We start from the raw sequence: 115,343 nt of genomic DNA, 5'->3' as shown, positions 1-115,343 counted from the left end.
GGCGGATTTTCCCGCGCTGAATATCGTCACCCACGCCGATAAAAAAACGCTGGCCCAGGCGGTGATCGCCCAGGCCAAAGCGGATCGCCGCACGCGTTTCTTCTTCCACGGCCAGTTTAACCCCAGGCTGTGGCTGGCGTTATTAAGCGGTAAAATCAGGCCGTCGCAGGCGTACTGGCATATCTGGGGGGCTGACCTGTATGAAGAGGCGAGCAGCCTGCGGTATCGTCTGTTTTATCTGCTGCGCCGCGCGGCGCAAAACCGCATCGGACATGTGTTCGCCACGCGCGGCGATCTGGCATATTATCAACAGCGGCATCCCCGGGTGCCGGCGTCGCTGCTTTATTTCCCGACGCGGATGGATCCGGCGCTGACCGCGGTCGAGGCGGAGAAACCGCTGGCGGGGCCGATGACCATTCTGGTGGGCAACTCCGGCGATCGCACCAACCGTCATCAGGAAGCGCTGCGGGCCATCCATCAGCAGTTCGGCGCCGGCGTGCGGGTGATCGTGCCGATGGGCTATCCCGCCGATAACGGACGCTATATCGCGCGGGTAGAGAAGGAAGGGCTGGCGCTGTTCGGCGTCAAAAACTTCCAGTTGCTGAAAGAGCAACTGCGGTTTGAGGATTACCTGAACATGCTGCGCACCTGCGATTTGGGCTACTTTATTTTTGACCGCCAGCAGGGCATCGGCACGCTGTGCTTGTTGATTCAATTCGGCGTACCTTTTGTGATTAGCCGGCAAAATCCTTTCTGGCGGGATTTGACCGAGCAGCATCTGCCGGTGCTGTTTTATGGCGATAGCCTGGATGAAGCGCTGGTGCGCGAGGCGCAGCGTCAACTGGCCTCGGTTGATAAGCGGCGGATCGCTTTCTTTAACCCCAATTATCTGCAAGGCTGGCGGCAGGCGCTGACGGCGGGAGAACCGACATGACGCTGGGAGAGTTTGGTGGCCTGTTCGTGGTTTACCTGATGGCGCTCATTTTTATTCTGACGCTGACCTGGCAGGAGTTCCGGCGCGTCCGTTTTAATTTTAACGTGTTGTTTTCTCTTCTTTATTTACTGACGTTCTATTTCGGTTTTCCGTTTACCTGCCTGCTGGCCTTTCGCTTCGGCGTCGAGGTGGTTCCGGTGGAGTATCTGCTCCAGGCGCTGCTCGCTGCCACGGCGTTTTACGCCATTTATTACGTCAGCTATAAAACCCGCCTGCGCCCGCAAACGCCATCGGCCCGCCCGCCGCTGTTTACCATGAATCGGGTGGAAACCAATCTGACCTGGATCCTGCTGGCGCTGATTGCGGCGGCCACCGTGGGGCTGTTTTTCCTCAACAACGGTTTTTTGCTGTTTAAACTGCGCTCTTACAGCCAGATTTTTTCCAGCGAAGTGTCCGGCGTGGCACTGAAACGCTTCTTCTATTTCTTTATTCCCGCCATGCTGGTGGTCTATTTTCTACGGCAGACGCCGCGCGCCTGGCTGCTGTTTCTTATCGGCACGGTGGCGTTCGGCATGCTGACCTATGTCATCGTCGGCGGCACCCGGGCGAATGTCATCATCGCTTTCGCCCTGTTCCTGTTTATCGGCATCGTACGCGGCTGGATCTCCCTGTGGATGCTGGCCGCCGCCGGCGTGTTCGGCGTGGTGGGCATGTTCTGGCTGGCGCTTAAGCGCTACGGTATGGACGTCCGCGGCGACGAGGCGCTGTACACTTTCCTCTATCTGACCCGCGACACCTTTTCCCCCTGGGAGAACCTGGCGCTGCTATTGCAGAACTACGATAAAATCGAGTTCCAGGGATTAGCGCCGATCGTGCGTGATTTCTACGTGTTTATTCCTTCCTGGCTGTGGCCCGACCGCCCCCATCTGGTGTTGAACAGCGCCAACTATTTCACCTGGGAAGTGCTGAATAACCACTCCGGGCTGGCGATATCCCCCACGTTATTGGGTTCGCTGGTGATTATGGGCGGCGTGCTGTTTATTCCACTGGGCGCCATCGCCGTCGGCTTGATTATCAAATGGTTCGACTGGGTGTATGAGCTGGGGAAAAACGATGCCAACCGCTACAAGGCGGCGATTTTGCAGGCGTTCTGCTTCGGCGCGGTATTCAATATCATTGTGCTGACGCGTGAAGGGGTTGATGCCTTCGTCTCCCGCGTGGTGTTCTTCTGCCTGATCTTCGGCCTGTGCCTGCTGATGGCGAAATTACTCTACTGGCTGCTGGAAAGCGCCGGATTGATCAGACAGCGCTTATTACGCCCCCGGACTGCAGCGGCGCCGTCCGCCCCCGCAGCCCCCACGCACGACGTGCCGTAAAGGATTTAACATGGCAGAACAAGAGACGATCCCCACCTATTCCATTCGCGGCTTATCCATTCACGGATTCCGCCATATGGCGCAGTTTGTCGATTACCTGTTTAGCGGCGAGCGGCTTAAAACGGGAACGCTGGTGGCCGTTAACGCCGAGAAAGTGTTGGCCGCCGAGCAGGATAGCGCCCTGCGGGCGCTGCTGGACCAGGCGGAATACAAATACGCCGACGGCATCAGTATCGTGCGCTCCATCCGCCGCAAATATCCCCACGCCGAGGTGACCCGCATCGCCGGGGCGGATTTATGGGAAGCGCTAATGCAGCGGGCGGGCAAAGAGGGCGCGCCGGTGTTTCTGGTCGGCGGCCGGCCAGAGGTCCTGGCGCAGACGGAAGCCAAACTGCGGGCGCAGTGGCAGGTGAACGTCGTCGGCATTCAGGACGGCTATTTCGCGCCCGACCAGCGTGAGGCGCTGTTTAAGCGTATTCGCGCCAGCGGCGCGCAAATCGTTACCGTGGCGATGGGATCGCCGCGGCAGGAGATGCTGATGCGCGACTGCCGTCAGTATTACCCGGATGCGCTCTATATGGGCGTCGGCGGCACCTATGATGTTTTTACCGGCCATGTGAAACGCGCGCCGCTCGCCTGGCAGAATGTGGGGTTGGAGTGGCTTTACCGCCTGCTGGCGCAGCCAAGCCGCATTACCCGTCAGCTTAAACTGTTGAAATATCTCGCTTATCATTACAGCGGACGTCTGTAGCCGCGCCTGTTGGGCGCGACGGGGTTTCGCTCGCGCCTCATCCTGAGCATAAAAAATATTTTATTATTCCTATTCCGTTTTAATGACCCGTTTGCCAATGGCTGACAAATGCTGAACCATATTCCCCTTCCGCGGATCGGGATGGCACGGTGTTATTCCCGCCCGCATTGTTGTATCTTCACGGCCGCTGATTTACCCAATGGCGCACTGACCGTAGGGTGAATCAGGCGAGCAATAACGATAAGAACCGGTAATCGCCCGGATATAATCAATGTATTAAAGACAGAGGATTTATGGCGGAAGATGTAAAAAAGGATAAGCTCCACAGGGGATTAGAGGCCAGGCATATCGAGCTGATCGCGCTGGGCGGCACCATTGGCGTCGGACTGTTTATGGGGGCCGCCAGCGCGCTGAAGTGGGCCGGCCCGTCGGTGCTGCTGGCCTATATTACCGCCGGGATATTTGTGTTCTTTATTATGCGCTCAATGGGCGAAATGCTGTATCTGGAGCCGGTGGCGGGGTCGTTCGCCGTCTACGCCCATAAATATATGAATCCCTTTTTCGGCTACCTGACCGCCTGGGGCTATTGGTTTATGTGGATGGCGGTGGGGATTTCGGAAATCACCGCCATCGGCGTCTACGTGCAGTACTGGTTCCCCGAGCTGCCGCAGTGGATACCGGCGATAGCCGCGGTGGCGCTGGTGGCGGGGGCCAATCTGGCGGCGGTGCGGCTGTACGGCGAAATCGAATTCTGGTTCGCGATGATTAAAATCACCACCATTATTGTGATGATCGTCGTCGGGCTGGGGGTGATTTTCTTCGGTTTCGGCAACCACGGCCAGGCCACCGGATTTTCCAATCTGACGGCGCACGGCGGATTTCTGGCCGGCGGATGGAAAGGGCTGCTGTTCGCCCTGTGTCTGGTGGTGGCGTCTTATCAGGGCGTCGAGCTGGTGGGGATCACCGCCGGGGAAGCGAAAAACCCGCAGGTAACGCTGAAACGCGCCATTAACAATATCTTGTGGCGCATCCTGATTTTCTACGTCGGGGCGATCTTTGTTATCGTCACCATCTTCCCGTGGAATGAAATCGGCACCGCCGGCAGCCCGTTCGTGCTGACCTTCGCCAAAATCGGCATTACCGCCGCGGCGGGAATCATCAACTTTGTGGTGCTGACGGCGGCGCTGTCCGGCTGCAACAGCGGGATGTACAGCTGCGGACGGATGCTCTATTCCCTGGCCAACAACCGCCAACTGCCCGCATGGCTGGGGAAAGTCACCGCCGGCGGGGTGCCCGCGGCCGGCGTCACCATTTCCATTCTCTGCCTGATTGCGGGGTCGCTGCTTAACTACATCATCCCCAATCCCGAGAAGGTGTTCGTTTATGTCTACAGCGCCAGCGTGCTGCCCGGCATGATCCCGTGGTTCGTGGTGTTGATAAGCCAGCTGCGCTTTCGCGAACAGCACCGCGCGGCGCTGGCGGCGCATCCGTTCAAGTCGGTGCTGTTCCCCTGGGTGAACTACCTGACCATGACGTTTTTATGCTGCGTGCTGGCGGGCATGTATATCAACGTCGATACGCGAATGTCGCTGCTGGTCGGCATGGTGTTTCTGGCCTTTGTCAGCCTCTGCTATTTGGTGCTGGGATTGGGTAAAAAACAGGCGTCGATAGCGGCTAAAATGTAGCGATTAGCGGAGGGGAGAGCGGTTTTGTACGTAATTTAACGCGAAATGAGCAAAGCATAAGCAAACGCATCATTTCGATAAAAAAGCACTAGACAGGCACCGGTTAAATACGTAGTATCCCCTCCCGCAACGGCGCTATGCGCCCGTAGCTCAGCTGGATAGAGCGCTGCCCTCCGGAGGCAGAGGTCTCAGGTTCGAATCCTGTCGGGCGCACCATTAAATTGTGTGCAAGAGCTGCGGTGGTACATTTACCCCGTAAAGGAAGTACCCGTCAAAAAGCAGTAACAGCGTGGTATATGGTGGCTATAGCTCAGTTGGTAGAGCCCTGGATTGTGATTCCAGTTGTCGTGGGTTCGAGTCCCATTAGCCACCCCAGATTTAAACGTTTGTGAGTTATGCGAAGGTGGCGGAATTGGTAGACGCGCTAGCTTCAGGTGTTAGTGTCTTAACGGACGTGAGGGTTCAAGTCCCTCTCTTCGCACCACACAGACGAAAGCATCCGCAATGCTTAAGCAGTATATTCGGCGAGTAGCGCAGCTTGGTAGCGCAACTGGTTTGGGACCAGTGGGTCGGAGGTTCGAATCCTCTCTCGCCGACCAGCTTATTTAAAGGTTTTGTCCATAGCCGTGCGGACAAGGCTGTCAGAACAAATAAAACAGCAAGTTGTCATGACTTGCTGTTTTTTTTGTCTGTCCTGTTCTTCCCTTGATACGGTAACCCCCCCATACACGTCGAAGCACGCTCCCGACTCAGGGCACGAAGGGCTGCAACGCCGTGCTCTAAAAAGTGATATATGCAAGTGAATTCGAGAATAGTCTGAAAAATAGGCAGAGGTTTCCTGACTTGATAAAGGGGTCTTTGAACTCTCCAAATCAAAAGACTATATTCGGATTTTTAAATATAAGGGACTATCAGATGAGCATTACATTTGCTGCGCTCTGGAATGCACATCCAGAAATTAAAGGGGATGAGAATCCCTGTCGGCGTAAGGACGGACATAAGGCGTTTGATGATCAATGCGCTATCAGGATAGGAACGGCATTGGCGCGCTGCGGATACGCGGATACGATGTGACCAGACTCCGCGCGGAATTCTGCTGGCTGCATCCCAAACAGCAAGGGCATATATTGCGCGCGGAAGAACTGGCAAATGCCCTCAAGCGGACTTCCGTTCCTGGCCTATTCCCGGCGATCAAAGTTGATGCCAATAATTTTGAAAAAACACTCAAGAACCAAACAGGTATAATTTTCTTTAAAGACTTTTGGCGACGGGGCAATGAATCATTCGCCAATCGGTCGGGAGATCACATTGACCTATGGAATGGCTCAAGGTTAACCACAAAGTTTAGTTATCTGCGCATACAATGGGGAGTCAGTATAGAAGGGATTGCATCTGACTTCTTTGACTCCAAAGAAATATGGTTTTGGAAAGTGATTTGAAAATGAAGCGATTTATTTCCTGTTTGATACCAGCCCTGATTGCCCCCGGGATTTTAATATTTAGCCTTTCTTTTTCTGCGTCACATTATGGCCCATTTTTTGATAGTAATGACCGAATGGAGTCCAACTTACTAGCTGTCCTTGTGGCTGCGATTGGCCTTTTTATTATTTATGGCGTTATGGGTTATCGTATTGCTTCATCCGTATCTAAAAGCATTCTCTTTTCTAGTATTGGCATGATAATAGCCAGTGCTATTTTTGTATTCCTCGCCGGTTTTGTTTTTAGCGATTTTTTAAAGATCCAGTATGGTTTTGCAATAATTATACTTGATGCCTTGATGATAGGCATTGGTGGGTTATTAGCAATTAAAGTGGCATCTTCCTATTCCACTTCCTGACGCCGGAAACGCTTACAGTGCGATTTAAACGGATTTTAAATGGCACATCCATCCGGGCGCGCCCCATTGGCTTGCCTCACTTTATCGCTGTCACCATCTGTAAAAATTTATCCCGCAGCGCATCCTGTATTTTTGGATTCCATGCAATCCCAATCCGCCATCCGGTGTGCTTCCCTTCAGGCTGCACCAGCGTCACGCCAGTCGGTTGAAAGTGGCTGACGCCTGCGGGCAGCAATGCCACGCCGTTTCCCGCCGCGATCAATGCCAGTAGGGTATGAATATCGTCAGCAGCGGATGCCGGTCTGGCGCTGAGGTTATTCTCTTTAAGAAAACGGCTCGCTTGCTCGGCCAGGCCGCGCCCGCGGTGCGGACTGATTTGCAGTAGCGGATGCGTTTCAAGTACCGGCTGGATATTCGCCGGATCCACTTGAACGCCTGATGGGACGGCCAGGACCAGTTTTTCTTCCATCAGCACCTTGGCCTCCAGCGGCTCAGTCACCGGTAGCCGGATAAATCCGGCCTGAAGTTGCCCTTCCAGCAACATTTGACACTGCACGTTGGAAGGAATGTCGTTCAGGGATACTTCCACATCCGGGAGCCGTTCACGAAAAATATTTACCCATGCAGGGGCAAGCTGAAATGACGATATGCCGAACCCAAGCGCCAGCTTACCCGCATTCCCTTTCTGTACTCTGCGCGCATATTCCAGAAACTCGTCGTAATGTTGCAATAATTCGCTGGACCTGGAATAAAGCAGCTTTCCGGTGACCGTCAGCTTCGCGCCATGACGACCACGATGAAAAAGGCTTACTCCGGTCAGATGCTCCAGCGTCTGGATCTGCTTTGTCAATGCGGGTTGCGTCAGGTACAGGGTTTCCGCAGCGGCATGGTAGCTCCCCTGCTCAGCCAATGTTACAAATGCCCGCAACAGTTTCATATCCATTCCTGCCGGTTATCAAATCCATATAAATCGGAATTATACAGTTTAGCTCTCTGCTGGTGAAATTGTCGTCAGTTTCCGGTGGTTGTCGCCGCAGCCCGTATCGAGCGCGCAGCGCTGTTGTCTGATGGAGAAGAGAGAAATGAGTGAATCCGTAGAGAAGTTAGCAGCGGTCTTGTTCGATATGGACGGTGTTCTGATCGATTCCAGAACCCTTATTGAACAAGCGTGGCGCGAAGCCGCCCAGATGTACGGGCGCCGGATCACCGACGAAGACATTCATAAGCACATTCACGGTCATCCCGGACCGCATACAATCCGTGCTTTGTTCAATGATTTGCCGCCTTCCGCTCAGAAGAAGGTTCAGGCGCACATTATCCATGTCGAAAATACCGCCGACTGTGATCCCATTCCGGGCGTGGCGCAGCTTATCGCTTCCCTGGGTGAGGCCGGGATCTCGGTCGGCATCGTGACCAGCGGCTGGCGCCTGAAGATAGATCGCGTCATAGCATTGCTCCAGGCGCAGCCGTACATCTCGGTGATCGTCGAGCGAGATGATGTGACCCGCGGCAAGCCGTACCCCGACCCCTATCTGCTCGCGGCGGAGCGTCTGGGCATTCCCGCCGGTAAAACCGTCGTTTTCGAAGATGCCAAGAGCGGAGTGACCTCCGCTGTCGCCGCCGGCGCTTATTGCGTCGGCGTCGGCGATGAAGACCTTATGCCTTTGGGCGCAAAACTCATTATCCCTGACTTCCGGGATGTGAAAGTGCTGACCAACGATGCGGACAGCTCAGTCCTCTCTTTCTGCCCGGGGCGCCGGGTGATCGTGGAACGGTTATCGGCGCATCGCGAAAGACAGCCTGCGCGGAAAGGCCATTCCTCATGAAACAGGCGCAAAAGGGGCGATGGGCCGTTGCCGTACTGTTTTTCGTCAACGGCTTTGTGACCGGCGGCTGGGCTGTGCAGATAGCGCAGCTCGTTCCGCGATTCGGGGCAACAGACGGAATGATAGGCCATCTTATCCTGACATTTGGGCTGGGGGCGCTGATCATGATGCCGGTATCGGGCATGTTGATGGTCAAGTTCGGTTCGCAGCGCATTGTGCGGATTTTTGCCATCGCAACGTCAGTGGCGCTACTGCCGTTCGGGCTTGCTTCAAACATTCCGCTATTGGTGGCTGCCCTGTTTGCCCTCGGCGCCACGATCGGTTCGATGAATGTCGCCATGAACGCCAATGCGGTGGCGGTGGAGAAAGCCCTGTCTCGGGCAATACTCTCCTTCTCACACTGTTCCTGGAGCATCGGTCTGTTTGTGGCGGGTTCGATAGGTGGCTATGCCGTCAAGCATTACGGATTTCTCGGGCATATCTTTCTGATAAGCGCGACGGCGGCTGTACTCGTCGCTGTTACCTGTCCTTTCGTTCTCAAAGATGATCCTGCGCCGAAAACGGAACTTAAACAGCCGATGCGCCTGCCTCGTTCACCCAACATTTACCTTATAGGACTCATTGCGCTATTTGGCATGATTCCGGAGTGCGCGGTCGTCGACTGGTCTTCGCGGTATCTTTTGAAAGACATGAACGCCAGCGTTGAGACGGCCAGTCTCGCCTTCGCATTCTTCGCCGGTACAATGTCGGCGCTGCGCTTCTTGGGTGACGCGGCGCGTAACCGCTACGGAGCGGTACGTGTGATACGCCTATCAAGCCTGTTAGCAGCGATCGGTATCTTGAGCGCCGCGCTGGCGACCAGCCCGTGGCAGGCGATTATCGCCTTCGCATTGACAGGGATCGGTATCGCCAATATTGTCCCGATCGCTTTTTCAGCCGCGGGCAATCAGCCGGGCATTGCTGCCAGCACAGGTATGAGTATCGCCACCACCATAGGTTATTTAGGCACATTGATGGCGCCTGCGCCGATTGGATACTTTGCTCAGATCACCGGTTTTTCCAATGTGTACATAGTGATGTCGCTAATGCTGGGCGCGATATTTTTGCTGGCGCCATTGGTACGCGGCGCGGAACTCAAGCCGCGGGAGATAGACCCTCGGCAATCGGGGTCTGTCGCAGTAAAAGATTGAGTGCGATAGAGGCTATTAGATGTTCGGACAGGGGCAGTGAAAAATGGGAAAACGACAAGTTATCATGATCTGTTGTTTTTGCTGCCTATCATGTTTTCCCTTATCTGCTTATGAGTCCCCCAACTGCGGGGATTCCCCCCGTTGGTTATAAGCTATAACCATTCAGTCATTGTCTGGCCGCGTCGCGTTCCCGTAAACATATAACCGAATAGTTTCGCGTAGCGAGGCGATGAGCGCGTTTGCGACGCTATTGGATGAGGGAGAGCGATTCCCCTTGCACCGGCTATTTTCGGAGGACGTATGCATCTGGATCTACGGCAACTGCGTAACTTTCTGGCGCTGGTGGAGCAGAAGAGTTTTGTGCAGGCGGCGGAGTCGGTCTATTTGTCGCAATCGGCTTTTAGCCGCAGTATTCAAGCGCTGGAGCAGGCCGTGGGCTGTCAGTTGATCGAGCGCCAGAGCAAACAGTTTGCGCTGACCTGGCAAGGGGAAAGATTGCTTCCCCTGGCGCGGCGCATGCAGGAATTGTCCGGCGAGCTGCTTAAAGATATGCGTCATATGAGCGACGAACAGGGAGGACAGCTGTTTTTTGGCTGCGGCCCCGCCCCTTCTTCCATGCTGATTCCGCGGGCGCTGGCAAACTTTCACCGCCAGCGCCCCGGCGTGCGGATAGCCTACAGCGTCGATAACTGGCAATCGCTGCACCAGCGGCTGATAGCGGATGAATTTTCCTTTTTCGTCGCCGATATCTGGCAGGCGGAGATCAACCCCGAACTGCGGGTGCAGCCGCTGCGCAGCCAGCGCTGCCTTTTCGTCTGTCACCAAACGCATCCATTGGCCGGGCAGGATAGCGTGACGCCCGCCCAACTGCTGAGCTATCCTTTCGCCGCCCCTTATCTGCCGACAGGCATACGCAAGGTGCTGGCGGCGCTGAGCCAGCAGCCGGATTTCACTCCGCATATTCAGTGCGATTATATTTGCTCGCTGTTCGGCGTACTGCGCCACAGCAACGCCATCAGCTTCGTCAGTGAGGATACTTTCCTGCTGTTACAAAAAAGCCACGGACTGGTGGGCATCAACCTGACGGAAGTCCCGTCGGAATGGGTGAAAATGCGTACCCACTTCGGCATTATTTCTCCGATGAACAAGCCATTGCCGCCGCTGGCGCAATTGATGGTCGACACGATTATCGATACCGACCGCGAAAGAAATATGTTTGAGTTGGATGCCTGTCCCGCTGGCTCCCGGCGCCAAACAAACTTTCCGCTCTAAAATAGATCCCGAAGGTATAAAGCGCCCCCTTGCCATATGTGATAATCGTCGCCATTAAAAAGACGATATAAATCCCGCCTGATAAATCCAAACGAGTAATTTATGGCATCACATCTTATTGATTTTCTTCTTATAGGGAATAACTTTGGCACGCCCGAAATGCGCGGCGTGTGGTCGGAACACAATCGCCTGACCAAACAGGTTGAGGTGGAAGTCGCTCTGGCGCTGGCCGAAGGGGAACTGGGCGTTATTCCGCAGGACGCGGCCCAAACGATAGCCGAAAAAGCGGACGCCGGCGCGCTGAACGTGGAAGATATCGCCCAGGATGCGGCGCGCATGAAGCACTCGCTGATGCCGACCCTCGCCGCGATCCAGAAACAGTGCGGCGCGGCGGGCGAGTTTATCCACTATGGCGTCACCACGCAGGATATTGTCGATACCGCTACCGTATTGCAGCTAAAACAGTCATTCGACATTGTGGTCAGAGACGCCCAACTGCTGGCCCTGGAGCTGAAACGCCTGGCGAAAAAGTATCAATACACGCTGATAACCGGCCGCACCCACGGCATGCAGGCCCTGCCCACCACCTTCGGTTTTAAGCTGGCGGTGTGGCTGGATGAGTTTATCCGCCATCTTGAGCGCCTGAGCGAAATCAAGGCGCGGGTACTGGTGGGCAATATCAACGGCGCTATCGGCACCTATGCCTCCTTTGGCGAGAAAGGCCCGGAAATCGAGCGCCTGACGCTGGATAAGCTGGGCTTGAACACGCCCAACATCAGCTGGCAGTCCGCCCGCGATCGTTTTTCCGAATATGCCTCCGTCGTGGTGCTGATCAGCGGCACGCTGGGCAAGATCGGCAACGAGCTGTATAACCTGATGCGCACGGAAATCAACGAGATCGAAGAGCCTTTCTCGGCAGGCAAGATCGGTTCGACGACCATGCCGCACAAGCGTAATCCGGCGGCGATTGAGGGCCTGGCGAGTCTGACGGCGCCGGTGTTCAAAAGCGCGGCGCTGATCCATGAATCAATGAAAGTGGAACATGAGCGCGATGCGATGAGCTGGCGCGCGGAATGGATCGCCCTGCCGGAAATCAATATCTATCTGTCCGCCCAGTTGCAGAATGCGCTGGGTATCCTGCGCGGCATGTCGGTGAACGAAGAGCGGATGCGGGCCAATCTGGAACAGCAAAACGGTTTGTTGCTGTCTGAAAAGGTGATGTTTGAGATTGGCAAGCGCCTGGGCAAACAGACCGCGCACCAGCTGGTTTACGAGTGTTCCATGCAGGCGTTCGAGCAGAGCCAGTCATTCAAATCCGTATTGCTGGAACACCCGGCGCTGTCCGCGCAGCTGACCGCAGCCGAGCTGGATGAGTGGCTGAACCCGGCCAACTATCTGGGCAGCGCGCCGCAGAAAGTGGATGAGGTTATCCGCTTTGCGGATAATTCGGGCCTGTTGCCGGCGTAATAAGGTGGAATCATGAGTACGGTATTTCGCCAGGCCACGTTGGAGGATGACGCGGCGTTTCTGGCATTGGCGTTGGCGGCTTTTGAGCCGATACGCCGGTTGGGGATCAATTTTTCCGCCGCCCATGCGGATATTGACATGGTGCGCAGGCATATCTCGTCGCACGGCGTGTATGTCATGGAAAGGGATGGCCGTCTGGTATCGTCATTCTCTATCCGTTACCCCTGGGGGCCGGAGCCTGGTCCTTACGGTTTGCCGCATCTGGGCTGGTTCGCCACCCATCCGGACTATAAACAGCAGGGGCTGGGCCGGCAGATGATGGCCTGGCTGGAACGGCATATTCTGATTGACCAGCTCAAGGCGCCGGCGGTGTCGTTGGGCACCGCGCAAAACCACCCGTGGCTGCTTGAAATGTATAAACATTATGGTTTCAAAGAGGTCGGGCAGGCGGATTTAGGCAAAGGCCACCTGACCATTTTTATGGAAAAGATCCTTGATAACCATGCGTATAACCAGTGGAAAGAGAGAAATTCAAAATGATAATGAAAAAATCAACGTTGTCCGTTTTAGCATTGGCCGCGGCCTTTCTGGTGGCGGGCTGTGATTCTCAGGATAAGGCCGCGTCCCAGGGCGAAAAAGTGTTGAGAGCCGGGTCCACCGGCCAGAGTTACCCCAGCGGCTTCAAGCAGGATAACAAGCTGGTCGGTTTCGATATTGAAATCACCGAAACCATCGCCAAGGAGCTGAACTATAAGGTCGAGTGGGTGACAGCCGATTTCAGCGGCCTGATGGGGCAGTTTGAAGCCGGCAAGCTGGATACGGTCGCCAACGTGGTGGCGATTACCCCGGTGCGTAAGGAGAAATATAACTTTGCCCAGCCGTACAGCTACTACGGCAGCCAGATCGTCACCCATAAGGACAACGCCGATATCAACACGCTGGATGACCTGAAAGGAAAAACGGTGGCGGGCGTGCTGGGGTCCAACCATATCAACAATCTGAAAAAGGCGTTTCCGGACGGCAGCGTAACGATCCGTACCTATGAAACCCGCGACGGCGCAATGAACGATGCGCTGTCCAAACGCGTGGAAGGTTATGTGAATTCCCGTCCGATTCTGCTGGCGGAAATCAACAAGCGTAACCTGCCGTTTAAGCTGGTGGGGGATTCGCTGGTGGTGGAAGAGGTCAGTTTCCCGTTCCATAAAACCGAACAGGGCGACGTACTGCGTAAACAGTTTGATGAACAACTGAACAAATTGCGCGACGACGGACGACTGAAGGAACTGTCGATCAAATATTTCGGTGAAGACATTACCACACCGCCGGCCGCGCATTAATCGCGCCGCCTCTCGACAATCTTAACGCCATCGGCGCGGCCTGCGCCGCACGATGGCGGTATCAATGGTATTACTGATGAATATCGATCTTGCCTACCTGCTAAAAGTCTTTCCCCAGGTGCTGCTCTATCTGCCGATGACGCTGTTGCTGGCCGTGGTTTCCATGTTTTTCGCCATGATCATCGGTCTGGTGCTGGCGCTAATCAGGGAAAGCAAGATAACGCCGGTGGTCAAACTGGTTGAGCTGTATATCTCGCTATTCCGCGGCATACCCTCTCTGGTGCAGCTGTTTATTATCTATTTCGGCTTGCCGCAGCTTTTTCCCGCGTTATCCGACCTGAGCGCCATGTCCGCGGCGATTATCGGCTTCAGTCTGAAAACGTCGGCCTATATGGCGGAGATATTCCGCGCCGCGCTGGCCTCGGTGGATTTCGGTCAAACGGAGGCCGGGTTGTCTGTAGGGATGAGCAAGGCGCAGATTTACCGGCGGATTGTGCTGCCTCAGGCCATGCTCAATGCGTTGCCCGCCACCGGAAATACTTTTATTTCGCTGATCAAGGATACCTCGGTCGCGTTCGCGCTCGGCGTTTCCGAACTGTTCGCGGAAGGCAAGATGATTGCCGCGGAGTCGTTACGTTTCTTTGAGACCTTCCTGGTGGTCGGTCTGATTTACTGGCTGGTGATCATAGTTTACGCCTGGCTGCAAAAGCAGCTGGAAAAGAAACTGAATCACTCGCTGCAGCGATAGGGGGCTGAAATGATCAGTGTAAAACATCTGACTAAACGCTTTGGCGATCAGGTGGTATTGGATGATATCAGTCTGAATATCGCCCAGGGCGAAGTGGTGGCCGTTATCGGCCCGTCCGGCTCGGGTAAATCCACCCTGCTGCGCTGCCTGAATCTGTTGGAAAAGCCGCAGGCGGGGACGATAGAGATTGGCGGGCAAGTGCTGGATACGAGCCGCTATTCGGGCAAAGAGGCGTACGCGCTGCGCCGCCAGACCGCCATGGTGTTCCAGAACTACAACCTGTTCAAGAATAAGACGGCGCTGGAAAATATCACCGAAGCGCTGATCGTGGTGAAAAAAATGGCTAAAAAGCAGGCCGACGAGGTAGGCATGGCGCTGCTGGAACAGGTGGGTTTATTACCGCAGGCGGCGCAGTATCCGGTGACGCTGTCCGGCGGGCAGCAGCAGCGCGTCGGCATCGCCCGGGCGCTGGCGGTGGACCCGAAAGCCATCCTGTTTGATGAACCGACTTCCGCGCTGGATCCGGAACGGGTGCACGAAGTGTTGCAGGTGATTAAAAAACTGGCGAAAAACAACACCACCATGGTCATCGTCACCCATGAGATGCAGTTCGCGCAGGAGGTGGCGGACCGGGTTATCTTTATGGCGGACGGTCATATCGTTGAAGAAGGCCCGGCGGAAAAAGTGATCAGCTTTTCCGATAATCCGCAGACGCAGCGTTTCTTACGCCAGTTGACCAATCTTCCCGATCCGGTTGAGTTCGACATTTAACCGAAAAATAAAGCAGTACCTGCACGCCCCTGAGCGGGCGGCTCTGCTAAGCGGAGCAGACAATGTGGAGTAAGCATTAATGAAAACAGCATCTCAGCATCAGCCGTTGGCGCAGTTTATTCAGGCATTTCGCCACGACCTGCATCAACACCCGGAATTATCCAATCAGGAATTTGAGACCACCGCGAAAATCAGAGCCGTACTGGAAAAGGAAGGGATTCGCGTGCTCGAACTGCCGCTGAAGACCGGCCTGGTGGCGGAAGTCGGCGGGCAGCAGGACGGTCCGCTGGTGGTGGTGCGCTCCGATATCGACGCCCTGCCGATTGAAGAGGAGTCCGGCGTTGACTTTACCTCGACCCGTAAAGGGGTAATGCATGCCTGCGGGCACGATTTCCACTCTTCCGCCGCGCTGGGCGCCGCCATTCTGCTGAAAAAAATCGAGCCGGAACTGAAAGGCAGGGTGCGCATTTTGTTTCAGGCCGCCGAGGAAACGGGGCTGGGGGCGCCGGAGGTGATTGCCACCGGCGCGCTGGACGACGCGGCGGCGATCTTCGGCATTCATAACGATCCCACGCTGCCGGTGGGGGTGATCGGCGGAAAAGAGGGCGCGCTGACCGCTGGCGTGGACCGCTTTGAAATCAAAATCGCCGCCAAAGGCTGTCATGCGGCGAAACCCCATGAAGGCAACGATCCCATCGTTATTCTGGGTCAGCTGATTTCCGCGACGCAGACGATTATCAGCCGCAGCGTACCGTCGGACAACAATGCGGTGGTGTCGATAACGCAGGTGCACAGCGGCAGCACCTGGAACGTGATCCCGGATACCGCGTATGTGGAAGGCACGGTAAGAACCTTCAGCCAGGATGTGCGCGAGTTGATTGAACAGCGCTTTCGCCAGATTGCGGCCGGGATTGCCGCTACCTTTGGCGCGGAAATCGAGTTTATCTGGCATGCCGGGCCGCCGTCGGTGGTCAATACGGCGCAGTGGGTAGATTTCGCGCTGAACGTGGCGGACGAAGAAGGGTTCGAAGCGCGGCGCATTGAGGCCAGCCCCATCGGCGAGGATTTCGCCTTCTATCAGCAGAAGCTGCCGGGGACCTTTATGATGGTGGGTTCCGGCGGCCCGTACGCGCTGCATCACCCCAAATTCCGCGTCGACGATCGCGCGCTGTTCCCCACGGCGCACTACCTGTATCAGCTGGCGAAGCAAAGCCTGGAGCAGCTGGCGTCCCGCTGAGTTGATGGCCAATGCCGGTATTTTGCCGGCATTGGTGGCTATCCTGTCGCAAGAAAGAGACAATTAACTTATTGATATACCATAAATTAATCGCTCCATCCTCATTCCGTCTCCGCCAGGCGACAGTCCGCCTCGCCGTTAATGACTGAGTATCTGATCGAGGAACTGCCGGGTGCGCGGGTGTTCGGGCTGGTTGAAGAAGGTTTGCGGCGGCGCGGATTCGATCACGCCGCCGTCGGCCATCAGGATCACCTTATCCGCCACCGTTTTGGCAAAGCCCATTTCATGGGTGACCACGATCATGGTCATACCGCTCTCCGCCAGGTCGAGCATCACGTCCAGCACTTCTTTAATCATTTCCGGATCCAGCGCCGAGGTCGGCTCGTCAAACAGCATGATTTCCGGCTGCATACACAAGGCGCGCGCAATCGCCACGCGCTGCTGCTGCCCGCCCGATAGCTGCAGCGGGAACTTGTGCGCCTGATTGGCGATATGCACCTTTTCCAGATAGTGCATCGCCAGTTCGATGGCCTGCTGTTTTTTCATTTGCCGCACCAGCGTCGGGCCGATGAGCAGGTTGTCCAGCACGCTCAGATGCGGAAACAGATTAAACTGCTGGAACAGCATACCGATGCTTAGCCGGATACGGTTGATATTCTTGATGTTATCGTTCATCTCGATACCATTGACCCGTATCCGCCCCTGATGATGTTCTTCCAGCCGGTTAATGCAGCGGATCAGCGTGGATTTGCCTGAACCGGAGGGACCGCAGATCACCACGCGTTCCCCTTTGGCCACGTTCAGCGAGACGTTGTTCAGCGCCTGAAACCCGCCATACCATTTGCTGACGGATGTGATTTCAATCACCGGCGCGGCGGAAAGCGAACTACTCATGACAAGGCTCCGTGGTTAAGCGTTTCAGGATTACGGCTGGCATCAATGCGTTTTTCCACCCACAGCGCATAGCGGGACAGTAAAAAGCCGAATAACAGATAAATGGCGCAGATAAACAGGTAGGTTTCGATGTAATAACGGCGCCACAGCGGGTCCTGCATCACCGAACTGGTGGCGGTCAGAATATCGAACAGGCCGATAATAATCACGAAAGAGGTGTTTTTCATGGCGGCGATAATGTGGTTGGTCATCGCCGGCAGACAGATGCGCAGCGCCTGCGGCAAAATGATTTTCGTGGTGGTGTGCCAATAGCTCAGGTTGAGCGCCGTGGCGGCTTCGTACTGTCCGCGCGGCACCGACTGCAGGCCGCCGCGAATCACTTCCGCCTGATAGCAGGCGAAAAACAACGCGATGCCGACGACGACGCGCAGCAGCTTGTTGATTTCCATGCCCGGCGGCAGAAACAGCGGAAAGACATTGACCGCCACAAACAGAATGGTAATCAGCGGCACGCCGCGCAGGCTTTCAATAAAAATCACCGACAGGCTGCGCAAGAACGGCAGTGGCGAACGACGGCCGAGCGCCAGCAATACGGAAAAGGGCATGCCGATCACCACCGTTCCGCTAAACAGCAGGATGGTGAGCGGCAGCCCGCCCCATTCTGATGAGGGAACATGGGGCAGCCCCAGGATGCCGCCGCTCATCAGCACGGCCATCACGCTGACGGACAGCAGCCATAGCGGCAGCAGAATGCGTGAATGCCAGAAGCGCGGCATCAGCGACACGCCGAGGGTCAGGAACCAGAGCGCCATGGCGATAAGCGGCCGCCAGTGCTGATCGTAAGGATAGATGCCAAACAGGATCGGCCGGTGTTTCTCGCCGATAACCGCCCAGCAGGCGCCCGCGGCGGCGCGGCATACCTGCGGGTCGGCGGCGCTCCACACCGCGTCGATAATGCCCCAGCGCAGCAGCTTGGCGCCGACTACCAATACTAGCGCGGCCAGCAGCAGGGTCAGGATGGTCTGCGGCAGGCTGCTGAACAGGTTGCGGCGCATCCAGCGCCAGGCGGCGGGCAGGCCGGGGCTTGCCGCGGCGGGTGAAAAAGGGGACGACATGGCGCGCTCCTCAGCGTTCTTTGATGGCGACGACGCGGTTAAAGATATTCATCAGCAGCGAGGTCACGCTGCTGATCGTCAGGTAGACCACCATCATAATGGCGATCACTTCCAGCGCCTGTCCGGTCTGGGTCATCAGCGTATTGCCGATGTTGGCCAGCTCCGGATAGCCCACCACCACGGCGATGGAGCTGTTTTTCGACAGGCTGACGAACTGGCTGGTGAGCGGCGGGACGATCACCCGCATCGCCTGCGGAATAATGATATGGCGCATCATCTGCCAGGGGGAGAGCGACAGGGCGCGGGCGGCTTCCAACTGCCCCCTGGGGATTGACTGGATGCCGGCGCGGACAATTTCGGCGATAAACGCGGAAGAGTAGAGGGCAATGCCCAGCAGCAGCGAGGTAAATTCCGGGCTGATGGTGAACCCGCCGCGGAAGTTGAAGCCGCTCAGTTCCGGCCGGTCAAGCTGGTGGGGGCTGCCGGACAGCCACCATGCCAGCAGCGGCAGGCCGATAATCAGCGCCGGCGCGATGCGCCCGACCGGAAGAACGCGCCCGCTACGTTCGCGCAGGCGGCGTCCGGCCACCTTCAGCACGGCGCTGACCAGCAGCGCCGCCGCCAGGGCGATGGCGCACCATAGCCAGCCGGGATGGGCGGCCGGCAGCGCGAAGGAGAGGCCGCGATTGGTGAGAAATCCCACGTCGCCGAATTCGATGGCGCCGCGCGGGCCGGGCAGGTTACGGATCACCACCGACCAGAAAATCACCTGCAGGATCACCGGGACATTACGCATCAGCTCCACGTAGACCCCGGCGATGCGCGCCAGCAGCCAGTTTTTCGATACCCTGGCGATGCCGATGGAAAACCCCAGCACGGTGGCCAGGATAATGCCCCACAGCGAGACATAGAGCGTATTGAGCAGCCCCACCAGCACGGCGCGGGCGTAGCTGTCGCGCGCGCTGTATTCAATCAGTTTTTCGCCGATTTCAAACTGGGCTTGATGGGGCAGGAAACCAAAACCGGTGGCGATATTCTGCGAGCGCAAATTATCCATCACGTTGCCGTAGAGCCAGTAGCTGAATAAAATAATCAGCGCGCCGAGTAAGAACTGATAAAACCAGGCCCGAAATGATTTATTACCCATGATGGCGAATATATTTTTATACGCAAAAAACTTTTCCGCGGATAAAGGAAAAGTTGCCGGCGTGTTTATCTTTTCTCGACGCTTTGTCATCAGTGTTTCTTTTATTTCAGGTAAAAACCTGTCCTCGTCAGCAGCGATTTTTTATCTGACGGCGTAATACGAGGCGAGGCCTTCGTTTACGCCGTGATAGGCGGAATCAGCGAATAGGCAAACCGTAGATCAGGCCGCCCTTGGTCCACTGGTTGTTCAGATCGCGATCCAGCGGTTCGGCGGTATCGGGGCCGAAGTGGCGGTTATAGATATCGCCGTAGTTGCCCACCTGTTTCACGATGTTGTACACCCATTTGTTGTCCAGCCCCAGCTTCTGGCCGTAGTCGCCGGTGACGCCCAGCAGCGTCTGTACGTCCGGGTCGCCGGATTTCAGTTGTTCATCCACGTTGGCCTGATTGACGTTCATCTCTTCCGCGTTGAAAGTGGCGTAAACCGCCCACTTCACAATGTCGAACCACTGATCGTCGCCCTTGCGCACTGCTATCGCCAGCGGCTCTTTAGAGTAGATGCCCGGCAGGATGTAGTGATCCTCCGGGTTTTCTGCGTCATGGTTTTTCACCCCGGGCAGGGCGATTTTATCGCGGGCGATGACGTCGCAACGGCCTGACAGATAGGCGGACACGTACTCTTTATTGTTTTCAATCACCACTGGGGTGTATTTCATGTTGCGGGAAGCGAAGATCTGCGCGATGGTAAATTCGGCACCGCTGCCCGGCGTGACACAGATGGTGGCGCCATCCATATCCTCGATTTTTTTCACGCCGCTGTTGGTGCGTACCATAAAGCCAACGCCGGTGTAGAAAGTCGGCGGCGCGAAGTTCAACCCCAGCGATACATCGCGGGATAGCTGCGCGGTGGTATTGCGCGACAGCACGTCCACTTCGCCTGACTGAATGGCGGGGAAACGCTGAGCGGAGGAGAGCGGGGTGAAACGCACCTTGCCGGCGTCGCCGAACACCGCCGTCGCCAGCACGCGGCAGAAGTCGACGTCCAGACCGGTCCACTGTCCTTTGCTGTCGATGGAGGAAAAACCGTGACGGGCAGGATGCACGCCGCAGATCAGCTCTCCTCTGGCCTTGATTTTCTTCAGCGTTTCGCCATTGCCGGCGACGGCGGTTTCCGCATGAGCGGGAGACAGGGCGCTACCCAGGGTTAGCAGCATCACTGCCGCCAAAGCGCGGGTTTTATTTAGCATGGATATTCCTTGTAGCGGAGTGATTTAATTTAACATTATGTATTTATTGATATTTTTATTTACGGTGCTCTTTTGTATACCAATGTTCTCAACGCCCTGTCTAAATGGCAAATAGCAAATTTCACTATGCAAAGAGAAATAGTGGATATAGCAAGAAAGGCTTTGGTTGGTATAGGAAAATTGCCGCTATCCGCGAATTACGCCCAGCCCCTGATGCCCTGCCAGAGTAGCTGCGCGCTGAGGATAACCATCGTCAGGCGAAAGGCGGTGCGAAACAGCCTTTCGGGCAGGTTATCCAGCAGCCGGGTGCCGAGCCAGGTGCCCAGCACGCCGCTGGCGATCATGGCGATCAGCATCGGCAGCCAGCTGGCGTAGGCAAAGCCCATCAGGCCGAAGGCGAGGATTTTCAGGCCGTGTTGCAGCACCATACAGGTGGCGTGGGTGGCGATCAGCGGTTGTTTGGTCAGCCCCTGCGAGCCGATCAGCCCGGCGACCAGCGGGCCGGTCGCCCCGACGATCATGGTGCCGATACTGGTCACCGCCCCGCCGAGAATAAAGAACGGACGGTTTATCTTTTTGGGCGGCGCGCGCTTATGAAATACCGACCACAGAATAAACAGCGCCAGCGCGATTTTGGCCACGCTGTCCGGGATCCAGGCCGCGACCGGCGCGCCGAGCGCGATGCCCGCGACGCTGCCGATAAAAAACCACAGCACCAGCGGCCATACCACGTACAGACGTTGCATCAGCGTACGGCTCAGATTCGAACCGAGCTGCACGATGCCGTGTACCGGCAACAGGCTGCTGACCGGCATACCCAATCCCATGATCGCCAGCAGCGTCACGCCGCCGCCCAGCCCCAGCGCGGCGGTCAACGCCGAGGTGAGAAAACTGCAAAATACCAGTATGCCGGCGAACAGCGGTGAGATTTCCGGCGGGATCAGGTTAAGCATCATAAACAGTCTCGTAATAATGCGACGGCCCATGCCGTCGCCTGCCGTCGGGCAGATGGATAAAGTTAGCGAAAATTATCCTGCAACAAACGCTGATACAGCGCCTGCGCCGCTTCAGGCGGCATCGCCTGGCCGGCGCAGTCGAGGAATTTCTGTTCAATCAGACCGTCCGGCAACGGGTTGTCGGCGCTGGAGCCGCGCGCTCCCGCCACGTAATGGCTAAGGCGCCGCCCATCCTCGGTAATCAGCGTAACCTGCGCGCTGTGGGTAATGCTTTCATCGTGACAGCTCAGCTCGACTTTCGCCATCAGAGCGTTGGTGGCGGGATCGTTGAACGCGGCGACGTCGATAAAATCATCCAGCGTCAGCCGGCCGTTGAGCCAGGCGCGGGCGATACAATAATGCAGGCTGAACTTCCCGGCCAGCGGCGTTTCCGGGCGTGGCGTATTGATGTGCGGGAAACGGATCGGGTGGACGGCGACCTGAATACGCGCGATCTGCTCCGCGGGCAGCGCGCTCTGTTCACGCAGCGTCAGCAGGGCGTCCAGCGGCGACAAAATCGCATAGCAGCAGGGGAAATATTTAAAGTTATTGCCTTTGACCCCATCGAGGATATGCGATGGCGCATCCCAGGGTTCGGTGAGCGGGGCGGCGTCATAGTTTTCCGGCCCGCGGTTATAGACATTGAAATAACCGTGGTGATGTTCAAAGGCCGTCAATCCGGCGCTGTACTCCTGGCGGGCCAGCAGCGTCGCCATCAGCGCACTGCGATTGGCGTGTCCCACCGCCAGCGATTTGGTCTGGCTGCCGAAGTTGGACTTGATGCCGGAAGCCAGCGACGCGCTAATCGACAGCGCGGCGGCCGTTTGCTCTTCGCTCAGCTCCAGCAGCACGGCGCAGGCGGCGACGGCGGCGAAGATGCCCACCGAGGTGGTGGGGTGCCAGCCGTGGCGGTATTGAAACGGGCTGACGGTTTTTCCCATCCGCGCCGCGGTTTCGTATCCCGTAAGATAGGCGCGCAGTACCTCCGTACCGCTGGATTGCCGCTCATCCGCCAGCGCCAGCAGCGCCGGCAGCACCGCCACCGAGATATGGCCGTGCAGCCAGGAGTTGGAATCGTCGAAATCCAGCAGGTGCGCGGAGGTGCCGTTCAGCAAGGCGGCATCCAGCGCGTTGAGATGCAGATCGGTGCCGAACACCCGGCTTTTCCCCGCCGCCGCCGTGGGGACGATTACCGCGCGGAGTTTTTGCGCCCCATCCTGAACCCCGCCCGCCAGCGTTACGCCGAGCGTATCGATAATGGCGGTTCTGGCGTGCGTCAAGGCGTCGGCAGGGAAGGGCCGGCGGGAAAACTCCAGCAGGTTACGGGCAAACTGGCGGGCAATGGTCATGGAACGGGTTTCCTGTACAAATCGCGCAATAAAAGCCCGGCCGTCATGTCGGGCCGGGACAAGATGGGTAAGGCTGTCGAGGTTAGACGCGGGCGGCCAGAATCTCGCTGATGACGGACAGCGAGCCGGGCTGCTCAAAGTTAATCGCCGCCTGGTACAGCCTGTCGCTATCGGCGGCGCCTAACAGCGGAACGGTCAGCGTGTCGAACTTGGCGCGCAGCTCCTCGGCGGAGAGCGGGTTTTCCGCATGACCGCGATAGACCCGCGTTTCACCCTGCAACCGTTCGCCGTCCTCCAGCCAGACGTCGATAAAGGCGGAACTGGCCGACTGGCCGTCGACGGCTTCCACCGTCAGCAGCGGCAGCAATTGGCGCGGACGCGGATCGTCGACGGTCTGCTGGGTAAAATCGATATCGGTCAGCTGGTAGCCGCTCAGCGCCAGAGTAATGCAGTGGGGAATGCTGAATTTGCTTTCCAGCGGCGTTTTCGGGTTGGCGATACCGGCGTTGACCATGCCCATCGGATGCACTTTGGCGTGGATGCGTTTGATTTTACGGCCGTTAAGACGCGGATAGAGACCGCGGGCGGTTTCTATCGACGCGTGGGTCCCGCGGCAGCTGGCGTAAAGCTTGTAGCCGTTGGTGAGCAGTTCCCAGCTGTCGCCGAAATCCAGCGCGGGAATTTCCGCGCTGCCGTCCTGAATAAATATTTTCACCCAGCCGTCGGTTTCATAGAAGTGATGCGCGGCGGTAAATCCCTCGGCGGCCAGCTCGGCGGCCATAATGCCGTCCATCGCGGCTTTGCCGGCGTGAAACGGTTTGCCGTGGGTGCCGGAAGATTTCTGCAGCCCGCCCATCATGGTGGCCGCCGCGCCCAGCGCGTTGGCGATTTGCTGCGGATTCAATTGCAGGATCGAGGCGGAGACCGCGGCGGCGCCCGCCCGGCCCACCACCGAGGTGGGGTGGAAACCGCGCCGTTGCAGATTGCGCCCCACGCCGGGCACCCAGCCGCCGCCCAGCTTGGCCATCACTTCAAAGCCGGTAATAAAGGCGATCAGCGTGGCCTGTTCGTCGGCCCGATAGACCTGGGCCATCGCCAGCGCCGCGGACCAGCAGGGACCGCTCGGATGCCCGGCGCCCGCCGGATGGGTATCATCGTAATCGGCGGCATGCGCCATGGTGCCGTTGACCAGCGCGGCCAGCGCCGGCGCGGTTTTATCGCCGAGAAAAATTTGCGCCTCGCCCTGCGAATGCCAGCGCCTGACGGTCTGGCGCACCGCCTGTACGGCGTCGTCATTGACCGCGCCCAGCGCCACGCCCAGATAATCAACCAGCGCGCGCTTGGCTTCGAGCAGCACGGCGTCGGGAATGGGGAGCCGGGGGGCCTGGCTGATAAACCGGCTAAGTTGTTCTCCGCGCGAGCGCGCGGGGGTAGTGGTCATCGCAATGACTCCTTAAGCAAAAATGCTGTGACGCTAACGATGAAAAGGCTGTAATGCCGGAAAAATGAGCATGGCCTTTATTTTTTGCATTCATTTGTATACCGTTATGTCAGGCAGAATAGCAACAGCATCCGCCGCAACAAAGATGCTTTTTAGCTAAGCAAAGAACAAAATAAGCAATGCGAGATATTGCCAACGGCGCGGCGTCGGGCAAACTTGAAACGTTTTCAACTTATTGACGATCGCCGTCCCGGCGAACGTATCAAGCTGGCTTATAATGATGATTTTCGGCCCGCCCGGCGTGTGCTTTCTCATTGTTACCTTACTCATTGACGGATTATGAATCTAAAACTGACTGACCGAGAGGCGGCGTTATCGCCGTTTGATACCCTGATAGCGGCGATTGAAAGAGGCGAACTGCTGCCGGGGGAACGTTTGCAGGAAGCCCGGCTGGCGAAGCAGTTCGGCCTTAGCCGCACGCCGATTCGTGAAGCGTTGCACCGGCTGCAAACCCTGGGGCTGGTGGAGCCCGGCCCGCAGCGCGGCCTGATGATTGCCCAGATCAGCTATGAACGGTTGCGTCAGCTATTTGCCGTGCGCGAGGGACTGGAGCGGCTGGCTATCGAGCTCGCCGTGGCCTCGGCGTCGGAAGAGGAAATCGCTCTGTTGCAGAAAATGGTTAACGCCGAGCGGCAGATCGACGACAGCAAACTGCTGCACGATCATAACCGTTTGTTTCATAGACAGATTTATCGCGCCACCCATAATCCCTATCTGAACGAGATGCTGGATAATTTGCGGATTCACCTGTCGCTGCTGCGCGGGACCACCTACGAGCTGCCTGAACGGGTTGAGGAAGCGAAAAAAGAGCACCAGCTGATTGTCGACGCGCTGGCGCGGCGCGATCGGGAAGCGGCGCAGGAGATCGCCTGCCGGCATATCAGAAACGGCTATCGCGCCCGCCTGGGAATACTGAGCCAGCGGGATTTTTGAAGCATGCCCGCCGGAGGCGCGGCAGGATGGTTGAGCTGTTGGCATTTGGCGACAGACGCGGGGTTGGCTGTCTCAAAATGGAGACATTTAACTTGCTGATAACTATAAATAGTTTGTTTATGGGTTTGAGGTGTCGCTAAATGGCGACGATTAACGCTAACCAGAGCGTATTTTCTCGGTGATCCCCGCGCGGCGCAGGGTGGATCCATAATAAATAATTATATTATTTTCAGCGGCTAATCCGCCGCCCGTTTCTTTTCCCAATATCATTGAATATATGGCATGGAAAGTGCATCATTCTCGGCGTAGATGCTCATTCCACCTTCTATGCTTGCTTCGGCTTCATAATCCTGGGAATGACGCAGAGCCAATTTAAGGTGCCTATGGTCCAATTCCAGATGAAGGTGCGAATCTCCATCGGATTTTTCGGACACAACGTTGAGTGAGGCACCAACCCTTGTCTTAAAGACCTGATTTTTTCAACGCTTACCGTTATCGGTAAGCGTTTTTTTTGCTTTGCAGGCGCCGCTCAGGCGCCCTGTCGCGGCGATTCGGCGGGGGATTGCAGCGTCAGCATCAGGCCTGATTGCCGCATTTGCGCCGCTTCGTCGGGCAGATGCAGGCGATCGAGCGCATCGGCGCGCCAGGCGTAGTCATAGGCGTCCGGGCGCTGCTCCAGCGCGGCGCGGAAAGCGTCGCTGGCCTGCTGCCATTCGCCATGCTTCATCAATAGCTGTCCCAGCGTACTGTTCAGCAGCGGCGTGGCGCCCTGCTGTTTGATCTGCTGGTGCAGCATTTTTTCCAGCTGATCGGGGTTGCCCGCCTTCAGCCGCGGCATCAACAGCACCAGCCGCTCGTCGTACTGCCGCTTGAGCCCGTCGAGAATGATTTTCTGGGCGGTATCGTGGTCGTCGCATTCGATAAGGTGCTCCGCCATCGCCACCTGCAGAGGAACTTCATGGCGCACTTTACGGCTCTGATTATTCCACCACTGCTTCAGCCCTTCGCTGCCGCCGTCGGCCATGGCCTGGTTCATCAGGCCGATATAGGCCTGTTGCTGCAGGCTCCGCAGCTGCTCTTCATCATGCAGGCGCGTTTTGCGCATCGCCGGCAGAATATCCAGCAGCGCGCCGTAGGCGCTGGTGCGCAGAAAAGCCTGCTCGGCCAGACGCAGCACTTCCGGGTGGCGCGGGGCGACTTCCAGCAGGCGGTCGACGCCATGACGGGCCGCGTGATCCTCATGGCGCGCCAGCTGGATGCGCACGCGGGTAATATCCACCGGCAGTTGATCGCTGTCGGCGATTTCCGCGGCGCGCTCCAGATATTGCTTGGTGCGGAAATCATCGCCGCGCTGCTGAGCCGCTTCCGCGGCCAGCAGGTAGTTAACCACCGGCTGCTCGGCGTGGTCGGCATTGCGGGTGAGTAATTTTTCCACCTGGAGATAATCGCCTTCCGCCAGCTTGAGCAGCGCGGCCTTGGTCTGTTTTCTGGCCCGGCTGCGTTTGCGCCCCAGAAACCAGCCGCGGGTGCGGGCGCCGGTATGGAAAATACGGCGGATAATCCATTCGACGGCCAGCAGGGCGAGGAACAGCAACACCAGGACGATCGCCAGACCCGTTACGCTGGTTTCAATATTGTAGTTGTCCGTTTGAATCAGCACGTATCCCTGGTGGCCCGCCACCATCGGCCCGAGCACTACGCCGGCGATCAGGATAAGGAACAACAGCAAGAGCTTCAGCATGTTCAGCCCTCCTGCCGTGTCGCTGGCGCCTGAGCCAGTAAGTTGCGCACCCGCGTCTGCATCAGTTTTTCCAGTAACGGCTGGCTTTGCAGTTCGGTGGGAACATCCATCGACACCGATTGCTGGCTCAGTTCATCGAGCTGATCGAGAAACGCCTGGGTGCTGGGATCGCTGGTATCGAAGTAGGCTCTCACCCAGGTGGAGGCGGTTTCCAGCGATTGTTTATAGGTTTCGTTCTGATGCCGCGGGATCGCCTGGGCGGCGACCAGCAGGCGCGAACGGATATTCTCGCGCAGATAAACGTCCTGGCTCGGCGCCAGCAGCGGTTCGGCGGCGCTGTCGCGGCGGCGAATGGTGATAAACTCCGCCAGGAAGTTATGCCAGCTCTTGCTGAGGTTTTGCCGCCATTCGCTGAGGGAGGCGGAGAGCTCGGTGCTGTTTTCATCCATCGGCGCTTCATCGCTGTTGTTGTCGGCGAGGCGCAGGTTATCCACCTGATCGGTCAGTTGGTTGACCTTGAGGATGATGCCGTCGAAATCTATCTGGCTGACGCCCGCCAGCGCGCTGATATCGCCGGTAAGCGCGCGGCGGATTTCGATCACGCTGGGGTCGTTCATTTCCGCCAGGCTGGCATCCGCGCTTTTCAGCAGCGCGCCGGCGGTGGTGACGTCCTTATCGCTCCACAGCTTGCGGCCCGCCAGTTTCACCAGAAAATCCGCCTGCGCCAGCAGCCAGGCGTTGGTGTCGTGATTGGAGAGGGCCGCCAGTTTTTCGCCCATTTCATCCGTATGCCGGGTCAGGGCGTCAAGACGCTGCTCGGCGGCATCCTGTGCTTTGGTCTGCTGTTGCAGCGCGTCCTGCCACTGCTGCTGTTGCTGTTTGTGCTGCTGTTGCAGCGCGCTCAACTGCGACTCCAGACTCTGGATGGCGGCCGCTTCCTGCCGATCTTGTTGATGAGTGTAGTAATAAAGTCCGCCGCTGAGCGCCAGCGCGATAATGATAGCCAGCGTTCCCAGCACGATTCCGCTTCGTTTGGCCGGCTGCGGCGCGGGTTCCTGCTGATGCGCGGGTTCAACCCGTTCTGCAACCTCTTCAGATGGGGTCGTGGGGGTATTGTGTTCCGTCATAAAAGGTACATCCCATGATCAGGTTTATTGTAGTGCGCGCATAAGCGCATCGTTGTCGGCATTATCGGCTACCCGAATATTACGCCAGCCTAACCGGCGGGCCTGGGCGGCCAGACGTTCGCTAACCACTATCAACTGGCAGCCCAGTAACCAGGAAGCCCGATAGTAATCAGGAACTAAAGTATAGATCCGTTGCAGCATTTCTCCGCTGGTGATCACCAGTTTGTCGATGCCGGCCTGCTGCCAGTGGCGGCTTTGCTCCGCTCCGTCGTAATAAACCGGGCTGCGCTGATAGCATTCGCAGTAGCTGACCTGCGCTCCGCGCTCGGCGAGCGTGCCGCCCAGCAATTCCCTGCCGCCGTTACCCCGTAATAATAGCGCCTGTTTACCATTAACATGCCGCAGTTCGGGTAATTGCAGTAACGTTTCGCTGGTTTCGCTTGGCGACGGGTAGGCGACGGGCCGGGCGGTGACGGTATGCAGCGCCAACGCCGTGGTCCGGCCGATGGCGAAATAGACCGCCGCTTGCGGCCAGCCCGCCCCGCTTCGGGCCAGCAGCGGGTCGGCGTAGTCTATGGCGTGCTGCGACAGCGCAAACAGCAGATCGCCGGGGCGCAGCGCCGCCAGCCGCGCGGGCAGCTGCGCCAGTTCGCGGCCCGGTGAAAATTCGATCAGCGGGCTGTGGTAAGCGCTGTGGCCCAGCTTTCTCAAACGGGTCACCAGTTGCTCGCCGGCCGGTGACGGACGGGTAACCAGAATGGTCATGATGAAGGGGGTTCCTGATAAACCGCCTGCAGGATCTCCCCGGCGCCCTGCGCCAGCAGATCTTCCGCCAGCGCGGTGCCGATCCGCTCCGCGTCGGCGGTTTTGCCTCTACGCTCCCCGCTAATGATTCTGCTGCCGTCCGGTGCGCCGACCAGCGCGCGCAGCCACAGGATATCGCCGTCCAGTTCGGCATAGCTGCCGATGGGAACCTGGCACCCGCCTTCCAGGCGCAGGTTCATCGCCCGCTCGGCCAGCACGCGCGAGGCGGTATCGGCGTGATTCAGCGGGGCCAGCAGCCGGCGGGTGCGTTTATCGTCCAGGCGGCATTCAATGCCGATCGCCCCTTGCCCCACCGCCGGCAACGACGTTTCCGGGCTTAACGGGCAGCGGATGCGCTCTTCCAGCTTCAGGCGTTTTAACCCGGCCACCGCCAGGATAATCGCATCATACTCGCCGGCGTCCAGCCTGGCTAAGCGGGTTCCCACATTCCCCCGCAAATCGTCAATGACCAGGTCGGGGCGCCGCGCCCGCAACTGGCACTGGCGGCGCAGGCTGGACGTGCCCACGCGGCTGCCGGCGGGAAGCTGCTCAAGGCCGGCATAGCGATTGGAGACAAAGGCGTCGCGCGGGTCGTCACGCTCGCAGATGGTCGCCAGGCCAAGGCCTTCAGGGAATTCGGCGGGCACGTCTTTCATGGAGTGAACGGCGATATCGGCGCGGCCCTCAAGCAGCGCCAGTTCCAGTTCTTTAACAAACAATCCCTTGCCGCCGACTTTGGCTAACGGGGTATCCAGGATGACGTCGCCGCGGGTCACCATCGGCACCAATTCGACCTGAAGTCCGGGGTGGGAGACGTTCAGGCGCTGTTGAACATATTGTGCTTGCCACAGCGCAAGCGGGCTCTGGCGAGTGGCAATTCTAATAATATTGTCTAACATGCTTGATACCGTTTTTATCATTTTCCACCATCGTATCACTGATGGTGCGCCAGTGTCAGGTTGCGGACGCCGGCGCGGCGCTTTAAAACGAAAGGGGAAAAACGGTGTCTGAAAAGTATGTGGCGGGTTGGATTGAACGGACGAGAATTAAAATCGTAGTGAAAGCAAGGTAAAGCGCGCCTGCTTTCTTTACTTTCTTTACGCTTAATCCGCAAGGTGTTAAATTGATCACGTTTCCAGCAATATTTTGTCAAACATTCTTCTAATTTTACCCTTGGCAAAGTGGAAATACGGGTTTTTTTCTAGGCACTGGGACAATCAGGCGAAACGTCTTGTACTTTTACATCGAGACTTTGAAGCAAAGACTGGATGCGATCAACCAACTGCGCGTTGACCGTGCTTTGGCCGCAATGAAGCCCGCTTTTCAGCAGGTTTACAGTCTTTTGCCGATTTTACTACATCATCATCACCCATTGATGCCGGGCTACGTCGAGGGCAAGGTTCCTCACGGCGTCTGTTTCTACACGCCTGATGAAAAGCAGCAGCGCTACCTGGATAATATCGAATTAAGGTGGGGCCCCTGCGCGAATTCGCATGAGCAGGGCGAACTGCCGATTACCGGCGTCTATTCCATGGGCAGCACCTCATCCATCGGCCAGAGCTGTAGCTCCGATCTGGATATCTGGGTTTGCCATCAATCCTGGCTGGACAACGAAGAGCGCCAGCGGCTGCAGAAAAAATGCACGCTGCTGGAAGAGTGGGCGGCGGTGCAGGGAGTGGACGTCAGCTTCTTCCTGATGGATGAAAACCGCTTCCGCCACAATGAAAGCGGCAGTCTGGGCGGCGAAGACTGCGGCTCTACCCAGCATATTCTGTTACTCGACGAATTCTACCGCACGGCGGTCCGCATGGCGGGCAAGCGTATTTTGTGGAATATGGTGCCGGTGGAGGAAGAACCCAATTACGATGAGTATGTGCTGTCGCTGTATGCGCAGGGCGTACTGGCGCCGAACGAATGGCTGGACCTGGGCGGGCTGAGTACGCTTTCCGCGGAAGAGTATTTCGGCGCCAGTCTGTGGCAGCTGTATAAAAGTATCGACTCCCCCTACAAGGCCGTGTTGAAAACGCTGCTGCTGGAAGCCTATTCCTGGGAGTATCCCGATACGCATCTGCTGTCCATGGATATCAAAAAACGGCTGCATGACGGCGAGATCGTCTCTTTCGGTCTGGATCCTTACTGCATGATGCTGGAGCGGGTGACGAACTATCTGACGCAGATAAACGATCAAACCCGGCTGGACCTGGTGCGCCGATGTTTCTACTTAAAAGTCTGTGAAAAACTCTCGCGGGAGCGCCCCTGCGTGGGCTGGCGCCGCCAGATTCTGAAGCAGCTGGTGCAGGAGTGGGGCTGGAGCGATGAGCATCTGGCGATGTTGGACAACCGGGCAAACTGGAAAATAGAACGGGTACGGGAAGCGCACAACGAACTGCTGGATGCGATGATGCAAACCTACCGCAACCTGATCCGCTTCGCCCGCCGTAATAATCTGAGCGTCAGCGCCAGCCCGCAGGATATCGGGGTGTTGACCCGTAAGCTGTATGCCGCATTCGAAGCGTTGCCGGGCAAGGTGACGCTGCTCAATCCGCAGATTTCCCCCGATTTGTCCGAGCCGGATCTCACCTTTATCTACGTACCGGCGGGGCGCGCCAACCGTTCCGGCTGGTATCTGTACAATCAGGCGCCCTCGATGGACGCCATCATCAGCCATCAGCCGCTGGAATATAACCGCTACCTGAATAAGCTGGTGGCCTGGGCCTACTTCAACGGTCTGTTGACGCCGAGTACGCGCCTGCATATCAAAGGCAGCGATCTGTGCGATATTACCCGCCTGCAGGCGCTGGTGGCCGACGTCGCGCGGCATTTCCCGCTGCGCCAGCCCGCGCCGACGCCGAAAGCGCTGTACAGCCCGTGTGAAATTCGCCATTTGGCGATCATCGTCAATCTGGAATACGATCCCACCGCGGCCTTCCGCAATCAGGTGGTGCATTTTGATTTCCGCCAGATGGACGTTTTCAGCTTCGGCCAGCAGCAGCAATGCCTGATCGGCAGCATTGATTTGCTGTACCGCAACTCATGGAACGAAGTGCGTACGCTGCATTTCAGCGGCGAGCAGGCGATGCTGGAGGCGCTGAAAACCATTCTGGGCAAGATGCACCAGGATGCCGCGTTGCCGGAGTCGCTGGAGGTGTTCTGCTACAGCCAGCATTTGCGCGGCCTTATCCGCACCCGGGTGCAGCAGCTGGTCTCGGAATGCATCGAGTCGCGCCTGACCAGCACGCGCCAGGAGCCGGGCCGCTTTAAGGCGGTGAAAGTGGCCGGCCAAACCTGGGGACTGTTTTTCGAACGGCTGAGCGTATCGGTGCAGAAGTTGGAAAACGCCGTTGAATTCTATGGCGCGATTTCCAACAACAAGCTGCAGGGCGTACAGGTCGAAACCAACCACATACACCTGCCGCCGGTTATCGACGGCGTCGCCAGCGAAGGCATCATCCAGTTCTTCTTTGAGGACGTGGTCGAGAATCAGGACTTTAATATCTATATTCTCGACGAGTCCAACCGGGTTGAGGTGTATCACCACTGCGAGGGCAGCAAGGAAGAGCTGGTGCGCGACGTCAGCCGTTTCTACTCGTCGTCTCACGACCGCTTTACCTATGGCTCCAGCTTTATCAACTTCAACCTGCCGCAGTTTTATCAGATTGTGCAGCTGGACGGCAGAACCCAGGTGATCCCGTTCCGCAGCAGCGCGCTTTCTCACCTGTGCATTACCCCGGTGGTCAATGATGCCTCCAGAGAGATGCCGCAGCGGCTGCAAATACTTTAATTTTCACCATCCCCGATTTTTTCAGCGCATTCACCAAGGGAATTGCCATGGATAGGTTGCAACGCAGAAACCTGATATTGCTGGCGCTGGGACAGGGGCTGACGGGCAGCATCATTTCGCTGATGACCCTGTCTTCCACCCTGGTCGGTATCCTGATGGCGCCGATCCCGCTGCTGACCACCCTGCCGATTACCGCCACCGTCTGCGGCGCCACGCTGATGATTTACTCGGTTTCTTCGCTGATGGCGAAATACGGCAGAAAAAACGCCTTTATCATCGGCACGGCGCTGGGCGTCGCCGGGTCGCTGCTGGCGGCGCTGGCGATCGTGCTGAAAAACTTTCCCCTGTTTGTGTTGGCGACCTTTGTGCTGGGGATGTCCTGCGCCTTTAATCAATATTACCGTTTTGCCGCCGCCGAGGTGTTCAGCGATAACCACCAGAAAAACGGCGCGATTTCCTGGGTGATCAGCGGCGGCATCCTGGGCGGCTTTCTCGGTCCGGCCGCCGCCAGCCACTCTTCCGATTTCTGGCCGCTGTATCCGTTTCTCGGCAGTTTTCTGGTCGCGGCGCTGATCTGTATCGTGACGGCCCTGCTGCTGCTGGGTCTGAAGCTGCCGCAGGCGGCGGTGGGCGTCACAACCGAAAAAAGCGCAGAGCCGCTCTCTGCGGTTTTGAAAAGCCGGGCGTTTATCCTCGGCACGGCCAGCTGTACCGCCGGTTTTGTGGTGATGACGCTATTGATGAACTCCGCCCCGCTGGCGATGCATCGGCACCATTTTTCCGTCGGCAGCAGCGCCACGGTGCTGCAGTGGCACTTTGTCGCCATGTATGCCCCGGCGCTGGTGCTGGCGCTGCTGGCAAAAAGACTGAGCGCCGGTGCGGTGGTGGCAACGGGGATTATCTGTAACTTAATCGGCATCGCGCTGGCGATGAACGGCCTCACCTTCTGGCACTTCCTCTCCTCGCTGGTCATGTTCGGCGTGGGCTGGGCGTTTATGTTCAACGGCGGCACGTTTATGCTGAATGCGTTTTCCCATTCGGCGCATAAAGCCCGGATTCAGGGCATCAACTCGCTGGTTATCAGCCTGCCCAATGCGCTGGCCTCGCTGTCGGCGGGCAGCATGATGGCGTTCACCAGCGGCTGGCCGCTGGTGAATATCGTGAGCGTGGTCATTCTGCTGGCGACGGTGCTGATGCTGTTCTTGATGCGACGTAAATAGTAGGATCTGGGGGGCTAGCTGAAGCGCACGCTTTCCCCGGCCTGCGTTGAGCAGGCGCGGGACAGCAGCGCCCAGAAATCCTCCCCGCCGCGATCGCACACCCAGCGCCGATCCTGATAATTGAAATGATATCCCCCGGACCTGGCGGCCAGCCAGATCTGGTGCAGCGGCTCCTGCCGGTTAATCACGATTTTGCTGCCGTTTTCAAAGGTTAGCGTCATCACGCCGCCGTTGGTTTCATAATCGATATCGGCATCGCCGGTAAATTGATCCAGCCTTTCTTCCAGTTGAAACAGCAATTCGTCGGCTAATTGGTGGAACTCGCTATCGTTCATTTTCGATTCCTATTGATTTTCATGATCCACCTGCGATTATAGAGAGCATGCATGTATGAATTACAGGTCTTAATGTTATGAAAAAAGTATTTCGCCGGTTTTTTCTGGCGTTATCGTTGCTGAGTCTGTTCGGATGCGGCTTGAAAGGGCCGCTTTATTTTCCGCCGGAGCAACAATCGGCAACGCCGACCGCTCAGCAGCAGGACGCGAATCACGCACAGCAACAGTCGTCCGCGCAGCGGTAGTCGGCGATGGCGCGTCTATGCCCCATCGCTTTCAAGGGGGGATAGACGCCGCTGCAACCGGAAAGGGTGCAGGGTAATCATAATCTTATAACAGGTCACGATAGCGTTTTTACCGCGCCCGGTTAAGCCAGCGGAGTCAGGATAATGCAGTTCGCTAAAATGCACGGATTAGGCAATGATTTCATGGTTGTTGATGCCGTTACGCAAAATGTTTATTTTTCACCCGAACTGATCCGCCGTTTGGCGGATCGGCACTGCGGTATCGGCTTCGATCAACTCCTGGTGGTGGAGCCGCCGTACGATCCTGAGCTGGATTTTCATTACCGTATTTTTAACGCCGACGGCAGCGAGGTGGCGCAGTGCGGCAACGGCGCCCGCTGTTTTGCCCGTTTTGTGCGCCTGAAAGGGCTGACCAGCAAGCGTGATATCGCGGTGAGCACCCAGACGGGGAGAATGGTGCTCAGCGTCACCGACGACGATCTGGTCCGCGTCAATATGGGCGAGCCCAATTTTGATCCGCAGCAGATCCCTTTTCGCGCCATAAAAGCGGAAAAAACCTACATTATGCGCGCCGAAGAGCACACCGTACTCTGTGGCGCGGTATCCATGGGCAACCCGCACTGCGTGATCCAGGTCGAGGATGTGGCGACCGCCAACGTCGAGGCGCTGGGGCCGCTGCTGGAAAATCATGAGCGTTTCCCGGAACGTGCTAATATCGGATTTATGCAGGTTATCGATCGCCATAGCATCCGCCTGCGGGTGTATGAGCGCGGCGCCGGCGAAACCCAGGCCTGCGGCAGCGGCGCCTGCGCCGCCGTGGCGGTAGGCATTCAACAGGATCTGTTGTCCGCGCAGGTCCGGGTGTCGCTGCCGGGCGGCGATTTACAGATCCACTGGGAGGGACCGGGGCATCCGCTATTTATGACCGGTCCTGCAACGCATGTTTACGATGGATTTATTCATTTATGAAGAATGTCGAGGAGCAGGCAGAGCGCCGGGTCGCACTCAGTGACGATATGGTTTTGCAGTTCCTGCAACAGAATCCCGATTTTTTTATCCGTAATGCCCGGCAAATCGAGCAGATGCGCATACCGCACCCCGTCAGGGGAACGGTATCGCTGGTGGAGTGGCAGCTGGCGCGCCAGCGGCACCACATCACCCAGCTTGAGGAGGAAATCACGCTGTTGATGGAGCAGGCCGGGGCGAACGAATTGCTGTTTAACCGCTTACTGAACCTGCAAACGGAGCTGGCCTCCGCGGATAGTCTGCTGGATATGCTCGACCGGCTGCAGCGCTGGGCGCGCAAGCTGGGGCTGGCGGGGGCGTCGGTTCGCCTGTTCAGCGACAAATGGCGGATTGGCGCGCCTTCCGACTTTACCCATTTATCCCTGAATCGCTCCCTGTTCGAACCCCTGCGTATTCAGCGCCTCGGCCAGGCCAGCCACTATCTGGGCAGCCTGAACGGCCCTGAACTGCTGCTGCTGTTGCCGCAGGCGAAGCAGATTGGTTCGGTGGCCCTGTCGATGATGGGTGAAAACCACGATCTGGGGCTGCTTATTTTTTCCAGCCGCGACAGCCATCACTATCAGGATGGTATGGGAACCGTGCTGCTGCAACAGCTGGCGACGACCATGCTGCCGGCCATGCTGGAGCGCTGGGTTGAACGGGTATGAGCCAGCCTGATTCACCGGCCGCTTCATCGCTATCGCCGCTGCAATCGCAGGTCGACGATTTCCTGCGCTATCTGAAGGTCGAGCGCCAGCTGAGCGGGTTGACGCAAATCAGCTATGCGCGCCAGCTGGCGGCGACGATCGCCATCGTCTCCGCGGCCGGCGTCGATGACTGGCGGCGCCTGGATGCGGCCGGCGTGCGCGCGGTCGTCTCCCGCAGTAAACGTGACGGGCTGCACGCCGCCAGTCTGGCGCTGCGCCTGTCCGCCCTGCGCAGCTTTCTCGACTGGATGGTGTCGCGCGGCGTACTGGGCGCGAATCCGGCCAAGGGGGTGTCTACGCCCCGCGCCGGACGTCATCTTCCCAAAAATATGGATGTGGATGAGATGAACCGCCTGCTGGATATCGATCTTGACGATCCGCTGGCGGTGCGCGATCGGGCCATGCTGGAGGTGATGTATGGCGCCGGCCTGCGTCTGGCCGAGCTGGTGGGGATGGATTGCCGGCACGTCGACCTGGATAGCGGCGAAGTTTGGGTAATGGGCAAGGGCAGCAAAGAGCGCAGGCTGCCGATGGGGAAAACGGCGGTCGCCTGGCTGGTGCGCTGGCTGGAGCTGCGGGAACTGTTCGGGCCGCAGGATGAGGCGATCTTTATTTCCAATCAGGGACGGCGCATCTCCATGCGCAATGTGCAAAAGCGCTTTGCCGAGTGGGGGGTAAAACAGGGGGTAAACAGCCATGTTCACCCGCATAAGCTGCGCCACTCTTTCGCCACCCATATGCTGGAGTCCAGCGGCGATTTACGGGCGGTGCAGGAATTGCTCGGCCATGCCAACCTTTCCACCACGCAGATTTATACCCATCTGGACTTTCAGCATTTAGCTTCCGTGTATGATGCCGCGCATCCACGCGCCAAACGGGGAAAAACCTGATGCATTTTTACCGACCGCTGGGTGAAATCCGGGCTATCACCTTCGATCTGGACGACACGCTGTACGATAACCATGACGTGATACGGCGCACCGAGCGGGAGTCGATAGACTTTCTGCAGCGCTACCATCCCGCCCTGCAGGATTTTCAGCTAACGGATTTCCACCGCCGGCGCAACGAACTACGGCAACGGGAGCCGGAAATCTATCACGACGTTACCGAATGGCGGCGACGTACGGTCGAGCGGGTGCTGACGGACATCGGCCTGAGCGCCGACCAGGCGGCGCAGGGGGCGCGGGAGTCGATGGAAAACTTCGCCCTCTGGCGCAGCCGGATCAGCGTGACGCAAGAGACGCACCGCACGCTGGCGGCGCTGGCCGAGCGTCTGCCGCTGGCGGCGATCACCAACGGCAACGCCGAACCCCATCTGTTCGGTCTGGACGGCTACTTCACGTTTATTCTGCGCGCCGGCCCGCACGGCCGCGCCAAGCCGTTCGCCGATATGTATCATCTGGCGGCGGAAAAGTTCGATCTGCCGCCGAGCGGGATTTTGCACGTGGGGGACGATCTCACCACCGACGTCGCCGGCGCGCTGCGCTGCGGGCTACAGGCGTGCTGGATCAACCTGCGGCAAGGCAACCTGATGCGCATTGATGACGCGCGCCTGCTGCCGCATCTTGAAATTTCCCGGTTGGAATCGCTGACGGCGTTGTTATAATCACCGGTATAGACGCTGTATAAATAATCAGTGGGAATCGGTCTCCTCGGCGGCGATCCGGTTTCCCGTCAACGGATAACCGATACCTATGGACGTTTCTGCTCTGCTCGATGGCCTCAACGACAAACAGCGCGACGCGGTAGCCGCGCCGCGCGGCAATTTATTGGTGCTGGCCGGGGCGGGCAGCGGCAAGACGCGGGTGCTGGTGCATCGTATCGCCTGGCTGCTGGCGGTGGAAAACTGTTCGCCGTATTCGATTATGGCGGTGACCTTTACCAACAAGGCGGCGGCGGAAATGCGCCACCGCATCGAACACCTGATCGGCACCAGTCAGGGCGGCATGTGGATCGGCACCTTCCACGGGCTGGCTCACCGCCTGCTGCGCGCCCACCATCTGGACGCCGGTCTGCCGCAGGATTTCCAGATTCTCGACAGCGAAGATCAGCTGCGTTTGCTCAAGCGCCTGATTCGGGCGCTGAATCTGGATGAGAAGCAGTGGCCGCCGCGTCAGGCGATGTGGTACATCAACGGTAAAAAAGACGAAGGTTTGCGTCCCCAACATATTGAAAGCTACGGCAATCCGATAGAGCAGACCTGGCAGCGGGTTTATCAGGCCTATCAGGAAGCCTGCGACCGCGCCGGGCTGGTGGATTTCGCCGAGCTGCTGCTGCGGGCGCACGAGCTGTGGCTGAATAAACCGCATATCCTGAATCATTACCGCGAGCGCTTCAGCAATATTCTGGTGGACGAGTTTCAGGATACCAACCGCATTCAATACGCCTGGATCCGCATGCTGGCGGGCGACAGCGCCCGGGTGATGATTGTGGGCGACGACGACCAGTCGATTTACGGCTGGCGCGGCGCGCAGGTGGAAAATATTCAGCTGTTCTTGCAGGATTTCGCCGGCGCGGAAACCATCCGCCTGGAGCAGAACTACCGTTCCACCAGCAATATCCTCAACGCCGCCAATGCGCTGATCGCCCATAACGGCGGGCGGCTGGGCAAAAATCTGTGGACGGACGGGGCGGACGGCGAGCCGATTTCGCTCTACTGCGCGTTTAACGAACTGGATGAAGCGCGCTTTGTGGTCAACCGGATTAAAGTCTGGCAGGAAAACGGCGGCGCGCTGAACGATAACGCCATTTTATACCGCAGCAACGCCCAGTCGCGCGTGCTGGAAGAAGCGCTGCTGCAGCAGAATATGCCGTACCGCATCTATGGCGGCATGCGCTTCTTCGAACGTCAGGAAATCAAGGACGCCCTGTCGTACCTGCGTCTGATCGCCAACCGCAATGACGACGCCGCGTTTGAACGGGTGGTGAATACGCCGACGCGCGGCATCGGCGACCGCACGCTGGATGTGGTGCGTCACACCGCCCGCGACCGGCAGCTGACCCTATGGCAGGCTACCCGCGCGCTGTTGCAGGAAAAAGTGCTGGCGGGCAGGGCGTCCGCCTCGCTGCAGCGCTTTATCGAACTGATTGACGCGCTGGCCGATGAAACCGCCGAACTGCCGCTGCACGTGCAGACCGACCGGGTGATCAAGGATTCCGGCCTGTGGCATATGTACGAACAGGAAAAAGGCGAAAAAGGGCAGGCGCGGGTGGAAAACCTGGAAGAGCTGGTTACCGCGACGCGGCAGTACAGCTATCAGGATGAAGATCAGGACCTGATGCCGCTGCAGGCGTTTTTGTCCCATGCGGCGCTGGAAGCGGGCGAAGGGCAGGCGGACGCCTATCAGGACGCGGTACAGCTGATGACGCTGCACTCGGCCAAAGGGCTGGAGTTCCCGCAGGTATTTATCGTCGGGATGGAAGAGGGCATGTTCCCCAGCCAGATGTCGCTCGACGAAGGCGGACGGCTGGAGGAGGAGCGGCGTCTGGCCTATGTGGGGGTGACGCGCGCCATGCAGAAGCTGACCCTGACGTATGCGGAAACCCGCCGTCTATACGGCAAAGAGGCCTATCACCGCCCCTCGCGTTTCGTCGGGGAACTGCCGGCGGAGTGCGTCGAGGAGGTCCGGCTGCGCGCCAGCGTGTCGCGCCCGGTGAACCATCAGCGCCTCGGCACGCCGATCGGCGAGAGCGACAGCGGCTACCGGCTGGGCCAGCGGGTGCGGCACGGTAAATTCGGCGACGGCACCATCGTCAATCTGGAAGGCAGCGGCGACCATTGCCGCATTCAGGTGGCCTTTCAGGGGCAGGGCATTAAATGGCTGGTGGCGGCCTATGCCCGGCTGGAAGTGGTGTGAAACGATAAATCGCGCATCGTTGCATTATTCGCCGCTCTTCGAGTTGACAGCCTTTTTCATCTCGGCGTAACATGCGCGCATCATTATTCCCGGAGGACCCACGCCTTGGACGCACCCAGTCGATGCTGGCTCAATAACCTGATCATTAGGTACAACTTCTAAGGCTATCTTCCCGTTGCTGATAGCCTTCGTGGTTGTCGGCGATGTCGTTCATCATGTCGCTACGAGTCAGCTCCGTCGAACGGACTGAAACCTGCCGGTGACGTTTCACCTCTGTTTCTGTGTTTCAAGCGCGCGTTGTCCATCTCTGTTACTGAAAAGGGAGCTATGGCCTATGCTGAGCGCATTTAAACTGGATAACTGTCGTCTATCCCGTCTGGAACTGGATGATGCCGACGATCTGACCTCGTCCGTCTGGGTCGATTTAATCGAGCCGGAAGAGGGCGAGCGCGAAAAAGTACAACAGGAGCTGGGACAGAGTCTGGCGACCCGGCCGGAGCTGGAGGACATCGAGGCGTCCGCGCGTTTCTTCGAGGATGAGGACGGCTTGCATATCCACTCCTTCTTCTTTTTTGAAGACGCCGAAGATCACGCCGGCAACGCCACCGTGGCGTTCACCATCCGCGAGGGGCGGCTGTATACGCTGCGCGAGCGCGAACTGCCGGCGTTTCGCCTGTACCGTATGCGCGCCCGCAGCCAAACGATGGTCGACGGCAACGCCTATGAACTGCTGCTGGATTTGTTTGAAACCAAAATCGAACAGCTGGCCGATGAAATCGAGAACATCTACAGCGATCTGGAATCCCTGAGCCGTATTATCATGGAAGGGCGCCAGGGGGACGAATACGACGATGCGCTGTCCACGCTGGCCGAACTGGAAGACGTGGGCTGGAAGGTGCGCCTGTGTCTGATGGATACCCAGCGCGCGCTGAACTTTCTGGTGCGCAAGGCCCGTTTGCCCTCCGGCCAGCTGGAGCAGGCGCGCGAGATCCTGCGCGATATCGAATCGCTGCTGCCGCACAACGAATCGCTGTTCCAGAAGGTCAACTTCCTGATGCAGGCGGCGATGGGCTTCATCAATATTGAACAGAGCCGCATTATCAAGATCTTCTCGGTGGTTTCCGTGGTGTTCCTGCCGCCGACGCTGGTGGCGTCCAGCTACGGGATGAACTTTGAATTTATGCCGGAGCTGAAGTGGTCGTTCGGCTATCCGGGGGCGATTGTGCTGATGATCCTGGCGGGTCTGGCGCCTTATCTCTATTTCAAACGCAAGAACTGGCTCTGAAGCGCGCGGCGCGCGATAGGGTTCGGCAACTTAATTAATTTTATATTAATTATTCGGCTAATCTGTTTAGAATGACGGCAATGGTTTATTGCGGAAACAGGTTGCGCGCATGAGAAGGGTTTCACCCTTGATGCAATGGGGGATCCTGCTGTCGGTCTCGCTGATACTGGGCTTCGGACTGCAGATCTATCACGTTCCGGCGGCCCTGTTGCTCGGCCCCATGCTGATTGGCGCGGCGATGGGGCTGAACGGCGCCACCATCCGCATTCCCCCCGCCTTCTTTTCCGCCAGTAATGCGGTGCTGGGCTGCCTGGTGGCGCAAAGCCTCTCCCTTTCCATTCTGAGTCCTCTGCTCGACAGCTGGCTGCTGGTGCTGTTTATTTTGCTGGCGACCCTTGTCGGCAGCGGGCTTTCCGGCTGGCTGCTGGTGAAGTTCAGCGAATTGCCCGGCACCACGGGCACCTGGGGCGCTTCGCCCGGCGGCGCCTCGGCCATGGTCGCCATGGCGGGGGAGTTTGGCGCGGATGTGCGGCTGGTCGCCTTTATGCAGTACCTGCGGGTGCTGATGGTGACGGCGGCGGCGGCTTTTGTCGCCCGTATCAGCCTGGGAGAGGACGCGGCGGAGAACAGCGCCATGCTGGTGTGGTTTCCGATGCTGGACTGGCGTTTTCCCGCCACCCTGTGCGTCGCGTTCGGCAGCGCCTGGCTCGGCAAACTTTTGCGTATTCCCTCGGCCGCCCTGCTGGGGCCGATAATCGTCGGCTCGCTGCTGCATTCAAACGGCATACTGGCGTTGCAGACCCCGGAATGGCTGCTGGCCCTGGCCTATGCGTTTATCGGCTGGAGCGTCGGGCTGTGTTTTACCCGGCCGATATTTCTGCTGGCGATACGCACGCTGCCGCAGATGATGGCGTCGATTGTCGGACTGATGCTGCTGTGCGGCGCGTTGGCGCTGATGATTACCCGCTTTCTGCCGGTCGATCTGCTGACGGCCTATCTGGCGACCAGCCCGGGCGGGCTGGATTCCATCGCCATTATCGCCGCCGGCAGCCGGGTCGATATGGCGTTTGTGATTGCCTTGCAGACGCTGCGGCTGTTCTCCACCCTGATTTTCAGCCCGCTGCTGTCGCGTTTTATCTCGCGCCGCGTTGATCCTGCGGCGACCTGATGTCCGTCCGCCGCCGCTTACGCTGCGTATAAAGCGCATCGAGAATAAACAGCGCCAGCGCGCTCCAGATAAAGGCGAAGGTCACCAGTTTGTCGCTGCTGAAGGTTTCGCCATAAAAAACGACCGCCAGTAAAAACATCATCGTCGGCCCGAGATACTGGAAAAACCCCAGCGTGGAGAGGCGCAGATAGGAGGCCGCGGCGGTAAAAAACAGCAGCGGTACGGTGGTGATGATCCCCGCGGAGACGAACAGCGTATTCAGCGTCCAGCTATTGTCCGCCATATGGCTGCTGGGGCTGTCGACAATAAAAAACAGGTAGATGGCGGCCATCGGCAGCAGCCACAGCGTTTCAATCAGCATCCCGGTCTGGCTGTCGACGCCGATTTTTTTACGCAGCAGACCGTAAAAGGCGAAGCTGAACGCCAGCCCCAGGGCAACCAGCGGCAGTGAGCCAAAGGTCCAGAGCTGGACCAGCACGCCGGAAACGGCCAGTAAAACCGCCAGCCATTGCAGACGGCGAAAGCGCTCGCCCAGAAAGATAACCCCCAGCATGACGTTGACCAGCGGGTTGATGAAGTAGCCCAGACTGGCTTCCAGCATATGGTGGTTATTGACCGCCCAGATATACAGCAGCCAGTTGCAGGCGATTAATATGGCGGAGAGCGCCAGTAACAGCAGGTGTTTGACGTTGCGGCAGGCATAACGCACCTGATGCCATTTCCGGCTGATGCTCAACAGGATCAGCATAAAGAAAAACGACCAGATAATCCGGTGTGCCAGTATTTCATTGGCGGGGATATGTTCAAGCAGCTTGAAATAAACCGGGGCGATTCCCCAGATAAAATAAGCGCCGAGAGCGAAAAAGATCCCCTTGCGGGTTTGCTGCGCATCCATTGATGATGACTCGATAAAAACGGCGGGAAAAGAGAAGTTTACCCAAAACGGGGGCGGGTTTCATCCCTGGCGTCAGCCAATGAGGTAGGTCGCGGTGGCGCTGGCGATGTGCGATTGCCGTTCATTGTGCAGGTCGGCCCGCGCCACGGCGACTTTATTGCCGCCGCGCAGCAGCTGGCTGGTGATAGTGAAACGTTCCCCGTGGCCCGGTCGCAGATAGTCCACCCGCATATCAATCGTTCCCATGCGGGCAAGCCGCTGGCGGAATTCGTGCTCGCTGATGGTTTCATGGCGCAGCAGCGTGTTGCCCACGCAGACCAGTCCCGCCGCCACGTCCAGCCCCGCGGCAATCACGCCGCCATGCAGGATTCTCTGCAGGGCGTTGCCGATCAGCTTGTCCTGCCGATCGAAGGTCAGCGTGGCGCAATCGGCGGCGAAATGCCGCAATTCCAGCCCCAATTCGCCGTTGAACGGCATGTTGTAGATAAAGATGTCGGCAACCAGCTGGCGAACCTGCTCCCTGGTTAACAGAACGCCTGGCGTTAATGGTGTGTTGGGCATGAATGTTCTTCCCGTATGCCTGGGTTGCCGCGCGCTTGCTATCGCATCGAAAGGTAAACTAAGCGTTTATTTTATGCGTTAATTTTGTTTCTTTCCAGAAAAGGCCGAGAAATGGCCGAAGGTTGATTCAAATGTCGCCGAACCGTGTAAAATGGCGCGTTTATCAAATTGGATAATTAGCATGATCGCTCAGGAGAGAAAGTGAATGCGTAAAATCGTTGGCATGTTGATTATGCTGCTGGCAACATACGCCCAGGCGCAAGAGGCGAAAATAGAGCAAGTGCATGACAAGCCCGCAGTGCGCGGCAGCATCATCGCCAGCCTGTTACAGCAACACGATAGCCCGTTTATTCTCTATCCGTATGAGAGTAACTATATGCTGTATACCTACACCAGCAATGTCAATAAAACCGCGATACAGAGCTACAACTGGGCGGATGAGGCGCGCAAGGATGAGGTGAATTTCCAGCTTAGCCTGGGTTTCCCGCTCTGGCGCGGTATTCTCGGCGACAATTCCCTGCTGGGCGCGTCCTATACGCAACGTTCCTGGTGGCAGTTATCCAACAGAGGCGAGTCTTCGCCGTTTCGCGAAACCAACTACGAGCCGCAGCTTTTTCTCGGCTGGGCGACGGATTACACCTTTGCCGGCTGGACGCTGCGCGATGTGGAAGTCGGATTCAACCACCAGTCCAACGGGCGTTCCGAACCCACGTCGCGCAGTTGGAATCGCGCCTATGTCCGGCTGATGGCGCAAAACGGCGACTGGCAGGTGGACCTGAAACCCTGGATTCGCTTTTCCGACAGCGAGGACGATAATCCGGATATCGCCAAATATATGGGGTACTACCGTGTGCGCGTCGGCTACGTCTGGGGCGACAGCGTATTCAGCGCGGAAGGGCGCTATAACTGGAACAGCGGCTACGGCGGCGGTGAACTGGGCTGGAGCTATCCGCTGACGGATCATGTGCGCTTTTACACCAAGGTATTCAGCGGCTATGGCGAATCGCTGATTGATTATAATCACCGCCAGACCCGTTTCGGGATTGGGGTAACGCTGAACGATATGTTCTAGCGCTAACCGGCGCCGAATCATGGCGGCGTTGTCAAGGCGCGCTCTGCGACATTGCGTGCGTCAATCAGCATTTAACACATAAGCGGGTAAAACGTTGCAGTTTTACCGCATGACGCCGAAAATGGCGTTTGTTTGATTTCAGCGGATGGGGAAGGCGTGTCTACGGCGGAAGTATTAAATAAAGAAGCGCTGGCCGTTCAGGTTTTGCGGGATACGTTCGGCTACCAGCAATTCCGGCCGGGCCAGCAGGAAATTATCAATGCGACCATCAGCGGGCGGGATTGTCTGGTGATTATGCCCACCGGTGGTGGGAAATCCCTGTGCTATCAAATCCCCGCCCTGGTGATGGACGGCCTGACGCTGGTGGTTTCCCCGCTGATTTCACTGATGAAGGATCAGGTCGATCAGCTCCAGGCCTACGGCGTGTCGGCGGCCTGCCTCAACTCGACGCAAACCCGCGAACAGCAGCACGAGGTGATGGCCGGCTGCCGTTCCGGGCAGATCAAGCTGCTGTATATCGCCCCCGAGCGCCTGACCACCGACAGCTTCCTCGACCATCTTATCCACTGGCGGCCGTCGCTGATTGCGGTGGATGAAGCGCACTGTATTTCCCAATGGGGCCACGACTTCCGCCCCGAATACCGGGCGCTGGGGCAGGTGAAGCAGCATTTCCCCGGCCTGCCGGTGATAGCGCTGACCGCCACCGCCGATGAAACCACGCGGAGCGATATCGTACGCCTGCTCGACCTTCAGTCGCCGCTGGTGCAGATCAGCAGTTTTGACCGGCCGAATATCCGCTATACGCTGGTGGAGAAATTCAAGCCGCTCGATCAGCTGTGGATGTTCGTTCAGGGGCAGCGCGGCAAAAGCGGCATTATCTACTGCAACAGCCGGGCCAAGGTGGAGGATATCAGCGCCCGCCTGCAAAGCCGCGGGCTGAGCGTGGCGGCATACCACGCCGGGCTGGACAACGAGCGCCGGGCGCAGGTGCAGGAAGCCTTCCAGCGCGACGATCTGCAGGTGGTGGTGGCGACAGTGGCCTTCGGCATGGGCATCAACAAGCCCAACGTGCGCTTTGTGGTGCATTTCGATATTCCGCGCAATATTGAATCCTACTATCAGGAAACCGGGCGCGCCGGGCGGGACGGCCTGGCGGCGGAGGCGGCGCTGTTTTACGATCCGGCCGATATGGCATGGCTGCGGCGCTGTCTGGAGGAAAAACCGGCCGGACAGCAGCTGGACATTGAACGCCATAAGCTGAATGCGATGGGCGCCTTTGCCGAGGCGCAAACCTGCCGCCGCCTGGTCTTGCTTAACTATTTCGGCGAAGGCCGTCAGCAGGCGTGCGGCAACTGCGACATCTGCCTCGATCCCCCCAAGCGTTATGACGGACTGGTGGAGGCGCAAAAAGCGCTCTCCTGCGTGTATCGGGTCGGACAGCGCTTTGGGATGGGGTATATCGTCGAAGTGTTGCGCGGGGCGAATAACCAGCGCATCCGCGAATTCGCTCATGACAAGCTGCCGGTGTACGGCATCGGGCGCGATAAATCTCAGGAGCACTGGGTCAGCGTGCTGCGCCAGCTGATTCATCTGGGGCTGCTGCAGCAGAATATCGCCCAGTACTCGGCGTTACAGCTCACCGAGTCGGCCCGTCCGGTGCTGCGCGGCGAAGTGCCGTTGCAGCTGGCGGTGCCGCGGGTGATTAACCTGAAGCCGCGCGCCGCCAGCCAGAAGTCTTACGGCGGAAACTACGATCGTAAGCTGTTCGCCAAACTGCGCAAGCTGCGCAAATCCATTGCCGATGAGGCCAACATTCCGCCTTATGTGGTGTTCAGCGACGCCACCCTGCTGGAGATGGCCGAACTGATGCCGATCACCGCCGCGGAGCTGCTGAATATCAACGGCGTCGGGCACCGCAAGCTGGAGCGTTTCGGCGCGTCCTTTATGTCGATGATCCGCGATCACGTTGATAACGGCGACGACGAGTAGCGTCCGGCCCGCTCAGGCTTTTCTGGCGCTCGCCAGCAGCGTGCCGACCAGGATAAACAGCGAGCCGAAAGTTCGATTCAGTATCCGCATCTGCCGGGCGCCTTTCAGCCAGCCGGCGATACGCTTGGCCAGCGTGGCATAGCCGATCATCACCATAATATCGACGATAATGGTGGTGGCGCCCAAAACCAGATACTGCGCGGCCTGCGGTTGATGCTGGATGATAAACTGCGGAAACAGCGCCGCCAGAAACACGATGCTTTTCGGGTTGGTCAGATTAACCAGCACCGCGCGCTTCAATAGCCTGCGGCGCGGCAGGGTGCTGGCCAGCGCACGCATATCCAGCGAGCCTGCCGCGCGCCACTGCTGGATCCCCAGCCAGATCAGGTACGCCGCCCCCAGCCATTTCAGCAGGTCGAAAATCAGCACGGACTGCGCCAGCAGCGCCCCCAGCCCGACGCCCACCAGCACGATGTGTACCGCCAGACCGATCTGTAAACCGGTTATCGAGGCGATGGTGCCGCGATAACCGTGGCTGATGCCGGTACTCATGGTATTGATGGCGCCCGAACCGGGCGAAAGGCTGAGAATAAGCGTCGTCAGTAAATAGGTTAACCACCAGTCGAAGGTCACTTGCGAATGCTCCCGGAAATTTTTTATGGCGGGCTATCCCTGCCCGCCACCCTACGGGCCGTTGCTACGCAACGTTGAAAATCGCTCCCTGCGATTTTTTATGCCACAATACGCCGATGCATATAGTTGCGCTATAGCTCAAAAGTTCCGATAGCTTTACTGGCCTGCGCCGGAGTGTGTGGATGACTCAGTATCTCAGTAGCCTGTTAACGCGTGAAGCGCAGTTTTCTGCCTTTGCTACCGGGGCGTTGCTGGATTTCTGGCGTCAGCGCGAAGAAGGGGAGTTTATCGGCGTCGATAATGTGCCGATCCGCTTTGTGCGTTTTAGCGCGCCGCAACACGATAAAATCGTCGTGGTGTTCCCCGGACGTATTGAAAGCTATGTAAAATACGGCGAAGTGGCTTACGATCTCTTCCATAACGGCTATGACGTACTGATGATGGATCATCGCGGGCAGGGGCGTTCCGGGCGCCTGCTCGCCGATAGCCACCGCGGGCACGTCGTGCGCTTCAGCGATTATGTGGATGATGTCGAACTGCTGTGGCAACAGCAGATTGCCCCGCAGGCGCATACCCGTCGATTTGCGCTGGCTCATTCGATGGGCGGCGCGATCCTGGCCCGGTTTCTGGCGCGCCAGCCGCAGGCTTTCGATGCCGTGGCGCTCTGCGCGCCGATGTGCGGCATTCATCTGCCGATGCCAAACTGGCTGGCATGGCGCATCGTCGACTGGGCGGAGCGCCGCCCCGCGATACGCGACTATTACGCCATCGGCACCGGGCAATGGCGGCCGCTGCCTTACGTGGTCAATATGCTGACCCACAGCCGCGAGCGCTACCGGCGCAGCGTCAGATTTTATGCGGACGCCCCGGAGCTGCGCGTTGGCGGACCGACCTACCATTGGGTACGCGAAGCGCTGACGGTAGGCCGGGAGTTGCTGGAGCAGGCCGCCGATATCACTACGCCGCTGCTGCTGTTGCAGGCGGAAGAAGATCGGGTGGTGGATAACCGCAGCCAGGATCGGTTTTGTCAGGCTCTGGCGCAGAGCGGTCACCCCTGTGCGGGCGGGGCACCCCGGATTATCAACGGGGCGCGGCATGAGATTCTGTTTGAGAAAGATAACATTCGTGCTCAGGCATTCGAGCTGATTCTGGAGCATTTTGCTCGCTATTATTAAATTACCACCAGAGGTTGGATCTCACCGTTATGTACCATGTCGTAGCTTCCGATTTAGATGGCACCCTATTGTCGCCCGACCATACGCTCTCCCCCTATGCGAAAGAAACCCTCAAGCTGTTGACCGAAAAGGGGATTCATTTTGTCTTTGCGACGGGGCGGCACCATATGGACGTGGCGCAAATCCGCGACGGTCTGGGCATCAGCGCGTTTATGATCACCTCCAACGGCGCGCGGGTGCACAACACCCAGGGCGATTTGATCTTCAGCCATAATCTGGACCCGGACATCGCCCGCGATCTTTACGGCGTGGCGCACCACAACCCGGATATGCTGACGCACGTTTACCGCGACGATGAGTGGTTTATGAACCGTCAGAGCCCGGACGAGGAGCGTTTTTTTAAAGAGTCGGTGTTTAAGTACCAGCTGTTCGAGCCAGGCCTGCTGGAGACCGACGGCGTCAGCAAGATCTTTTTTACCTGCGATTCCCACGAGCAGCTGCTGACGCTGGAAGAGGCGATCAACGCGCGCTGGGGCGATCGCGTCAACGTGAGCTTTTCCACGCTGACCTGCCTGGAAGTGATGGCCGGCGGGGTATCCAAAGGCCACGCGCTGGAGCAGGTGGCGAAGATCATCGGCTTTTCGCTGCGCGAGTGCATCGCTTTCGGCGACGGGATGAACGACTACGAAATGCTGTCGATGGCGGGCAAAGGCTGCATCATGCAAAACGCCCACCAGCGTTTGAAGAATGTGCTGCCGGCGCTGGAGGTGATCGGCAGCAACGCGGAAAGCGCGGTGCCGAACTACCTGCGGGATTTGTTCCTGCGATAACCGCGCTCAGCGCGGCTTGTGCCGATAGTCCACGGCCTTGTCGGGAAAATCGGTGAACAGGCCGTCGACGTCCGCCCGTTGATAAAGAATATGGTAAAGCTGGTCGATGTCCCCGGCATAGGCGGCAATCCGCTTCATGGCGCCCGGCTTGAGCATCCAGTCATAGTCGTTGTTTAGCCACTTTCCGTCGGCCTGTTTTTCATAGGTTTCCTGCCAGTCGGTATAGGCGATAATCTGTATCAGATTCAGGTCCATCTTCATTTCGGGCTGTAGTTCGCTCTTGATGCGTTTAAGCTCCGCGACATCGAAAGATTGCAGGAATACCCGGTCGCTTTTCCGGGGGTAGCCATACTGCTTCAGTACCGTCAGCACTTCGCGGGCAATGTCTCTGCCTTCCTGATGATGGAACCACGGGGCTTTGATTTCAGGATAGATACCGATATTTTTGCCGGTCGAGTGATTCAGGCCCTGAATAAATTCAATTTCTTCTGAAAGGTATGGACGCGAAAGTCGGATTTCCACATGGGAAAACGCTGGGGATAACCTGGTACCCGTTTGCCGTCTTTAATGTCGAACCCTTCGGTAAATTCATGCGATCAAACCTCTTATCTGTTAAGAGAAAGGCGGCGTCGATGGGACGCCGCCAGAGGGATGCTTACAAGACGGGATTATGCCTGTCTGGCTAACTCTTCCTTATGCTTTTTCTCACTGATCATGACGACGATTAGCAGAAGCACCGACAGGATGCTGCCGCCGATCATCACCATAAAGCCGCCGTCCCAGCCGAAGAAGTCCACGGTGTAACCGACGATGGCGCTGGCGGCGACGGAGCCGCCGAGATAACCGAACAGACCGGTGAACCCGGCCGCCGTACCCGCGGCTTTCTTCGGCGCCAGCTCCAGCGCATGCAGGCCGATCAGCATTACCGGTCCGTAGATCAGGAAGCCGATGGTGATCATGCACGCCATATCCACATGCGGATTGCCCACCGGGTTCATCCAGTACACTATGGTGGCGATGGTGACCAGGGTCATAAAGAACACGCCGGTGGCGCCGCGGTTGCCTTTAAACACTTTGTCGGACATCCAGCCGCACAGCAGCGTGCCGGGGATGCCGGCATATTCGTAGAGGAAATAGGCCCAGGAGGATTTGTCCAGCGCGAAATGTTTTACCTCTTTCAGATAGGTCGGGGACCAGTCGAGAATGCCGTAGCGCAGCAGGTAAACAAATACGTTGGCGATGGCGATGTACCACAGCAGCTTGTTGGGGAAAACGTACTGCATAAAGATTTGCTTCGCGGTCAGCTCTTCTTCGGCTTTCTCATCATAATCAACCGGATAGTCGTTTTTATACTCTTCGATCGAAGGTAAGCCGCAGGACTGCGGCGTATCCCGCATCAGGGCAAAGGCGATCAGCGCGACCAGAATGGCGGCAAACGCCGGCATATACAGGGCGGCTTTCCAGTCGTTAAACCAGGCCATCCCCAGCAGGAACAGCAGCGGTGGAATACCGCCGCCGACGTTATGCGCGCAGTTCCAGATAGAAACGATGCCGCCGCGTTCCTTTTTCGACCACCAGTGCACCATGGTGCGTCCGCACGGCGGCCAGCCCATGCCCTGAAACCAGCCGCACAGGAACAGCAGCACGAACATGACCGCAATGCTGGAGGTAGCCCAGGGCACGAACCCCATAAACAGCATGACCGCTGACGCCAATATCAGGCCCGCGGGCAGGAACACGCGCGGATTGGAGCGGTCGGAGACCGAACCCATGATAAATTTGGAAAAGCCGTAGGCGATCGAAATGCCGGATAGCGCGAAACCGAGATCGCCGCGCGAGAACCCTTGTTCGATCAGGAATGGCATCGCCAGGGCGAAATTTTTGCGCACCAGATAGTAAGCGGCATAGCCAAAGAAGATGCCCATGAAAATTTGCCAACGCAGGCGACGATACAGTGGATCGACCTGATCCGCTGCGACGCGGGGCTGGTGTGTAGCGGGTTTAAAAATACTCAGCATTTCTGCCTCCAATACGCCCAAAAACGATAATTTTTTGTTCTATAACGAAGGTAAGACTATCCAATTTCGCCCTTTTCATCTGTGAGTTATCGCTCAAATGTTACATTTTTATGAAGGTATGACATTTTTTCTTACTTACATTAACAAGGCTTATGCAATTATGGAATTGATTTTGGTGACACCCATCACATATGTGACTTTTAATGACTATTCAATTTTCGTTTTATGTTCGTTTTTGCTCTTTATCAAACATTAACCTTGTATTTTGTGTCCCAATAGCGCCAGGTCAGGATCCGCGAGAAGAGGGCGTATGCAAAATAAGGGGTCATACCGGGAAACCGATGTCATTGTGATTGGCGGTGGAGCGACGGGCGCGGGAACCGTGCGGGATTGCGCGCTGCGGGGATTGCGCTGCCTGTTGATCGAACGCTTTGATATCGCCACCGGCGCCACCGGGCGCAACCATGGTTTGCTGCACAGCGGATCGCGCTATGCGGTGACGGACGGCGAGTCCGCGCGCGAATGTATTGAAGAAAACCAGGTGCTCAAGCGCATAGCCCGCCACTGCGTGGAGCCGACGGACGGCCTGTTTCTGACCTTGCCGGAAGACGACCTCGCCTATCAGGGCCAATTTATCGCCGCCTGCCGACAGGCGGGGATCAACGCCCAGGCGATTGATCCCCAGGAGGCGCTGCGTCTGGAGCCCGCCGCCAACCCGGCGCTGATTGGCGCGGTTCGGGTGCCGGACGGCACCATCGATCCTTTCCGCCTGACCTCGGCCAATATCATCGATGCCACTGAGCACGGCGCCGAGGTGCTGACTTATCATGAGGTTATCGGTTTGATCCGCCAGGGCGACCGCATCACCGGGGTGCGCGTATTCGACCATAAAAACGCCGTCGCCGGCGAGATCTACGCCCAGGTGGTGGTCAACGCCGCGGGGATCTGGGGGCAACATATCGCCGAGTATGCCGATCTGCGCGTACGCATGTTCCCGGCGAAAGGGGCGTTGCTGATTCTGGGACACCGTATCAACAACATGGTGATTAACCGCTGCCGCAAACCGGCCGATGCCGACATTCTGGTGCCGGGAGACACCATCTCCCTGATCGGCACTACCTCGACCCATATCGATTACGATCAGATCGATAATATGACGGTCACGCCCGCGGAAGTGGAAATCCTGATGCGCGAAGGCGCCAAACTGGCGCCGCAGCTGGCGGATACGCGCATTCTCCGCGCCTATGCGGGGGTGCGTCCGCTGGTGGCGAGCGACAGCGACCCCAGCGGGCGCAGCGTTAGCCGCGGCATTGTGCTGCTCGACCATGCCAGCCGCGATGGTCTGGAGGGTTTTGTTACCATCACCGGCGGTAAGCTGATGACCTACCGGCTGATGGCCGAGTGGGTGACGGATAAAATCTGTGAAAAGCTGGGCTGCGACGTGGCCTGTACCACGGCGCAGACGCCGTTGCCCGGTTCGGAATCCGGCACGGAACGCGCGGCGGAACCTCAATCCGCCGGGCGCCGCTCCGCCTCCGTCGGGCATTTCTCCGCGCCGAAAAGCCCGCTATCGGACTCCCAAAACAGCGCCTTTCCGTTGTCCGCGCCGCTGCGCGGATCGGCGATTTACCGCCACGGCGAACGCGCCGGGCGTCTGTTGTCCGGCGAGCGTCTGGACGGCAGCCTGGTCTGCGAGTGCGAAGCCGTTACCGCCGGCGAAGTGCGTTACGCGGTGGAGTCGCTCCAGGTTAATAATCTGATTGATTTACGCCGCCGCACCCGCGTCGGGATGGGAACCTGCCAGGGCGAGCTTTGCGCCTGCCGGGCCGCGGGATTGCTGTGCCGGCTGGGGCAGTCGACGCCGGAGCAATCCATCGTCCAGCTCAGCCAGTTTCTCAATGAACGCTGGAAAGGCATTCGCCCGGTCGCCTGGGGCAATACCCTGCGTGAAAGCGAGTTTACCAGTTGGGTATATCAGGGGTTGTGCGGCCTGACGGCCGATGATGCGCGGGAGGAACAGCATGCGGTATGACGCGGTTATTATCGGCGGCGGGCTGGCGGGGTTAACCTGCGGCATCCGGCTGTCCGAACAGGGCAAACGTTGCGCTATCGTCAGCGCCGGGCAAAGCGCCCTGCATTTTTCTTCGGGCGCGCTGGATTTGCTCGCCTGCCTGCCGGACGGACAGCCCGTCGACCAGCCGTTAAGCGCGCTGGACGAGCTGGCCCGGCAGGCGCCGCGCCATCCCTATACGCTGATGGGCGCCGAGCGGATCGCCGCCCTGTTGCCGGAGGCTCAGGCGCTGCTGGTTCGCTGCGCCATGCCGATGCTGGGCGACTATCGGCACAATCATCTGCGGATGACGCCGCTGGGCAAGTTTCGCCCCTGCTGGCTCAGCCAGCCGGACAGCGTGACCCGCGGCCTGGCCGGCACCGCTCGCTGGGAGCGCCCGCTGGTGGCCGGCATTGAAGGATTTCTGGATTTCCAGTCGCGTATGGTGGCCGGGACGCTGCAGTCGCAGGGCATCGCCGCCCGCAGCGATGATGTCAAACTGCCGGTGCTGGATCGGCTGCGCCGCAACCCCAGCGAGTTCCGGGCGGTGAATATTTCCAGGGTGCTCGATCTGCCGGAAAATCTGGCGGCGCTGGCGGAAGAGCTGACGGTATTCGCCAGCGGCAATGATGCGGTGATCATGCCCGCCTGTCTGGGGCTGGACGGACCGGCGGCGCTGGACGGGCTGCGCCAGGCGCTTGGCAAGCCGGTGCTGCTGCTGCCGACGTTGCCGCCTTCGTTGCCGGGACTGCGTCTGCATCAGGCGCTGCTGCGCCGCTTTCGCCGGCAGGGTGGGATCGTTATGCCGGGCGACCGGGTGGAACGCGCCGTGCTGGAAGCGCAGGGCGCCGCGCTCTATACCCGTAATCACCGCGATATTCCGCTGCGGGCGCGGCACGTGGTGCTGGCCAGCGGCAGTTTCTTCAGTAACGGTCTGCTGGCGCGCTTCGACCGGGTCAGCGAACCGGTGTTCGGGCTGGATGTCCGCTTCGCGGCCCGGCGGGAGGAGTGGAGCCGGCAGGATGTGTTCGCCGCCCAGCCTTACCGGCAATTCGGCGTGATAACCGATGACAATCTGCGCCCCGCCATCGCCGGTAAAACGGCGGATAACCTGTATGCCGTCGGCGCGGTGCTGGAAGGGTTCGATCCCATTGCGCAGGGGTGCGGCGCGGGCGTATCGCTGCTCAGCGCGCTGTATGCCGCCGACCTGATTCTGCAGGAGGACAACCAATGAGCCTGCTTGACGATAACAGCTTTGAAAATTGCATCAAATGCACGGTGTGCACCACCTATTGTCCGGTATCGCGGGTTAATCCGCTCTATCCGGGGCCGAAACAGGCCGGGCCGGATGGCGAACGTCTGCGGCGCAAAGATCCCGCGTTGTATGATGAGGCGCTGAAGTACTGCACCAACTGTAAACGCTGCGAAGTGGCCTGCCCGTCGGACGTTAAAATCGGCGACATCATTCAGCGCGCGAAAGCCAACTACAGCAGCCATAAGCCCACCCTGCGCGACGCCATTCTGAGCCATACCGATCTGATGGGAACGGTTTCCACCCCGTTTGCTCCGCTGGTGAACACGGCGACCGGCCTGAAACCGGTGCGTCAACTGCTGGATAAAGCCTTAAAAATCGACCATCGCCGCCAGTTGCCGAAATATTCCTTCGGCACCTTCCGCCGCTGGTATCGCCGGCAGGCGCAAAGGCAGCAAGGCTACCCCGAGCAGGTCGCCTACTTTCATGGCTGCTACGTTAACTACAACCATCCCCAGTTGGGAAAAGATCTGGTGCGGATTTTTAACGCCATGAATATCGGCGTTCAACTGCTGAGCAAAGAAAAGTGCTGCGGCGTGCCGCTGATCGCCAATGGCTTTCACGATCGGGCGAGAAAGCAGGCGCGGGTGAATATTCAATCGCTGGACGAGGCGATCAACGGCAAGTCCATACCTGTGGTGGCGACGTCGTCCAGCTGCGCCTTTACCTTGCGCGATGAATATCCGCATCTGCTGGGCGTGGACACCGAGCGCGTGCGCGATGGCATTGAACTGGCCACCCGGCGGCTGTACCGGCTATTGGAGGAAGAGGGGCGTGAACTGCCGCTGCGCGCGCTGCCGCTGCGGGTGGCCTATCACACCCCCTGCCATCTGGAAAAGATGGGCTGGACCGCCTACACGCTGGCGCTGCTGCAGCGCATTCCCGGTATCGAACTGAGGGTGCTGGATTCCCAGTGCTGCGGCATTGCCGGCACCTACGGCTTCAAGAAGGAAAATTACGCCACCGCGCAGGGGATCGGCGCGCCGCTGTTTCGGCAGATCGAGGAAAGCGGCGCGGATGTGGTGATCACCGACTGCGAAACCTGCAAATGGCAAATCGAAATGTCCACCGGCAAGCCGTGCGAACACCCGATCACGCTGCTGGCGCGGGCGCTGACTGAGGCGTGAGGGGGGGAACAAGGAAGCCCATCAAATAAAATGCTTTACAGACGCGAATGATAATGATTATTATTGCACTGCTTTCCGGGGAAGCCAACCGGAAGACCGGGTGGAGACATCCAGGTCACCGGGCGGTTTCTGCGAAGGCACGACATTGCTCACATTGCTTCCAGTATTTATTTAGCCAGCTCGGGTGCTGGCTTTTTTTTTAGGTTATCCCTGCCCGCCACCCTCCGAACCGCCACTGCGTGACGCTGAACTCTGCGTACTTATCCCGTTCTGATTTTTTGAACCGGGCGGTGAGTTTTTTGCGCTATCTTATTCCCGGCTACCCGTTAGACTTTGACTTAAAACCTATCCCATTAGGCAGCTAACGAAACGCGGGGAGAAACCGACATGATTTACGTACGCAAAGCGCAACAGCGCGGCCATGCAAACCACGGCTGGCTTGACAGCTGGCATACTTTCTCATTTGCCGACTATTATGAACCGGAATTTATGGGCTTCTCGGCGCTGCGCGTCATCAATGAAGACCGGATTGAAGGCGGCAAAGGCTTCGGCACCCATCCGCATAAGGATATGGAAATCCTCACCTATGTTCTGGAAGGTACGGTTGAGCATCAGGACAGCATGGGCAACAAAGAGCAGATTCAGGCCGGCGAGTTTCAGATCATGAGCGCCGGCACCGGGATTCGCCATTCGGAATACAACGCCAGCCGTGATGAGTTGCTGCATCTGTACCAGATTTGGATTATCCCGCAACAAGCCGGGCTGACGCCGCGCTATGAACAAAAACGCTTCGATATGCCGCAGGGCCGCCAGTTGGTGCTGTCGCCGGATGCCCGCGACGGCTCGCTGCAGGTTTTTCAGGACATGACGCTGTGGCGCTGGGCGCTGAAGCCGCAGGAACAGTCGATTTATCGGGTACAGGCCGGACGCCGGATCTGGATCCAGGTGGTGCGCGGCAGCGTGGAGATTAACGGTCATCAGGCGGCGACCAGCGACGCGCTGGCCGTCTGGGATGAAGAAACCCTGTCGGTTCATGCCGCTCAGGAGAGCGAAATCCTGCTGTTTGATTTACCGCCGGTATAAGCGCCGCGGCGTAAACGCATCCGGCGCTTGCCGCATCGCCCTTGGGCCGCCGTTCGTAACGTTTAAAAACGCCGGTCCTGATATGCCGTGCGCGCTTTTTTTGCTAGAATCCCGCTCAATATTTCAGGCGTGATCCGTGGATAATGAAGAAAAAAAGACCGGTTCTCCAGGATGTTGCCGACCGGGTCGGCGTGACGAAAATGACGGTGAGCCGTTATTTGCGCAATCCGGCTCAGGTTTCCGTGGCGTTGCAGGAAAAGATAGCCATTGCACTTGACGCGCTGGGCTACATCCCCAATCAGGCCCCCAATATGCTTGCCAGCGCCACCAGCCGGGCGATCGGCGTGCTGCTGCCGTCGTTGACCAACCAGGTGTTTGCGGAAGTGCTGCGGGGTATTGAACGGGTTACCGAAGCGCAGGGTTATCAGACCATGCTGGCGCACTATGGGTATCACCCCGAAAAGGAAGAGCAGCGGCTGATGTCGTTGCTGGCCTATAACATCGACGGCCTGATTCTGTCCGACCGTTTGCATACCGATCGCACCCGTCAGATGATTGATGTGGCGGGTATTCCGGTGGTGGAACTGATGGACTCGGTTTCTCCCTGCCTGGATATCGCGGTGGGGTTCGATAATTTTGCAGCGGCGCGGCAGATGACCCAGCATATGATTGAGCGGGGGCGCCGCCACGTGGTTTACCTCGGCGCGCGTCAGGACGAACGGACGATCATAAAATGCCGCGGCTATCAGCAGGCGATGCGGGATAACGGGCTGGCGAGCTATTGCGTGATGAGCGAGCTCGCCTCTTCCTATTCGCTGGGGGGCGAGTTATTGCGGCAGGCGCAGGCTGAGTATCCGCCGATCGACAGCATTTTCTGTACCAACGACGATCTGGCCGTCGGCGCGATGTTCGAGTGCCAGCGCCAGGGATTGCGCGTGCCGCAAGATATGGGGATCGCCGGTTTTCACGGGCACGACATCGGTCAGGCGATGGTGCCGAAGCTGGCCAGCGTGCTTACCCCACGCGAGCGCATGGGGCAGATTGGCGCGGAGCGCCTGCTGGCGCGTTTGCGCGGCGAGCGGGTTACGCCGGCAATGGTCGATGTCGGTTTCACTTTGCTGGATGGCGATAGCATTTAGCGCCAAAGCCCCGCCGGCCGATATCACGCCCGCTGATGGCTGCGCAGCGCCTCAACGCAGCGGTTAACCACCTCTTCCATGCTGCCGTCGATGTCTATCGTCAGCACATCCGGCTCGTCGCCGCCCGGTTCTTCCAGCGCGTCAAACTGGCTTTTGAGCAGCTCCGTCGGCATAAAGTGTCCGGCGCGGGCCCTATGCCGCGCCAGAATGATATCGAAACTGCCTTTCAGATAGAGAAAAATCATCCCTTCATTGTCGCGGCGCAGGCGGTCGCGGTAGCGTTTCTTTAATGCCGAACAGACGATGATGCCGGTTTCGTTTTTGTGAAACAGGCTGTAGGCGGCGTCGTTCAGACGTTCCAGCCAGGGGGCGCGGTCTTCGTCATTCAGCGGCGTACCGCCGGCCATTTTCTGAATATTGGCGCGCGGATGCAGATCGTCGCCGTCAATGAATTTGGCCTGAATAGCCCGGGCCAATGCGGCGCCCACCGACGATTTCCCGCTACCTGAAACGCCCATAAGAATAATGCTTTGGCCCGGCATAATTTGATCTCCATCCCAAAATGTAAATTAAATGAAACATATCAGTTCCCGATCTTAACATGTTACCCGTATCATGTTACCGGTATCAAATGGCGATGTGACATATCTCACAAACAATCAGTCATTCCACTGGGTGATTGAAAGGATAATAAATATGACAGAAATAACATCTGCTTATAGTGCCGGCGTGCTGTTGCTGATTGCGGTAGGCGCCGTGGCCTTGTTACTCGTACTGGTTATGCGTTTTAAAATCCATGCGTTCCTGGCGCTGGTATTAGTCAGCCTGGTGACCGCGCTGGTAACAAAAACGCCTTATGAAAATATCGTCCCTACGCTACTGAGCGGTTTCGGCGGTACGCTGGCGTCGGTCGCCTTGCTGGTCGGTTTGGGGGCGATGATCGGACGCTTGCTGGAGGTTACCGGCGGCGCCAACGTATTGGCCGATACGCTGATCAATAAATTCGGTGAGCATCGGGCGCCGTTTGCGTTGGGTATCGCCTCATTGTTGTTCGGTTTCCCCATCTTTTTCGATGCCGGCCTGGTCGTTATGCTGCCGATCATCTTCAGCGTGGCGAAACGTTTTGGCGGCTCAACCCTGAAGTACGCGCTGCCCGCCGCCGGGGCATTTGCGGTGATGCACGCGTTACTGCCGCCTCATCCGGGGCCGGTTGCCGCCAGCGAACTGCTTGGCGCCAATATCGGTCTGCTGGTGATCGTCGGTCTGATTATCGCCTTTCCGACTTGGTATCTGGGCAGCTATCTGTTCGGTCTGTGGGCAGGCAAGAAGTTCCATGTACCACTGCCTTCCACCTTTCTGGAAGAGGTCAAGGCCGATGAACAACATACGCCGCCCTCGTTTTCAGTGGTATTGAGCGTACTGTTGCTGCCGCTGGTATTGATCTTTCTGGATACCGGGCTGAACACGCTGACGGTCATGGGGGTGATAAACGGCGACAATACCGTGGTGCAGGTCCTGCGGATGTTGGGGAAAACCCCGGTGGCTCTGCTGATCACCGTGCTATTTTCTCTGATCATGTTCAGCGGACAGCGCAGCCGCAATCATCTTAATAAGGTGTGTGAAGGCGCGCTCGGGCCGGTATGTTCCATTATTCTGGTTACCGGGGCCGGCGGTATGTTCGGCGGCGTACTGCGCGCCAGCGGGATCGGTACGGCGCTGGCCGATATGCTGTCCGATACCGGTATGCCGGTGATTGTCGCCGCGTTCGTGGTCTCCGCCGCGTTGCGTATCGCCCAGGGGTCGGCCACCGTGGCGTTGACCACCACGGCGGCGCTGATGGCGCCGGCGGTGGCGGCGACCACCGGGCTGAGTCAGTTCGATCTGTGCTTTATCGTTATCGCCATCGCCGGCGGCGCGACGGTGCTGTCGCACGTGAACGACTCCGGCTTCTGGCTGGTCGGGCGTTTCCTGGAAATGGATGAGAAAACCACGCTGAAAACCTGGACGGTAATGGAAACGCTGATCGGCACCATCGCCTTCCTGCTGGCCGCGGCGGGCAGCGTTTTCCTCTGATGGTAATCAGACGGGGCCGCGGCGCCCCGTCGATTTACAGCTTCATATACGCCCGTACGCCGTCCAGAAACATCTGCGTCGACAGCATCACCAGAATCAACCCCATCAGTTTCTCCAGCGCGCTGACGCCTTTCTCCCCCAGCAGCCGTAAAAACAGGTTCGACATCAACAGAATGATAAAAGAGATTGCCCAGGCGATAAATAACGCCAGCGTCAGGTGCGGCAACTGATGGGGATATTGGTGGGAAAGCAGCATCAGCGCCGCCAGAATCGACGGGCCGGCCACCAGCGGGATCGCCAGCGGCACCAGAAACGGCTCTTCCCCGGCGGGCAGGCCGGTGCTGCTGCCCTCCCTGGAGGGAAAGATCATGCGGATGGCGATCAGGAAAAGGATGATGCCGCCGGAAATCGATACCGTTTCGGTGCGCAGATTAAGAAAAACCAGGATCCGCTCCCCGGCAAACAGAAAGGTCAGCATCAGCCCCAGGGCGATAAGCATCTCGCGGATCAGCACCACGCGTCGCCGTTTGGGATCCAGATGTTTTAGCACCGACATAAAGATAGGCAGATTGCCGAGGGGATCCATAATTAGCAGCAACAGCACGGTTGCGGAGATCATTTCTTTCATGGTGGTTTTTTGCTCCTGAAATCGAATGCGGGCGTACATCATCCTGCGCCACGGCGGCCATATTAGAATGACTGCTGAAAAACGTCGTACTATCGAATAAATTCACTTGCGACTTTGCGTACATTTTGTATGGTGGAAAGTCGTTACTCTTAATGTGTTTACTATCATAACTAATGTGTTTACTACACTAAGACAGCAGCCGTAATTCTTTTTGTTACCCCCAAGGCAGGACAGTTACCATGAAAAATGTTGGTTTTATTGGCTGGCGCGGTATGGTCGGTTCGGTTCTCATGCAGCGCATGGTGGAAGAACGCGACTTCGACGCTATCCGCCCGGTGTTCTTTTCCACTTCCCAGCACGGAGAGCCAGCGCCGGCGTTGGGGGGGCGGCAAGGCGTATTGCAGGACGCCTACAATCTGGACGCGCTGCGCGCGCTGGACATCATCATCACCTGCCAGGGCGGCGATTATACCAATGAAGTCTATCCAAAGCTGCGTGAAAGCGGCTGGCAGGGCTATTGGATTGACGCCGCCTCTTCCCTGCGCATGAAGGACGAGGCGATTATCATCCTTGACCCGGTCAACCACGCGGTGATCGGACAGGGGCTGGATAAAGGCGTTAAAACCTTTGTCGGCGGCAACTGTACCGTCAGCCTGATGCTGATGTCGCTCGGCGGCCTGTTCGCCAACGATCTGGTGGACTGGGTGTCCGTCGCCACCTATCAGGCGGCTTCCGGCGGCGGCGCGCGCCACATGCGCGAACTGCTGGTGCAGATGGGCATGCTGCATGGAGACGTGGCGAAAGAGCTTCAGGATCCGGCTTCAGCCATTCTGGATATCGAACGTAAAGTGACGGCGCTGACCCGCAGCGGCACGCTGCCGACCGACAACTTCGGGGTGCCGCTGGCGGGCAGCCTGATCCCGTGGATCGACAAACAGCTGGATAACGGCCAGAGCCGTGAAGAGTGGAAAGGCCAGGCGGAAACCAACAAGATCCTCGGCGGCAGCCGGACGATCCCGGTGGACGGCCTGTGCGTGCGCGTGGGCGCGCTGCGCTGCCACAGTCAGGCGTTTACCATCAAGCTGAAAAAAGACGTGGCGCTGCCGGAAATCGAACAGCTGCTGGCCACCCATAACGACTGGGTGAAAGTGGTGCCGAACGATCGCGAGATCACGATGCGCGAACTGACCCCGGCGGCGGTGACCGGTACGCTGTCCACCCCGGTCGGGCGCCTGCGCAAACTGAATATGGGGCCGGAGTATCTGTCCGCCTTTACCGTCGGCGACCAGCTGCTGTGGGGAGCCGCTGAACCGCTGCGCCGTATGCTGCGCATCCTGCTCTAACCGCTGCGCGCTGGCGCAATTCCCTTGACGGATTGCGCCAGCATTGTTTTTATTGCGCCGATAATTTTTTCCTGCCGATTTGACCGACCTGTTTTTCCCTTGAGGACGACGATGCAAAGACTGACGATATCAATGGATGATCAACTGGCGCGAGACTTTGATGAACTGATGCGGCGCAAAGGTTATGTCAATCGTTCCGAAGCGTTCCGCGATATGTTGCGTCGCGAGCTGGGGGAAATGACGCTGGCGACGGATGAAAACGGAGAGTGCGTGGCGGTGCTGAGCTACGTCTACGATCACCACGAGCGCCAGCTTTCCAGCCGGCTGGCCGAAATGCAGCACGACCATCATGATTTAACGGTCTCCACCATGCACACGCATCTGAGCCATGAAGAGTGTGTGGAAACGGTGATCCTGCGCGGTACTTCCTCACAGGTGGAACATTTCGCGGAATCGGTAATGGCGCAAACCGGCGTGCGTCACGGCAGATTGAATCTTATTCCGTTGTAACCTTTTCAATGCCCGCACAGGCGCGCCGTTTCTGCGAATACCGCCACCGGTCATCCCCAAGCACTACCATCGGTCATCCCCAAGCACTACCACCGTCATCCCCAAGCACTACCACCGTCATCCCCAAGCACTACCACCGGTCATCCCCAAGCACTACCACCGGTCATCCCCGCGGCCGTAGGCGGGGATCCGCTTTTACCGGCGGCTCACAGGCTGAAGTTAAGCCAGATCAAAAAAGTATGATTTTTTTTATAAAGTTCACACCTCGCGGTTAAATCAGCCCCTCCTATCTGTTATAAGTTGAATATATTCCGTTCGATGCCGGTGTAGACACCGGTCTCAGTGTTTAACAGGACAACCCCGCGTGAGCCAACTCCTTGTCGAAAATGAAAGCCGCGAGCTATTGGATGATGTGCAGTGCTATTGGACGTCCCGCGCCGCCGGCTACGCCCAGTTGAACGCCGCCGAACTGGCCAACGCCAAGCGCGCCGCCTGGCTGAAAAAAATCACTGAATATGCCCCGGACAAACCGCGCTTAAAGGTGCTGGATATCGGCACCGGACCGGGCTTCTTCGCCGTGACGCTGGCGCTGGCCGGGCACCGGGTGACGGCGGTCGATATCACCAGGGCGATGCTGGATCAGGCGCGCGCCAACGCGGCGCACTACGGCGTTGCGGTGAACTTCGTGCTATCGGACGTGCATGCGCTGCCGTTTGCCGACGACAGCTTCGACCTGATCGTCGCGCGCAATGTGACCTGGAATCTGGACGCTCCGCAATATGCTTATCAAGAGTGGCGCCGGGTGCTGGCGCCGGGAGGGCGGCTGGTTAACTTTGACGCCAACTGGTATCTGCAGCTGTTCGATGAGCAAAGCCGCCTCGGCTATCTGGCGGACCGGGCCAACGCGCGCTACCTGGGACTGGACGATCACTACGTCAATACCGATACCGTCGCCATGGAAAATATCGCCCGCCAGCTGCCCCTTAGCCGGGAACGCCGCCCGCAGTGGGATACGCAGGCGCTGCTGCAATGCGGTTATCGCAAGATCATGCTGGATACGCGCGTCGGCGATGAACTGTGGGATGAGACGGAAAAGGTGAATTACGCCTCGACGCCGCTGTTTCTGGTCTGCGCGGAAAAATAGTTATCGGGAGCGGCGATGCCGAGTATCAAAACAGCGCTATCGCAGATGTTTTCCGCCTGCGTCCGGGGCGGGTGCCTGGCGCTGCTCGCGCTGGCGGCGTCAGGGGCATCCGCCGCGGCAAGCGCGTCACCGGGTTCGGTTTCCTTAAGCTACGCCAGCACCAAAGATATCCGCGATATCAACCCGCATCTCTACGGCGGCGAGATGGCGGCGCAGAATATGGTGTTCGAGCCGCTGGTCGTTAACCGCGAACAGGGCGTGCGGCCGTGGCTGGCGCAAAGCTGGGAAATATCGCCGGACGGCAAGCGGTACACCTTCCACCTGCGCCAGGGGGTGAGGTTCAGCGACGGCGAGCCGTTCAATGCGCGGGCGGCGAAACAGAATTTTGAAGCCGTATTGGCGAATTATCAGCGCCACGCCTGGCTTGAGCTGGTACGGCAGATCGATAAAATCGACGCGGCGGATGACGACACCCTGGTTCTGCATCTGAAAAATCCCTACTACCCCACGCTGGTGGAACTGGGTCTGACCCGACCGTTTCGCTTTATCTCCCCGCGCAGTTTTATCGACGGCCAGACCAAGAACGGCGTCCGCTCCTATGCCGGAACCGGCCCCTGGCTGCTGGCGGAGCAGGTAAAAAGCCAGTATGCGGTCTTTAAGGCCAATCCCCGCTACTGGGGAACGCCCCCCAAACTGCAAAGCGTGACGTGGAAGGTGATCCCCGACCGGCAAAGTATGCTGCTGGCGTTGGAAAAAGGCGACGTTCAGCTGATCTTCGGCGCGGATGGCGACATGATTGACGGCGATACCTTTATGGCGTTGCAGGCGGCGGGCAAATTTCATACCGCCATCAGCGAGCCGGCGGCCTCGCGGGCGCTGGTACTGAACAGCAGCCGGGCGATAACCGGCGACCGTCAGGTGCGTCTGGCGCTGCAGTACGCGGTGGATAAGCAGGCGATTGCGCAAGGCGTTATGTCGGGCAGCGAAAGCGTGGCGGATACGCTGCTGGCCCGTAGCGTGCCCTATGCCGATATCGCCGATCTGCCGGTCTACCGCTACGACGCGGCAAAAGCCGCCGCGCTGCTGGACGAGGCGGGCTGGCGCTTACCCGCGGGCGGAGCGATCCGCGAGAAGCAAGGCAAGCCGCTGCGTCTGGTGTTCTCTTATAGCACCAACAACGCGGGCGAACAGCAGATCGCCGAAGTGGTGCAAAGCAATTTCCGTCAGGTCGGGGTGGATGTCTCGCTGCTGGGCGAGGAGAAACAGGCGTATCTGGACAGGCAGAAGTCCGGAGATTTTGATCTGCAATATTCCCTGTCCTGGGGAAAACCTTACGATCCGCAATCTTATCTCTCCTCGTTTCGTATTCCGGCGCATGCCGACTATCAGGGGCAAAAGGGGCTGCCGGACAAGGCCGGGCTGGATGCGCTGATCGGCCGGGTATTGATTGAGCCGGACGAGGCGCAGCGCCGGGCGCTGTACCGCCGGATACTGCTGCGGCTGGCGCAGGAGGGGGTTTATATCCCGTTGACCTATTCCCGCGCCAAGGCGGTATTTAGCCCCGGGTTGCAAGGGGTGACCTTTAATCCTTCCCAGTATGAGATCGCTTTTGAAAAGATGTATTGGCGCTAGGTAACCGGTGAGCTGATGACGCGTTATATTTTACGGCGCCTGTTGATGATGGTGCCGCTGTTGCTGGCGATATCAGGGATGGCGTTCGCACTGATTCAACTTTCCCCGTCCGATCCCGCCGAAGTCGCGCTGCGGGTGAATATGATTGTGCCCACGGATGACGCCGTCGCCGCGATGCGCCGGGAGCTGGGGCTGGATCTACCGTTGTGGCGACAGTACCTTTCCTGGCTGCAACGCAGCCTGCATCTGGATTTCGGCACCTCGTTCGTCACCCGCACCGGCGTATGGCAAGAGCTGATGCGGGCGCTGCCGGTGACGCTATGGCTGGCCGCCGGCGCGCTGGGCATGATTCTGCTCTTTTCGCTGTCGTTGGCCATGCTGTGCGTGGCAACCCGGGATCGCTGGCCGGATAGGCTATTGCGGGCGCTGCTGTTTTTGCTTACCGCCATGCCGAACTACTGGATTGGCCTGCTGCTTATCTGGCTGCTGGCGGTCAAGCTGGATTGGCTGCCCGCCGGCGGCGTTCAGGCGCCCGGCGCGGTGATACTGCCGGCGCTGACGCTGGCGCTGGGCTATATCGGCACCTATGTCCGGCTGCTGCGCACCAATATGCTGGGGCAGCTTAACCAGCCCTACGTGGGGTACGCCCACGTTCGCGGGTTGACGCCGCGCCGCATCCTGTGGCGGCATGTGTTGATTAACGCGCTCTATTCGCCGCTGATGGCGCTTGGCATGAGCATTCCCAGGCTTATCGCCGGTACGCTGATCATCGAAAACATTTTTTCCTGGCCCGGTCTGGGCCGGCTGTGCGTGACGGCGATTTTTAACCGCGACTATCCGGTTATTCAGGCCTATGTCTTGCTGATGGCGCTGCTGTTTGTGGCGGCGAACTTCCTGATTGATTTAGTGCAAATGTGGCTGGATCCCCGCTTGCGGCGCGGTATCGCCGGATGAACCGCCGTCTCTGGCTGCGGCTGCGGCAGGATCGGCTGGCGCTGGCCTGCCTGTGTCTGCTGGCGCTGATCCTGGCGGCGGGGTTGCTGGCCCCCTGGATTGCGCCGCACGATCCGCTGCTGGTTTCCTGGCGCGACAAATACCACGGCATCAGCCTGCGTTACCCGCTGGGTGCCGACCATCTGGGCCGCTGCGTTTTCTCCCGCCTGCTGTACGGCATCCGCACCACGGTGCTGGTCTCGCTGTCGGCGATGGCGGCGACGCTGGCGCTCGGTCTGCTGATTGGCATGCTGGCGGGCTATTTTCGCGGACGCGTTGATGCGCTATTGATGCGCTTGTGCGATGTGATGCTCTCTTTTCCCGGCGAGGTGATGATTTTTGCCCTGGTGGGGATGATGGGGCCGGGGCTGCAGAATATTATCCTGGCGGTGCTGCTGGTGAAATGGGCCTGGTATGCGCGGATGATCCGCGGCATCGTGCTGCAATACAGCGATCGGCACTACGTCCATTTCGCCAGAATTATCGGCGGGCCGGCACGCTATATTATGCGGCGGCATCTGCTGCCGGTGACGGCCGCCGAAATAGCGGTACTGGCCACCACCGACAGCGGCGCGGTGATCCTGCTGCTCTCGGCGCTCTCCTTTATCGGGCTGGGGGTTCAGCCGCCCGCGCCGGAGTGGGGCGCGATGCTGGGCGAAGCGAAAAACCTGATGCTGACGCACCCGGAACAGATGCTGCCGGCGGGACTGGCGATCATGCTGGTGGTCGCCGCGTTTAACTATCTGGGGGACTTTTTGCGCGACGTGCTGGATAAGCAGGGACCGGATTGAGGTTGAGTCGTCGTTCGGCTCTCTGCGGTTATGTTTACATTGCTTTTAGTACTTTGATGAAATCAGGCTTGTTTTTTAGAATGTTCAGGACTTTTAGCGCTGTGCCTGTCGGTTGGCGTCGATGTTGCTCCCATGCCTGAACAAGGGAAGGCGAGACGCCTAGCGCTAAAGCAAAATCATCTTGTTTCAACCCTGATAATGTTCGAATTGCTTTCACGTCAGGCATTTCATAGCGAGTGATACGTGCTGCGGTTGTTTTGCCCTCGCTGATTGCGACAGCTTCGTTGACAGACGTCATTAAGTCATTGAAGAAATCACTCATAAAGCCCCCTTTTTCAAACGCTCTATTGCTGACTTGAGCACGTTTTTCTCTGCCCCGGTCAACGTGTCTTTCTGCATCCGCCAGTTCCAACAATGACACTCCCCAACTCCGGGTCGGTAACTAACAATTTTTGAAACTCCGTATACTCATCTTCACTAAGAAGTCTTTCACGTTGTTTGCTGAAAAAGTCAGTTTCAATGAACTCAACATATCTCATTGCGGCGTCCTTACCCTGTTTATGTGTAAAATTTACTCTTACGGGGTGGGAGTATCAATGTATATAGACCGCTAGCGTGAGACGAAGGGGAAGCAGGGATAGCGGCCGGTTCTCAGGCCGCATCGCCGATATCCGCCAATTCCTTGCGCGGTGAAATAAACGGTACGCGCACTTCCACCCGGGTAAATCTGTCGGCCTCACAGACCACGGTGACGCCGAAGCGGTTGCCGTAGCGGGCCTTGATGCGCCGGTCCACCAGATTCATCCCCAGCCCGTCTCCGCCGTGGGGCGGTTGATACATGCCGGCGTTATCTTCCACCGTCAGCTCCAGCGTATTGGCATGCAGACGTCCGCTGATGCGAATATGACCGACGTCGATCATCTGTGAAATACCGTGCTTGATGGCGTTTTCGACAATCGGTTGCAGGGAAAAGGCGGGCAGCCGCGCTTCCAGCAGCTCATCCGGCAGCGAGATATCCACCGTCAGATGATCGGCGAAGCGCGCTTTCTCAATCTCCAGATAGGAATTCACGTGTTCCAGTTCGTCGTTGAGCGAGACCTCATCGTTGCTGCGCTTGAGGTTTTTACGGAAAAAGGTCGATAGCGACAGCACCAGCTGGCGGGCGTGGGCGGGATCGCGGCGTATTACCGCCGACAGCGTATTCAGCGCGTTAAACAGGAAGTGAGGGTTCACCTGCGCGTGTAATAGCTTGATTTCCGACTGTACCAGCAGCTGCTTTTGCCGTTCGAAGCGCCCGGCCAGAATCTGCGCGGAGAGCAGATGGGCGATCCCTTCCCCCAGCGTACGGTTGATGCTGGAAAACAGCTTGTTTTTGGGCTCATACAGCTTAATGGTGCCGATTACGCGCTGTTCTTCGCCTCGTAGCGGGATCACCAGCGTCGATCCCAGTTTGCAGCTCGGTGAAATGGAACAGGTGTAAGGCATTTCATTGCCGTCGGCGTAGACCACCTGATTCTTCTCGATCGCCCGATGGGTGTGGCGCGAGGTGATCGGCGAGTCTACGGTATGGTGATCGTCCCCCAGGCCGATAAACGCCAGCAATCTTTCCCGGTCGGTAATGGCGACGGCCCCGACGCCCAGCTCCTCATACAGGATGCGGGCCACGCGCATACTGTTTTGCTGGTTGAACCCCTGGCGCAGCGCCCCCTCGGCGCGGGCGGCGATTTGCAGCGCCTTGGCGGAAAAGGCCGACGTGTACTTTTCGAAAATGGCGCGCCGGTCGAGCAGAATGCGCATAAACATCGCCGCGCCAACGGTGTTGGTGATCATCATCGGCAGGGCGATGTCCTGCACCAGCTCCACGGCATCGGCAAAAGGACGCGCGACCAGCAGAATTATGGCCATTTGCAGGATTTCCGCCGCCAGCGTGGTCAAGGCCACCACCGAGGGTTGAAACAGCAGGTCGATGCGGTTGCGCTGCGTCAGATAGCGGTGCAGCAGCCCGCCCATCAGGCCTTCCGCAATGGTGGAGAGCATACAGGCCAGCGCCGTCATCCCTCCCATGGAGTAGCGGTGGAGTCCGCCGGTCAACCCCACGAGAAAACCGACCGACGGCCCGCCCAGCATGCCGCCCAGCACCGCGCCGGTGGCGCGGGTATTGGCAATGGAATCATCGATATGCAGGCCGAAATAGGTGCCCATGATGCAGAACATGGAGAAAACCAGATAGCACACCAGCTTATGGGGCAGGCGGATGGTGACCTGCATCAGCGGAATAAATAACGGCGTTTTACTTAACAGGTAAGCGATAACCAGATAAACGCACATCTGCTGCAGTAAAGAGAGGATTAAGTCGACTTGGCTGATCATGAGAAAATACGCCTTGCTGCCCAAGCGCAGTATTGTAGCGCGTTATCCAAAAGAGGAATACCGATCGCGCTCCGTGAGAAATAAACCGACGCCGCCAATCGGTTCCCGTCGCTAAACGTTCTTTATGATTGGCTGTTTTTTACCGTCAGCATCCCTTCCGTTTCCAGAAAACGGATGACGGCCTGCAGCCCGTCGCCGGTCTTCAGATTGGTGAACGTCCAGGGGCGCTGCGGGCGCATGCGGTTGGTGTCGCGCTCCATCACCTCCAGCGACGCGCCGACGTAGGGCGCCAGATCGGTTTTATTGATCACCAGAAAATCCGAGCGGGTGATGCCCGGCCCGCCCTTGCGCGGTATTTTCTCGCCTTCGGCCACGTCGATGACGTAAATGGTCAGATCGGCCAGCTCCGGGCTGAAGGTGGCGCTCAGGTTATCGCCGCCGCTTTCCACGAACACAATGTCCAGATTGCCGAAGCGGCGCGCCAGATCCTCGACGGCCGCCAGATTCATGGAGGCGTCCTCACGGATGGCGGTATGCGGGCAGCCGCCGGTTTCCACGCCGATGATGCGTTCCGGCGCCAACGCGCCGGCTTCGGTCAGAATGCGCTGGTCTTCTTTGGTGTAGATATCGTTGGTCACCACCGCGAGCTGCCAGGCGTCGCGCATGGCTTTGCATAAGGCTTCCAGCAGCGCGGTTTTCCCCGACCCCACCGGGCCGCCGACGCCGACGCGCAGCGGTTGTTTGTAATTCGACATAGTGCCTCTCAGGAACGAAAAAGTCTGGTGTACTGTGTTTCATGGAGGGCGGAGGCGATCGCCGCCAGCGGCAGCCCCGCGCCCATATCGTCGTCTTGCAGCGCCAGCGCGCCCGGCAGCAGCGCCGTCAGCTGTTCGCCCAGCTCCAGCAGCAGGTTCTGCGCGGCCTGCTGGCCGAACGGCACCAGCTTCACGCCGGCCATGACCGCACCTTCCAGCCAGCCGTAGCCGTAGGCCAGCGCCAGTTCCGGCAGCGGGAGCGACCAGCGCGGCCCCAGCCAGGCCATGCCGCACAGCTGGCTGCTCGCCAGCGTATCGCGCCAGTCGGCGTCGAGTTCTTCGGCGAATCCCCAACCGGCGAGAATGCGCATAAATGCCTGGCCGCGCTGGCGCTCTTCCGCCCGCAGTTCGCTGGTTTCGCGTCCGGCCAGCAGCAGGTCGCGCCACTGGCGCAGCGCGGACGCGTCGTGCCGTTCGCAGGCATGGTACAGGCGCTGCAAAAGCGGCCAGTCGAAGCGCGCCAGCGTGTGGGTCATTTGCTGGCGCTGCCAGCGGCGAAAGCTCTCTTCGTCACGCACCCAGCCCGCTTCCACCGCCCACTCCAGTCCTTGCGAATAGGTGAACCCGCCGACCGGCAGGGTGGCGCTGGCCAGTTGCAGCAGGCGCGGCAGCCGCGAGGCGGAAAGCATCAGACCTTCCATGCCGCGAATAACGCGCTTTTCTTTATGCCTTTCATGCGTGCCGGCCGTTAATGATGCGCATGATGATGGTGACCGTGCGCATGCGGCGCGGCCTGATAGGCCCCGCTTTCCGGCTCGAAGGGCGCCATGACCACGCGCACCTCAAGCCCCAGTTGACGCACCATGTCGTCCAGCACGTGGTCGTGATGATAGCGCACCAGTCCCTTTGCTATCTGCAACGGAACGTGGCGGTTGCCGAGGTGATAACAGGCCCTGGCGAGCAGCAGCGGATCGGCGCATTCCGCCTGCGATACCTGCTCTTCGGCGGCGATCACGCGCACAATTTCCTGCCCCGCATCGTCGCCGAGCAGGTCGCCGCCGCGAATCAACTGACCGCGATCCAGCATCAGTCCCGCTTCCCGGCCGTCGTCCAGGGTAATTCTGGCGCGGCTTTTCAGCCGGGTCGCCAGATCCAGCGTGGCGGTGGCGGTCGCCGTCTCAGCCTGGTTCAGGCGTTGTGTGAGTAGCTTCATCAACCTTCCTTAAAACAGAAAATAGCGCTGCGCCAGCGGCAGTTCGGTCGCCGGCTCGCAGGTCAGCCGTTCGCCGTCGGCGCTGACTTCATAAGTTTGCGAATCGACCTGAATATCCGGCAGCGCGTCGTTGTGCACCATGTCGCTTTTGCGCACCGTACGGCACTGGCGCGCCACGCCGATCGGGCTTTGCAGCCCTAATGCGCCGGCGACGCCGCCTTCGACCGCCGCCTGGGAAAGAAACGTTATGCGCGTCTGATGGCGCGCCGCGCCCAGCGCGCCGAACATCGGGCGATAGTGCACCGGCTGCGGCGTGGGGATAGAGGCGTTGATATCCCCCATCGGCGCGCTGGCGATCATTCCGCCCTTGACGATCAGCGCCGGCTTCACGCCGAAGAACGCCGGCGACCACAGCACCAGATCCGCCAGCTTGCCCGCTTCGACCGAGCCGACCTCATGCGCGATGCCGTGGGTGATGGCCGGGTTAATGGTGTACTTGGCGATATAGCGCTTGACGCGAAAATTGTCGTTGCGTTCGCTGTCTTCCGGCAGCGCGCCGCGCTGTATTTTCATCTTGTGCGCCACCTGCCAGGTGCGCAGCACCACTTCGCCCACCCGGCCCATGGCCTGGGAATCCGACGACGTCATGGAGAACGCGCCGATATCGTGCAGGATGTCTTCGGCGGCGATGGTTTCCCGGCGAATGCGCGATTCGGCGAACGCGACGTCCTCCGGAATATTGGGGTCGAGATGGTGGCAGACCATCAGCATATCGAGATGCTCGTCCACGGTGTTGACGGTGTACGGCAGCGTGGGGTTGGTGGACGAAGGCAGCACGTTCGGCCGGGCGCAGGCGGTGATGATGTCCGGCGCATGGCCGCCGCCGGCACCTTCGGTATGAAAGGTGTGGATCGCGCGGTCGCCGATGGCGCGCAGCGTATCCTCAACGAAACCGGCTTCGTTCAGCGTATCGGTGTGAATGGCGACCTGCACGTCCATCTCTTCCGCCACGCTCAGACAACAGTCGATCGCCGCGGGCGTCGACCCCCAGTCTTCGTGCAGTTTCAGTCCGATAACGCCCGCCGCCACCTGTTCGCGCAGCGCGTCCGGGCTTGACGTGTTGCCCTTGCCCAGCAGGCCGATGTTTACCGGCAGCGCGTCGGCCGCCTGCAGCATGCGCGCGATATACCACGGGCCGGGGGTGCAGGTGGTGGCGTTGGTGCCGGTCGCCGGGCCGGTGCCGCCGCCGATCATGGTGGTCACGCCGGAGGTCAGCGCTTCCTCCGCCTGCTGCGGGCAGATGAAATGAATGTGCGAATCGATGCCGCCGGCGGTGACGATCTTGCCTTCCGCCGCAATGATTTCAGTCGCCGCCCCGATGGGAATATCCACGTCCGGCTGAATATCCGGGTTGCCCGCCTTGCCGATGGCCCGAATGCGGCCCTCTTTGATGCCGATATCCGCCTTTACAATGCCCCAGTGGTCGATAATCAGCGCGTTGGTCAGCACCAGATCCATCGCCTCGTCCGCCAGCATCCGGCCTTGCCCCATGCCGTCGCGGATCACCTTGCCGCCGCCGAACTTGACCTCTTCGCCGTAGACGGTGAGATCCCGTTCCACTTCCACCCACAGCGCGGTATCGGCGAGCCGCACCCGATCGCCCACGGTGGGGCCGAACATATCGGCGTATGCCTGCCGGGAAATGCTAGTCATCGCGTTGTCCATCCAGTTTGCCCATCACCTCGCCGCGCAGGCCGAAGACCTGACGCCGGCCGGCCAGCGCCACCAGCGTCACCTCCCGCGCCTGGCCCGGTTCAAAACGCACGGCGGTGCCGGCCGCGATATCCAGCCGGTAGCCGCGCGTCATGGCGCGATCGAACGCAAGCGCGGGATTGACCTCATAAAAATGGTAGTGCGAACCGACCTGGATCGGCCGGTCGCCGTGATTTTCCACGACCACGCTGACGCGCTCGCGTCCCGCATTCAGCGCGATGCGGCCGTCGGCGACCTGTATTTCACCTGGGATCATGCTCAGGCCCTCACTCAATCGGATTGTGTACGGTGACGAGCTTGGTGCCGTCCGGAAAGGTGGCCTCCACCTGCACGTCGGTAATCAGTTCGGCGATGCCGTCCATCACCTGATCGCGCGTGAGGATGTGCCGCCCGAACTCCATCAGTTCAGCCACGCTTTTGCCATCCCGCGCGCCCTCCATAACGGCCGCGCCGATCAGCGCCACCGCTTCGGGATAGTTGAGGCGCAGACCGCGCGCCAGGCGGCGTTCGGCCACCAGACCGGCGGTAAACAGCAGCAGCTTGTCTTTTTCTCTGGGGGTGAGTTCCAAAATCGTTTCCTTAATTCACGTAGACCATATTCTCGGCGGCAGCGGCGGCAACCCGACGATGGCGTCGCGCAGGCCGAACCAGAGCGCCTGCTGGAGGGATTGCATCTGCCGGTTGTCGCCGGCCAGCATTCTGACGACCAGCAATCCGTCCAGCAGCGTGGCCCCGGCGGGCAGGGCGCTGGACGCCAGCAGCGCGCGCGCCTTTTCCAGCGTTTCCGGCCCGGCGGGCGTCATTAGCATGGTGCCGACCAGCGCGTGGCCGGCGAGACAGTCGAGATCGCCGTCGAGAATGCGCAGCGTTTCATGCAGCGTCAGCGCGCCGTCGCGCAGCACGCGCAGCCGCGTTTTCAGTTCGCCGCTGGCAAAGATTTCCCGCATTACGGGGCGGCCGAGACAGAAGGTTTCCCAGGCGATCAGCCGGGCGTCGTTCTCAAGGTGAAAGCAGGTGTCCACCTGCGCTCTGGCCCCGGGAAAGACAATCGTGTCCTGCGGCAGCCATTCCAGGCAGCTGCCGGACGCCAGACGAAACCTTTGCTGCAGACGCGCGGTTTCGCCCGCGCTGCGATAAAATTTGGTCGCGCCCGGCGTGGTGATCAGCGCCCGCGCTTCCGGCGCCAGACGGATTTCGACGCCGAGCCGGTCGCCGCCCACCACGCCGCCCGGAGGATGCAGCAGGTAGACGTGGCAGGTTTCGCCCTCGGGATAAAACGGCCGCTGGATCAGCAACGGCCCGGTATGGCGGCGTTCGGCGACCACCGTGCGCCCCGACTGGCGGCGCAGTCCGAGGTAAAGGGACGCGCGCCAGCCCGCCGACGTCTTATCCGCGGTGATGGTATTGCCGTTGTCGCTGCTGACCATGTAATTACGCCTAAATATCGTGAACGCGTTATGTCGACGCATCCGCTTCTTCAAACACCGCTATCTATTTGGCACGGCGGGGGAAACGAGCAGTAATATTTTTTTCGTATGGCTGAGGCGAGCCGGTCATGCCGGCAAAGGTCAGCGCGCGGCGTCATGAACGCCCATAAACTGCCGGATGCGCTGTAGCGCCGGGTCCGCCCCGCCCGCGCGGATCGCCGCCGGCGACGCGTCCGCCTGAATGCCGCCGTGTTCCATCAGCACCACCCGGTCGGAAATCGCCAGCGCGAAGTCCATCTCATGCGTGACGATCAGCATGGTCATGCCCTCCTGAGCCAGTCCGCCGATCGCTTTCAGCACGTCGCCCACCAGTTCCGGGTCGAGCGCCGACGTCGGTTCGTCGAACAGCATGATGTCCGGCGACAGCGCCAGAGCGCGGGCGATGGCCACGCGCTGCTGCTGGCCGCCGGATAGCTGGTGCGGATATTTTTCCGCATGGGCCAGCAGCCCGACCTTATCCAGCAGGTAGAGCGCCTGCGCGCGCCGCGTGGCGGCGTCGTCGGGCCGGCCGTGGTAGCGCGGCGCCAGCATCACGTTTTGCAAAATGGTGTAGTGGGGAAACAGGTTGAAGCTCTGAAATACCATGCCGATGCGTCGGATGCCGCGCCGCAGGCCCTCGTTCTCCCGCGGGCCGCCGGCGACGATAAATTCCTCGCCGAACAGGATGATTTCGCCGCGATCGAGGTTTTCCAGCCCGTTGACGGTGCGGATCAGGGAGGTTTTACCCGACCCCGACGGGCCGATGATGCTGATCGCTTCGCCGGGCGCCACCGTCAGGTTGATGCCTTTAAGTACCTGATGCCGGCCGTAAGCCTTATGGATATTTTTCAGCAGCAGCGCGTTAGGCTCGCCGGGGCGCGCCGACGGCTGGCGGAACACCGGGGCGATAGCCTGCCGCCGCAGCGCGGCCAGCGCGCTTTCCACCAGCGTGCCCGGCGTGCGCGCCTGAACGTTAACCCGCCGCTCCAGCCACTGAAACAGCAGGGTAAACAGGGATACGATCAGAATGTAGTACACCGCCACCGCGGCCAGCGTCTCCATCACCAGAAAATTTTCCGCGTACAGGCGCTGGCCGGTCATCAGCAGTTCCGGCAGGGAGATGACCGACACCAGCGACGTCTGTTTGACGATGGTGACGAATTCATTAACCAGCGCCGGGAGCGAAATGCGCAGCGCCTGCGGGATCACCACCAGCCGCTGCACGCCGAGGAAGCGGATGCCGAGCGCGTGCCCGGCCTCGTGCTGTCCTTTCGCCACGGAGAGCAGACCGCCGCGGTGAATTTCGGACATGTAGGCGGTTTCCACCAGCACGGTGGCGACCAGCCCGGCGAAAAAGGCGTTGCCAAGCACGGCGCCGGTGGCCGGCAGCATTTGCGGCAGGTTGTAGACGAATACCACCAGCACCAGCAGCGGCACGCTGCGGAACAGCCAGATATAGACCTGACTCGCGCCGCGCAGCCAGAGGGGGCCGGACTGGCGGGCGCTGGCGACGATAAAGCCCAATATCAGGCCGATAAGCCAGGACAGGATGCTCAGCTCCACCACGGTGACGCTGGCTTGCCAGAACGCCCGCATGGAAAACAGCGAGAAAAAGTAGGTCCAGTCGAAAATCATGGCGGCCAAAACTCCCTGAGCGGATAAAATTGATGCCGCGCGTTAACGCGCGGCGGTGTCGGTAATGCCGTAAGGCCGGTATTTTTCCAGCAGGGCGGCGTATTCGCCGTTATCGCGGATCGTTTGCAGCGCGGTTTTCAGATCGCTCAGCAGCGCCTGATTACCTTTTTTCACGTAGATGCCCAGCGTCTGCGGATAAATGATCTGCGGCGAACTGATTATCGCCCTGCCGCGGCTGCGCTCGGCGAACATGCGCGCCGCGCCCGCCATCTCGACCTGCGCCTGAATATGGCCCGCCAGCAGCGCCTGCAGGGTTTCCGGCGCGGTGGGGTATTCCTTGACGGCGATGGGCCGTTTACCGTTGGGCAGACACTCGTCGGCGGAGAGTTGCCGCAGCTGCTTCACCCAGACGGAGCCCTGTTGCAGGCCGACGGTCAGACCGCACAGCGCTTTTTCATCCTGCGGCGCGGCCTTGCCGTCGCGGCGCGTCAGAATGTAGGCGCCGGTGTCGGCGTATGGGATGGCGTCCGCCTGCGCGGTGCGATCGGCGGTGACGTACAGGGCGGAAATCACCGCGTCGTGTTTGGCGGCGTTCAGCCCGAGGATCAGTCCGGAAAACTGCGTGTCGGTCAGCGCCAGCCGGGTACCCAGATGCTTATTGAGCAGGGCGGCGAGCTCGGCGTCAAAGCCGACGACCTGTCCGTCCTGCCAGGATTCGAACGGCGGGTAGGCCACTTCGATGCCGACCTTGAACACGCCCGGCGTCAGCGTGGGGGGAACGGTGGCGGCATGGGATGACGACAGGACGTTTGCGCCCAGCGTCAGGGCAAATAGAGCGGCGACGCGCAGTCGGCGCCGAACATTGAATGATTGCATGGCGGTGCTCCCGTGAGTTGAGTCGTATGTTGATGTTTGATGGCGAGCCGGTAACCTAAACGTCGCGGCGCTCATCGTTGCGCCACGCCCGGCAGTACGCACAGCATTTCATACAGCAGGTTGGCGCCCATCTGGGCGGTCATGCCGCTGATATCGTAGGGCGGCGAGACTTCCACCAGATCGCAGCCCACCAGATTGAGCCCCTGGCAGCCGCGCACGATCTCCAGCCCCTGCACCGAGGTCAATCCGCCCACTTCCGGCGTACCTGTGCCGGGCGCCCAGGCCGGATCGAGGCTGTCGATATCGTAAGAAAGGTATACCGGACCGTCGCCCATCCGGGCGCGCACTTCCGCCATCAACGGCGTCAGGCTGCGGTGCCAGCACTGCTCGGCCGGGATCAGGCGAAAACCCCGATCGACGCCCCACTGGAAATCTTCGCTGGTATAGCCCTGCGCCCGCTGGCCGATTTGCACCACGCGCCGGCAGTCCAGCAGTCCTTCTTCCACCGCCCGGCGGAACGTGGTGCCGTGGGCGATCTTTTCGCCGAACATCTCATCGTTGGTATCCGTATGGGCGTCCACGTGGATTAGCCCGATCGGGCCGTGCTTCTTCGTCAACGCGCGCAGGATCGGCAGCGTGATGGTATGGTCGCCGCCCAGCGTCAGCGGGATCAGCGGCCAGTCGTTGAGCGTGGTGTAGTAATCTTCGATGATGTCCACCGACTTCAGCAGGCTGTAGGTGTTGATCGGCACATCGCCCAGATCGCCCACCTGCAGAGAGTCGAACGGCGCGGCGCCGGTCGCCATGTTGTAGGGACGGATCATCACGGATTCACTGCGGATATGGCGCGGCCCGTAGCGGGTGCCGGCGCGCTGAGAGGCGCCGATATCCAGCGGAATGCCGATAAAGGCGGCGTCCAGCCCTGCGGGGCCGTCGCTGTAGGGCAGACGCATCATGGTGGCGCGTCCGGCGAAACGCGGCATCTCGTTACCGCCCTGGGGCTGCTGATACTGTTTTTTTTCCATTGTCGCTATTTCCCACGTCGACTAGGGCCGGATACGCGCCGGCCAGGCTGTTAGCGGGAAAATAGTGCGGTAGACGACGGGTGGGGAAAATAGCAGAATACAAAAAATCAGTTCAGTAATTTGAAAACTAATCGTCCCTCTTCCTTGCGGAAACAATGTGATGTCCATTGGAAAACTGCCCAATCTGCGCTTGCTGTATATTTTCACCATCGTGGCGAAACATCAGGGCTACGCCCGCGCCCAGCAGGAGCTTAACCTGACGATTTCCGCCATCAGCAACTACATGAGCGAATTGGAAGAGAAGCTGGGATTCGTACTCTGCCAGCGCGGCCGGGGCGGTTTCGCGCTGACCCTTAAAGGCGAGGCGTTTTTGCAGCAGACGCTCTATCTGATGAACAATCTGGAAAATTTCGATCGCTATACCGCCACGCTACAGGGAGAACAGGGCGGGACTTTGCGCCTTGGCGTGCTTGACGCCACGGTCACCGATCCGGTGCTCTCCATCGCCGACGCCATCGGCCGCTTCAGCGACCGCTTTCCTTTGGTGCACATCAATCTGCAAATCAAAAGCCCGCATGCGCTGTTGCAGGGCATTCTGGATAACGAGCTGGATGTGGCGGTAGGCAATTTTCCGCTACAGGGCAACAGCGTGATCGCCCATCCGCTGTACCGCGAACAGCATTGGCTGTATTGCAGCGACCAGCACGAGCTGTTCGGGGTGGCGCATCCCGAAGCGTCGCATGTCGCCCAGATGCGTATGGTGACGCGCAGTTACTGGAGCTCGTCGGATTTGGGCAAACGGGGTTTCAAGCAAAGCACCGCTACCGTGGAAAGCATGGAGGCGCAGCTGCTGTTGATCCTGTCGGGGAAATATATCGGCTATTTGCCTGAGCACTATGCGTTGCCCTGGGTGCAGAGGCGGCGACTGCGCGCGCTGCTGCCCACCGACTATGGCTATCAGGCGCCGTTTTCGCTGATCTTCCGCCGCGGGCGCAGCAAAGAAGTATTGATTCGCGCGATACGCGACCTGTTGCGTTCGGCCTCCAAAGCGCAGCGCACCCGGCTGTGACGACGGGAAAATCTTTGGCGGAGGATGCGTTGCGGTTTTCAGGCCGATAATGTTCCTAATATCTTAATTAGTAGACGGTATTTAAATTTCAGTGGAAATAGCGCCGTTTTTCCTCTTGGTGCGAATGGTATTTTAATCAATATGTGCTGAACCTCTCTTTCAGACCTTATTTGTATAAATATAAACAGAAAAATTCGGTGTCGTCTCAGATATTTGCTCATTCTTTGGCTACGCTGAATAGTAGTAAGTTGTTATATGCATTTTTTCACGCTGTGAATTATTTTTTTCGCGGGTGATTAATGTCTTATTTTTTTAATTCATTGTTTTTATTAATTTTATTTTTAAATGCTAATTGAGGATAAATATAACCGCATCATGATGGGCTATTTACGTAACATATTTGTTTAATTCAAATGGTTAATCAGAGGATGGATACCATGCCGGAGTTTTCAGATGCGATTAATTCACTTATTGCCGGGCATTATGCCGATCCATTTTCACTATTGGGAATGCACCAAAGCGCCAAAGGTCTTGAAGTACGGGCATTATTGCCCGACGCCCGGGAAGTCTGGGTGGTGGAGGCCGATAACGGGCGTAAGGTAGCGCAGTTGAGGTGCGACGATGAGCGCGGTTTTTTTTCCGCCGTGCTGCCGCGCCGAAAAAAACCGTTTCACTACCGCCTGGCGGTGACCTGGCAACAGGAAACCTATCTGCTTGAAGATCCCTACCGTTTCGGGCCGCTGTTGCAGGATCTGGATATCTGGCTGCTGGCGGAAGGCACGCATCTGCGTCCGTATGAACGTCTGGGCGCGCATCTGGCGACGCTGGATGGGGTGGAAGGAACGCGTTTTGCGGTCTGGGCGCCGAATGCGCAGCGCGTTTCCGTCGTCGGTCAGTTCAATTTCTGGGACGGTCGCCGCCATCCTATGCGCTTGAGAAAGGAAAACGGCATTTGGGAGCTGTTTCTGCCCGGCGTGACGCAGGGACAACTGTATAAATATGAGATGATCGACCGCCACGGCAACGTGCGCCTGAAAGCCGATCCTTACGCGTTTGAAGCGCAAATGCGGCCGGATACCGCCTCTCTGATTACCCCGCTGCCGGATAAGGTCCCGACCAGCGAAGCGCGCCGCCGGGCGAATGGCTTACAGGAGCCGATTTCCATTTATGAAGTTCATCTTGGCTCCTGGCGGCGGCATACGGATAACAATTTCTGGCTCAGCTATCAGGAACTGGCGGAGCAGCTTATCGCCTACGTCACGGAGATGGGCTTTACCCATATCGAACTGATGCCCATCAATGAACACCCGTTTGACGGCAGCTGGGGCTACCAGCCGCTCGGCCTGTATGCGCCGACGCGCCGCTTCGGCACGCCGCAGGAGTTCAGAAAATTTATCGACGCCTTTCATGAGGCGGGCATCAACGTGCTGCTGGACTGGGTGCCGGGGCATTTCCCCGTCGACGAATACGGTCTGGCGCAGTTCGACGGCACGGCGCTGTATGAATACGCCGATCCCAAGGAAGGCTACCATCAGGACTGGAATACCCTGATTTACAACTATGGCCGCCATGAGGTGCGCAACTATCTGGCGGGCAACGCCCTGTTCTGGATGGAGCACTACGGCATCGACGGGCTGCGGGTGGACGCGGTGGCGTCGATGATCTATCGCGACTACAGCCGTAACCAGGGGGAGTGGGTGCCGAACCACTACGGCGGAAAAGAGAATCTCGAAGCCATCTCCTTCCTGCGCTACACCAACCAGATGCTGGGCCACGCCGCGCCGGGCGCCATTACCCTTGCCGAGGAGTCGACGGATTATCCGGGGGTGACGCTCCCCCCCGACTGCAACGGTCTGGGGTTTCATTACAAGTGGAATCTGGGATGGATGCACGACACCTTGTCTTACATGCAGCTCGACCCGGTTCACCGCAAATACCACCACGACTGGCTGACGTTCGGCATGCTGTACGCCTACAGCGAAAACTTCGTCCTGCCGATTTCTCACGACGAAGTGGTGCACGGCAAACGTTCGCTGCTTGACCGCATGCCCGGCGACGCCTGGCAGAAGTTCGCCAACCTGCGGGCGTACTTCGGTTTTATGTGGGCGTTTCCCGGCAAAAAGCTGCTGTTTATGGGCTGCGAGTTCGCGCAGGGGCGCGAGTGGAATTACGACGCCAGCCTGGACTGGCATCTGCTGGACGAACCCGAGGGCTGGCATCGCGGCGTGCAGCAGCTGGTGCGCGATCTCAACCACTGTTATCGCCAACGGCCGCCGCTGTATCAGCTGGATTTCCAGCCGCAGGGCTTCGAGTGGCTGGTGGTGGACGACCGGGAAAACTCGGTATTCGCCTTTGTGCGGCGCGACGAGCAGGGCAATGAAATTCTGGTGGTGAGCAATTTTACCCCGGTGCCGCGCTACGGCTATCGCATCGGCATCAATCAGCCCGGCTGGTGGCGGGAGATCGTCAACACCGACTCCCATTATTACCACGGCGGCAATCTGGGCAATGACGGACCGGTGCACAGCGAAGATATCGGCAGCCACCAGCGGCCGCAGTCGCTGGTGCTGACCATTCCTCCATTGGCGACGCTGTATCTGGCGAGGGAGGCATGAATGGCGGTATTGCAAGCGGGCAGCCCCACCCCGCTGGGTTCGAGTTTTGACGGCGAAGGCGTTAATTTCGCCCTGTTTTCGGCGCACGCCGAACGGGTTGAACTCTGCCTGTTTGATGAGCGTCAGCAGGAACGGCGGCTGGAGTTAACCGCGCGCAGCGGCGATATCTGGCACGGCTATCTGCCCGGCGCGCAGCCGGGGTTGCGCTATGGTTTCCGGGTGGACGGGCCTTTCGAACCGTCGCAAGGCTTACGTTTTAACCCGCATAAGCTGTTGCTTGACCCGTGCGCCCGTCGGCTGGACGGCTGGGTGGCGGACGACGACAGCCTGCAAGGCGGCGTCGACGCCCGCGACGAGCGCGACAGCGCGGCGGTGATGCCCAGGTGCGTCGTCGTCGCCGAGGACTATGACTGGCAGGACGACCGCCATCCGCAGACGCCGTGGAGCCGGACCGTTATTTATGAAGCCCACGTGCGCGGGCTGACCCAGCTGCATCCCGCTATCCCGCAGGAGATCCGCGGCAGCTATGCCGCGCTGGGCCACCCGGCGGTTATCGACTATCTGCAAACGCTGGGCGTCACCGCGCTGGAACTGCTGCCGGTCCAGCAGCACGCCGACGAACCGCGGCTACAGCGCCTGGGGCTGCGTAATTACTGGGGCTATAACGTGCTGCTGCCGTTCGCGGCGGATAACAGCCTGGCCGCCGGCGAGGACGCGCTTAACGAATTCCGCGATGCGGTGAAAGCGCTGCATAGCGCCGGTATCGAAGTCATTCTCGACGTGGTGTTTAACCACAGCGCCGAACTGGACGTGGAAGGACCGACCCTTGCGCAGCGCGGCATCGATAACCGCAGCTATTACTGGCTGGGCGAGCAGGGCGAATACCACAACTGGACGGGCTGCGGCAACGCGCTGCGCCTTAACCACCCGGCGGTGGCCGACTGGGTGATGGACTGTCTGCGTTTTTGGCGCGAAGCCTGCCACGTCGACGGCTTCCGTTTCGATCTGGCGACGGTGCTGGGGCGCACGCCGGAATTCAACGCCGCGGCGCCGCTACTGACGGCGATGAAAAACGACCGCCGGCTTGAGGGCTGCAAGCTGATCGCCGAGCCGTGGGATCTGGGCCACGGCGGTTATCAGCTGGGGCGGTTTCCGCCGCCGTTCGCCGAATGGAGCGATCGCTATCGCGACGATATGCGCCGCTTCTGGCTGCATGGCGATATTCCGCTCGGCGCGTTCGCCCGCCGTTTTGCCGCCTCCAGCGATATCTTCCAGCATCACGATCGCCTGCCCTACGCCTCGGTCAACAAACTTACCGCCCACGACGGCTTTACCCTGCGCGACCTGGTCAGTTTTAACCATAAACATAATGAAGCGAACGGTGAAAACAACCGCGACGGCACCGACGGCAATTTCAGTCATAACCACGGCACCGAGGGACTGGACGCTGATGCCGATACGCAGCGCCGCCGCCATGCCAGCCAGCGGGCGCTGCTGACCACGCTGCTGTTGTCGCAGGGCACCCCCATGCTGCTGGCGGGGGATGAACAGGGGCACAGCCAGCAGGGCAACAACAACGCCTACTGTCAGGATAACGAACTGACCTGGCTGCACTGGGATGACGTGGACGAAGATCTGATCCGCTTTACCGCCGGGTTAATCCGCCTGCGCCGCGCCATACCTGCGTTGCATCAGGAGGCGTGGTGGCGGGAGGGGGATAACGCGGTGCAATGGCTGGATATCAGCGGGCAACCGTTGACCGCGCAGCAATGGGAGCAGGGCGAGCGCCAACTGCAGATTGTGCTTTCCGAACGCTGGCTGCTGCTGATTAACGCCGGCGCGCAGACGGGAGATTTCATCCTGCCGCCGGGGCAGTGGCGGGTCTCTCCACCTTTTGATGACAACACGTCCCGGATTAACGATGGGGTATGGCAAGGGAATGCACCGGCGGTCTGTATCCTTACAAAATAATGAAAAGGAGTTAGCCATGGTGAGTAACGACAAAAACGATCCCCTGATGCTGGCAAGACAATTACCGCTTAAATCGGTGGCGCTAATTCTGGCGGGAGGCCGGGGAACGCGTTTAAAAGACCTGACGGCTTTGCGCGCCAAGCCCGCCGTTCATTTCGGCGGCAAATTCCGCATTATTGATTTCGCCCTGTCCAACTGCCTCAACTCCGGCATCCGGCGCATCGGGGTGATTACGCAATATCAGTCGCATACGCTGGTGCAGCATATTCAGCGCGGCTGGTCTTTCCTGAACGTGGAGATGAACGAATTTATCGATCTGCTGCCGGCGCAGCAGCGCAACTCCGCCGCCGAACACTGGTATCGCGGCACCGCCGATGCGGTGTGCCAGAATCTGGATATCATCCGCCGTTATCGGGCGGAGTACGTGGTGATACTGGCGGGCGATCATATCTACAAGATGGATTATTCACGCATGCTGATCGACCACGTGGAAAAGGGGGCGGAATGCACCGTGGCCTGCCTGCCGGTGCCGCTGAGGGAAGCCAGCGCCTTCGGCGTGATGAGCGTGGACAGCCAGCACCGCATCCTCGATTTCGCCGAAAAGCCGGCGCAGCCGGTGCCGATGCCGGATAACCCCGAGATGGCGCTGGCGAGCATGGGGATCTATGTTTTTAATGCCGACTACCTTTATCGCCAGTTGGAAGAAGATCTCAGCGTGGCGGAATCCAACCACGATTTCGGTCAGGATCTGATCCCGAAAATCGTCGCCCAGCGCGCCGCCTGGGCCCATCCTTTTACCCTCTCCAGCGTCACCTCGGGCGACAGCGATCGCCCCTACTGGCGGGATGTCGGCACGCTGGAGGCGTATTGGCAGGCGAATCTCGATTTGGCGTCCGTCACGCCGGAGCTGGATATGTACGACCGTAGCTGGCCGATCCGCTCGGCGATCGAGTCATTGCCGCCGGCGAAATTCGTCCAGGATCACTCCGGTAGCCACGGTATGACCATGAACTCGCTGGTTTCCGGCGGCTGCATCGTTTCCGGTTCGGTGGTGACGCACTCGGTGCTGTTTCCGCGCGTGCGGGTTAATTCATTTTGCAGCATAGATTCAACGGTATTGTTGCCGGACGTGGTCGTCGGGCGCTCCTGTCGTTTGCGCCGCTGCGTTATCGATCGCGCCTGTCAGCTCCCGGAGGGCACCGTCATCGGCGAAAATGCGGAAGAAGACAGCCGCCGGTTTTATCGCTCGGAGGAAGGGATTGTGCTGGTAACGCGGGCGATGCTGGAAAAACGGTAATCGGGAAAACAGGCTCGCCATTTGTTTCCCGCGTAAAGTCATTGGGGCAAAACAGGAGTGACAATGCAGGTATTACATGTTTGTTCAGAGCTGTTTCCACTGTTGAAAACCGGTGGTCTGGCGGATGTGGTCGGGGCATTGCCGGCGGCACAGATTGAGGCGGGCATGGATGTCCGGGTGATGCTGCCCGCTTTCCCCGCGCTGAAAAAAGGGATCACCAATACGCAGGTGGTACGTGAACTGGATACGTTCGCCGGGCATGTCATCCTGCTGTACGGCCATTTTAACGGCGTCGGAATTTATCTGATCGACGCCCCGACGCTGTATCAGCGCGCGGGCAGTCCCTATCACGACCCCGCGCTGTACGCCTATGCGGATAACTATTTACGTTTCGCGCTGCTGGGCTGGATGGGGAGTGAAGTGGCCTGCGGGCTGGATCATTACTGGCGGCCCGACATCGTGCATGCCCATGACTGGCATGCCGGATTGACCTGCGCCTATCTGGCCGCCCGCAACCACCCGGCAAAATCGGTATTTACCGTCCATAATTTAGCCTATCAGGGGCTGTTTGACGCCCGGCATATGGCCGAGCTGCAACTGCCGGCGGATTTCTTTCAGGTTTATGGGCTGGAGTTCCATGGGCAGATTTCCTATCTCAAGGCCGGGCTGTATTACGCGGATCACGTTACCACCGTCAGCCCGACCTATGCGCATGAAATCACCCTGCCCGAATACGGTTACGGCATGGAAGGGTTATTGAAAACCCGCGAGGAGGAGGGTCGTTTATCGGGCATTCTCAACGGGGTGGACGACGCTATCTGGAATCCGGCGCATGACTCTTTGCTGACCAGCCATTACAACCGGGACGTGCTGGCGAACAAGGCCGAGAATAAACGGCATCTGCAAACGGCGATGGGGCTCAAGGTGGATGACAAAGCGCCGGTGTTCGCCATCGTCAGCCGCCTGACCAGCCAGAAAGGGCTGGATATCGCGCTGGACGCGGTGCCCGATCTGCTGGACCAGGGCGGGCAGCTGGCGGTGCTGGGGGCGGGCGACGCCCAATTGCAGGAAGGGTTTCTGGCCGCCGCGGCCAAGTATCACGGCCAGGTCGGGGTGCAGATTGGCTATCACGAAGCCTTTTCTCACCGCATCATCGGCGGGGCGGATGTGATTATGGTTCCCAGCCGGTTCGAGCCCTGCGGGTTAACGCAGCTCTACGGGCTGAAATACGGCACCTTGCCGCTGGTGCGCCGTACCGGGGGACTGGCGGATACGGTGGCGGATTGTTCGCTGGAAAATCTGGCGGATGGCCTGGCGAGCGGCTTTGTGTTTAACGACAGCAATATCGGGTCGTTATCCCGGGCGATCCGTCGGGTGTTTGTACTCTGGTCGCGCCCGACGCTGTGGCGTTATGTGCAGCGTCAGGCGATGGCGATGGATTTCAGTTGGCAGGTGGCCGCTCAGGCTTATCGTACGCTATATCAACGCTTGTGGTAATTACCGCAATTAACTTGACTTGGGAATGAATATTATGAACACGCCGTTTACCTATACTGCACCAACGCTCAGTGTAGAAGCGTTGAAACATTCCATCGCTTACAAGCTGATGTTCGCCGTGGGTAAGGATCCGGCGATAGCCACCAAGCATGACTGGCTGAACGCCACGCTGCTGGCGGTGCGCGACCGTATGGTGGAACGCTGGCTGCGTTCCAACCGGGCGCAGCTGTCGCAGGATGTCCGCCAGGTCTATTATCTCTCCATGGAGTTTTTGCTCGGGCGCACGCTGTCAAACGCGTTACTGGCGATGGGGCTGTATGACGATTTAAACGCCGCGCTGGACGGCATGGGTCTGGAGCTGGAGGACCTGTTGCAGGAAGAGAACGATCCCGGTCTGGGCAACGGCGGTTTGGGGCGGCTGGCGGCCTGCTTTCTCGATTCGCTGGCTACTTTGGCGCTGCCGGGGCGGGGCTACGGCATCCGTTATGAATACGGCATGTTCAAGCAGAATATCGTCAACGGGCAGCAGGCCGAATCGCCGGACTACTGGCTGGAGTACGGCAACGCGTGGGAGTTCGTCCGTCACAGCACCCGCTACAAAGTGCGCTTTGGCGGACGTATCCAGCAGGAGGGCACCAAAGCCCGCTGGCTGGAAACCGAAGAAGTCATCGCCTGCGCTTATGACCAGATCATTCCCGGTTTCGACACCGATGCGACCAATACCCTGCGTTTGTGGAGCGCGCAGGCCAGTAATGAAATCAACCTGGGCAAGTTCAATCAGGGCGACTATTTCGCGGCGGTGGAAGATAAAAACCATTCGGAAAACGTATCCCGGGTGCTCTATCCCGATGATTCAACCTATTCAGGACGCGAGCTGCGCCTGCGCCAGGAGTATTTCCTGGTTTCCGCCACGGTGCAGGATATCCTCAACCGCCACTGGATGATGCACAATACCTACGACAATCTGGCGGAGAAGTTCGCCATCCATCTGAATGATACCCACCCGGTGCTGGCGATCCCGGAATTAATGCGGCTGCTGATCGACGAGCACAAGTTCAAATGGCAGGCCGCCTGGGAGGTGGTCACCAAAGTCTTTTCCTATACCAACCACACCCTGATGCAGGAAGCGCTGGAAACCTGGCCGGTGGATATGCTGGGCAAAATTCTGCCGCGCCACCTGCAATTGATTTTCGATATTAACGAGCATTTTCTGGAATACGTCCAGGAGCAGTTCCCCGGCGACAACGAGCTGTTGGCGCGGGTATCCATCATTGAGGAAACCAACGGGCGCAGGGTCCGCATGGCCTGGCTGGCGGTGGTGGCGAGCCATAAAGTGAACGGGGTGTCGGAGCTGCATTCGGATCTGATGGTGCAGTCGCTGTTCGCCGACTTCGCGCGCCTGTTCCCCGACCGTTTCTGCAACAAGACCAATGGGGTGACGCCGCGGCGCTGGCTGGCGCTGGCCAACCGTCCGCTGGCCAAGGTGCTGGACGATACCATCGGGCAGACCTGGCGCACCGATCTCAGCCAGCTGGCCGAACTGAAGCCGCATATCGACTATCCGGCGTTCGTGCAGAAGATCCGCGAGGCCAAGCTGGAGAATAAAAAGCGGCTGGCGATTTATATCGCGGAAAACCTGAATATCGTGGTGAATCCGGAGGCATTGTTCGACGTACAGATTAAGCGGATCCACGAATATAAACGGCAGTTGCTCAACGTGCTGCATATCATCACGCTGTATAACCGCCTCAAGGACGACCCGGAGGTGGATCGCGTGCCGCGCGTGGCGATTTTTGCCGGCAAGGCGGCCTCCGCCTACTATATGGCGAAGCATATCATCAATCTGATCAACGACGTCGCCAAGGTGATCAACAGCGATCCCGCGCTGCACGATCGGCTGAAAGTGGTGTTTATTCCGAACTACGGCGTCAGTCTGGCGCAGATCATTATCCCGGCGGCGGATCTCTCCGAGCAGATCTCTCTGGCGGGCACCGAAGCCTCCGGCACCAGCAATATGAAATTCGCGCTTAACGGCGCGCTGACCATCGGTACGCTGGACGGCGCGAACGTCGAAATGCGGGAGCATATCGGCGAAGAAAACATCTTTATCTTCGGCAATACCGCCGATCAGGTGGAAGCGCTGCGTCAGAATGGCTACAACCCGCGTGAATATTACGATAAGGACGACGAACTGCACCGGGTGCTGACGCAAATCGCCACCGGCGTTTTCAGCCCGGATGACGCCAGACGCTACAGCGACCTGTTCGATTCGCTGGTGAACTTTGGCGACTACTATCAGCTGCTGGCGGACTACCGCAGCTATGTGGATACGCAGGACCGGGTGGACGAGCTGTACCGCAACGTTGACGAATGGACGCGCTGCACGGCGCACAATATCGCCAGCATGGGCTATTTCTCCTCCGATCGCACCATCAGCGAGTACGCCGAAGAGATCTGGAATATCAAGCCGATACGGTTGTAGCGGTTGATGGCGAGCGCTGGCGTTCCAGCGCTAAATTTTTTGGCAATGTCCGCGCTTGCCGCCGCCGCGCTGCGTGCCAGCGTAGCGATGCAATCTTGAACTATACCCAAGTTGGGGATAATCTATACCCAAGTTAAGGACAACAAGCGAAAACCATGGAAGCTATTTTCGTAGAATTACCTTTCTTTGAAAGGCACAGGGCAGAATATCTTTCCGATGATGAATATCGGGATTTTCAGCAAATGCTATTGGCTTACCCGCAATGTGGCGACGTTATTCAGCACACCGGGGGGCTTAGAAAAGTTCGGTTTGGCGATAACAGACGAGGTAAAGGGAAACGCGGCGGTATTCGTGTTATCTACTATTGGTGGATTGAAAAATCACACTTTCTGCTTTTTACGGTTTACGGCAAAAACGAGCAGGACGATTTGTCAAAACAACAACGTGAAATTCTGCGGCACATGCTGGATAGGCTCAAGAAAGGGCAAAGTATATGAGTAATCGTAATCTATTTGATGAGCTGGTTGACGGAATGAAGGCATGGGGTGAGATGAATGCGGGTAAGAAAACGCTGAAATCCCATCGTGTCGCCATCAGAAAACGCGTATCTATGACGCCGGATGAACTCAAATCCGTACGGGAAAAGTTGAATCTGTCGCAGGCGGTTTTCGCTCAGTATCTTCATACCGCGGAAACAACCTATCAGAACTGGGAACAAGGTAGGGCAAAACCTAATCCACAGGCGGTTTTATTGATTAAAATGGTAGAACAAAACCCGGATACGCTTCGCACGCTGGCCGCATTGTGAGCGGTATGGGCGCGAGTCTCCCCGTTAATTTTACCTTACCCGCACGCCTCCAGCTCGAATGACGCGTTAAGGCGGTATTTTACCCCGGCGGCGACGCCGTTTTCCCCTTCATACACCACCAGAAAGCGGGTGCGCTCGCCGTCGTGGTAGGTTAATGCGGCGCAGCCGCCTTTACCCAGCACCAGCGTGTTTACGCTGCCGGATGACGTCACCACCGCATTCCCGCCGGTTACCGTGATTGACACGTTGTCGCCGCTATTGCTGATGCGGCTTTCATCGCCCGCCGCGCCGAGCTTGCACATATCGCCCACGTTGGCGATGGTCGAACCGTCGCCCGCGTTGCTGATATAGCTGCGCATGCCGCTGTTGGCGACGTGCGTGCCGCGTCCGGCGCCGCTGATTTTGGCGGAATTTCCGCTATTGCTGATGCGAGCCCGCCCGCCTAAGCTGCCGATGCGGCAGTGCTCACCGGCATTGCTGATCTTCACGGCAAAACCGGTGCTGACCAGTTGGCAGGCGTAGCCTACGCTGGCGATGCCGCTGTTTTCGCCGGAATTGCCCATAAAGTTATAGGCGCCGGATAAAGCGACTTTACTTTGCAGGCCGATGCAGCCGATATCCAGCGCCGAGTCGCCGGAGGCCAGCTGGACTTCTCTGGGGATGTTTGCCGCATATTTCCCGCCGCGGGGTTTTACCTGAACGACGCCATCACCGCCGTGCGTTAACCGCTCAACCATCGTCCGCGCGGCGCTGATTTCCTGCGCCATAAACTGCGGCGTGTCGAAGCCCAGCGCATAGCCATACTCCACCAGGCTTTCCAGCCATTCGCTATACCCGTCGCACAGCAGGGCGTAATGAATATCTTGATACTCTCCGCCCTGCGGGAAACGGCGCAGGAACCAGCGATAAATCCGCGGGCTGACCTGTAATGAATGGAGTTGCTGTCGGGTGATTTTGTTCATTTTCGCCTGCTATTCCCCGCTGTCTGTTTCCCGCCTCAGTGACGATGATAGCCATCAATCATGCAGCGAAAGGTTTGGGCGGGCGTCCGTCCGGTGGTGCACAGATAGATATGCCCGCAGAGGAAAAACAGGCCGGCGACGGCCAGCAGCAGATGCAGCGGCAGCAGCCAGGCTTTGAGCAGCACGAAATCAGCCGGGATCCACAGCGGATTGCTCAACAGCACGCCGGTTATCAGCAGTGCGGGCAGCAGCGCGTACATCACGCCAAGATAAGCCGCCTGCTGCAATGGATTAAACTTGGCGCGCGGCGTGGCCGGGAACGGGTGATCTTCCCCTTTGATAATGCCGTACAGGTAGAAACGAACCTGAAGAAAGGCGCGCTGCCCCCAGTTTTTACGCTCGATAAGGTAATGGCGGCCGTTGCCGCCGAACGCGTTGATCAACACAAAGGCGACCCAGCTGATTAATAACAGGTAGCCGCACAGCTCATGCAGGGCGACCAGAATAACGGTGTCTTTTACCGAGCCGGCGGCGAAGTGGTTAAGCAGGCCGCTGGCGAGCAGCAGAATAAACAGCGACGCGTTGCTCCAGTGCCATAGGCGGATGGCCCGCGAATAGAGATATACTTTTTCTTCATGTTCCCTGGCGTGAGGCGGCGCGAGCCGGTAGCGCAGCAGCCCGTGCAGGGTTAATACCCCCAGCATGCCGACAAAAAACACCCCTGCCAGAATAAGCCATACCGGCCAGAAGTCAGGCGTATAGATATAAACATATTGATAAAGCTGAGCCTGAAATAGCTCGGCATTCGGCATAATATTCATACGTTCACCTTTGCGACGTCGTGCGGGCCGGGGCGGCGATAAATATGCGGCTTGCCGACATCGGGCAGTTGGTATTGGTAATATTCATGCGTTTTCAGCCAGGCCTGAACGGGCTCGCTCTCCTCTGGCCCGAAAATAAGCGCATTCTGCGGGCAGGCGCTGACGCAGATGGGCGGAAAGCCTTTTTGCAGGCGCGACTCCAGACAGAAATCGCATTTATCGGCGACGCGGGTTGTCGGGTTGAGATAACGCACCTGATAGGGGCAGGCCGAAATACAGTAGCTACAGCCAATGCATTTCGCCTTGTCCACCCGGACAATGCCGTTGCTTTCATCCCGGTAGGACGAACCGGTCGGGCACACGGTGATACAGGGGGCATCTTCGCACTGCTGGCAGGCGTGGCGGAAAAAGTGGTAGAGGTTTCCCTGTTCCGGGGGCGTCATCGCAATATGGGCGATGCTCATCCGTGCCGCGCCCACCGGGACTTTATTCACTTTATGGCAGGCCACGGCGCAAATATTGCAGCCGTTGCACAGCACTTCATCGTGGATCATGGCGTAGCGCACGGATCTGTTTTTATCCGTTCCGCCCAGGGCGGAGAAGAGCGGCGCGCTGAAAAAAATCACCGATCCCATGCCGAGGACAAATTTACGGCGTGAGCATGTCATCTTCCTTGCCTCCCAGAAAATGAGTCGTTCAAAGTCGGTTGCAGCCGAGATGTTAAAGCTCGCTTTTTCATCAGCTCTCCAGTGAGTCGCCCGCCGCGGCGCAGAGCGGTTTTTTTCCCCGTCGCGCGTCGATAAGAAAATGGTTAAGGATTTTCATACTGTTCAACCTCAATCCACTCACATAGCCCTTTTGCCTTGCCATAACTCATAAAACGTTCGCTGAACAAATAGGGTTCGCCGTTGGAAGCCGCAATAGGGCGAATATCCTGAAACTCGGCGGACCGTTCGAAAAAACGCATCGCCTCGTCGATCTTTTGCCGATCGAAAGAGTAGGGCGGCAACCGCAGCATCTGTACCTTATAAGGCCGCGGATAGGTTTGGCACTCGAAGCGCACGGTGTCGGCAATGGTTTTGCAGATATCCTGCTCGTGGGTGAAAATCAGGATCCGCGCATAGTTGTGACTGATGCTGCGATCCGAGTAGTAATAGCGCTCTTTATCGTTGCTGACGGAGAGAATGTCCGCGCAGGCTTCGCTGGCGCCGATCTGTTCGAACAGTTGGCTGACGGTTTCCTCATCCAGTGAGTAAGGCGTTTGCTGAAACTCCCCTTCGTTCACCAGTTCACCCGCCGCCGAACGCCGGCGGATATACTCCGCCACGGCTAAAAACGGCGCCTGGGGCTCGCTGACCTCGTCCGTCGCAACATCGTTATCCGCCGCCGGAGTCTGCTGGGATAGCGGCAGCAGCAGTCGTCTTTTCGTTAAATCCGGCAGCGAGTCATGCCGTTCTTCTGCCGTCAATGATGGTGTCGTCTTCATAATCAATACCCTGCAATAGCGCTTATGCGGGGAGCAAATCCCGCGCGGCCAGATCGTCGGCGACGTCTTCCAGATCCAGCCTGACCAGCGTTTCCCGGGTCGGACAGCCCAGCTCAGGATCCCAGCCCATTTCCGTATAGAACATCGTCAGCGATTTTTGCATGTCCTCGCGCTCCATCTTGTCCGTGCCTTCGGTAAACGCCGGGATATCGGGGTCTTTATCAAATACCCAGCTACAGATTTGGTCGTGCTCATGGCGCATATCTTTGGTATTCATCTGCTTCACGGTGTAGGCGCGGTGCAGCGTGAAGATACGCTCCGCCGCCAGGTCCAGACTCTCTTCCGTGGTGGTTTCGCCGGTTACCGCCGCGAAGAATTTGGCTTCCATCGTCAGGTCGCCGCGATAGTTACGACTCTTCAAGGGCGACACGGTCATCGGCCAGACCCAGTTGCACAATGTCACCGCGTCATGCAGACAACATTTGAGGATGCTCCACTTGGCGTATTTGATTTTGTAGGGGTTGATCGGCGTGTAGTTCTTGGTTTCGTCGTAGGCATCCCCTGAACCGAACAGTTCGGCGGCGATCTCTTTTTGCAGCTTTAACGGCAATCCGCTGCCGATGTAGTTGATATGGGTGTGGGTCATGGCGTCACGGTTGAACATGCAGTTGACGATAGCCCCCACCTGCGCCGAGGCTTCATTGGCGTGATGCACCGGGAAACCCATCGGCGACCAGAGTTTGTTTTTGGTGGTTGCCCAGTACTCCTCGCCCAGATCCCACCTTTGCGCCAGCAGATAAGATCCGTCCGCCAGATGGCTGATTTCCCCCTGGCGATGCGCCAGACGCAGATAGAGATCTTTGATAAACGCCGGATCGCCCGCCTCCAGCAGATCCCAGCGGATTGAGGCGTATTCATCCGCGGGAAGTACGCGTTTGAATACGTCGTGTGAATAACAGTAAACAAAATCGCGCTGTAGCTGGGCGTAGTTGCACCACAGCCCCATATCGTCAAACACGTTTAGCGCCACAAAATTGGCGATGACCTTGCCATCCCCTTTTTCCTCAAAATCTTTAGGGCCGTGCGGGAACATCGAGCTATGCGCGGTTTGCGCGACGCAGGTGTTGCCCCCGGTGGTCGGCACGCCGTATTCGCTGGCCAGCGGGACTTTCAACTGCGCCGAACAGCGGATCGGGCAGGAGTGGCATCCGCCCATTTTCACGGTGTATTTTTCGGCCGCCGGCCCCAGGTCGAATACCGATTTCATGGTGCGGAAACCGACGGTATTCTGGTCGCCGGGAGGAATTTCGCCGGTTTCGATCGGGCCGCCTTCGGCCGCTTTCCAGTACAGCCCTTTACGGGCGTTCCAGCGTGATTTGGGGTCGGAGTATTCCGCCCAGGCCTGCGGGGTGCTGGGCACCACGTGGTTATTATTGGCGCCGATTAACTGCGTCATCATGTAATCGTTCAGGTTTTTAAGTTCTTCCCGATTCGAGACGTTGACGCCGCGCGTGCCGATGACCGAGATGGCTTTCAGATTTTTGGAGCCGAGCACGGCGCCGGTGCCGCCGCCGCCGCTATGATTACGGCTGTTCAGAATGCCGGAGAGCGGCACCAGATTTTCCCCCGCCGGGCCGATAGCGGCGACGCAGGCTTCCACATTGGTGGTGCGGCAGATCTCTTCGGTGGTGGCGCGGGTGCCTTTTCCCCACAGGAACGCGGCATTTTCAATGCTGACCTCGTCGTCCTGAATATTAATCCACACCGGGGCGGCTGCTTTGCCTTCAATAATAATGGCGTCATAGCCGGCGTATTTCATATAGGCCGCGAAGAAGCCGCCCATATGCGCATCAATGACTAAATTACCGCGGGTAAAGGTGGACAGCGTGGTGATATTAACGCGTGAGCTGCAGGGGGCGCCGGAACCGGTTAACGGCCCGACGGCGAACACCACCTTATTGGCTTCGTCAAAAGGCTTGGTTCCCGGGGCGACTTCGTCGTACATGATCTTATAACCAAATCCCATTCCGCCAATAAATTTTTTATATTTGCTGGAATCTTCTTTGGTAATCGCACCGCTGCTTAAATTGATTCGTAATATATTGCCAGTCCAACCGTTGATCATGATTTATTTTCCTGAGTGATGAAGCATCGTCATGGATAAATGTCTAGACGTAAACCCGGGCGGCTCACACCGTAATATCCTTCCATTCGATAATGCTTAAAGCACCTGTAGGGCAAGCGGTGGCGCATTCGCCGCATAAATTACACTTACCGGACTTTTTGATCTGCGGATTTACCGTCGCCATCATCCACGGGCAGGCGGTGGTACAGGCGGCGCAGCCGATACAGCGCTTGGCGTCGACCGTAATACAGCCGCTCTCCTCGTTATAGGCGATTACTTTTATCGGGCAGACCTTCATACATTCGGGATCTTTACACTGTCGGCAGGTGTCGGTGGTGAAATTAAGATCGCCGTACAGTCCGCCGCCGGAGCCGATACCGCCGTCGCCGTAATAAAAGTGGCGATGGATCTTCACCCGTGAAAAGAAGGAACCGACGCTGCCGTCGTTATAGGTGGTGCAGGAGGTTTCGCAGCGATGGCAGCCGGTACAGCGGGCCCTTTTGGTCACCAGCACCCCTTTCGGCGTGGTGGTCAGCCCGACGCTGCCGCTGTTAACCTCCTCCTGCCTGCATCCCAGCAGGGAAAGCAGCGCCGGCGCGATGGTTATTCCCGCCAGGCCTTTGCCTGAAATACGCAGAAACTCCAGCCTTGTTAACCCCAGATCCAATAAAGGACGTTCAACCTGATTAGGCATTTAATTCTCATCCCCCGCATACCCGTCATACTTCAAGCTGCATGTGCGTTGGCTGCATTAACCCGCCATCTTTCAAATTACAGACGTGTTGGTTTCCTGCATCCTGAAATCTGCGGGAATAAATAAATGAGCATGAAATAAGCCCATAGAAAAATATCAAAGACGCCGTAGATTACATTTTTACTATAGGGCATTTTTACGTAGTTCATTAACCTTATTTATAATGTGGTTATAATATTTTTTATTCTGTGACTAATCTCTTATAAATTATTTATTTTAAATTCATTTATTGTTATTGATTCTTATTCTTATTTAATGGCTTTAGATTGAAATATAGATAAATATAATGCGTCATTTAGGTAAAATAAAATCAGCAGTAGTTAATAATATTTATTCTTTTGTTATTTTATGGAATGTTAATGTTTTCTTGGAAACATTATATTCAATGCCGTCAGAATATAAGGTTTTTTGATTTATACCGTGATGAGCGGGATTAACGGTATTGATTAAAAGTGAGGTATGTACGGTTAAAGAGAAAAAACCACCGGTGAAAGCGGTTTTTTAGCCTGAAAAATAACGGCGAAGCTAATTCGTTCAGACCATTGACAAAGTAAACATCTATAATACCGCCCCCAAATCCGTCATTCCTGCGGAAGCAGGAATCTTTTTGATATCAATGCATTATCTGAAAGTAGATCCCCGCCTGCGCGGGGATGACGATGAAGATGAAGGGTTTTTCAGCAATCTGAGCGAATATAATTCGCTTCTTACCGGTGATGCAGAACCTTTGCAAAAATGTAAACGTTCTGCAGGGGCGGGTTAGCCTGCTTTTGCCGCCTGATGGCGATAAGCATCCAGCCACTCGGCGATACGCTGCTGCTGCGCCTCATTCAGCCACATACCCAGTTTTGTCCGCCGCCAAATGACGTCATCCAGCGTGACGGCCCACTCTTTCTCCACCAGATAGCGCAGTTCCGCTTCATACAGGTCATGGCCGAAATGTTCCCCCAGCGCGTCAAGGCCTTTGGCATCGGCCAGAATCAGTTCGCTGTTTGAGCCGTAGGTGCGGCTATAGCGGCGCGCCAGCGCTTCCGGCAAATTAAAGCGGCGGCGCAGGGCGGCGGCGTAGTCATCACGAGTGCCGGAAATATCGCCGCCGGGCAGCACGGCGTTTTTGGTCCAGGCTTTTCCGGCCTGAGGGTAGTATTTTTCCAGTTTATCCAGCGCATGTTCGGCCAGTTTGCGATAGGTGGTCAGTTTGCCGCCGAATACGGACAACAGGGGCGCCCGGCCCTGTTCATCGTCAACCGACAGGGTGTAATCGCGGGTGATGGCCTGCGGCGAATCCGATTCATCGTCGCACAGCGGCCGTACGCCGGAATAGGTCCAGACGATATCATCGCGGCTTAACGGCTGCTTAAAGTGATCGTTATACACGTCCAGCAGGTAGCCGATTTCGTTATCGTCGATCTTCACGTTATGGGGATCGCCGTTGTATTCCACGTCGGTGGTGCCGATGATCGAGAATTCATCCTGCCAGGGGATCACAAACACAATGCGGTGATCTTTATTCTGCAGAATATACGCCTGAGGCTGATCGTGTACTTTGGGCACCACGATGTGGCTGCCTTTGATCAGGCGGATCCCGTAAGGCGATTTCAGGTGCAGGCCGTCGTCAAAGAACTCCTTCACCCAGGGGCCGGTGGCGTTGACCAGACCTTTGGCGCGCCAGGTGAGCGTTTCACCGCTAAGTGAATCGACGGCTTCCACCACCCACAGGTCCTGTTCGCGCCGGGCGCTGATGACTTTGGTGCGGGTGCGGACTTCGCCGCCGCGCTTGGCGACTTCCTGCGCGTTCAGCACCACCAGACGCGCATCGTCCACCCAGCAGTCCGAATACTCAAAGCCCTGTGTCAGCTCTGGTTTCAATACCGAGCCGGCGCCGAATTTCACGCTTTTACTGGCGGGCAGGCTAACGCGTTTGCCAATATTGTCATACATAAACAAACCGATGCGGATCATCCACGCCGGGCGCAGGTGAGGCTGATGCGGCAAGCGAAAACGCAGCGGGAAAATGATGTGGGGCGCCATTTTCAGCAGGGTTTCACGCTCGGAGAGCGCTTCGCTGACCAGACGAAACTCATAATGTTCCAGATAGCGTAAGCCGCCATGAATCAATTTGGAGCTGGCGGAGGAGGTGGCGCAGGCCAGATCCTGCGCTTCCAGCAGCAGGACGGATAATCCGCGCCCGGCGGCATCCGCGGCGATGCCTGCACCGTTAATGCCGCCACCGATCACAATCAGATCTTTGGTTTCCACGTTTTTCCTCCACCAGTAAAATAACGCTAAAATGTTCGTTTTCGCGCATTATGATAATCGAAAACAAACAATACAGCCAATACTTAACCAGATAAAAACATTTATGCGTGATGGAGGTAACAATTTAGTGATGATTGTCACATTAAAATAAGGGTTATTGGGGGTGGGGGGCGGTTATAAAGCTTACCGCTGCCCATAATAAGCATCGGGTCCGTGCTTGCGGCTAAAGTGCTTATCCATCAGATAATCGTCAATCGCCCGCAGGCGCGGATTTATCGAGCAGGCAATCCACGCCATTTTCGCCACCTCTTCCATCACCACCGCATTGTGGACCGCTTCGTCGGCGTCCCTGCCCCAGCAGAAAGGACCGTGCTGATAAACGACGATCCCCGGCGTATGCAGCGGGTTGCCGTCGCCAAGGGTTTGGGCGATGGCCACGCCGGTATTCTTTTCATATTCCTCCGCCACTTCCCGCGGCGTTAACGGCCGGGTGCAGGGAATAGCGCCATAAAAGTAGTCGGCGTGGGTGGTGCCCAGCGCCGGGATCGCCAGCCCCGCCTGCGCCCAGGCGGTGGCATGGGTGGAGTGGGTATGGACGATGCCGCCGATTTGCGGATAGCGGCGATAAAGCTCCAGATGGGTGGCGGTATCGGAGGAGGGGCGGTATTTGCCGTCCACCACCTTGCCCTGCATATCGACCACCACCATGTCGTCGGCCTGCATCACCTCGTAGGCCACGCCGCTGGGCTTGATGACGATCACCTGCCGCCGCCGATCGATGGCGCTGACGTTGCCCCAGGTATAGGTCACCAGACCGTGGCGCGGCAGCGCCATATTCGCCGCAAAAACCTGCTGTTTCAGTTGCTCTGTCATAGGTTTTCCTCCACCGGCAGCCCGGCCCGGGCCATCTGCCGTTTAACCCAGTCGCGGGCGGCGGCGATCTCCGTTAGCGGGTCGGGCGAGGTTTCGCTCCACATTTCGATCAGATAAGGGCCGCAGTAGCCGCTCTCGCGCAGCGTGGTAAAACAGCGGGTAAAATCGACCACGCCGCTGCCGAACGGCACATTTTTGAACACCCCCGGCCGCGTGTCTTTAACATGCACCGCCACGATATGGCCTTTCCCCGCGCTCAGCTCCATCTGCACGTCGTTATCCCACGCCGACAGATTGCCGATATCCGGATAAAGCTGGAACCACGGGTTATTGAGGTAGCTGGCATAGCCCAGCGCTTTGCTGATGGAGTTCATTAACGGGTAGTCCATGATCTCCATCGCCAGCGTAACCTGGGCCCGGCTGGCCATTTCCACCGCCAGTTGCAATCCCTGGCGAAAACGCTCACGGGTAAGGTCGTTGGCCCGCTGGTAGTAGACGTCGTAGCCGGCGAGCTGGATAACGCGGATGCCCACATCCTGCGCCAGGCGGATGGCCTTGCCCATGATGTCCAGCCCCTGATTGCGTATGTCGTCATCCTCCGAGCCCAGCGGAAAGCGCCGATGGGCGCTCAGACACATGGACGGAACGCGGATGCCGCTGGCGGAAACGGCGTTGACCAGTTCCAGGCGCTGTTCGCGGCTCCAGTCGAGACGCGCCAGCCGGCCGTCGCTTTCATCCAGCGACATTTCGACAAAGTCGAAGCCCAGCGTTTTCGCCAGTTGCAGCCGCGTCAGCCAGCTTTCGCCCGGCGGCAGGGCTTTTTCATAAATACCGAGAGGAACCGCTTTCGTGAGCATGAGGTCACCTTATCCCCAGAGCTGGGCGATGCGGCGCTTGAACTCACGCGCCGCCTCTACCGGACTCGCGGCGTCGCGGATGCTGCGCCCGGCGATAAACACGTGGATGGGAATGCCTTTGAACAGCGGCAGATCCTCCAGCGCCAGCCCGCCGGTGACGGTGAGCTTAAAGCCCATATCGGCCAGGCGCCTAATCGCGCCGATATCGGCCTCGCTCCAGGCGATGCCCGCCGCCTGCGCATCCCTGCTGCGGTGATAGACCACCTGCCGGATACCGATATCGCGCCAGGCCTGCGCCTGTTCCCAGGTCCAGAAACCGGTCAGCTCGATCTGGACGTCGCCCTGAAACTCGCCGGCGACCTCCAGCGCGCCGGCCGCGGTGTTAATATCCGCGCAGCAAATAACGGTCACCCAGTCGGCCTGCGCATCGAAGCACATGCGCGCCAGAATTTTTCCGGCATCGGCGATTTTGGCATCCGCCAGCACAATCTTGTGCGGGTAAAGAGATTTCAGGTCGCGCACCGCGCGCACCCCCTCGCCGACGCACAGGATGGTGCCGACTTCAATAATATCCACCTCTTCGGCAATCAATCGGGTGGTCCGGTAAGCATCGGCCAGCGTCTGGTTATCCAGCGCGACCTGTAACATCGGTAAATGGGACATCGGTAAACTCCTTAATCAGCATGCCGCCGCGGCGGTCCGGTCAATCAAATCCAATACCTCCCGCGCGGTGCGACAGGCGCGCAGGCGGTCAAAGTTGGCCTCGTCTGCAAACAGATTGACGATTTGCATAATGCCCACCTCCTGGTGGGTATTGGCATCGACCGCGGCCAGGGTGATCAGGATGTCCACCGGGTCGTTGTCTTCATGATTGAAAATCAGCGGCGTTTGCAGGGTAACCAGCGCAAAGCCGGTTTTTTTGACGCCCTCCTCCGGGCGCGCGTGGGGCATGGCGAGTCCGGGAGCGATAACGAAATAGGGGCCGAAGCGCTGTACCCCATCCAGAATGGCCTGGTAGTAGCGCGGTTCGACGACATCGGCGGCGACCAGCAGGTCAACGCCGATTTTTACCGCCTCCTGCCAACTGTCCGCTGCGGCTTGCAGACGTATGGAGTGATTTTCCGCCAATGAATCGCGTAGTTTCATCGTCACGTCCTATTGCTTGAGGTCCGCCGGAAAGTGCGCCTTGATGACCTCCAGCAGCTTCGGGCCGAATTCGGCGGCGGAGAGCATATTGCGCACGCCGACCACATATTTATTGCCGCTGACGGTGATTTCATCCGCGATATGGGTCGAGGCGATAATGATATCGGCGCCGCTCAGTTCGGCTTTGTATTCGCCTACCGCGCAGCTGTTCAGGCTATGGTCGATTCCCTGCTCGGCCAGAAACTGGCCGACCTTCATTTTCATAATCATGGAACTGCCTTGCCCGCAGCCGCAGACGGCCAGAATTCGTACGGTCATAGTGATTTCTCCATGGATTCGGTGAGTTTCTTTTCAGCATCTTCTTCAGCCCGCAAGGTGCGGCCGGCAAAGACCATGTAAATCAGCGCAATGACGATAACGACGCTCATAAACCACAGGCCGAGCGTTAGCCCCTGCATCAGCGGCGGCGCCAGAATCGACCAGTCCGCCATGCCCATCCAGGCGCTCAGGCCGGTCAGTTTTACCGCCCAGACGCAGCCGAAGATTTCGATCATCCCCATCACCAGGCAGATCTTCAGCGCCGCGCGCCAGCCGCCGAAGTGGTTGGCGAATACGCCTATGGTGGCGTTGGAGAAGAACATCGGAATAAAACCGGGAATGATCATGATGGGCGAACCGACGACGATCAGGATGCCGACGGCGATCAGCTGGCCGATGGTGCCCCACATAAATCCCCATACCACCGCGTTGGGGGCGAAGCTATAGATCGCCGCGCAGTCGATGGCCAGCACCGCGCCGGGGATCAATCGCTGGGAGATGCCGTTAAAGGCTTCGGAGAGTTCGGCGACAAACATCCGCACGCCCTGGACGATGATGAAAATGGCGACGGCAAACTGGAAGCCAGTTTGCAGAATATAGATACTCCAGTGCGTTTTCCCGGCCATTTGCTGCACGGTATCCAGACCGAAGGAGATCAGGATGGCGCCGAAAAAGACCGTCATAACGATGGCGGTGGAGACAATGTTGTCATGGAAAATGTTCAGCCAGCCCGGCAGTTTCAGATTTTCGACGCTCTCCTCTTTTTTCCCCAGATAAGGCGCGAGCTTGTAGGCCAGCCAGGAGGCGAACTGTTGCTGGTGCCCGATGGAGAAACCGCAGCCGTCCGTTACCGCCTGCGTGGGTTTGTACATCATGTTTGCCGTAATGCCCCAGTACAGGGAAACCAGCACGGCGCTGCAGATAATGGTGGTCCACATCGGATAGCCGAGAATATAGAGGAAAACCGCCAGCAACCCGGCCTGCTGAAACATGATGTGGCCGGTGAGCATAATGGTGCGGATGCCGGTGATCCGGCGCAGCAGGACGTAAACGATATTCAGCGCCAGCGCCAGCAGTACCGCATAGCCGACCCAGCTGTAGGCGTCGCCCATGCGTTCGACGGTCGCCATCATGGAGGCGTAGGTATCCGAGATGGCGCCGCTGATGCCGTAAACTTCGGACATTTTAGCGACGACGGGTTTGAAGGTGCCGGTCAGAATACCGGAGCCGGCCTGCAATAGCATAAACCCGATGATGGTTTTGATGGTGCCTTTAATGATGACTGTGGCGCTTTTACGCAGCAGCAAATACCCGAGAAAGGTGACGATCCCCAGCAACAGCGGGGCGTTGGTCATGACCTGATTAAAGAAGATGGTAAAGATGTTATAGAGCGTTTCCATAAGCACTCCGTTCGGCTTTTGGTCATCCTGTTGCGCGTCAACGGCGCATGACTCTGGCGCGGGCAGGCGTTTTTTGTAGGGCGTATTTACTCTATCAATCACAAATAATCATAAAAAGACATTTATTGATTATTTGTGAGTGGCTTCGCAATTATCCTTATAGATGGAAATCGTTCTCAATCCATAAAGCCAAGTGATATTTTTTATCTTTATTTTTCATGTGATTATATTTTTATTTTACGATTTACAGGAAGTTGTTAATCAGCGGGTAACGCACAGGTCCGGGTAATGGTCGATTGTCAGCATGGAAAAACGGTGATAGATTCGCAAAATAAAATCATATATTTTCATTTTGTGATTTGTTTTGATTTTTTTGTTCAGTAATCTACCAGGCCGACCGACGATGAGGTTCATACTATGAGTAAAATCGACAGCATTACCCGTGAGTCATGGATTCTGAATACCTTCCCGGAATGGGGAAGCTGGCTGAATGAAGAAATAGCGCAGGAGCAGGTGGCGCCGGGAACGTTTTCCATGTGGTGGCTGGGCTGTACCGGCATCTGGCTGAAGTCGCAGGAGGGGGCCGACATCTGCGTGGATTTCTGGTGCGGCACCGGCAAACAGAGCCACGCCAATCCGCTGATGAAAACGGGCCATCAGATGCAGCGCATGGCGGGGGTGAAAAAACTGCAGCCCAATTTGCGTACCACGCCGTTTGTTCTCGATCCTTTCGCCATTCGTCAGATTGACGCCGTGCTGGCAACCCACGACCACAACGACCATATCGATGTGAACGTGGCCGCCGCGGTGCTGAAAAATTGCCCCGGCGACGTGCCGTTTATCGGCCCGCAAAGCTGCGTCGATCTGTGGATTGGCTGGGGCGTGCCGCGCGAACGCTGCATCGTGGTGAAACCGGGCGATATCATCAGCATAAAAGACGTTGAGATTCACGCGCTGGACGCCTTCGATCGCACCGCGCTGATTACGCTCCCGGCGGATGAGAAAGCGGCGGGCGTATTGCCGGACGGCATGGATAAGCGGGCGGTGAACTATCTGTTTAAAACGCCGGGCGGCAACCTTTACCACAGCGGGGATTCACACTATTCAAACTATTACGCCAAGCACGGCAACGAACATCGGATAGACGTGGCGCTGGGCTCCTATGGCGAGAACCCGCGCGGCATCACAGATAAAATGACCAGCGCCGATATGCTGCGCATGGCCGAGGCGCTGAACGCCAAGGTGGTGATCCCCTTCCATCACGATATCTGGTCGAATTTTCAGGCCGACCCGCGGGAGATCCGCGTGCTGTGGGAAATGAAAAAAGATCGCCTGAAATATGGCTTTAAGCCTTTTATCTGGCAGGTCGGCGGCAAGTTCACCTGGCCGCAGGACAAGGATAATCTGGAGTATCACTATCCGCGTGGATTTGATGATTGTTTTACCCTCGAGCCGGATCTGCCGTATAAATCTTTCCTGTAAAACCGGCGGGGCGGCGCAGTCCGCCCTTGCTGCCCGGCGCGTTTTATCCGCTGATGATATTTCCGTGCGTACTTTTGACAAGTTATGATTCAAATTGCCGCAGGCGCTGATTATAATCGGTATCCAGAATCCATTTAACGGGGCCAGTATGACCGAATCTCAGCGCCATAATGCCATCATCGATTTCCTGCAACGCCAGCGGCAGATTACCGTCGCCGATCTTATCGAACACTTTGACGTCTCGCCGGCGACGGCAAGGCGGGATATCAATAAGCTTGATGAATCGGGCAAGCTGCGCAAAGTCCGCAACGGCGCCGAAGCGGTGAATATTCCGCGTCCCGCCTGGTCGCCGCTGAATATTTATCAGGCGCAGAATCTGGATGAAAAAATGCGCATCGCCAAGGCCGCCGCACAGCTGTGCCGTCCGGGGGAGAGCGTGGTGATTAACTGCGGCTCCACCGCCTTTTTGCTGGGGCAGGAAATATGCGGTAAAGACGTACAGGTGATCACCAATTATCTGCCGCTGGCGAACTATCTGATTGAGCAGGAACACGAAAGCGTGGTCATTATGGGCGGGCAGTACAATAAAAGTCAGTCGATCACTCTGGCGCCGCAGGAAGGGGATGCCAGCCTCTACGCCGGCCACTGGATGTTTACCAGCGGCAAGGGGCTGATGGCGGAAGGGCTGTACAAAACCGATATGCTGACCGCGATGGCGGAACAAAAGATGCTGAGCTACGTCGGCAAGCTGGCGGTGGTGGTGGACAGCAGCAAGATCGGCGAACGAGCCGGAATGCTGTTCAGCCGGGTGGAGCAGATCGACGTGGTCATTACCGGCAAGCAGGCCGATGCGCAGATTGTGGCGCAGCTGCGCGCACAGAATGTGGAAGTGATATTGGTGTAGTTTTCGCCATAGCCCTATGGTTTATCTGGTTTAATACGCTCCCATGCGGGTTACAATAACGCCCTCGGTGATTAACAAGGCTGTAACCTTTAATGGAACAATTTGAAGCGATTGGTATTGAAAACGCCTATTCCCGCTGGCGACAGGGCGGCGCGGTGGTGGATATCCGCGATCCGCAGAGCTTTGCCGTGGCGCATGTGCCCGGGGCGACGCACCTGAGCAACGAAACCCTGGCGGATTTCGTTCGCGGGGCGGACCTTGACGCGCCGGTGATGGTGATTTGTTATCACGGCATCAGCAGCCGCCATGCGGCGCAGTATCTGCTTAGCCTGGGGTTTGCCGCGGTATACAGCATTGACGGCGGGTTTGAGGCCTGGCAACAGCGCTATCCCCAGGATATTGACGCGCAGATTTGAGACTGCCGCGCCGGTATCGCGCCTTCAGCGCGAACGCGCGCCGAGGGCGGATTCGCCGTTACGCGCGGTTTTTAAAGGTCTGGATAATACTTTTCCCCTGCATAATAACCACCAGCAGAAAAAGCGCGGCCAGAAAGGCGGATATCGGCCGTTCGACGAATGCCGTCCAGTCGCCGTCCGATTTGATCAGCGAAGACAGCAGGCTCTTTTCAAACATCGGCCCGAGCACCATGCCTAAAATAACCGGCGCGATGGGATAGTGATATTTCTGCAAATAGTAGCCGATAACCCCCATAACCAGCATCACGACCACCGAGGCCATCGAATTATTCATGGCGAAGGCGCCGACGATGCTGAAGACGATCACCACGGGGTAGATAATATCTTTATTAACGGATATCAGCCTCTTCAGAAAATTGACCACAATCATCGCCAGCGGCAGCAAAGCCAGGTTGGCGATAAAAAACAGCATAAAGATGGCATACAGCTTTTCCGGGTGAAAGATAAACAGCGCAGGGCCCGGCTGCATATCTTTCATATACAGCACGCCGATAACAATCGCCGCCACCGAATCGCCGGGAATGCCGAATACCAGGGTGGGAATATAGCTGCCCGCCAGGCTGGCGTTGTTGCTTGACGAGGCGTTGATCACCGCCTCCTCCGAGCCTTTGCCGTATTTTTCCGGGTGGCGGGAGAATTTTTTTGCCACGGCGTAGGAGATCCAGGCGGCAATATCCGCTCCGGCGCCGGGCAGCACGCCAATCAGCGTGCCGATGGCGCTGCTGCGCGCAATGCCGAGCCGGTTTTTCTTCAGCGCCGGGAAAATGCCGGCGAGGATATTGAGCGAGGACTTTTCCGCGGCGTGAGCGGGATGGTTTACCGGCGCGGCGCCGTTGCGGCTGGCGTAATATTCAATGGCGTTGGCGATGGCGAACATGCCGATCATCGCCGGGATAAAGCTGATCCCTTCCAGTAAGGATACCTGGCCGAAGGTGAAACGCGGCTGTCCGGTAAACTCATCGTAGCCGATGGTGGCCAACGCCAGCCCCAGCAGCAGCGCCAGCAGGCTTTTAACGATATATTGTCCGGCGATCAGCGTGGAGCAGCTTAGCCCCAGCAGGGCCAGCCAGGCGTATTCGAACGAGCTGAATTTCAAGGCGAACGACGCCAGTAACGGGGAGGCGAAGGTTAAGACGATGGCGCCGATAATGCCGCCGATCACCGAAGTGCTTAACCCCAGCCCGAGAACGTAATTGGTTTTTCCCTGCTGGCTGAGGGCATAGCTGTCGTCCACGTAGGCCGCGGATGCCGGCGTGCCGGGAATACGCAGCAAGACGCCGGGAATATCGCCGGCATAGATGGTGGAGGCGCCGACGGAGATCATCATCGCCAGCGCGGGGATCGGGTCCATAAAAAAAGTAAAGGGAACCAGCAATGCCACGGCCATGGTGGCGGTGAGTCCGGGTATCGCCCCCACGAACAGGCCGAACAGCCCGGCGGCCAGAATAGCGATGATGGCGCTGAGGGTAATATATTCACTGGCGTTAATCAGGATATCCATTAACTGGCTCCATTAAAAAAGCGTGCCGGACGGCAATGGCACCAACAGTATTGTCGAAAAAAGATAATAAATACCGGCCGCAAGACCGACGGCGACGACGGAGGCGAGAATTTTGTTATTTTGCAGAAACAGCAGCAGCAGGCCGACCATGATGACGCTGGCGGTCAGGATAAACCCGAGTAATTCGACGCAATAAATATAGAAAACCACCACCGCCACCAGCAGGGCGACGCTGGCGATATCCTGCCAGCCGGTGACGCCCGGCTGACTTTTTACTTTTCCGCGCCAGACGGCGATAAGATCCAGCGCGGAAAGCAGCACGATAAGGCAGCCGATGATGGCGGGCATGAAACCGGCGCCGAAAGAGCGGATATCCCCCAGCGCGATATAGGAATAAAGAAAAATACCGCCCCCGAAGAGTAAAAACAGCAGCGGCAGCACTAACGCTAGTCTCATGACGTATCAGGTGTTATTTGCATAACACCCGCCTGTTTTATTGATCGGTGGAGAGCAGTTCGCCAAAACGGGCGTCTTCCTGGCGCATAAACTGCAGCAGGTCGTCGTCGTATAGCGCGCCGACCTCAAAGCCCTGGTTATTGGCGAATTTCTGTAACTCCCCGGACTCATAGACCTTTTTCATCGCCGCGGTCAGCGTGGTCTGGATGTCGGTGGGAAGTCCCTTGGGCGCGGCCAGCACATTCCAGGTGGTGAGCGACCAGTCGTAAGGCGTGGCCTGTTTAAACAGCGGGATACTGGCGTACAGTTCGGAAGGCTGGGCGGACATAATGGCCAGATGGCGCACCATGCCGGCGTCGACCATGCCCTTGGCTTCGCCGGGCGAAGAGGTGACGAAATCGACCCCGCCGGAGACCAGTTCCTGTAAAGCGCCGCTGGCGCCCTGCGACGGAATAAACCTTACGGCATCCTCCGGCAGGCCGGCGCTCTTCAGCATGCCCAGGGTGTTGAGGTGCCAGACAGATTTAAGCCCGCTGCCGGAGGCGCGCAGTTTGCCGGGCTGCTGTTTAATCGCTTCGATCAGCTGATTGGCGTCCTGGTACGGCGAGTCCTTGGCGACCTGAAGCCCGCCGTAAATCACCGCCAGCCGGCTTATCGGCGTGTAGTCCTGATAGCTGAGCTCGGCCATTTTCTGGTGGTGCATCATGGCGATCTCCACCGTGACGATGCCGAGCGTATAGCCGTCGGGCCTGGCGCGCTTGATGGCGTCATGGCCCACGACGCCGCTGCCGCCGGTACGGTTGACCACGTTGACATTGACGCCCAGCTCTTTTTGCAGTCCGGATGCAACCAGACGTGCCACGGTATCGGTGTTTCCGCCGGCGCCCCAGGGCACGATAATGGTGATGGGTTTTTCCGGCCATGCGGCGAAGGCCGAACTGGATATCAACACGGCGGCTAAGGAGGCTAACCGGATCATATTCATGTGATGGTTCCTTCTTGTCAGGGTATGCGGTGGAAGAAGATGTTTATCTTATTGATGTTATTTTGTTTTTATAATGCTCGGTACCGCTGCGAATCTGATCGAGCAGTACGGTTAACGCCCAGTATTTTTCCAGGACGTTATCTTTGTTGACCCGGCAATGTTCGCCGTCGAAGGTTCCCAGCCGCTGATGGTAGATTTTGGCGTTTTTCGGGTAGCCCAGCGTCTCCGTTACCGCCGCCAGAGAGAGGAATATCGCCAGTTCCTGCGCCAGCGCCGGATCGCGGGCGTGGTGATGGTACAGCCAGCCATACAGTTCGGGATGAAAATTGGTGAACACGCCGCTAAAGCCTTTGGAGCCGGCCTTGATGGCGTCAAAAGCGATGGCCGCGTTGGCGTTGATAATATTGAGCGGCGTGCCGGCGACCAGTTTCACCCGCCGCGCGACGGTCGGCAGATCGCAACTGACGTCTTTCAGCACCACAAAACGCCCGCTATCGGCGCAATAGCGCAGCTCTTCATCGCTCAGCAGGCGGCGGTAGGGCGCCGGGCATTCATACAGCCCGAGCGGCATCGTTTGCGGCAGCGCCGCCAGCAGGCTATGCAGCGTGGCATGGAACGTCTCGCTGCCCTGATTGCGCGGGTCCAGATGGTTGGTCACCAGCACCAGCGCATCAATGCCGGTTTCGGCCATGGCGCGGAGTTCGGCGATTTGCTCGTCGAGATCGTCGCTGATATGCCCCGAGGCGATCACCGGAATACGGCCGGCGACCCGTTCCACCACGAAACGCGCCAGCGCCACGCGCTCCGGCAGGCTGAGAAACTGCATTTCGCTTGACTGGCAGACGGCGAACAGCGCGTCGACGCCTTGCTCAAGATACCAGTCGATCAGTTTTGCCAGACCGGGGTAATCAATGTCGTTGCGTGCGGTAAAGGGGGTCAGCATGACCGGAACGATGCCTTCGATTTTTTTCATTCTTCACTCCTTGCGGCGGATGCGGTGCTAAAAAGTGGAAAGATCGGAAAACGCCAGCGGCTAGCGCTGCGCCAAACGGGCCATAACCTGTTGATGGCGCGGCATATTCGACGCGCCTTCGCGCTCGACCGCCAGGGAAGCGAACGCGGCGGCGTAAGTCGCCGCCTGGGCGATGCTCTGGCCGCCGGCGATGGCGGCGGCAAAGGCGCCGTTAAAGGCGTCGCCCGCGCCGGTGGTGTCCACGCTCAGCGCGGGGAATGCCGGAATATGCCGGAATTGCCCGTCGTCGAGAATCAGGGCGCCGTGCGCGCCCATGGTAATAATGACCCGCGGCGCGCCGAGGGCGACAATCTTCTGCGCGGCCTGTTTCGCGCTGGCCAAATCGCGCACTTCGATACCGGAAAGCAGCGAGGCTTCGGTTTCATTGGGCGTGATCACGTCGACATATTCCAGACAGTTGAGCGCATCGTGGGAATAGGGCGCGGGATTAAGCACCACTTTACTATTTAATGTTTTCGCCAGCTTCATGGCATTAAGCGTGGCGGCGAAATTATTTTCCAGCTGGAGCAATAATACGTTCGAGTCGGCAAGCTCCGGCGTAATAGCCGCGACTTCATCATCGGTAATGGTTTTATTGGCGCCGGGATAAATGGCAATCATATTTTCGCCATCCTGCTGAGAAACATAAATAATGGCGTTCCCGGTCGGTTCGCTATCGGACTGGTAAAGTTTAAAGGAGAGTATTTCCGATGAAGAGAGATGATCGTAGGCGAACTGGCTGAATTGATCTTTTCCCACCTTGGCGACAAAATGCACCTTGGCGCCCGCGCGGCTGGCGGCCATGGCCTGATTGGCGCCTTTCCCGCCGGGGCCGAGCGTGCTGCCCAGCGCCAGCAAAGATTCCCCGCCTTTGGGGAAACGCGCGACTTTGGCGACGATATCGACGTTAAACGAGCCCAGGATACAGACCTTACCTTGCATTTTATTTCCCTTCTTCGACGGGTTTTTATTTCTTTGCCGGCTTTTAAGCTGGGTTAAAAGTACCTCGAAATCGCCTCCCGTATCGGCAATGAGTTTTGACTGTAAGCTGCGGCGGATAATAACGGCGCCGCCGTGGCAGCGCTGCACCAGATTTAATCGAGCCAGGGCATTTAGGTCGCTGCGAATGGTTTCTTTGGATACCGAAAACATATCGGCCAGGTAGTCAACGCCGGCTCGCTCTTTTTTATCCAGGTATGCCAGAATATTATTTCTTCGTTCGATGAGAAACATAATCGCTCCCGCCCTTATGGTAAGAGTAAATGAGCCCACCTGGCCAAAAAGTGATTGTGATCATATGTTGTCAGGCAAAACGGAAGTAAACAAAAATCGCATGTTATGTTATCGGGAACGCCGGGTTTTATCTGTGACGTAAAGAATATTTATCAGGATGGCGCGCTAAAGAAGCCATATGACGATGGCGGTACGATTGTCCTGCCTATTAAAACGAATTTTTATTAATATGTTGACCAATCAACTTACTCTATGGTTTGCAACGAGATTATGATCCGAGTGATTGCCCTATCCAACCCGCGTCTGGCACAGGCGTTTGTTGATTACATGCAGACGCGGAACGTCCGTCTGGAAATGCGTACCGCCGGGCAGGAAGCAGAGCTGTGGCTGGCGGACGATCGGCGGCTGGACGAGGTGCGGCAGGCGCTGGAAATTTTTCTGCGCGATCCGTTCAATCCGCGCTATCAGGCGGCGAGCTGGCATACCGGCTCCACCGATTCCGGCATCCGCTATCAACGCTTTTCCTATCTGCAAACGTTGCGGCAGCGGGCGGGGCTGCTGACGTTATCGATCATCATTGCCGCCATCGCGGTTTTTTTGCTGATGCAGATTTCGGGTTACGAGCCGGTGATGGCGTGGCTGTCCTATCCGGACGCCGGACAGGAATGGCAGCTATGGCGCTGGTTCAGCCATGCGTTGCTGCATTTTTCCCTGCTGCATATTCTGTTCAATCTGATGTGGTGGTGGTATCTGGGCGGGCCGGTGGAGAAAGCGCTGGGCACCGGTAATCTGTTGATGATTACCCTGATTTCCTCTGTGGCGAGCGGCTGGGCGCAGTCCTGGTTCAGCGGGGTTCACTTCGGTGGATTGTCCGGGGTTGTTTATGCTTTGATGGGATATGTCTGGCTGCGTGGGGAAAGGGAGCCCGAAGGCCGTTTATTTATGCCGCGTAGCCTGATGGCTTTCGCCGTGCTGTGGCTGATCGCCGGATATTTCGATATTTTAGGCATGTCGATAGCCAATGCGGCGCATGTGGCGGGATTAGTCGTCGGGTTATTGATGGCCTTTTGGGATACTTACAATAAAACCGATACCCGGTAAAGCCGGGCGCTTAGGGGATGAACGTGAAGCAAACACAACGGCATGAGGGCATCATTGAACTGGTGCGTCGTCAGGGGTATGTCAGTACCGAAGAGCTGGTGGAACATTTTGCGGTGAGTCCGCAAACCATTCGCCGGGATCTGAACGAGTTGGCGGAACAGAATAAAATCCATCGCCATCATGGCGGCGCGGCCTTGCCTTCAAGTTCGGTTAATACCGCTTATAATGACCGTAAAATGATGTGGTCGGAAGAGAAAGCCCGCATCGCCCGCAAGGTCGCCAGCCAGATCCCGGATGGCGCGACGCTGTTTATCGATATCGGCACCACGCCCGAGGCCGTCGCCCATGCGCTGATGCAGCACAAAAATCTGCGCGTGGTGACCAATAACCTGAATGTGGCGACGCTGCTGACGGCCAAAGAGGATTTTCGCTTGATCCTCGCCGGTGGGGAAGTGCGTAGCCGCGACGGCGGCATTATGGGCGAGGCGACCCTGGATTTTATTTCTCAGTTTCGTCTGGATTTCGGTATCTTGGGTATCAGCGGCATTGACATGGACGGTTCATTGCTGGAGTTTGACTACCATGAAGTACGAACCAAGCGGGCAATCATTGAAAACTCCCGTTGTGTCATGCTGGTGACGGATCATTCCAAATTTGGTCGCAATGCCATGGTAAACCTGGGCAATATGGATTTGATCGATTATCTTTTTACCGATCAACTACCACCACCCAGCGTGCTGAAAATCATTGAACAATATAAGGTGCAGTTGGAGTTGTGCTGATCCAGGCGTGCCTTTTTCCGTGATGGACTAGAGGGGAGAGGCGCCATGCCGTTGTTTCCGTTTAATCGAGAGTTTTCATCCGCGTTTAACCCGTCACAGTTCGCCGCGGCGTTGCTGCGCCAGCGGCAATATTACGGCGTTGATTCCCTGAGCCGGATGACGCCGGCGCAGCGCTGGCGCGCCGTCAGCGCCGCGCTGGCCGAACAGCTGGCCGCATCCCGCCCTTTTCCCGCGCCGCCGGACGACGCCGGCGCCCGGCCGGCGGCGCGCCACGTCAACTACCTGTCGATGGAGTTTTTACCCGGCCGTCTTACCGGCAATAATCTGTTGAATCTGGGGTGGTATGACGCCGCGGCCGAGGTGCTGGCGCAGCAGCGGATTAGCCTGAGCGACGTGCTGGAGCAGGAAACCGACCCCGCTTTAGGCAATGGCGGACTGGGGCGGCTGGCATCCTGTTTTCTCGACTCCATGGCCACCGTGGGGCAGCCGGCGATCGGCTACGGCCTCAACTATCAGTACGGCCTGTTCCGCCAGCATTTCGCCCAGGGACGGCAGCAGGAGACGCCGGACGACTGGCGGCAAGACGGCTATCCGTGGTTTTTCCCGCGTCCGGAACTGGCGGTGGACGTCGGTTTCGGCGGCGAATTGCAGCGGCAGGATGACGGCCGCGAACTGTGGCGGCCCGACTTTTTCTTCCGGGGCGAAGCCTGCGATCTGCCGGTCATCGGCTACCGCAACGGCCAAACCCAGCCGCTGCGCCTGTGGCGGGCCGACCACCGCCAGCCCTTTGACCTGACGCTGTTCAACGCCGGGCGCTATCTTAAGGCGGAACAGTCCGGCGTGGCGGCGGCCAGCCTGACGAAGGTGTTGTACCCGAACGACGATCATGCGGCGGGTAAGCGGCTGCGGCTGATGCAGCAATACTTCCAGTGCGCCTGCTCGGTGGCCGATATTGTGCGCCGGCATCTGCAGGCGGGGCGGAAATTGGCGGAACTGCCCGATTACGAGGTTATCCAGCTTAATGATACCCACCCGACGCTGGCGATCCCGGAAATGATGCGGCTGCTGCTGGACGAACACCGGATGAGCTGGGACGACGCCTGGTCGGTGACGTCGCGCACCTTCGCCTACACCAATCATACCCTGATGCCGGAAGCGCTGGAGCGCTGGGACGAAAGGCCGTTCGCCCGTCTGCTGCCGCGCCATCTTGCCGTTATCAAGCAAATAGACGCTCAGTTTAAGGCGCGGGTGGAGCGGCAGTGGCCCGGCGATCGCCGGGTGTGGGCGAAGCTGGCGGTGTGTCATCGGCGCCAGGTGCGCATGGCCAACCTGTGCGTGGTGAGCTGCTTTGCGGTAAACGGCGTGGCGGCGCTGCATTCGGAGCTGGTGGTGAAGGATCTGTTCCCGGAGTATCACCAGCTCTGGCCGCACAAATTTCACAACGTCACCAACGGCATTACGCCGCGCCGCTGGCTGAAACAGTGCAATCCGGCGCTGTCGGCGTTGATTGATGACACGCTGCGCGCCGAATGGGTGAACGATCTGCCCGCGCTGCAAGGGCTGGAGCCTTATGCCGATGACGCCGGATTTCGCGAGCGTTACCGGCGGATAAAATATGACAACAAGGTGAAGCTGGCGCAACATCTGCAACACGGCTACGGGATGACGCTCGAC

At 58.2% G+C, this 115,343-nt stretch carries 105 protein-coding genes, 4 tRNA genes and 1 pseudogene (2 of these 110 only partly in view); 60 read left to right on the top strand and 50 right to left on the bottom strand.

Annotated elements, in window-relative coordinates; translation table 11 throughout:
* The 10 genes from MFP24_RS11040 to MFP24_RS10995 form a co-directional block, all read left to right on the top strand.
* On the top strand, positions 1-934 hold the 3' portion of the coding sequence (locus MFP24_RS11040) for a TDP-N-acetylfucosamine:lipid II N-acetylfucosaminyltransferase (RefSeq protein ID WP_249230590.1). It extends 149 nt beyond the left edge of the window; only the last 934 of its 1,083 coding nucleotides appear in the window; its start codon lies off the left edge, out of view; its stop codon occupies positions 932-934.
* Positions 931-2,310 (top strand): ECA oligosaccharide polymerase, encoded by a 1,380-nt coding sequence (wzyE, locus tag MFP24_RS11035; RefSeq protein WP_249230589.1) that lies wholly within the window; start codon positions 931-933, stop codon positions 2,308-2,310. Before MFP24_RS11040 ends, wzyE begins: the two co-directional genes overlap by 4 nt.
* Positions 2,311-2,320: 10 nt before the next feature.
* A complete protein-coding gene (gene wecG, locus MFP24_RS11030; RefSeq protein ID WP_249230588.1) occupies positions 2,321-3,061 on the top strand; it encodes a lipopolysaccharide N-acetylmannosaminouronosyltransferase in 741 nt (246 codons plus the stop codon).
* 293 nt (positions 3,062-3,354) lie between these two features.
* Complete coding sequence (gene thrP, locus MFP24_RS11025) at positions 3,355-4,746, top strand: bifunctional threonine/serine APC transporter ThrP (RefSeq protein ID WP_249230587.1); 1,392 nt, start codon at positions 3,355-3,357, stop codon at positions 4,744-4,746.
* 139 nt (positions 4,747-4,885) lie between these two features.
* Positions 4,886-4,962, top strand: a tRNA-Arg gene (locus MFP24_RS11020).
* A gap of 83 nt (positions 4,963-5,045) precedes the next feature.
* Positions 5,046-5,121: transfer RNA gene (locus MFP24_RS11015), tRNA-His, on the top strand.
* A gap of 22 nt (positions 5,122-5,143) precedes the next feature.
* Positions 5,144-5,230 (top strand) — tRNA-Leu (locus tag MFP24_RS11010).
* Between the two features lie 38 nt (positions 5,231-5,268).
* Positions 5,269-5,345 (top strand) — tRNA-Pro (locus MFP24_RS11005).
* Between the two features lie 417 nt (positions 5,346-5,762).
* Positions 5,763-6,185, top strand: a complete 423-nt coding sequence (locus tag MFP24_RS11000) for a T6SS effector amidase Tae4 family protein (RefSeq protein WP_249230586.1) — start codon at positions 5,763-5,765, stop codon at positions 6,183-6,185.
* Entirely contained in the window at positions 6,170-6,583 is a 414-nt protein-coding gene (locus tag MFP24_RS10995) for a hypothetical protein (protein ID WP_249230585.1), read from the top strand. Before MFP24_RS11000 ends, MFP24_RS10995 begins: the two co-directional genes overlap by 16 nt.
* A gap of 76 nt (positions 6,584-6,659) precedes the next feature.
* Here MFP24_RS10995 and MFP24_RS10990 read toward each other — a convergent pair whose 3' ends face one another.
* Positions 6,660-7,526 carry a LysR family transcriptional regulator gene (locus MFP24_RS10990; RefSeq protein ID WP_249230584.1) on the bottom strand — a complete coding sequence of 289 codons (867 nt, stop codon included), beginning with the start codon at positions 7,524-7,526 and terminating at the stop codon, positions 6,660-6,662.
* A 139-nt stretch (positions 7,527-7,665) separates the two neighbouring features.
* On the opposite strand from MFP24_RS10990, the gene MFP24_RS10985 reads away from it, so the two are divergent.
* The 9 genes from MFP24_RS10985 (at position 7,666) to MFP24_RS10945 (ending at position 16,431) form a co-directional block, all read left to right on the top strand.
* Positions 7,666-8,409 carry an HAD family hydrolase gene (locus MFP24_RS10985; RefSeq protein ID WP_249230583.1) on the top strand — a complete coding sequence of 248 codons (744 nt, stop codon included), beginning with the start codon at positions 7,666-7,668 and terminating at the stop codon, positions 8,407-8,409.
* Positions 8,406-9,599: an MFS transporter gene (locus MFP24_RS10980; protein WP_249230582.1), complete on the top strand. Its 1,194-nt coding sequence runs from the start codon at positions 8,406-8,408 to the stop codon at positions 9,597-9,599. Before MFP24_RS10985 ends, MFP24_RS10980 begins: the two co-directional genes overlap by 4 nt.
* Before the next feature lie 300 nt (positions 9,600-9,899).
* On the top strand, positions 9,900-10,871 hold the full coding sequence (locus MFP24_RS10975; protein ID WP_249230581.1) for a LysR family transcriptional regulator: 972 nt from the start codon (positions 9,900-9,902) through the stop codon (positions 10,869-10,871).
* 102 nt (positions 10,872-10,973) lie between these two features.
* The gene (gene purB, locus MFP24_RS10970) at positions 10,974-12,338 is read left to right on the top strand and encodes an adenylosuccinate lyase (protein WP_249230580.1); all 1,365 of its coding nucleotides are present in this window, start codon (positions 10,974-10,976) and stop codon (positions 12,336-12,338) included.
* Positions 12,339-12,350: 12 nt separating this feature from the next.
* Positions 12,351-12,878 carry a GNAT family N-acetyltransferase gene (locus MFP24_RS10965; RefSeq protein WP_249230579.1) on the top strand — a complete coding sequence of 176 codons (528 nt, stop codon included), beginning with the start codon at positions 12,351-12,353 and terminating at the stop codon, positions 12,876-12,878.
* The gene (locus MFP24_RS10960) at positions 12,875-13,675 is read left to right on the top strand and encodes an amino acid ABC transporter substrate-binding protein (RefSeq protein ID WP_249230578.1); all 801 of its coding nucleotides are present in this window, start codon (positions 12,875-12,877) and stop codon (positions 13,673-13,675) included. The genes MFP24_RS10965 and MFP24_RS10960 overlap by 4 nt, the downstream gene beginning before the upstream one ends.
* A 76-nt stretch (positions 13,676-13,751) precedes the next feature.
* Complete coding sequence (locus MFP24_RS10955) at positions 13,752-14,423, top strand: amino acid ABC transporter permease (protein WP_249230633.1); 672 nt, start codon at positions 13,752-13,754, stop codon at positions 14,421-14,423.
* 9 nt (positions 14,424-14,432) lie between these two features.
* Positions 14,433-15,194, top strand: a complete 762-nt coding sequence (locus MFP24_RS10950; RefSeq protein WP_249230577.1) for an amino acid ABC transporter ATP-binding protein — start codon at positions 14,433-14,435, stop codon at positions 15,192-15,194.
* A gap of 79 nt (positions 15,195-15,273) precedes the next feature.
* On the top strand, positions 15,274-16,431 hold the full coding sequence (locus tag MFP24_RS10945) for a M20 peptidase aminoacylase family protein (RefSeq protein ID WP_249230576.1): 1,158 nt from the start codon (positions 15,274-15,276) through the stop codon (positions 16,429-16,431).
* 138 nt (positions 16,432-16,569) lie between these two features.
* On the opposite strand, the gene MFP24_RS10940 is transcribed toward MFP24_RS10945, so the two are convergent.
* The 7 genes from MFP24_RS10940 to MFP24_RS10910 form a co-directional block, all read right to left on the bottom strand.
* Positions 16,570-17,325 carry an amino acid ABC transporter ATP-binding protein gene (locus tag MFP24_RS10940; protein WP_263458469.1) on the bottom strand — a complete coding sequence of 252 codons (756 nt, stop codon included), beginning with the start codon at positions 17,323-17,325 and terminating at the stop codon, positions 16,570-16,572.
* Complete coding sequence (locus MFP24_RS10935) at positions 17,322-18,440, bottom strand: amino acid ABC transporter permease (RefSeq protein WP_249230575.1); 1,119 nt, start codon at positions 18,438-18,440, stop codon at positions 17,322-17,324. The genes MFP24_RS10940 and MFP24_RS10935 overlap by 4 nt, the downstream gene beginning before the upstream one ends.
* Before the next feature lie 10 nt (positions 18,441-18,450).
* The gene (locus MFP24_RS10930; RefSeq protein WP_249230574.1) at positions 18,451-19,677 is read right to left on the bottom strand and encodes an amino acid ABC transporter permease; all 1,227 of its coding nucleotides are present in this window, start codon (positions 19,675-19,677) and stop codon (positions 18,451-18,453) included.
* 106 nt (positions 19,678-19,783) lie between these two features.
* The gene (locus tag MFP24_RS10925; RefSeq protein WP_249230573.1) at positions 19,784-20,833 is read right to left on the bottom strand and encodes an amino acid ABC transporter substrate-binding protein; all 1,050 of its coding nucleotides are present in this window, start codon (positions 20,831-20,833) and stop codon (positions 19,784-19,786) included.
* Positions 20,834-21,030: 197 nt separating this feature from the next.
* Positions 21,031-21,789: a sulfite exporter TauE/SafE family protein gene (locus tag MFP24_RS10920; RefSeq protein ID WP_136166877.1), complete on the bottom strand. Its 759-nt coding sequence runs from the start codon at positions 21,787-21,789 to the stop codon at positions 21,031-21,033.
* A gap of 62 nt (positions 21,790-21,851) precedes the next feature.
* The gene (locus MFP24_RS10915) at positions 21,852-23,177 is read right to left on the bottom strand and encodes an MmgE/PrpD family protein (RefSeq protein ID WP_249230572.1); all 1,326 of its coding nucleotides are present in this window, start codon (positions 23,175-23,177) and stop codon (positions 21,852-21,854) included.
* 82 nt (positions 23,178-23,259) lie between these two features.
* On the bottom strand, positions 23,260-24,618 hold the full coding sequence (locus MFP24_RS10910) for an MmgE/PrpD family protein (protein WP_249230571.1): 1,359 nt from the start codon (positions 24,616-24,618) through the stop codon (positions 23,260-23,262).
* A 339-nt stretch (positions 24,619-24,957) separates the two neighbouring features.
* Here MFP24_RS10910 and MFP24_RS10905 point away from each other — a divergent pair, with 339 nt between their 5' ends.
* Positions 24,958-25,611: a GntR family transcriptional regulator gene (locus MFP24_RS10905; RefSeq protein ID WP_249230570.1), complete on the top strand. Its 654-nt coding sequence runs from the start codon at positions 24,958-24,960 to the stop codon at positions 25,609-25,611.
* A 529-nt stretch (positions 25,612-26,140) separates the two neighbouring features.
* Here MFP24_RS10905 and hemY read toward each other — a convergent pair.
* From hemY to hemC, 4 genes are read right to left on the bottom strand one after another with little or no spacing between them, the layout of a single operon-like run.
* On the bottom strand, positions 26,141-27,352 hold the full coding sequence (gene hemY / locus MFP24_RS10900; RefSeq protein WP_249230569.1) for a protoheme IX biogenesis protein HemY: 1,212 nt from the start codon (positions 27,350-27,352) through the stop codon (positions 26,141-26,143).
* A 2-nt stretch (positions 27,353-27,354) separates the two neighbouring features.
* On the bottom strand, positions 27,355-28,479 hold the full coding sequence (hemX, locus tag MFP24_RS10895) for a uroporphyrinogen-III C-methyltransferase (protein WP_249230568.1): 1,125 nt from the start codon (positions 28,477-28,479) through the stop codon (positions 27,355-27,357).
* A 24-nt stretch (positions 28,480-28,503) separates the two neighbouring features.
* Entirely contained in the window at positions 28,504-29,244 is a 741-nt protein-coding gene (gene hemD / locus MFP24_RS10890) for a uroporphyrinogen-III synthase (protein ID WP_249230567.1), read from the bottom strand.
* Positions 29,241-30,182: a hydroxymethylbilane synthase gene (hemC, locus tag MFP24_RS10885; protein WP_249230566.1), complete on the bottom strand. Its 942-nt coding sequence runs from the start codon at positions 30,180-30,182 to the stop codon at positions 29,241-29,243. Before hemC ends, hemD begins: the two co-directional genes overlap by 4 nt.
* A gap of 332 nt (positions 30,183-30,514) precedes the next feature.
* Between hemC and MFP24_RS10880 the strand changes: the two genes are divergently transcribed.
* A complete protein-coding gene (locus tag MFP24_RS10880; protein WP_249230565.1) occupies positions 30,515-33,064 on the top strand; it encodes a class I adenylate cyclase in 2,550 nt (849 codons plus the stop codon).
* 47 nt (positions 33,065-33,111) lie between these two features.
* Positions 33,112-34,284 (top strand): MFS transporter, encoded by a 1,173-nt coding sequence (locus MFP24_RS10875; protein WP_249230564.1) that lies wholly within the window; start codon positions 33,112-33,114, stop codon positions 34,282-34,284.
* A 14-nt stretch (positions 34,285-34,298) separates the two neighbouring features.
* On the opposite strand, the gene cyaY is transcribed toward MFP24_RS10875, so the two are convergent.
* Entirely contained in the window at positions 34,299-34,619 is a 321-nt protein-coding gene (gene cyaY / locus MFP24_RS10870) for an iron donor protein CyaY (RefSeq protein ID WP_249230563.1), read from the bottom strand.
* A gap of 77 nt (positions 34,620-34,696) precedes the next feature.
* On the opposite strand from cyaY, the gene lptM reads away from it, so the two are divergent.
* From lptM to MFP24_RS10830, 8 genes are all read left to right on the top strand, one after another.
* Positions 34,697-34,864, top strand: coding sequence for an LPS translocon maturation chaperone LptM (gene lptM, locus MFP24_RS10865; protein ID WP_249230562.1), 168 nt, complete (start codon positions 34,697-34,699; stop codon positions 34,862-34,864).
* Positions 34,865-35,008: 144 nt separating this feature from the next.
* Complete coding sequence (gene dapF, locus MFP24_RS10860; protein WP_249230561.1) at positions 35,009-35,833, top strand: diaminopimelate epimerase; 825 nt, start codon at positions 35,009-35,011, stop codon at positions 35,831-35,833.
* Positions 35,830-36,537 (top strand): DUF484 domain-containing protein, encoded by a 708-nt coding sequence (locus MFP24_RS10855; RefSeq protein WP_249230560.1) that lies wholly within the window; start codon positions 35,830-35,832, stop codon positions 36,535-36,537. The genes dapF and MFP24_RS10855 overlap by 4 nt, the downstream gene beginning before the upstream one ends.
* Positions 36,534-37,466 (top strand): tyrosine recombinase XerC, encoded by a 933-nt coding sequence (gene xerC, locus MFP24_RS10850; protein ID WP_249230559.1) that lies wholly within the window; start codon positions 36,534-36,536, stop codon positions 37,464-37,466. The genes MFP24_RS10855 and xerC overlap by 4 nt, the downstream gene beginning before the upstream one ends.
* Positions 37,466-38,182, top strand: a complete 717-nt coding sequence (gene yigB / locus MFP24_RS10845; RefSeq protein WP_249230558.1) for a 5-amino-6-(5-phospho-D-ribitylamino)uracil phosphatase YigB — start codon at positions 37,466-37,468, stop codon at positions 38,180-38,182. Before xerC ends, yigB begins: the two co-directional genes overlap by 1 nt.
* 88 nt (positions 38,183-38,270) lie before the next feature.
* A complete protein-coding gene (uvrD, locus tag MFP24_RS10840; RefSeq protein ID WP_249230557.1) occupies positions 38,271-40,433 on the top strand; it encodes a DNA helicase II in 2,163 nt (720 codons plus the stop codon).
* A gap of 334 nt (positions 40,434-40,767) precedes the next feature.
* Positions 40,768-41,718 (top strand): magnesium/cobalt transporter CorA, encoded by a 951-nt coding sequence (gene corA, locus MFP24_RS10835; protein ID WP_136166776.1) that lies wholly within the window; start codon positions 40,768-40,770, stop codon positions 41,716-41,718.
* A gap of 109 nt (positions 41,719-41,827) precedes the next feature.
* Entirely contained in the window at positions 41,828-42,886 is a 1,059-nt protein-coding gene (locus MFP24_RS10830; RefSeq protein WP_249230556.1) for an AbrB family transcriptional regulator, read from the top strand.
* Here MFP24_RS10830 and rarD read toward each other — a convergent pair.
* Both rarD and MFP24_RS10820 read right to left on the bottom strand, forming a co-directional pair.
* Positions 42,852-43,781, bottom strand: a complete 930-nt coding sequence (gene rarD / locus MFP24_RS10825) for an EamA family transporter RarD (RefSeq protein ID WP_249230555.1) — start codon at positions 43,779-43,781, stop codon at positions 42,852-42,854. The genes MFP24_RS10830 and rarD overlap by 35 nt on opposite strands.
* Before the next feature lie 72 nt (positions 43,782-43,853).
* Complete coding sequence (locus MFP24_RS10820) at positions 43,854-44,342, bottom strand: thioesterase family protein (protein WP_249230554.1); 489 nt, start codon at positions 44,340-44,342, stop codon at positions 43,854-43,856.
* Positions 44,343-44,574: 232 nt separating this feature from the next.
* On the opposite strand from MFP24_RS10820, the gene pldA reads away from it, so the two are divergent.
* Together pldA and recQ are read left to right on the top strand one after the other, a co-directional pair.
* Positions 44,575-45,414: a phospholipase A gene (pldA, locus tag MFP24_RS10815; protein WP_407062001.1), complete on the top strand. Its 840-nt coding sequence runs from the start codon at positions 44,575-44,577 to the stop codon at positions 45,412-45,414.
* Between the two features lie 156 nt (positions 45,415-45,570).
* Positions 45,571-47,403 (top strand): ATP-dependent DNA helicase RecQ, encoded by a 1,833-nt coding sequence (recQ, locus tag MFP24_RS10810; protein ID WP_249230552.1) that lies wholly within the window; start codon positions 45,571-45,573, stop codon positions 47,401-47,403.
* A 12-nt stretch (positions 47,404-47,415) separates the two neighbouring features.
* On the opposite strand, the gene rhtB is transcribed toward recQ, so the two are convergent.
* Positions 47,416-48,036: a homoserine/homoserine lactone efflux protein gene (gene rhtB / locus MFP24_RS10805; RefSeq protein WP_249230551.1), complete on the bottom strand. Its 621-nt coding sequence runs from the start codon at positions 48,034-48,036 to the stop codon at positions 47,416-47,418.
* A 182-nt stretch (positions 48,037-48,218) separates the two neighbouring features.
* On the opposite strand from rhtB, the gene pldB reads away from it, so the two are divergent.
* Positions 48,219-49,211, top strand: coding sequence for a lysophospholipase L2 (gene pldB / locus MFP24_RS10800; protein ID WP_249230550.1), 993 nt, complete (start codon positions 48,219-48,221; stop codon positions 49,209-49,211).
* Between the two features lie 29 nt (positions 49,212-49,240).
* The gene (gene yigL, locus MFP24_RS10795; RefSeq protein WP_249230549.1) at positions 49,241-50,041 is read left to right on the top strand and encodes a sugar/pyridoxal phosphate phosphatase YigL; all 801 of its coding nucleotides are present in this window, start codon (positions 49,241-49,243) and stop codon (positions 50,039-50,041) included.
* A 6-nt stretch (positions 50,042-50,047) separates the two neighbouring features.
* Here the strand turns inward: yigL and glpQ are convergent.
* Together glpQ and glpT are read right to left on the bottom strand one after the other, a co-directional pair.
* Positions 50,048-50,637, bottom strand: a pseudogene (glpQ, locus tag MFP24_RS10790) (glycerophosphodiester phosphodiesterase); the annotation flags it as partial.
* 72 nt (positions 50,638-50,709) lie between these two features.
* Positions 50,710-52,059 carry a glycerol-3-phosphate transporter gene (gene glpT, locus MFP24_RS10785; RefSeq protein WP_249230548.1) on the bottom strand — a complete coding sequence of 450 codons (1,350 nt, stop codon included), beginning with the start codon at positions 52,057-52,059 and terminating at the stop codon, positions 50,710-50,712.
* Between the two features lie 310 nt (positions 52,060-52,369).
* On the opposite strand from glpT, the gene glpA reads away from it, so the two are divergent.
* The 5 genes from glpA (at position 52,370) to gntR (ending at position 58,770) form a co-directional block, all read left to right on the top strand.
* Positions 52,370-54,091, top strand: a complete 1,722-nt coding sequence (gene glpA / locus MFP24_RS10780; RefSeq protein WP_249230547.1) for an anaerobic glycerol-3-phosphate dehydrogenase subunit A — start codon at positions 52,370-52,372, stop codon at positions 54,089-54,091.
* Positions 54,081-55,343 carry a glycerol-3-phosphate dehydrogenase subunit GlpB gene (gene glpB, locus MFP24_RS10775; protein WP_249230546.1) on the top strand — a complete coding sequence of 421 codons (1,263 nt, stop codon included), beginning with the start codon at positions 54,081-54,083 and terminating at the stop codon, positions 55,341-55,343. Before glpA ends, glpB begins: the two co-directional genes overlap by 11 nt.
* Positions 55,340-56,548 carry an anaerobic glycerol-3-phosphate dehydrogenase subunit GlpC gene (gene glpC, locus MFP24_RS10770; RefSeq protein ID WP_249230545.1) on the top strand — a complete coding sequence of 403 codons (1,209 nt, stop codon included), beginning with the start codon at positions 55,340-55,342 and terminating at the stop codon, positions 56,546-56,548. The genes glpB and glpC overlap by 4 nt, the downstream gene beginning before the upstream one ends.
* A 387-nt stretch (positions 56,549-56,935) precedes the next feature.
* On the top strand, positions 56,936-57,631 hold the full coding sequence (locus tag MFP24_RS10765) for a pirin family protein (RefSeq protein WP_249230544.1): 696 nt from the start codon (positions 56,936-56,938) through the stop codon (positions 57,629-57,631).
* Positions 57,632-57,774: 143 nt separating this feature from the next.
* Positions 57,775-58,770: a gluconate operon transcriptional repressor GntR gene (gene gntR / locus MFP24_RS10760; protein ID WP_249230543.1), complete on the top strand. Its 996-nt coding sequence runs from the start codon at positions 57,775-57,777 to the stop codon at positions 58,768-58,770.
* A 23-nt stretch (positions 58,771-58,793) separates the two neighbouring features.
* Here the strand turns inward: gntR and MFP24_RS10755 are convergent, their stop codons facing one another.
* Positions 58,794-59,312 carry a gluconokinase gene (locus MFP24_RS10755; RefSeq protein WP_249230542.1) on the bottom strand — a complete coding sequence of 173 codons (519 nt, stop codon included), beginning with the start codon at positions 59,310-59,312 and terminating at the stop codon, positions 58,794-58,796.
* A gap of 154 nt (positions 59,313-59,466) precedes the next feature.
* On the opposite strand from MFP24_RS10755, the gene MFP24_RS10750 reads away from it, so the two are divergent.
* Positions 59,467-60,843 (top strand): GntP family permease, encoded by a 1,377-nt coding sequence (locus tag MFP24_RS10750; RefSeq protein ID WP_249230541.1) that lies wholly within the window; start codon positions 59,467-59,469, stop codon positions 60,841-60,843.
* 34 nt (positions 60,844-60,877) lie between these two features.
* Here MFP24_RS10750 and MFP24_RS10745 read toward each other — a convergent pair whose 3' ends face one another.
* On the bottom strand, positions 60,878-61,471 hold the full coding sequence (locus MFP24_RS10745) for a YhgN family NAAT transporter (RefSeq protein WP_249230540.1): 594 nt from the start codon (positions 61,469-61,471) through the stop codon (positions 60,878-60,880).
* 239 nt (positions 61,472-61,710) lie between these two features.
* On the opposite strand from MFP24_RS10745, the gene asd reads away from it, so the two are divergent.
* From asd to opp1C, 6 genes are all read left to right on the top strand, one after another.
* Positions 61,711-62,814, top strand: a complete 1,104-nt coding sequence (gene asd, locus MFP24_RS10740) for an aspartate-semialdehyde dehydrogenase (RefSeq protein ID WP_249230539.1) — start codon at positions 61,711-61,713, stop codon at positions 62,812-62,814.
* Positions 62,815-62,925: 111 nt separating this feature from the next.
* Positions 62,926-63,324: a nickel-responsive transcriptional regulator NikR gene (nikR, locus tag MFP24_RS10735; protein ID WP_249230538.1), complete on the top strand. Its 399-nt coding sequence runs from the start codon at positions 62,926-62,928 to the stop codon at positions 63,322-63,324.
* 364 nt (positions 63,325-63,688) lie between these two features.
* Complete coding sequence (locus MFP24_RS10730) at positions 63,689-64,468, top strand: class I SAM-dependent methyltransferase (RefSeq protein WP_249230537.1); 780 nt, start codon at positions 63,689-63,691, stop codon at positions 64,466-64,468.
* 15 nt (positions 64,469-64,483) lie between these two features.
* On the top strand, positions 64,484-66,100 hold the full coding sequence (nikA, locus tag MFP24_RS10725) for a nickel ABC transporter substrate-binding protein (protein WP_249230536.1): 1,617 nt from the start codon (positions 64,484-64,486) through the stop codon (positions 66,098-66,100).
* 15 nt (positions 66,101-66,115) lie between these two features.
* On the top strand, positions 66,116-67,054 hold the full coding sequence (gene opp1B, locus MFP24_RS10720; RefSeq protein WP_249230535.1) for a nickel/cobalt ABC transporter permease: 939 nt from the start codon (positions 66,116-66,118) through the stop codon (positions 67,052-67,054).
* Positions 67,051-67,884 carry a nickel/cobalt ABC transporter permease gene (opp1C, locus tag MFP24_RS10715; protein WP_249230534.1) on the top strand — a complete coding sequence of 278 codons (834 nt, stop codon included), beginning with the start codon at positions 67,051-67,053 and terminating at the stop codon, positions 67,882-67,884. The genes opp1B and opp1C overlap by 4 nt, the downstream gene beginning before the upstream one ends.
* Positions 67,885-67,918: 34 nt before the next feature.
* On the opposite strand, the gene nadS is transcribed toward opp1C, so the two are convergent.
* The 12 genes from nadS to speB form a co-directional block, all read right to left on the bottom strand.
* Positions 67,919-68,305: a NadS family protein gene (gene nadS / locus MFP24_RS10710; RefSeq protein WP_318011335.1), complete on the bottom strand. Its 387-nt coding sequence runs from the start codon at positions 68,303-68,305 to the stop codon at positions 67,919-67,921.
* A 230-nt stretch (positions 68,306-68,535) separates the two neighbouring features.
* Positions 68,536-70,254, bottom strand: coding sequence for a sensor histidine kinase (locus MFP24_RS10705; protein WP_249230533.1), 1,719 nt, complete (start codon positions 70,252-70,254; stop codon positions 68,536-68,538).
* Between the two features lie 122 nt (positions 70,255-70,376).
* The gene (gene ureG, locus MFP24_RS10700; RefSeq protein WP_249230532.1) at positions 70,377-71,009 is read right to left on the bottom strand and encodes an urease accessory protein UreG; all 633 of its coding nucleotides are present in this window, start codon (positions 71,007-71,009) and stop codon (positions 70,377-70,379) included.
* An 8-nt stretch (positions 71,010-71,017) separates the two neighbouring features.
* Positions 71,018-71,698, bottom strand: coding sequence for an urease accessory protein UreF (locus MFP24_RS10695; protein WP_249230531.1), 681 nt, complete (start codon positions 71,696-71,698; stop codon positions 71,018-71,020).
* 59 nt (positions 71,699-71,757) lie between these two features.
* Positions 71,758-72,222 (bottom strand): urease accessory protein UreE, encoded by a 465-nt coding sequence (ureE, locus tag MFP24_RS10690; protein ID WP_249230530.1) that lies wholly within the window; start codon positions 72,220-72,222, stop codon positions 71,758-71,760.
* A gap of 9 nt (positions 72,223-72,231) precedes the next feature.
* A complete protein-coding gene (gene ureC, locus MFP24_RS10685; protein ID WP_249230529.1) occupies positions 72,232-73,935 on the bottom strand; it encodes an urease subunit alpha in 1,704 nt (567 codons plus the stop codon).
* Positions 73,928-74,251 (bottom strand): urease subunit beta, encoded by a 324-nt coding sequence (locus tag MFP24_RS10680; protein WP_136166808.1) that lies wholly within the window; start codon positions 74,249-74,251, stop codon positions 73,928-73,930. Before MFP24_RS10680 ends, ureC begins: the two co-directional genes overlap by 8 nt.
* Before the next feature lie 10 nt (positions 74,252-74,261).
* Entirely contained in the window at positions 74,262-74,564 is a 303-nt protein-coding gene (gene ureA, locus MFP24_RS10675) for an urease subunit gamma (protein ID WP_249230528.1), read from the bottom strand.
* Positions 74,565-74,579: 15 nt separating this feature from the next.
* The gene (locus MFP24_RS10670) at positions 74,580-75,422 is read right to left on the bottom strand and encodes an urease accessory protein UreD (protein ID WP_249230527.1); all 843 of its coding nucleotides are present in this window, start codon (positions 75,420-75,422) and stop codon (positions 74,580-74,582) included.
* 141 nt (positions 75,423-75,563) lie between these two features.
* Positions 75,564-77,096, bottom strand: coding sequence for an amino acid ABC transporter permease/ATP-binding protein (locus tag MFP24_RS10665; RefSeq protein WP_249230526.1), 1,533 nt, complete (start codon positions 77,094-77,096; stop codon positions 75,564-75,566).
* A 42-nt stretch (positions 77,097-77,138) separates the two neighbouring features.
* The gene (locus MFP24_RS10660) at positions 77,139-77,972 is read right to left on the bottom strand and encodes a transporter substrate-binding domain-containing protein (protein ID WP_249230525.1); all 834 of its coding nucleotides are present in this window, start codon (positions 77,970-77,972) and stop codon (positions 77,139-77,141) included.
* 71 nt (positions 77,973-78,043) lie between these two features.
* On the bottom strand, positions 78,044-78,997 hold the full coding sequence (gene speB, locus MFP24_RS10655) for an agmatinase (protein ID WP_249230524.1): 954 nt from the start codon (positions 78,995-78,997) through the stop codon (positions 78,044-78,046).
* Between the two features lie 160 nt (positions 78,998-79,157).
* Between speB and MFP24_RS10650 the strand changes: the two genes are divergently transcribed.
* The 8 genes from MFP24_RS10650 (at position 79,158) to MFP24_RS10615 (ending at position 90,736) form a co-directional block, all read left to right on the top strand.
* Positions 79,158-80,066 (top strand): LysR family transcriptional regulator, encoded by a 909-nt coding sequence (locus MFP24_RS10650; protein WP_136166814.1) that lies wholly within the window; start codon positions 79,158-79,160, stop codon positions 80,064-80,066.
* Positions 80,067-80,503: 437 nt separating this feature from the next.
* Complete coding sequence (gene glgB, locus MFP24_RS10645) at positions 80,504-82,681, top strand: 1,4-alpha-glucan branching enzyme (protein WP_407061998.1); 2,178 nt, start codon at positions 80,504-80,506, stop codon at positions 82,679-82,681.
* Positions 82,682-84,652: a glycogen debranching protein GlgX gene (glgX, locus tag MFP24_RS10640; protein ID WP_249230522.1), complete on the top strand. Its 1,971-nt coding sequence runs from the start codon at positions 82,682-82,684 to the stop codon at positions 84,650-84,652.
* A gap of 16 nt (positions 84,653-84,668) precedes the next feature.
* Positions 84,669-85,949 carry a glucose-1-phosphate adenylyltransferase gene (glgC, locus tag MFP24_RS10635; protein ID WP_249230521.1) on the top strand — a complete coding sequence of 427 codons (1,281 nt, stop codon included), beginning with the start codon at positions 84,669-84,671 and terminating at the stop codon, positions 85,947-85,949.
* Between the two features lie 63 nt (positions 85,950-86,012).
* On the top strand, positions 86,013-87,446 hold the full coding sequence (glgA, locus tag MFP24_RS10630) for a glycogen synthase GlgA (protein WP_249230520.1): 1,434 nt from the start codon (positions 86,013-86,015) through the stop codon (positions 87,444-87,446).
* 34 nt (positions 87,447-87,480) lie between these two features.
* The gene (glgP, locus tag MFP24_RS10625) at positions 87,481-89,928 is read left to right on the top strand and encodes a glycogen phosphorylase (RefSeq protein WP_249230519.1); all 2,448 of its coding nucleotides are present in this window, start codon (positions 87,481-87,483) and stop codon (positions 89,926-89,928) included.
* Between the two features lie 155 nt (positions 89,929-90,083).
* Complete coding sequence (locus MFP24_RS10620; RefSeq protein ID WP_136166820.1) at positions 90,084-90,425, top strand: type II toxin-antitoxin system RelE/ParE family toxin; 342 nt, start codon at positions 90,084-90,086, stop codon at positions 90,423-90,425.
* Positions 90,422-90,736, top strand: coding sequence for a helix-turn-helix domain-containing protein (locus MFP24_RS10615; protein ID WP_009111105.1), 315 nt, complete (start codon positions 90,422-90,424; stop codon positions 90,734-90,736). The genes MFP24_RS10620 and MFP24_RS10615 overlap by 4 nt, the downstream gene beginning before the upstream one ends.
* A 35-nt stretch (positions 90,737-90,771) precedes the next feature.
* Here MFP24_RS10615 and ydhT read toward each other — a convergent pair whose 3' ends face one another.
* From ydhT to MFP24_RS10550, 13 genes are all read right to left on the bottom strand, one after another.
* Positions 90,772-91,698, bottom strand: a complete 927-nt coding sequence (gene ydhT / locus MFP24_RS10610) for a protein YdhT (RefSeq protein ID WP_249230518.1) — start codon at positions 91,696-91,698, stop codon at positions 90,772-90,774.
* A gap of 35 nt (positions 91,699-91,733) precedes the next feature.
* Positions 91,734-92,519, bottom strand: a complete 786-nt coding sequence (gene phsC, locus MFP24_RS10605) for a thiosulfate reductase cytochrome B subunit (protein ID WP_249230517.1) — start codon at positions 92,517-92,519, stop codon at positions 91,734-91,736.
* Positions 92,516-93,187, bottom strand: a complete 672-nt coding sequence (locus MFP24_RS10600) for a 4Fe-4S dicluster domain-containing protein (protein ID WP_249230516.1) — start codon at positions 93,185-93,187, stop codon at positions 92,516-92,518. Before MFP24_RS10600 ends, phsC begins: the two co-directional genes overlap by 4 nt.
* Before the next feature lie 143 nt (positions 93,188-93,330).
* A complete protein-coding gene (locus tag MFP24_RS10595) occupies positions 93,331-94,005 on the bottom strand; it encodes a YdhW family putative oxidoreductase system protein (protein ID WP_249230515.1) in 675 nt (224 codons plus the stop codon).
* Positions 94,006-94,027: 22 nt separating this feature from the next.
* Positions 94,028-96,130 (bottom strand): aldehyde ferredoxin oxidoreductase, encoded by a 2,103-nt coding sequence (locus tag MFP24_RS10590; RefSeq protein WP_249230514.1) that lies wholly within the window; start codon positions 96,128-96,130, stop codon positions 94,028-94,030.
* A 64-nt stretch (positions 96,131-96,194) separates the two neighbouring features.
* Positions 96,195-96,824, bottom strand: coding sequence for a ferredoxin-like protein (locus MFP24_RS10585; RefSeq protein ID WP_249230513.1), 630 nt, complete (start codon positions 96,822-96,824; stop codon positions 96,195-96,197).
* Between the two features lie 819 nt (positions 96,825-97,643).
* Positions 97,644-99,143, bottom strand: coding sequence for a glycerol-3-phosphate dehydrogenase (gene glpD, locus MFP24_RS10580; protein WP_249230512.1), 1,500 nt, complete (start codon positions 99,141-99,143; stop codon positions 97,644-97,646).
* A gap of 183 nt (positions 99,144-99,326) precedes the next feature.
* Positions 99,327-100,016, bottom strand: coding sequence for an L-ribulose-5-phosphate 4-epimerase (locus MFP24_RS10575; RefSeq protein ID WP_249230511.1), 690 nt, complete (start codon positions 100,014-100,016; stop codon positions 99,327-99,329).
* Positions 100,013-100,873, bottom strand: a complete 861-nt coding sequence (locus tag MFP24_RS10570) for an L-ribulose-5-phosphate 3-epimerase (RefSeq protein WP_249230510.1) — start codon at positions 100,871-100,873, stop codon at positions 100,013-100,015. Before MFP24_RS10570 ends, MFP24_RS10575 begins: the two co-directional genes overlap by 4 nt.
* Positions 100,874-100,882: 9 nt before the next feature.
* Positions 100,883-101,536: a 3-keto-L-gulonate-6-phosphate decarboxylase UlaD gene (locus tag MFP24_RS10565; protein WP_249230509.1), complete on the bottom strand. Its 654-nt coding sequence runs from the start codon at positions 101,534-101,536 to the stop codon at positions 100,883-100,885.
* Positions 101,537-101,551: 15 nt separating this feature from the next.
* Entirely contained in the window at positions 101,552-102,019 is a 468-nt protein-coding gene (gene ulaC, locus MFP24_RS10560; RefSeq protein ID WP_249230508.1) for a PTS ascorbate transporter subunit IIA, read from the bottom strand.
* A 9-nt stretch (positions 102,020-102,028) separates the two neighbouring features.
* Entirely contained in the window at positions 102,029-102,337 is a 309-nt protein-coding gene (gene ulaB / locus MFP24_RS10555; RefSeq protein WP_136166832.1) for a PTS ascorbate transporter subunit IIB, read from the bottom strand.
* Positions 102,334-103,737 (bottom strand): PTS ascorbate-specific subunit IIBC, encoded by a 1,404-nt coding sequence (locus MFP24_RS10550; RefSeq protein WP_249230507.1) that lies wholly within the window; start codon positions 103,735-103,737, stop codon positions 102,334-102,336. The genes ulaB and MFP24_RS10550 overlap by 4 nt, the downstream gene beginning before the upstream one ends.
* A gap of 417 nt (positions 103,738-104,154) precedes the next feature.
* Between MFP24_RS10550 and ulaG the strand changes: the two genes are divergently transcribed.
* The 3 genes from ulaG to glpE all read left to right on the top strand — a co-directional run bounded on the left by ulaG (position 104,155) and on the right by glpE (position 106,539).
* Entirely contained in the window at positions 104,155-105,219 is a 1,065-nt protein-coding gene (gene ulaG / locus MFP24_RS10545; RefSeq protein WP_249230506.1) for an L-ascorbate 6-phosphate lactonase, read from the top strand.
* Between the two features lie 148 nt (positions 105,220-105,367).
* The gene (gene ulaR, locus MFP24_RS10540) at positions 105,368-106,123 is read left to right on the top strand and encodes an HTH-type transcriptional regulator UlaR (RefSeq protein ID WP_249230505.1); all 756 of its coding nucleotides are present in this window, start codon (positions 105,368-105,370) and stop codon (positions 106,121-106,123) included.
* Between the two features lie 92 nt (positions 106,124-106,215).
* Positions 106,216-106,539: a thiosulfate sulfurtransferase GlpE gene (gene glpE / locus MFP24_RS10535; protein ID WP_249230504.1), complete on the top strand. Its 324-nt coding sequence runs from the start codon at positions 106,216-106,218 to the stop codon at positions 106,537-106,539.
* 58 nt (positions 106,540-106,597) lie between these two features.
* Here glpE and MFP24_RS10530 read toward each other — a convergent pair whose 3' ends face one another.
* Genes MFP24_RS10530 through rbsK form a run of 5 tightly spaced genes read right to left on the bottom strand, consistent with a single transcriptional unit; the run spans position 106,598 to position 111,786 of the window.
* On the bottom strand, positions 106,598-108,100 hold the full coding sequence (locus tag MFP24_RS10530) for a tripartite tricarboxylate transporter permease (protein WP_249230503.1): 1,503 nt from the start codon (positions 108,098-108,100) through the stop codon (positions 106,598-106,600).
* A 12-nt stretch (positions 108,101-108,112) separates the two neighbouring features.
* Positions 108,113-108,556 (bottom strand): tripartite tricarboxylate transporter TctB family protein, encoded by a 444-nt coding sequence (locus tag MFP24_RS10525; protein WP_249230502.1) that lies wholly within the window; start codon positions 108,554-108,556, stop codon positions 108,113-108,115.
* A 37-nt stretch (positions 108,557-108,593) separates the two neighbouring features.
* Positions 108,594-109,541, bottom strand: coding sequence for a tripartite tricarboxylate transporter substrate binding protein (locus MFP24_RS10520; protein ID WP_249230501.1), 948 nt, complete (start codon positions 109,539-109,541; stop codon positions 108,594-108,596).
* 43 nt (positions 109,542-109,584) lie between these two features.
* Positions 109,585-110,514, bottom strand: coding sequence for a dihydrodipicolinate synthase family protein (locus MFP24_RS10515; RefSeq protein ID WP_249230500.1), 930 nt, complete (start codon positions 110,512-110,514; stop codon positions 109,585-109,587).
* Positions 110,515-110,574: 60 nt separating this feature from the next.
* Positions 110,575-111,786: a ribokinase gene (gene rbsK, locus MFP24_RS10510; RefSeq protein ID WP_249230499.1), complete on the bottom strand. Its 1,212-nt coding sequence runs from the start codon at positions 111,784-111,786 to the stop codon at positions 110,575-110,577.
* Positions 111,787-112,056: 270 nt separating this feature from the next.
* On the opposite strand from rbsK, the gene glpG reads away from it, so the two are divergent.
* The 3 genes in view from glpG to malP are tightly spaced (at most 45 nt apart) and all read left to right on the top strand, a layout consistent with a single transcriptional unit that may run on beyond the window.
* Complete coding sequence (gene glpG, locus MFP24_RS10505; RefSeq protein WP_249230498.1) at positions 112,057-112,887, top strand: rhomboid family intramembrane serine protease GlpG; 831 nt, start codon at positions 112,057-112,059, stop codon at positions 112,885-112,887.
* Positions 112,888-112,910: 23 nt separating this feature from the next.
* Positions 112,911-113,669 carry a DeoR/GlpR family transcriptional regulator gene (locus MFP24_RS10500; protein ID WP_009111129.1) on the top strand — a complete coding sequence of 253 codons (759 nt, stop codon included), beginning with the start codon at positions 112,911-112,913 and terminating at the stop codon, positions 113,667-113,669.
* Positions 113,670-113,714: 45 nt separating this feature from the next.
* Positions 113,715-115,343, top strand: the 5' portion of a protein-coding gene (gene malP, locus MFP24_RS10495) for a maltodextrin phosphorylase (RefSeq protein WP_249230497.1). 819 nt of this gene lie beyond the right edge of the window; only the first 1,629 of its 2,448 coding nucleotides appear in the window; the start codon lies at positions 113,715-113,717; the stop codon falls past the right edge of the window.

Origin of the sequence: Brenneria tiliae (assembly GCF_023347575.1) — a bacterium.
Taxonomy (GTDB): domain Bacteria; phylum Pseudomonadota; class Gammaproteobacteria; order Enterobacterales; family Enterobacteriaceae; genus Brenneria; species Brenneria corticis.
The sequence above is the reverse complement of the archived record's forward strand: the minus strand, read 5'-3'. Positions and strand labels throughout refer to the sequence as shown.

Bases quoted from the DNA above. Each gene is read 5' to 3' on its own strand.
- wzyE (WP_249230589.1), top strand. From the start codon at position 931: ATGACGCTGGGAGAGTTTGGTGGCCTGTTCGTGGTTTACCTGATGGCG.
- wecG (WP_249230588.1), top strand. From the start codon at position 2,321: ATGGCAGAACAAGAGACGATCCCCACCTATTCCATTCGCGGCTTATCC.
- thrP (WP_249230587.1), top strand. From the start codon at position 3,355: ATGGCGGAAGATGTAAAAAAGGATAAGCTCCACAGGGGATTAGAGGCC.
- MFP24_RS11000 (WP_249230586.1), top strand. From the start codon at position 5,763: ATGCGCTATCAGGATAGGAACGGCATTGGCGCGCTGCGGATACGCGGA.
- MFP24_RS10990 (WP_249230584.1), bottom strand. From the start codon at position 7,526: ATGGATATGAAACTGTTGCGGGCATTTGTAACATTGGCTGAGCAGGGG.
- MFP24_RS10985 (WP_249230583.1), top strand. From the start codon at position 7,666: ATGAGTGAATCCGTAGAGAAGTTAGCAGCGGTCTTGTTCGATATGGAC.
- MFP24_RS10980 (WP_249230582.1), top strand. From the start codon at position 8,406: ATGAAACAGGCGCAAAAGGGGCGATGGGCCGTTGCCGTACTGTTTTTC.
- MFP24_RS10975 (WP_249230581.1), top strand. From the start codon at position 9,900: ATGCATCTGGATCTACGGCAACTGCGTAACTTTCTGGCGCTGGTGGAG.
- purB (WP_249230580.1), top strand. From the start codon at position 10,974: ATGGCATCACATCTTATTGATTTTCTTCTTATAGGGAATAACTTTGGC.
- MFP24_RS10965 (WP_249230579.1), top strand. From the start codon at position 12,351: ATGAGTACGGTATTTCGCCAGGCCACGTTGGAGGATGACGCGGCGTTT.
- MFP24_RS10960 (WP_249230578.1), top strand. From the start codon at position 12,875: ATGATAATGAAAAAATCAACGTTGTCCGTTTTAGCATTGGCCGCGGCC.
- MFP24_RS10955 (WP_249230633.1), top strand. From the start codon at position 13,752: ATGAATATCGATCTTGCCTACCTGCTAAAAGTCTTTCCCCAGGTGCTG.
- MFP24_RS10950 (WP_249230577.1), top strand. From the start codon at position 14,433: ATGATCAGTGTAAAACATCTGACTAAACGCTTTGGCGATCAGGTGGTA.
- MFP24_RS10945 (WP_249230576.1), top strand. From the start codon at position 15,274: ATGAAAACAGCATCTCAGCATCAGCCGTTGGCGCAGTTTATTCAGGCA.
- MFP24_RS10940 (WP_263458469.1), bottom strand. From the start codon at position 17,325: ATGAGTAGTTCGCTTTCCGCCGCGCCGGTGATTGAAATCACATCCGTC.
- MFP24_RS10935 (WP_249230575.1), bottom strand. From the start codon at position 18,440: ATGTCGTCCCCTTTTTCACCCGCCGCGGCAAGCCCCGGCCTGCCCGCC.
- MFP24_RS10930 (WP_249230574.1), bottom strand. From the start codon at position 19,677: ATGACAAAGCGTCGAGAAAAGATAAACACGCCGGCAACTTTTCCTTTA.
- MFP24_RS10925 (WP_249230573.1), bottom strand. From the start codon at position 20,833: ATGCTAAATAAAACCCGCGCTTTGGCGGCAGTGATGCTGCTAACCCTG.
- MFP24_RS10920 (WP_136166877.1), bottom strand. From the start codon at position 21,789: ATGATGCTTAACCTGATCCCGCCGGAAATCTCACCGCTGTTCGCCGGC.
- MFP24_RS10915 (WP_249230572.1), bottom strand. From the start codon at position 23,177: ATGACCATTGCCCGCCAGTTTGCCCGTAACCTGCTGGAGTTTTCCCGC.
- MFP24_RS10910 (WP_249230571.1), bottom strand. From the start codon at position 24,618: ATGACCACTACCCCCGCGCGCTCGCGCGGAGAACAACTTAGCCGGTTT.
- MFP24_RS10905 (WP_249230570.1), top strand. From the start codon at position 24,958: ATGAATCTAAAACTGACTGACCGAGAGGCGGCGTTATCGCCGTTTGAT.
- hemY (WP_249230569.1), bottom strand. From the start codon at position 27,352: ATGCTGAAGCTCTTGCTGTTGTTCCTTATCCTGATCGCCGGCGTAGTG.
- hemX (WP_249230568.1), bottom strand. From the start codon at position 28,479: ATGACGGAACACAATACCCCCACGACCCCATCTGAAGAGGTTGCAGAA.
- hemD (WP_249230567.1), bottom strand. From the start codon at position 29,244: ATGACCATTCTGGTTACCCGTCCGTCACCGGCCGGCGAGCAACTGGTG.
- hemC (WP_249230566.1), bottom strand. From the start codon at position 30,182: ATGTTAGACAATATTATTAGAATTGCCACTCGCCAGAGCCCGCTTGCG.
- MFP24_RS10875 (WP_249230564.1), top strand. From the start codon at position 33,112: ATGGATAGGTTGCAACGCAGAAACCTGATATTGCTGGCGCTGGGACAG.
- cyaY (WP_249230563.1), bottom strand. From the start codon at position 34,619: ATGAACGATAGCGAGTTCCACCAATTAGCCGACGAATTGCTGTTTCAA.
- lptM (WP_249230562.1), top strand. From the start codon at position 34,697: ATGAAAAAAGTATTTCGCCGGTTTTTTCTGGCGTTATCGTTGCTGAGT.
- dapF (WP_249230561.1), top strand. From the start codon at position 35,009: ATGCAGTTCGCTAAAATGCACGGATTAGGCAATGATTTCATGGTTGTT.
- MFP24_RS10855 (WP_249230560.1), top strand. From the start codon at position 35,830: ATGAAGAATGTCGAGGAGCAGGCAGAGCGCCGGGTCGCACTCAGTGAC.
- xerC (WP_249230559.1), top strand. From the start codon at position 36,534: ATGAGCCAGCCTGATTCACCGGCCGCTTCATCGCTATCGCCGCTGCAA.
- yigB (WP_249230558.1), top strand. From the start codon at position 37,466: ATGCATTTTTACCGACCGCTGGGTGAAATCCGGGCTATCACCTTCGAT.
- uvrD (WP_249230557.1), top strand. From the start codon at position 38,271: ATGGACGTTTCTGCTCTGCTCGATGGCCTCAACGACAAACAGCGCGAC.
- corA (WP_136166776.1), top strand. From the start codon at position 40,768: ATGCTGAGCGCATTTAAACTGGATAACTGTCGTCTATCCCGTCTGGAA.
- MFP24_RS10830 (WP_249230556.1), top strand. From the start codon at position 41,828: ATGAGAAGGGTTTCACCCTTGATGCAATGGGGGATCCTGCTGTCGGTC.
- rarD (WP_249230555.1), bottom strand. From the start codon at position 43,781: ATGGATGCGCAGCAAACCCGCAAGGGGATCTTTTTCGCTCTCGGCGCT.
- MFP24_RS10820 (WP_249230554.1), bottom strand. From the start codon at position 44,342: ATGCCCAACACACCATTAACGCCAGGCGTTCTGTTAACCAGGGAGCAG.
- pldA (WP_407062001.1), top strand. From the start codon at position 44,575: ATGCTGCTGGCAACATACGCCCAGGCGCAAGAGGCGAAAATAGAGCAA.
- pldB (WP_249230550.1), top strand. From the start codon at position 48,219: ATGACTCAGTATCTCAGTAGCCTGTTAACGCGTGAAGCGCAGTTTTCT.
- yigL (WP_249230549.1), top strand. From the start codon at position 49,241: ATGTACCATGTCGTAGCTTCCGATTTAGATGGCACCCTATTGTCGCCC.
- glpT (WP_249230548.1), bottom strand. From the start codon at position 52,059: ATGCTGAGTATTTTTAAACCCGCTACACACCAGCCCCGCGTCGCAGCG.
- glpA (WP_249230547.1), top strand. From the start codon at position 52,370: ATGCAAAATAAGGGGTCATACCGGGAAACCGATGTCATTGTGATTGGC.
- glpB (WP_249230546.1), top strand. From the start codon at position 54,081: ATGCGGTATGACGCGGTTATTATCGGCGGCGGGCTGGCGGGGTTAACC.
- glpC (WP_249230545.1), top strand. From the start codon at position 55,340: ATGAGCCTGCTTGACGATAACAGCTTTGAAAATTGCATCAAATGCACG.
- MFP24_RS10765 (WP_249230544.1), top strand. From the start codon at position 56,936: ATGATTTACGTACGCAAAGCGCAACAGCGCGGCCATGCAAACCACGGC.
- gntR (WP_249230543.1), top strand. From the start codon at position 57,775: ATGAAGAAAAAAAGACCGGTTCTCCAGGATGTTGCCGACCGGGTCGGC.
- MFP24_RS10755 (WP_249230542.1), bottom strand. From the start codon at position 59,312: ATGCCGGGCCAAAGCATTATTCTTATGGGCGTTTCAGGTAGCGGGAAA.
- MFP24_RS10750 (WP_249230541.1), top strand. From the start codon at position 59,467: ATGACAGAAATAACATCTGCTTATAGTGCCGGCGTGCTGTTGCTGATT.
- MFP24_RS10745 (WP_249230540.1), bottom strand. From the start codon at position 61,471: ATGAAAGAAATGATCTCCGCAACCGTGCTGTTGCTGCTAATTATGGAT.
- asd (WP_249230539.1), top strand. From the start codon at position 61,711: ATGAAAAATGTTGGTTTTATTGGCTGGCGCGGTATGGTCGGTTCGGTT.
- nikR (WP_249230538.1), top strand. From the start codon at position 62,926: ATGCAAAGACTGACGATATCAATGGATGATCAACTGGCGCGAGACTTT.
- nikA (WP_249230536.1), top strand. From the start codon at position 64,484: ATGCCGAGTATCAAAACAGCGCTATCGCAGATGTTTTCCGCCTGCGTC.
- opp1B (WP_249230535.1), top strand. From the start codon at position 66,116: ATGACGCGTTATATTTTACGGCGCCTGTTGATGATGGTGCCGCTGTTG.
- opp1C (WP_249230534.1), top strand. From the start codon at position 67,051: ATGAACCGCCGTCTCTGGCTGCGGCTGCGGCAGGATCGGCTGGCGCTG.
- MFP24_RS10705 (WP_249230533.1), bottom strand. From the start codon at position 70,254: ATGATCAGCCAAGTCGACTTAATCCTCTCTTTACTGCAGCAGATGTGC.
- ureG (WP_249230532.1), bottom strand. From the start codon at position 71,009: ATGTCGAATTACAAACAACCGCTGCGCGTCGGCGTCGGCGGCCCGGTG.
- MFP24_RS10695 (WP_249230531.1), bottom strand. From the start codon at position 71,698: ATGCTTTCCGCCTCGCGGCTGCCGCGCCTGCTGCAACTGGCCAGCGCC.
- ureE (WP_249230530.1), bottom strand. From the start codon at position 72,222: ATGAAGCTACTCACACAACGCCTGAACCAGGCTGAGACGGCGACCGCC.
- ureC (WP_249230529.1), bottom strand. From the start codon at position 73,935: ATGACTAGCATTTCCCGGCAGGCATACGCCGATATGTTCGGCCCCACC.
- MFP24_RS10680 (WP_136166808.1), bottom strand. From the start codon at position 74,251: ATGATCCCAGGTGAAATACAGGTCGCCGACGGCCGCATCGCGCTGAAT.
- MFP24_RS10670 (WP_249230527.1), bottom strand. From the start codon at position 75,422: ATGGTCAGCAGCGACAACGGCAATACCATCACCGCGGATAAGACGTCG.
- MFP24_RS10665 (WP_249230526.1), bottom strand. From the start codon at position 77,096: ATGATTTTCGACTGGACCTACTTTTTCTCGCTGTTTTCCATGCGGGCG.
- MFP24_RS10660 (WP_249230525.1), bottom strand. From the start codon at position 77,972: ATGCAATCATTCAATGTTCGGCGCCGACTGCGCGTCGCCGCTCTATTT.
- speB (WP_249230524.1), bottom strand. From the start codon at position 78,997: ATGGAAAAAAAACAGTATCAGCAGCCCCAGGGCGGTAACGAGATGCCG.
- MFP24_RS10650 (WP_136166814.1), top strand. From the start codon at position 79,158: ATGTCCATTGGAAAACTGCCCAATCTGCGCTTGCTGTATATTTTCACC.
- glgB (WP_407061998.1), top strand. From the start codon at position 80,504: ATGCCGGAGTTTTCAGATGCGATTAATTCACTTATTGCCGGGCATTAT.
- glgX (WP_249230522.1), top strand. From the start codon at position 82,682: ATGGCGGTATTGCAAGCGGGCAGCCCCACCCCGCTGGGTTCGAGTTTT.
- glgC (WP_249230521.1), top strand. From the start codon at position 84,669: ATGGTGAGTAACGACAAAAACGATCCCCTGATGCTGGCAAGACAATTA.
- glgA (WP_249230520.1), top strand. From the start codon at position 86,013: ATGCAGGTATTACATGTTTGTTCAGAGCTGTTTCCACTGTTGAAAACC.
- glgP (WP_249230519.1), top strand. From the start codon at position 87,481: ATGAACACGCCGTTTACCTATACTGCACCAACGCTCAGTGTAGAAGCG.
- MFP24_RS10620 (WP_136166820.1), top strand. From the start codon at position 90,084: ATGGAAGCTATTTTCGTAGAATTACCTTTCTTTGAAAGGCACAGGGCA.
- MFP24_RS10615 (WP_009111105.1), top strand. From the start codon at position 90,422: ATGAGTAATCGTAATCTATTTGATGAGCTGGTTGACGGAATGAAGGCA.
- ydhT (WP_249230518.1), bottom strand. From the start codon at position 91,698: ATGAACAAAATCACCCGACAGCAACTCCATTCATTACAGGTCAGCCCG.
- phsC (WP_249230517.1), bottom strand. From the start codon at position 92,519: ATGAATATTATGCCGAATGCCGAGCTATTTCAGGCTCAGCTTTATCAA.
- MFP24_RS10600 (WP_249230516.1), bottom strand. From the start codon at position 93,187: ATGACATGCTCACGCCGTAAATTTGTCCTCGGCATGGGATCGGTGATT.
- MFP24_RS10595 (WP_249230515.1), bottom strand. From the start codon at position 94,005: ATGAAGACGACACCATCATTGACGGCAGAAGAACGGCATGACTCGCTG.
- MFP24_RS10590 (WP_249230514.1), bottom strand. From the start codon at position 96,130: ATGATCAACGGTTGGACTGGCAATATATTACGAATCAATTTAAGCAGC.
- MFP24_RS10585 (WP_249230513.1), bottom strand. From the start codon at position 96,824: ATGCCTAATCAGGTTGAACGTCCTTTATTGGATCTGGGGTTAACAAGG.
- MFP24_RS10575 (WP_249230511.1), bottom strand. From the start codon at position 100,016: ATGACAGAGCAACTGAAACAGCAGGTTTTTGCGGCGAATATGGCGCTG.
- MFP24_RS10570 (WP_249230510.1), bottom strand. From the start codon at position 100,873: ATGCTCACGAAAGCGGTTCCTCTCGGTATTTATGAAAAAGCCCTGCCG.
- MFP24_RS10565 (WP_249230509.1), bottom strand. From the start codon at position 101,536: ATGTCCCATTTACCGATGTTACAGGTCGCGCTGGATAACCAGACGCTG.
- ulaC (WP_249230508.1), bottom strand. From the start codon at position 102,019: ATGAAACTACGCGATTCATTGGCGGAAAATCACTCCATACGTCTGCAA.
- ulaB (WP_136166832.1), bottom strand. From the start codon at position 102,337: ATGACCGTACGAATTCTGGCCGTCTGCGGCTGCGGGCAAGGCAGTTCC.
- MFP24_RS10550 (WP_249230507.1), bottom strand. From the start codon at position 103,737: ATGGAAACGCTCTATAACATCTTTACCATCTTCTTTAATCAGGTCATG.
- ulaG (WP_249230506.1), top strand. From the start codon at position 104,155: ATGAGTAAAATCGACAGCATTACCCGTGAGTCATGGATTCTGAATACC.
- ulaR (WP_249230505.1), top strand. From the start codon at position 105,368: ATGACCGAATCTCAGCGCCATAATGCCATCATCGATTTCCTGCAACGC.
- glpE (WP_249230504.1), top strand. From the start codon at position 106,216: ATGGAACAATTTGAAGCGATTGGTATTGAAAACGCCTATTCCCGCTGG.
- MFP24_RS10530 (WP_249230503.1), bottom strand. From the start codon at position 108,100: ATGGATATCCTGATTAACGCCAGTGAATATATTACCCTCAGCGCCATC.
- MFP24_RS10525 (WP_249230502.1), bottom strand. From the start codon at position 108,556: ATGAGACTAGCGTTAGTGCTGCCGCTGCTGTTTTTACTCTTCGGGGGC.
- MFP24_RS10520 (WP_249230501.1), bottom strand. From the start codon at position 109,541: ATGAATATGATCCGGTTAGCCTCCTTAGCCGCCGTGTTGATATCCAGT.
- MFP24_RS10515 (WP_249230500.1), bottom strand. From the start codon at position 110,514: ATGAAAAAAATCGAAGGCATCGTTCCGGTCATGCTGACCCCCTTTACC.
- rbsK (WP_249230499.1), bottom strand. From the start codon at position 111,786: ATGTTTCTCATCGAACGAAGAAATAATATTCTGGCATACCTGGATAAA.
- glpG (WP_249230498.1), top strand. From the start codon at position 112,057: ATGATCCGAGTGATTGCCCTATCCAACCCGCGTCTGGCACAGGCGTTT.